General features: G+C 69.8%; 107 protein-coding genes, 1 tRNA gene and 3 pseudogenes (1 of these 111 only partly in view). 45 read left to right on the top strand and 66 right to left on the bottom strand.

The features are described from left to right. From FN821_RS08065 to FN821_RS08050, 4 genes are all read left to right on the top strand, one after another. On the top strand, positions 1-332 hold the 3' end of the coding sequence (locus FN821_RS08065) for an AAA family ATPase (RefSeq protein ID WP_131171655.1). It extends 1,600 nt beyond the left edge of the window; only the last 332 of its 1,932 coding nucleotides appear in the window; the start codon falls outside the window, past its left edge; its stop codon occupies positions 330-332. Further along, on the top strand, positions 329-7,138 hold the full coding sequence (locus FN821_RS08060; protein WP_131171654.1) for a hypothetical protein: 6,810 nt from the start codon (positions 329-331) through the stop codon (positions 7,136-7,138). The genes FN821_RS08065 and FN821_RS08060 overlap by 4 nt, the downstream gene beginning before the upstream one ends. A gap of 85 nt (positions 7,139-7,223) precedes the next feature. Beyond that, positions 7,224-8,762 (top strand): hypothetical protein, encoded by a 1,539-nt coding sequence (locus tag FN821_RS08055; RefSeq protein WP_131171653.1) that lies wholly within the window; start codon positions 7,224-7,226, stop codon positions 8,760-8,762. Then, positions 8,762-9,334 carry a TetR/AcrR family transcriptional regulator gene (locus FN821_RS08050; RefSeq protein WP_165489263.1) on the top strand — a complete coding sequence of 191 codons (573 nt, stop codon included), beginning with the start codon at positions 8,762-8,764 and terminating at the stop codon, positions 9,332-9,334. The genes FN821_RS08055 and FN821_RS08050 overlap by 1 nt, the downstream gene beginning before the upstream one ends. 45 nt (positions 9,335-9,379) lie before the next feature. Here FN821_RS08050 and FN821_RS08045 read toward each other — a convergent pair. The 6 genes and pseudogenes from FN821_RS08045 to rph form a co-directional block, all read right to left on the bottom strand. Then, a tRNA-Leu gene (locus tag FN821_RS08045) sits at positions 9,380-9,461 on the bottom strand. A gap of 13 nt (positions 9,462-9,474) precedes the next feature. After that, on the bottom strand, positions 9,475-10,809 hold the full coding sequence (locus FN821_RS08040; protein WP_131171651.1) for a DNA polymerase IV: 1,335 nt from the start codon (positions 10,807-10,809) through the stop codon (positions 9,475-9,477). A gap of 135 nt (positions 10,810-10,944) precedes the next feature. After that, positions 10,945-11,448 carry a dihydrofolate reductase gene (locus FN821_RS08035; RefSeq protein ID WP_131171650.1) on the bottom strand — a complete coding sequence of 168 codons (504 nt, stop codon included), beginning with the start codon at positions 11,446-11,448 and terminating at the stop codon, positions 10,945-10,947. Next, positions 11,445-12,269 (bottom strand): thymidylate synthase, encoded by an 825-nt coding sequence (locus tag FN821_RS14475; protein WP_241660122.1) that lies wholly within the window; start codon positions 12,267-12,269, stop codon positions 11,445-11,447. Before FN821_RS14475 ends, FN821_RS08035 begins: the two co-directional genes overlap by 4 nt. A 21-nt stretch (positions 12,270-12,290) precedes the next feature. Beyond that, positions 12,291-12,881, bottom strand: a pseudogene (gene rdgB, locus FN821_RS14670) (RdgB/HAM1 family non-canonical purine NTP pyrophosphatase); the annotation flags it as partial. Between the two features lie 2 nt (positions 12,882-12,883). After that, positions 12,884-13,606, bottom strand: coding sequence for a ribonuclease PH (gene rph, locus FN821_RS08025; RefSeq protein WP_131171648.1), 723 nt, complete (start codon positions 13,604-13,606; stop codon positions 12,884-12,886). Between the two features lie 93 nt (positions 13,607-13,699). Between rph and FN821_RS14250 the strand changes: the two genes are divergently transcribed. Next, positions 13,700-13,837 (top strand): hypothetical protein, encoded by a 138-nt coding sequence (locus FN821_RS14250; protein ID WP_165489262.1) that lies wholly within the window; start codon positions 13,700-13,702, stop codon positions 13,835-13,837. Between the two features lie 9 nt (positions 13,838-13,846). On the opposite strand, the gene murI is transcribed toward FN821_RS14250, so the two are convergent. The 7 genes from murI to glpA all read right to left on the bottom strand — a co-directional run bounded on the left by murI (position 13,847) and on the right by glpA (position 21,407). Next, positions 13,847-14,662, bottom strand: coding sequence for a glutamate racemase (gene murI, locus FN821_RS08020; protein WP_131171647.1), 816 nt, complete (start codon positions 14,660-14,662; stop codon positions 13,847-13,849). 21 nt (positions 14,663-14,683) lie between these two features. Then, a complete protein-coding gene (locus FN821_RS08015; protein ID WP_131171646.1) occupies positions 14,684-14,983 on the bottom strand; it encodes a FeoC-like transcriptional regulator in 300 nt (99 codons plus the stop codon). Beyond that, positions 14,980-16,932 (bottom strand): ferrous iron transport protein B, encoded by a 1,953-nt coding sequence (feoB, locus tag FN821_RS08010; RefSeq protein WP_131171645.1) that lies wholly within the window; start codon positions 16,930-16,932, stop codon positions 14,980-14,982. The genes FN821_RS08015 and feoB overlap by 4 nt, the downstream gene beginning before the upstream one ends. Positions 16,933-16,941: 9 nt before the next feature. After that, positions 16,942-17,166, bottom strand: a complete 225-nt coding sequence (locus FN821_RS08005; RefSeq protein WP_131171644.1) for a FeoA domain-containing protein — start codon at positions 17,164-17,166, stop codon at positions 16,942-16,944. A 172-nt stretch (positions 17,167-17,338) separates the two neighbouring features. Then, entirely contained in the window at positions 17,339-18,604 is a 1,266-nt protein-coding gene (locus FN821_RS08000; protein ID WP_131171643.1) for an anaerobic glycerol-3-phosphate dehydrogenase subunit C, read from the bottom strand. Next, positions 18,601-19,842 (bottom strand): glycerol-3-phosphate dehydrogenase subunit GlpB, encoded by a 1,242-nt coding sequence (gene glpB, locus FN821_RS07995; protein ID WP_131171642.1) that lies wholly within the window; start codon positions 19,840-19,842, stop codon positions 18,601-18,603. The genes FN821_RS08000 and glpB overlap by 4 nt, the downstream gene beginning before the upstream one ends. After that, positions 19,839-21,407 (bottom strand): anaerobic glycerol-3-phosphate dehydrogenase subunit GlpA, encoded by a 1,569-nt coding sequence (gene glpA / locus FN821_RS07990; RefSeq protein WP_131171715.1) that lies wholly within the window; start codon positions 21,405-21,407, stop codon positions 19,839-19,841. Before glpA ends, glpB begins: the two co-directional genes overlap by 4 nt. Positions 21,408-21,528: 121 nt before the next feature. Between glpA and glpK the strand changes: the two genes are divergently transcribed. Continuing rightward, the gene (gene glpK / locus FN821_RS07985; RefSeq protein WP_131171641.1) at positions 21,529-23,049 is read left to right on the top strand and encodes a glycerol kinase GlpK; all 1,521 of its coding nucleotides are present in this window, start codon (positions 21,529-21,531) and stop codon (positions 23,047-23,049) included. A 333-nt stretch (positions 23,050-23,382) separates the two neighbouring features. Here glpK and FN821_RS07980 read toward each other — a convergent pair whose 3' ends face one another. Both FN821_RS07980 and clpS read right to left on the bottom strand, forming a co-directional pair. Further along, positions 23,383-23,940, bottom strand: coding sequence for a DUF2017 family protein (locus FN821_RS07980; RefSeq protein WP_131171640.1), 558 nt, complete (start codon positions 23,938-23,940; stop codon positions 23,383-23,385). Further along, positions 23,937-24,203 carry an ATP-dependent Clp protease adapter ClpS gene (gene clpS / locus FN821_RS07975; protein ID WP_241660121.1) on the bottom strand — a complete coding sequence of 89 codons (267 nt, stop codon included), beginning with the start codon at positions 24,201-24,203 and terminating at the stop codon, positions 23,937-23,939. Before clpS ends, FN821_RS07980 begins: the two co-directional genes overlap by 4 nt. Positions 24,204-24,288: 85 nt before the next feature. On the opposite strand from clpS, the gene FN821_RS07970 reads away from it, so the two are divergent. Both FN821_RS07970 and FN821_RS07965 read left to right on the top strand, forming a co-directional pair. Continuing rightward, a complete protein-coding gene (locus FN821_RS07970) occupies positions 24,289-25,602 on the top strand; it encodes a nicotinate phosphoribosyltransferase (protein ID WP_131171638.1) in 1,314 nt (437 codons plus the stop codon). Next, the gene (locus FN821_RS07965; RefSeq protein ID WP_131171637.1) at positions 25,599-26,162 is read left to right on the top strand and encodes an isochorismatase family protein; all 564 of its coding nucleotides are present in this window, start codon (positions 25,599-25,601) and stop codon (positions 26,160-26,162) included. The genes FN821_RS07970 and FN821_RS07965 overlap by 4 nt, the downstream gene beginning before the upstream one ends. Here the strand turns inward: FN821_RS07965 and malQ are convergent, their stop codons facing one another. The 3 genes from malQ to FN821_RS07950 all read right to left on the bottom strand — a co-directional run bounded on the left by malQ (position 26,163) and on the right by FN821_RS07950 (position 30,261). Beyond that, the gene (malQ, locus tag FN821_RS07960) at positions 26,163-28,316 is read right to left on the bottom strand and encodes a 4-alpha-glucanotransferase (RefSeq protein WP_131171636.1); all 2,154 of its coding nucleotides are present in this window, start codon (positions 28,314-28,316) and stop codon (positions 26,163-26,165) included. A gap of 1 nt (position 28,317) precedes the next feature. Next, positions 28,318-28,809, bottom strand: coding sequence for a MarR family winged helix-turn-helix transcriptional regulator (locus FN821_RS07955; RefSeq protein ID WP_131171635.1), 492 nt, complete (start codon positions 28,807-28,809; stop codon positions 28,318-28,320). Between the two features lie 78 nt (positions 28,810-28,887). Beyond that, positions 28,888-30,261: an MFS transporter gene (locus tag FN821_RS07950; protein ID WP_165489261.1), complete on the bottom strand. Its 1,374-nt coding sequence runs from the start codon at positions 30,259-30,261 to the stop codon at positions 28,888-28,890. Between the two features lie 51 nt (positions 30,262-30,312). Between FN821_RS07950 and FN821_RS07945 the strand changes: the two genes are divergently transcribed. From FN821_RS07945 to FN821_RS07935, 3 genes are read left to right on the top strand one after another with little or no spacing between them, the layout of a single operon-like run. After that, positions 30,313-30,579: a DUF3039 domain-containing protein gene (locus FN821_RS07945; protein ID WP_131171633.1), complete on the top strand. Its 267-nt coding sequence runs from the start codon at positions 30,313-30,315 to the stop codon at positions 30,577-30,579. A gap of 17 nt (positions 30,580-30,596) precedes the next feature. Beyond that, positions 30,597-31,097, top strand: coding sequence for a SixA phosphatase family protein (locus FN821_RS07940; protein WP_131171632.1), 501 nt, complete (start codon positions 30,597-30,599; stop codon positions 31,095-31,097). A gap of 4 nt (positions 31,098-31,101) precedes the next feature. After that, positions 31,102-31,716, top strand: a complete 615-nt coding sequence (locus FN821_RS07935) for a hypothetical protein (protein WP_131171631.1) — start codon at positions 31,102-31,104, stop codon at positions 31,714-31,716. A gap of 1 nt (position 31,717) precedes the next feature. Here FN821_RS07935 and FN821_RS07930 read toward each other — a convergent pair whose 3' ends face one another. Genes FN821_RS07930 through FN821_RS07920 form a run of 3 tightly spaced genes read right to left on the bottom strand, consistent with a single transcriptional unit; the run spans position 31,718 to position 33,309 of the window. Beyond that, a complete protein-coding gene (locus FN821_RS07930) occupies positions 31,718-32,737 on the bottom strand; it encodes a phosphoheptose isomerase family protein (protein WP_131171630.1) in 1,020 nt (339 codons plus the stop codon). A gap of 1 nt (position 32,738) precedes the next feature. Further along, positions 32,739-32,921, bottom strand: coding sequence for a Trm112 family protein (locus tag FN821_RS07925; RefSeq protein WP_131171629.1), 183 nt, complete (start codon positions 32,919-32,921; stop codon positions 32,739-32,741). Between the two features lie 28 nt (positions 32,922-32,949). Next, positions 32,950-33,309 carry a DUF3499 domain-containing protein gene (locus FN821_RS07920; protein ID WP_131171628.1) on the bottom strand — a complete coding sequence of 120 codons (360 nt, stop codon included), beginning with the start codon at positions 33,307-33,309 and terminating at the stop codon, positions 32,950-32,952. A 71-nt stretch (positions 33,310-33,380) separates the two neighbouring features. Here FN821_RS07920 and FN821_RS07915 point away from each other — a divergent pair, with 71 nt between their 5' ends. After that, positions 33,381-33,833: a metallopeptidase family protein gene (locus FN821_RS07915; protein WP_131171627.1), complete on the top strand. Its 453-nt coding sequence runs from the start codon at positions 33,381-33,383 to the stop codon at positions 33,831-33,833. A 1-nt stretch (position 33,834) separates the two neighbouring features. On the opposite strand, the gene FN821_RS07910 is transcribed toward FN821_RS07915, so the two are convergent. The 5 genes from FN821_RS07910 to FN821_RS07890 form a co-directional block, all read right to left on the bottom strand. Continuing rightward, positions 33,835-35,235 carry a DUF5719 family protein gene (locus tag FN821_RS07910; RefSeq protein ID WP_131171626.1) on the bottom strand — a complete coding sequence of 467 codons (1,401 nt, stop codon included), beginning with the start codon at positions 35,233-35,235 and terminating at the stop codon, positions 33,835-33,837. Beyond that, the gene (locus FN821_RS07905) at positions 35,235-38,327 is read right to left on the bottom strand and encodes a glycosyltransferase (RefSeq protein WP_131171625.1); all 3,093 of its coding nucleotides are present in this window, start codon (positions 38,325-38,327) and stop codon (positions 35,235-35,237) included. Before FN821_RS07905 ends, FN821_RS07910 begins: the two co-directional genes overlap by 1 nt. A 52-nt stretch (positions 38,328-38,379) precedes the next feature. Further along, entirely contained in the window at positions 38,380-38,637 is a 258-nt protein-coding gene (locus tag FN821_RS07900; protein ID WP_131171624.1) for a WhiB family transcriptional regulator, read from the bottom strand. A gap of 118 nt (positions 38,638-38,755) precedes the next feature. Then, positions 38,756-39,511, bottom strand: a complete 756-nt coding sequence (locus tag FN821_RS07895) for a hypothetical protein (RefSeq protein ID WP_131171623.1) — start codon at positions 39,509-39,511, stop codon at positions 38,756-38,758. A gap of 11 nt (positions 39,512-39,522) precedes the next feature. After that, positions 39,523-40,599 (bottom strand): mannose-1-phosphate guanylyltransferase, encoded by a 1,077-nt coding sequence (locus FN821_RS07890; RefSeq protein WP_131171622.1) that lies wholly within the window; start codon positions 40,597-40,599, stop codon positions 39,523-39,525. 137 nt (positions 40,600-40,736) lie between these two features. Here FN821_RS07890 and FN821_RS07885 point away from each other — a divergent pair, with 137 nt between their 5' ends. Continuing rightward, positions 40,737-41,576, top strand: coding sequence for a serine hydrolase (locus FN821_RS07885; RefSeq protein ID WP_131171621.1), 840 nt, complete (start codon positions 40,737-40,739; stop codon positions 41,574-41,576). Positions 41,577-41,600: 24 nt separating this feature from the next. Here FN821_RS07885 and purE read toward each other — a convergent pair whose 3' ends face one another. Together purE and FN821_RS07875 are read right to left on the bottom strand one after the other, a co-directional pair. Beyond that, complete coding sequence (gene purE / locus FN821_RS07880; protein ID WP_131171620.1) at positions 41,601-42,095, bottom strand: 5-(carboxyamino)imidazole ribonucleotide mutase; 495 nt, start codon at positions 42,093-42,095, stop codon at positions 41,601-41,603. Continuing rightward, positions 42,092-43,303 carry a 5-(carboxyamino)imidazole ribonucleotide synthase gene (locus FN821_RS07875; protein WP_131171619.1) on the bottom strand — a complete coding sequence of 404 codons (1,212 nt, stop codon included), beginning with the start codon at positions 43,301-43,303 and terminating at the stop codon, positions 42,092-42,094. Before FN821_RS07875 ends, purE begins: the two co-directional genes overlap by 4 nt. Before the next feature lie 102 nt (positions 43,304-43,405). On the opposite strand from FN821_RS07875, the gene FN821_RS07870 reads away from it, so the two are divergent. Next, positions 43,406-44,116: a Type 1 glutamine amidotransferase-like domain-containing protein gene (locus FN821_RS07870; RefSeq protein WP_131171618.1), complete on the top strand. Its 711-nt coding sequence runs from the start codon at positions 43,406-43,408 to the stop codon at positions 44,114-44,116. A 37-nt stretch (positions 44,117-44,153) separates the two neighbouring features. Here FN821_RS07870 and FN821_RS07865 read toward each other — a convergent pair whose 3' ends face one another. After that, positions 44,154-44,594, bottom strand: a complete 441-nt coding sequence (locus tag FN821_RS07865) for a GtrA family protein (RefSeq protein ID WP_241660117.1) — start codon at positions 44,592-44,594, stop codon at positions 44,154-44,156. Positions 44,595-44,631: 37 nt separating this feature from the next. Here FN821_RS07865 and FN821_RS07860 point away from each other — a divergent pair, with 37 nt between their 5' ends. Continuing rightward, entirely contained in the window at positions 44,632-45,276 is a 645-nt protein-coding gene (locus FN821_RS07860) for an alpha/beta fold hydrolase (protein ID WP_131171616.1), read from the top strand. A gap of 164 nt (positions 45,277-45,440) precedes the next feature. Here FN821_RS07860 and FN821_RS07855 read toward each other — a convergent pair whose 3' ends face one another. Next, entirely contained in the window at positions 45,441-46,217 is a 777-nt protein-coding gene (locus FN821_RS07855) for a biotin--[acetyl-CoA-carboxylase] ligase (protein ID WP_206662014.1), read from the bottom strand. 82 nt (positions 46,218-46,299) lie between these two features. Here FN821_RS07855 and FN821_RS07850 point away from each other — a divergent pair, with 82 nt between their 5' ends. The 6 genes from FN821_RS07850 (at position 46,300) to FN821_RS07825 (ending at position 52,468) form a co-directional block, all read left to right on the top strand. Beyond that, a complete protein-coding gene (locus FN821_RS07850; protein ID WP_131171615.1) occupies positions 46,300-47,874 on the top strand; it encodes an acyl-CoA carboxylase subunit beta in 1,575 nt (524 codons plus the stop codon). Next, positions 47,871-48,107, top strand: a complete 237-nt coding sequence (locus FN821_RS07845) for an acyl-CoA carboxylase subunit epsilon (RefSeq protein ID WP_131171614.1) — start codon at positions 47,871-47,873, stop codon at positions 48,105-48,107. The genes FN821_RS07850 and FN821_RS07845 overlap by 4 nt, the downstream gene beginning before the upstream one ends. Positions 48,108-48,217: 110 nt before the next feature. Continuing rightward, positions 48,218-49,018: a DUF937 domain-containing protein gene (locus tag FN821_RS07840; protein ID WP_131171613.1), complete on the top strand. Its 801-nt coding sequence runs from the start codon at positions 48,218-48,220 to the stop codon at positions 49,016-49,018. A 9-nt stretch (positions 49,019-49,027) separates the two neighbouring features. Further along, positions 49,028-49,639 carry a nucleoside triphosphate pyrophosphatase gene (locus FN821_RS07835; RefSeq protein WP_338324572.1) on the top strand — a complete coding sequence of 204 codons (612 nt, stop codon included), beginning with the start codon at positions 49,028-49,030 and terminating at the stop codon, positions 49,637-49,639. Between the two features lie 10 nt (positions 49,640-49,649). Then, complete coding sequence (locus FN821_RS07830; RefSeq protein ID WP_131171612.1) at positions 49,650-50,555, top strand: decaprenyl-phosphate phosphoribosyltransferase; 906 nt, start codon at positions 49,650-49,652, stop codon at positions 50,553-50,555. Positions 50,556-50,698: 143 nt separating this feature from the next. Then, complete coding sequence (locus FN821_RS07825) at positions 50,699-52,468, top strand: acetyl/propionyl/methylcrotonyl-CoA carboxylase subunit alpha (RefSeq protein WP_131171611.1); 1,770 nt, start codon at positions 50,699-50,701, stop codon at positions 52,466-52,468. 71 nt (positions 52,469-52,539) lie between these two features. Here FN821_RS07825 and FN821_RS07820 read toward each other — a convergent pair whose 3' ends face one another. Continuing rightward, on the bottom strand, positions 52,540-53,955 hold the full coding sequence (locus tag FN821_RS07820; protein WP_206662013.1) for an NAD(P)H-quinone dehydrogenase: 1,416 nt from the start codon (positions 53,953-53,955) through the stop codon (positions 52,540-52,542). Positions 53,956-54,065: 110 nt separating this feature from the next. Between FN821_RS07820 and FN821_RS07815 the strand changes: the two genes are divergently transcribed. From FN821_RS07815 to FN821_RS07805, 3 genes are read left to right on the top strand one after another with little or no spacing between them, the layout of a single operon-like run. Beyond that, positions 54,066-54,872 (top strand): purine-nucleoside phosphorylase, encoded by an 807-nt coding sequence (locus FN821_RS07815; RefSeq protein WP_131171609.1) that lies wholly within the window; start codon positions 54,066-54,068, stop codon positions 54,870-54,872. Beyond that, on the top strand, positions 54,872-56,515 hold the full coding sequence (locus FN821_RS07810; protein WP_131171608.1) for a phospho-sugar mutase: 1,644 nt from the start codon (positions 54,872-54,874) through the stop codon (positions 56,513-56,515). Before FN821_RS07815 ends, FN821_RS07810 begins: the two co-directional genes overlap by 1 nt. Continuing rightward, positions 56,512-57,087, top strand: a complete 576-nt coding sequence (locus FN821_RS07805; protein ID WP_131171607.1) for a uridine kinase family protein — start codon at positions 56,512-56,514, stop codon at positions 57,085-57,087. The genes FN821_RS07810 and FN821_RS07805 overlap by 4 nt, the downstream gene beginning before the upstream one ends. 63 nt (positions 57,088-57,150) lie before the next feature. Here the strand turns inward: FN821_RS07805 and FN821_RS07800 are convergent, their stop codons facing one another. From FN821_RS07800 to fabG, 7 genes are all read right to left on the bottom strand, one after another. Then, positions 57,151-58,353: an SPFH domain-containing protein gene (locus FN821_RS07800; protein ID WP_131171606.1), complete on the bottom strand. Its 1,203-nt coding sequence runs from the start codon at positions 58,351-58,353 to the stop codon at positions 57,151-57,153. 78 nt (positions 58,354-58,431) lie between these two features. Continuing rightward, positions 58,432-60,927: a phosphoketolase family protein gene (locus FN821_RS07795; protein WP_131171605.1), complete on the bottom strand. Its 2,496-nt coding sequence runs from the start codon at positions 60,925-60,927 to the stop codon at positions 58,432-58,434. A 119-nt stretch (positions 60,928-61,046) separates the two neighbouring features. Beyond that, entirely contained in the window at positions 61,047-61,511 is a 465-nt protein-coding gene (locus FN821_RS07790) for an NfeD family protein (protein ID WP_131171604.1), read from the bottom strand. Positions 61,512-61,523: 12 nt separating this feature from the next. Beyond that, on the bottom strand, positions 61,524-62,312 hold the full coding sequence (locus FN821_RS07785) for an ABC transporter ATP-binding protein (protein ID WP_131171603.1): 789 nt from the start codon (positions 62,310-62,312) through the stop codon (positions 61,524-61,526). A gap of 145 nt (positions 62,313-62,457) precedes the next feature. Then, positions 62,458-62,682 (bottom strand): hypothetical protein, encoded by a 225-nt coding sequence (locus FN821_RS07780; protein WP_131171602.1) that lies wholly within the window; start codon positions 62,680-62,682, stop codon positions 62,458-62,460. Positions 62,683-62,717: 35 nt separating this feature from the next. Beyond that, the gene (gene fabI, locus FN821_RS07775) at positions 62,718-63,491 is read right to left on the bottom strand and encodes an enoyl-ACP reductase FabI (protein ID WP_131171601.1); all 774 of its coding nucleotides are present in this window, start codon (positions 63,489-63,491) and stop codon (positions 62,718-62,720) included. 92 nt (positions 63,492-63,583) lie between these two features. Continuing rightward, entirely contained in the window at positions 63,584-64,303 is a 720-nt protein-coding gene (gene fabG, locus FN821_RS07770) for a 3-oxoacyl-ACP reductase FabG (RefSeq protein ID WP_241660116.1), read from the bottom strand. A 133-nt stretch (positions 64,304-64,436) separates the two neighbouring features. Between fabG and FN821_RS07765 the strand changes: the two genes are divergently transcribed. The 5 genes and pseudogenes from FN821_RS07765 to FN821_RS14885 all read left to right on the top strand — a co-directional run bounded on the left by FN821_RS07765 (position 64,437) and on the right by FN821_RS14885 (position 66,816). Then, the gene (locus FN821_RS07765) at positions 64,437-64,784 is read left to right on the top strand and encodes a DUF3099 domain-containing protein (RefSeq protein WP_131171600.1); all 348 of its coding nucleotides are present in this window, start codon (positions 64,437-64,439) and stop codon (positions 64,782-64,784) included. Continuing rightward, the gene (locus FN821_RS07760; protein ID WP_131171599.1) at positions 64,781-65,569 is read left to right on the top strand and encodes an SURF1 family cytochrome oxidase biogenesis protein; all 789 of its coding nucleotides are present in this window, start codon (positions 64,781-64,783) and stop codon (positions 65,567-65,569) included. Before FN821_RS07765 ends, FN821_RS07760 begins: the two co-directional genes overlap by 4 nt. Continuing rightward, positions 65,566-66,387, top strand: coding sequence for a putative RNA methyltransferase (locus tag FN821_RS07755; RefSeq protein WP_131171598.1), 822 nt, complete (start codon positions 65,566-65,568; stop codon positions 66,385-66,387). The genes FN821_RS07760 and FN821_RS07755 overlap by 4 nt, the downstream gene beginning before the upstream one ends. Before the next feature lie 22 nt (positions 66,388-66,409). Then, positions 66,410-66,640: pseudogene (locus FN821_RS15045) on the top strand (MerR family DNA-binding transcriptional regulator); the annotation flags it as partial. Between the two features lie 53 nt (positions 66,641-66,693). Further along, positions 66,694-66,816: a hypothetical protein gene (locus FN821_RS14885; RefSeq protein WP_277751010.1), complete on the top strand. Its 123-nt coding sequence runs from the start codon at positions 66,694-66,696 to the stop codon at positions 66,814-66,816. On the opposite strand, the gene FN821_RS07745 is transcribed toward FN821_RS14885, so the two are convergent. The 4 genes from FN821_RS07745 to FN821_RS07730 form a co-directional block, all read right to left on the bottom strand. Further along, the gene (locus FN821_RS07745; protein WP_131171596.1) at positions 66,805-67,791 is read right to left on the bottom strand and encodes a glycoside hydrolase family protein; all 987 of its coding nucleotides are present in this window, start codon (positions 67,789-67,791) and stop codon (positions 66,805-66,807) included. The two genes, FN821_RS14885 and FN821_RS07745, sit on opposite strands and share 12 nt — an antisense overlap. Before the next feature lie 2 nt (positions 67,792-67,793). Further along, positions 67,794-68,699: a carbohydrate ABC transporter permease gene (locus FN821_RS07740; protein WP_131171595.1), complete on the bottom strand. Its 906-nt coding sequence runs from the start codon at positions 68,697-68,699 to the stop codon at positions 67,794-67,796. Beyond that, on the bottom strand, positions 68,696-69,631 hold the full coding sequence (locus tag FN821_RS07735; protein ID WP_131171594.1) for a carbohydrate ABC transporter permease: 936 nt from the start codon (positions 69,629-69,631) through the stop codon (positions 68,696-68,698). The genes FN821_RS07740 and FN821_RS07735 overlap by 4 nt, the downstream gene beginning before the upstream one ends. Before the next feature lie 66 nt (positions 69,632-69,697). Then, the gene (locus tag FN821_RS07730) at positions 69,698-71,005 is read right to left on the bottom strand and encodes a sugar ABC transporter substrate-binding protein (protein WP_206662012.1); all 1,308 of its coding nucleotides are present in this window, start codon (positions 71,003-71,005) and stop codon (positions 69,698-69,700) included. A gap of 203 nt (positions 71,006-71,208) precedes the next feature. Between FN821_RS07730 and FN821_RS07725 the strand changes: the two genes are divergently transcribed. After that, positions 71,209-72,234, top strand: a complete 1,026-nt coding sequence (locus tag FN821_RS07725) for a LacI family DNA-binding transcriptional regulator (RefSeq protein ID WP_131171593.1) — start codon at positions 71,209-71,211, stop codon at positions 72,232-72,234. Further along, positions 72,231-72,860 carry a LysE family translocator gene (locus FN821_RS07720; RefSeq protein WP_131171592.1) on the top strand — a complete coding sequence of 210 codons (630 nt, stop codon included), beginning with the start codon at positions 72,231-72,233 and terminating at the stop codon, positions 72,858-72,860. The genes FN821_RS07725 and FN821_RS07720 overlap by 4 nt, the downstream gene beginning before the upstream one ends. A 21-nt stretch (positions 72,861-72,881) precedes the next feature. Here FN821_RS07720 and hydE read toward each other — a convergent pair whose 3' ends face one another. Beyond that, complete coding sequence (gene hydE, locus FN821_RS07715) at positions 72,882-73,928, bottom strand: [FeFe] hydrogenase H-cluster radical SAM maturase HydE (RefSeq protein WP_165489260.1); 1,047 nt, start codon at positions 73,926-73,928, stop codon at positions 72,882-72,884. Positions 73,929-73,951: 23 nt separating this feature from the next. Further along, positions 73,952-75,553, bottom strand: coding sequence for an ABC-F family ATP-binding cassette domain-containing protein (locus FN821_RS07710; protein ID WP_131171590.1), 1,602 nt, complete (start codon positions 75,551-75,553; stop codon positions 73,952-73,954). A 73-nt stretch (positions 75,554-75,626) separates the two neighbouring features. Between FN821_RS07710 and FN821_RS07705 the strand changes: the two genes are divergently transcribed. Both FN821_RS07705 and FN821_RS07700 read left to right on the top strand, forming a co-directional pair. Then, positions 75,627-76,805, top strand: a complete 1,179-nt coding sequence (locus FN821_RS07705; protein ID WP_165489259.1) for an AI-2E family transporter — start codon at positions 75,627-75,629, stop codon at positions 76,803-76,805. Positions 76,806-77,007: 202 nt separating this feature from the next. Continuing rightward, on the top strand, positions 77,008-79,296 hold the full coding sequence (locus FN821_RS07700) for a sodium-translocating pyrophosphatase (protein ID WP_131171588.1): 2,289 nt from the start codon (positions 77,008-77,010) through the stop codon (positions 79,294-79,296). 51 nt (positions 79,297-79,347) lie between these two features. Here the strand turns inward: FN821_RS07700 and FN821_RS07695 are convergent, their stop codons facing one another. The 10 genes from FN821_RS07695 to FN821_RS07650 form a co-directional block, all read right to left on the bottom strand. Next, positions 79,348-80,118 (bottom strand): hypothetical protein, encoded by a 771-nt coding sequence (locus tag FN821_RS07695; protein ID WP_131171587.1) that lies wholly within the window; start codon positions 80,116-80,118, stop codon positions 79,348-79,350. A 78-nt stretch (positions 80,119-80,196) separates the two neighbouring features. After that, positions 80,197-80,547 (bottom strand): metal-sulfur cluster assembly factor, encoded by a 351-nt coding sequence (locus tag FN821_RS07690; protein ID WP_338324573.1) that lies wholly within the window; start codon positions 80,545-80,547, stop codon positions 80,197-80,199. A 106-nt stretch (positions 80,548-80,653) separates the two neighbouring features. Continuing rightward, complete coding sequence (gene sufU / locus FN821_RS07685) at positions 80,654-81,100, bottom strand: Fe-S cluster assembly sulfur transfer protein SufU (RefSeq protein WP_131171585.1); 447 nt, start codon at positions 81,098-81,100, stop codon at positions 80,654-80,656. Further along, a complete protein-coding gene (locus FN821_RS07680; RefSeq protein ID WP_131171584.1) occupies positions 81,097-82,371 on the bottom strand; it encodes a cysteine desulfurase in 1,275 nt (424 codons plus the stop codon). The genes sufU and FN821_RS07680 overlap by 4 nt, the downstream gene beginning before the upstream one ends. After that, positions 82,364-83,122 carry a Fe-S cluster assembly ATPase SufC gene (gene sufC, locus FN821_RS07675; protein ID WP_131171583.1) on the bottom strand — a complete coding sequence of 253 codons (759 nt, stop codon included), beginning with the start codon at positions 83,120-83,122 and terminating at the stop codon, positions 82,364-82,366. Before sufC ends, FN821_RS07680 begins: the two co-directional genes overlap by 8 nt. A gap of 1 nt (position 83,123) precedes the next feature. After that, complete coding sequence (locus FN821_RS07670; protein WP_131171582.1) at positions 83,124-83,465, bottom strand: Rieske (2Fe-2S) protein; 342 nt, start codon at positions 83,463-83,465, stop codon at positions 83,124-83,126. Then, entirely contained in the window at positions 83,462-84,607 is a 1,146-nt protein-coding gene (gene sufD / locus FN821_RS07665) for a Fe-S cluster assembly protein SufD (RefSeq protein WP_131171581.1), read from the bottom strand. The genes FN821_RS07670 and sufD overlap by 4 nt, the downstream gene beginning before the upstream one ends. Before the next feature lie 25 nt (positions 84,608-84,632). Continuing rightward, positions 84,633-86,072, bottom strand: coding sequence for a Fe-S cluster assembly protein SufB (sufB, locus tag FN821_RS07660; RefSeq protein ID WP_131171580.1), 1,440 nt, complete (start codon positions 86,070-86,072; stop codon positions 84,633-84,635). Beyond that, positions 86,069-86,797, bottom strand: coding sequence for a helix-turn-helix transcriptional regulator (locus tag FN821_RS07655; protein WP_131171579.1), 729 nt, complete (start codon positions 86,795-86,797; stop codon positions 86,069-86,071). The genes sufB and FN821_RS07655 overlap by 4 nt, the downstream gene beginning before the upstream one ends. 561 nt (positions 86,798-87,358) lie before the next feature. Continuing rightward, a complete protein-coding gene (locus tag FN821_RS07650; protein WP_131171578.1) occupies positions 87,359-89,074 on the bottom strand; it encodes an RHS repeat-associated core domain-containing protein in 1,716 nt (571 codons plus the stop codon). 278 nt (positions 89,075-89,352) lie between these two features. On the opposite strand from FN821_RS07650, the gene FN821_RS07645 reads away from it, so the two are divergent. The 4 genes from FN821_RS07645 to FN821_RS07630 all read left to right on the top strand — a co-directional run bounded on the left by FN821_RS07645 (position 89,353) and on the right by FN821_RS07630 (position 94,358). After that, positions 89,353-91,935: a sodium-translocating pyrophosphatase gene (locus FN821_RS07645; protein ID WP_131171577.1), complete on the top strand. Its 2,583-nt coding sequence runs from the start codon at positions 89,353-89,355 to the stop codon at positions 91,933-91,935. A gap of 97 nt (positions 91,936-92,032) precedes the next feature. Then, entirely contained in the window at positions 92,033-92,740 is a 708-nt protein-coding gene (locus FN821_RS07640) for an ABC transporter ATP-binding protein (protein WP_131171576.1), read from the top strand. Further along, positions 92,737-93,498, top strand: a complete 762-nt coding sequence (locus FN821_RS07635) for an ABC transporter permease (RefSeq protein WP_131171575.1) — start codon at positions 92,737-92,739, stop codon at positions 93,496-93,498. Before FN821_RS07640 ends, FN821_RS07635 begins: the two co-directional genes overlap by 4 nt. Continuing rightward, positions 93,486-94,358: a COX15/CtaA family protein gene (locus FN821_RS07630; protein ID WP_241660115.1), complete on the top strand. Its 873-nt coding sequence runs from the start codon at positions 93,486-93,488 to the stop codon at positions 94,356-94,358. Before FN821_RS07635 ends, FN821_RS07630 begins: the two co-directional genes overlap by 13 nt. A gap of 15 nt (positions 94,359-94,373) precedes the next feature. Here the strand turns inward: FN821_RS07630 and FN821_RS07625 are convergent, their stop codons facing one another. Further along, positions 94,374-95,312 carry a heme o synthase gene (locus FN821_RS07625; protein ID WP_131171574.1) on the bottom strand — a complete coding sequence of 313 codons (939 nt, stop codon included), beginning with the start codon at positions 95,310-95,312 and terminating at the stop codon, positions 94,374-94,376. A 154-nt stretch (positions 95,313-95,466) separates the two neighbouring features. Between FN821_RS07625 and tal the strand changes: the two genes are divergently transcribed. Both tal and pgl read left to right on the top strand, forming a co-directional pair. After that, a complete protein-coding gene (tal, locus tag FN821_RS07620; RefSeq protein WP_131171573.1) occupies positions 95,467-96,567 on the top strand; it encodes a transaldolase in 1,101 nt (366 codons plus the stop codon). Next, positions 96,564-97,289, top strand: coding sequence for a 6-phosphogluconolactonase (gene pgl, locus FN821_RS07615; protein WP_131171572.1), 726 nt, complete (start codon positions 96,564-96,566; stop codon positions 97,287-97,289). The genes tal and pgl overlap by 4 nt, the downstream gene beginning before the upstream one ends. Positions 97,290-97,346: 57 nt before the next feature. On the opposite strand, the gene FN821_RS07610 is transcribed toward pgl, so the two are convergent. The 11 genes and pseudogenes from FN821_RS07610 to uvrA form a co-directional block, all read right to left on the bottom strand. After that, entirely contained in the window at positions 97,347-97,703 is a 357-nt protein-coding gene (locus FN821_RS07610; protein ID WP_131171571.1) for an RNA polymerase-binding protein RbpA, read from the bottom strand. Between the two features lie 41 nt (positions 97,704-97,744). Then, positions 97,745-98,014 (bottom strand): preprotein translocase subunit SecG, encoded by a 270-nt coding sequence (gene secG / locus FN821_RS07605; RefSeq protein ID WP_131171709.1) that lies wholly within the window; start codon positions 98,012-98,014, stop codon positions 97,745-97,747. 93 nt (positions 98,015-98,107) lie between these two features. Then, entirely contained in the window at positions 98,108-98,896 is a 789-nt protein-coding gene (gene tpiA / locus FN821_RS07600) for a triose-phosphate isomerase (RefSeq protein ID WP_131171570.1), read from the bottom strand. Position 98,897: 1 nt separating this feature from the next. After that, positions 98,898-100,088, bottom strand: a complete 1,191-nt coding sequence (locus FN821_RS07595; protein WP_131171569.1) for a phosphoglycerate kinase — start codon at positions 100,086-100,088, stop codon at positions 98,898-98,900. A 27-nt stretch (positions 100,089-100,115) separates the two neighbouring features. After that, positions 100,116-101,123 (bottom strand): type I glyceraldehyde-3-phosphate dehydrogenase, encoded by a 1,008-nt coding sequence (gene gap, locus FN821_RS07590; RefSeq protein WP_131171568.1) that lies wholly within the window; start codon positions 101,121-101,123, stop codon positions 100,116-100,118. Positions 101,124-101,245: 122 nt separating this feature from the next. Then, on the bottom strand, positions 101,246-102,232 hold the full coding sequence (gene whiA / locus FN821_RS07585) for a DNA-binding protein WhiA (RefSeq protein ID WP_131171567.1): 987 nt from the start codon (positions 102,230-102,232) through the stop codon (positions 101,246-101,248). A 5-nt stretch (positions 102,233-102,237) separates the two neighbouring features. Beyond that, complete coding sequence (locus tag FN821_RS07580; protein WP_131171708.1) at positions 102,238-103,158, bottom strand: gluconeogenesis factor YvcK family protein; 921 nt, start codon at positions 103,156-103,158, stop codon at positions 102,238-102,240. A gap of 38 nt (positions 103,159-103,196) precedes the next feature. Next, complete coding sequence (gene rapZ, locus FN821_RS07575) at positions 103,197-104,063, bottom strand: RNase adapter RapZ (RefSeq protein WP_131171566.1); 867 nt, start codon at positions 104,061-104,063, stop codon at positions 103,197-103,199. A gap of 16 nt (positions 104,064-104,079) precedes the next feature. After that, positions 104,080-106,041, bottom strand: coding sequence for an excinuclease ABC subunit UvrC (gene uvrC / locus FN821_RS07570; protein ID WP_421958042.1), 1,962 nt, complete (start codon positions 106,039-106,041; stop codon positions 104,080-104,082). A 1-nt stretch (position 106,042) separates the two neighbouring features. Continuing rightward, entirely contained in the window at positions 106,043-106,483 is a 441-nt protein-coding gene (locus FN821_RS07565) for a MarR family winged helix-turn-helix transcriptional regulator (protein WP_131171564.1), read from the bottom strand. A gap of 185 nt (positions 106,484-106,668) precedes the next feature. Continuing rightward, a pseudogene (uvrA, locus tag FN821_RS07560) lies at positions 106,669-109,512 on the bottom strand (excinuclease ABC subunit UvrA); the annotation flags it as partial. Positions 109,513-109,589: 77 nt separating this feature from the next. Here uvrA and FN821_RS07555 point away from each other — a divergent pair. The 6 genes from FN821_RS07555 (at position 109,590) to FN821_RS07530 (ending at position 113,364) form a co-directional block, all read left to right on the top strand. Further along, the gene (locus FN821_RS07555) at positions 109,590-110,303 is read left to right on the top strand and encodes a maleylpyruvate isomerase family mycothiol-dependent enzyme (protein WP_131171562.1); all 714 of its coding nucleotides are present in this window, start codon (positions 109,590-109,592) and stop codon (positions 110,301-110,303) included. Positions 110,304-110,316: 13 nt separating this feature from the next. Next, positions 110,317-110,913: an MBL fold metallo-hydrolase gene (locus tag FN821_RS07550; protein WP_131171561.1), complete on the top strand. Its 597-nt coding sequence runs from the start codon at positions 110,317-110,319 to the stop codon at positions 110,911-110,913. Positions 110,914-111,044: 131 nt separating this feature from the next. Next, positions 111,045-111,278, top strand: coding sequence for a type II toxin-antitoxin system Phd/YefM family antitoxin (locus FN821_RS07545; RefSeq protein ID WP_131171560.1), 234 nt, complete (start codon positions 111,045-111,047; stop codon positions 111,276-111,278). Further along, positions 111,275-111,736: a type II toxin-antitoxin system VapC family toxin gene (locus FN821_RS07540; protein ID WP_131171559.1), complete on the top strand. Its 462-nt coding sequence runs from the start codon at positions 111,275-111,277 to the stop codon at positions 111,734-111,736. Before FN821_RS07545 ends, FN821_RS07540 begins: the two co-directional genes overlap by 4 nt. Before the next feature lie 381 nt (positions 111,737-112,117). Then, on the top strand, positions 112,118-112,780 hold the full coding sequence (locus tag FN821_RS14245; RefSeq protein WP_165489258.1) for a VOC family protein: 663 nt from the start codon (positions 112,118-112,120) through the stop codon (positions 112,778-112,780). Positions 112,781-112,845: 65 nt separating this feature from the next. Continuing rightward, positions 112,846-113,364, top strand: a complete 519-nt coding sequence (locus FN821_RS07530) for a tautomerase family protein (RefSeq protein ID WP_131171558.1) — start codon at positions 112,846-112,848, stop codon at positions 113,362-113,364. Positions 113,365-113,415: the final 51 nt, after the last annotated feature.

Below are 113,415 nucleotides of genomic sequence, written 5' to 3'. Positions count from 1 at the left end.
ACGAGGCCTTCGCCCGCCGAATGAGCCAGCGGGTCGAGTTCACCGTGCCGGACGCCAGCCTGCGGCGCCGGCTGTGGACGGCGTCCCTGCCGGCGGACGCACCGCTCGACGCGCGGTCCGACCTCGAGACCGTCGCCGACCGGTTCGAGCTGGCCGGGGGCGCGATCCGGACGGCCGCCCTGAACGCCGCGTACGAGGCGGCCGCCGAGGGGACGCCGATCGGGCTTCGGCACCTCGTGCGGGCGTCGGTGCTGGAGCTGGCGAAGTCCGGACGCCCCCCGACCCGGGCCGACCTGGGCGACCTCGGCGTCCACCTGGGGGCCGGCCGATGAGCGTCATCGTGATGGAGCCCTTGGTCATCCGCGGACGCGCCCCCGGCCGGGCCGCCGCGCCCGAGGCCATCGAGATGGAGCCCCTGGTGATCCGGGGGCGTCCGCTCACCAATCGGGCGGCCGGCGCCCTGCGGGAGGCGTCCGCGGACGCCGGACGCGTCGCGTTCGGCGGCTTCGGCTACACCCGAACCGCCGAGGACGATGCCCAGGTCCGCGCCTACGCCCGGGCCGCGGCCCGGCGCGGGTCGGGCCCAGCGACGCCCGCGCCCCCGATGCCGGACGCCGGGCCCGCGGTCGACCGGGCCGCGTTCGGCAGGGCCGCCTACGAGCGGACGGCCGAGGACGACGCCCAGGCGGCGTCCTACGTGACGGCCGATGCCCGCCCGACCGCCGCCCCCGCGGGGCCGGAGGCGATCGGGTCACCGGACGCCGCCCCGGCCGTCGGCCTCCCGGCCGCTGACGCGGGCGGTGGTGGCGAGACCCCCGACGGGACGCCCGACGCCGTCTCGGTGGCCACCCCGGACGCCGGCGTCCGGGCGGGCGCGGCGCCGAACCTGGCCGGCATCGACACCCCGGGCGCTCTGGTCGCGGCGGCCCGGGCCACGGCCGACGGCCTGCCCCACCCCGACGTCCCGCGGGCCCCGCTGGACCGGGCCTTCGCCCCCCTGGTCACCGCGGCGGCGGCCCGGGCGCGGCGTCCGATCCCGCGCGGTGGCGGGGGCAGCTACCCACCGCCGCGCCCGGTGGAGCCGATCGAGATCGACCCGGTGCCCACCGCGACGGCCACGCTGTCGTCCGCCTTGAACGACCGGCTGCCGGAGCTGAACCTGCCGGCGATCCGGGCGATGCCGGACGGCACCGTCCCGACGCTGCCCGCGGTCCGCGGGGTCGACACCGCCAACGAACTCGCGGTCGAGGTGGACGTCGACTCCCCCGCCGCCGACGCGGCCGACGTCAACGCGGCCGAGGCGTCCCGCCGGACGCGGGCCACCGCCCCCGCCCCCGACCCGGCCGCCGCCGCCCCCGCGCCCGTCCCGGTGTCGCCACCGGTGCTCGTCGACTTCCGGCGTCCACCCCCGCCGCCGCTGCCCCAGGCGGAAGCCGCGCTCGAGAACGCCCAGATCACCCGCGTTCTGGCGCTGATCGCGCAGAACGTCGAGACCCGCACCCAGACCCTGGTCGACGACCTGCGCGACCGCGCGTTCCCGCCCCACAAACTCGCCAACTACTACCTCGACGTCACCGACCCGATGAAGGAGACCATCCGCACCGGGCTGACCGCCAAGCTGGCCGAGCTCCGCGAGGCGGCCGGCATCACGGTCGAGACCCTGGACGCCGCCGTCCGGGCCAGGCAGGCCGAAATCGACGAGCACCGCACGCACGTCGCCACGGCCGCCGAGCTCGAGGTCGACCGCACCGCCACCACCCTGACCCGCGAAGCCGAGCGCGAGAACGGCCGCGCCGAGGCCCAACGCCTGCGCGACCAGGCTCGCCAGGTGGCCCGCTACCGGCAGGCGCTGCACTCGCGCGATCCCACCCTCGTCGAGGAGCTGGTGACCGCCCGGCTCGGCTACATCGACGCGGACGTCGGACGCGGCGAGGTCGCCATCGACGCCGCCAAGGCCCGGCGGCTGGAGTTGCTCGGCCTCTACGACACCGCCTACCGGACGGCCTACCGCACCGCCGACGACGCTTTCCAGCACCCGGCCGGACGCGGCCCCCGCGCGCCCCCCAACGTCGGCGACCGCCTCTGGTACGACGTGGCCACCGACGAGTTGGCCACGGCGATGACACGGCTGAACACGCAGACCGAGAACGACGCGGCGACCCTGGCCAACAGCGTCCGCGACGCGGGACTGGCCGCCAAGGCCGCCGTGCGCACCTGGTCCGACACCAGGCTGCGCCGCACGCTCTCCGATGACGAGCGGGTGGCCCGGACGACGCGCGACATCGACGCGACCAACACCGCCGTCAACAACGCGCGCGCCCAGGCGACCCGGGACGCCACCCGGGCGCGGCTCGTGGGCGAGATCCGGTTCGCGGCGGCGACCGCGCTGCGCACGATGGACGACGCCGACTCGGTCTCGCGCGAGCACATGATCACGCTCAACGACGAGCAGTTGCGCGACGGCCGGGCCTTCCTGGCCACCGGCGACGCCGGCGACCCGATGAGCGCCGTGGCGAACAACCTCGTGCGCACGTACGCTCGCGAAAACCTGGCCGACAAGCCGGCCGAGATCCAAACGGCCGTCTACGCCAAGGTGGCGGCGACCACGGCCGAGGCTGGGGAGCAGGGCGACATCTACTTCCCCGGGGGCGGCGGCGAGCTGGAGAGCCGGGTGAACAAGCTCTGGGACGCCTTCGAGGTCTGGCACGGCACCGCCGAAGAGGACGCCATCACCCAGCTGCAAGGCCTCGACTCCCACGCGTCCGCGCTGCTCAACCGCGCCTACTACCTGATCAAGGGCGAGAGCCTGCAGTGGCGGATCGGCGACGAGATGTCCGGCTCCGAGTACGACCGGGCGATGGGACTGGCCCGCGGCGACCGCGAGGGCCGACAGATGTACGCGCGCGGCGAGATCGCCGAGTCCCACGGCTGGTTCTCCAACGACTCCAGCCGCGCCCTGGACGCCGTCCGCAACCTGCCCCCCGGCGACGCGGAGGCCGTCGTCAACGACACCGACACCGCGGCCCACCTGCGGGCCGTGCTCGACGGCAGCCGCTGGGTGGACGCCCGCGGCTCGGTCACCGACGACCGCGGCATGCGCGAGCTCGACATCCTCACACAGCTCAACCGGCCCACCGAGGCGACCGACCCGGCGGACGCCGCCCGTCGCCGCGACCTGCAGGCCCGCGCGGACGCCATCGAGTTCGACCGCGCGGTGCGCCGCGGCACCGGCAGCAGCGCGCCATCCACGGAGGCGGTCATGGACCGGATCCGGGCCTCGGTGACGGCGTCCGCGCCCGACACCTGGTCGGACGCCGAGATCGACAACGAGGTGCGTCGCCGGGTGCGCGCGATGGAGAACGCGTACGAGGCCGAGTTCGGGTCGGAACTGCCCTCGGGCGGCGTGAGCGCGCTGCGCACCGCCGTCGCGCGCTACTCCTACGGAACCTCCCTCGACATCCGGCAGGCGCTGCTGGACGTCGACCGCAGCCGCGAGCGGGCCGGCCGCCTGCAGCGGACCACGGAGGGCCTCTACACCTCCGACTCGGAGATGAACACCGAGCTGACCAGGACCTACGACCAGGCCCTCGCCGAGGTGCGGCGCAACCGGTCGCGCCGCGAGGCCGTGGAGGCCCGCGCCCGGGCGCTCATGGAGGCCGACGGCATCACCGCCGGCGGACGGACGCCCGCGGCGTCCGAGATCGCCGCCTACCGGCAAGAAGCCGAGGAGGAGGCCGCCCGTGCCCTGTCGGGCGAGTGGATGCGCGGCACCAGCGCCGCCTTCGCCGACCGCTACGGACGCCGCTGGGGCGGCGGCGACGACCCCCTGCGGGACATGATCACGTCCGAGACCCAGTTCGCCGGCGAGACGGAGGCCCTGGCCCGCTATGCAGGAGGCGGCGGGCTGACCGCCGCCCAGTCGGTGGAGATCGGGCAGGCCGGCTGGGGCATGGACCGGTCGATGGTGCTGGCGGGCATCGGCAACCGCACCACCCAGCAGCTGACCCGCATCAGCGCCGACTACGCCCGCAACACCGGCGGGCGCGACGTCGACGGCCGGGTCGTGGGCGGGCGCGACATGCTGGCCGACCTGCGGTCCGAGACCGGGTCGTGGACCGACGAGACCCCCTCCACCAGGCTGGAGCGCGACGCGTTCGACATCCGCGAGGCGATGCGCGGCGTCCCGACCACCCCCCAGCAGACCTACGACGCGGCGCAGCGCCGGTTCGCCTACGAGCGCGACGTCTACTTCGGCGGGTCATCCGGCCGCCCCGCCGGACTGGCGCCCCAATTCGCGGCCCTGCAACGCCAGATGGACCGAGCGGACGCCCGGATGCGCGGTCTCGAAGCCGCCACGGCGTCCGGGGACACGGCAGCCGCGCGGCGCCTGGAGGCGGGCCTGGACGCCGCCCGCGCCAGCGTGGCCGTCTCCGCGGACGCCTACCGGCACGCTGTCGACGAGCACGTCGAGGGGGTCGCCACCAAGGTCGCCATCGCCGTGGCGCTGGCCGTCGTGGTCATCGCCGCCGCCGTCACCACGGTCCTGACCGGTGGCCTGGCGGCGCCGGCCTGGGTGGCCGTCGCGACCGCGGTCGGGGCGTCCGTGGCGGCGACCGCGGCGTCCATGGCCGTGAAGCAGTCGATGCTGGGCTCGGCCTACGGGCAGAACGCCTTCCGCACCGACCTGGTGATCGGCGTCGTGGACGCCATCGTCTCGGCCCTCACCGCCGGGCTCGGCGACAAGCTGCTGCGGCTGCGTTCCCTCGGCCAGCTGGCCGGCGCCCGGACGGCCGCCGCCCGGACGCTGGCCATGCGGGCCATCGCGGCCGAGCGGGCCACCCGACCCGTGCTGGCCCGGATGGCCGCCTTCGGCGCCGAACAGATCGCCCAGTCGGTGCCGACCGCGCTGGCCGGGGCGGCGCTCAACCGTGACACCTGGCGCGGCGACCCGCTGCGTAACGTCGCCGCCGCGGGCGGCATGGCCGCGATCACCGGCATCGGCATGGGCACCGTCATGCACCACGCGATGCCGCACGTCACGGGCGCCCTGGGCAGCGTCATCGAGACCGGCCGGATGCTGGTCGGCGGCTCCGGAGCCCACATCAGCGCCGACTCGGTGACGCTGGCGTCCTCGCGGCGGGCGGCGGCGTCCGGGGACGTCGAGGGGGCGGCCAACCGCGGCACCTGGGGCGAACGGATGGCCGCGCGGCGCGAGTACCTGCGCGCCAACCCGGGCGCGACCGACGCCGACTTCGACGTCGCGCTGATGATGGGCGGGATCGACACCCGGGCCCGGGCGGAGTCGGTGGCCGCCACGCTGCCCGAGCTGCGCGGCCAGCTGGTGGCGGGGCTCTCCGGCGCGGACGCCGAACTGGCGGCGCACGCCCGGATCGAGGTGCTCAGCGACGCCGAGTTCTTCGCCCGGACCGGCTCGGAGTCCAACGGCTACGCGGCCACGCTCAACGTCAACGGGGAGCCCGTCGTCGTGGTGCGCGAGGGGGCGCCGCCGACCCGACTGGCCGAGGAGGGCCGCCACGTCGCGCAGTTCTTCGACCCGGCCAACACGTCCCGGCTGGCGCTGATCGAGGAGGGCCGGCTGGCCGACTACGCCGCCCTGTCGGTGCCCGAGCGGATCGCCGCCTGGAACGCCAAGATCGACCTCGAACTCGACGTCCAACGCCGGGCGATCCCCGAACTGCGGGCCCGGCTGAACGACCCGAACCTGTCCGTCGAGCGCGCCAACGACCTCGGCCGCATGCTGACCGAGGCGGAGACGGCGCTCGAGGTGCTGTCCGGACGCCGCGCCCACCTCGCCGGCCTGGACGCCGCGACCGTCGCCCGGATGGCGTCCGGCGAGCTGCCCGAGCCGCGCTGGCTGGCCGACGAGCCGCGGCTGTTCGCCAAGGCGCCCGGCCCGCCGCCCCCGCCGCCGGCCGCGGTCCCCGAGACGTGGACCGAGGGCGGCCGCACGTTCATCGCCGAGCCGCACTTCATGGACGGCTCGCGCAAGTCGCGCTGGGTCGGGGTCTACGAGGGCGGCGAGCTGGTCGAGGTCGTCCTGCAGCGCCGCGACGGGGCGACCTGGCGCCTGTCCGGACGCGTCGGCCGCGATCGGGGCGGCGTGGCCGAGTTCGCGGCCCGGATGGAGCACGCGTTGGCCGCCACCGCCGACGAATCGGCGACCGTGCAGGTGCGCCAACTGGGCGGCCAGACGGGCACCGGGGCGGGGCTCGACGATCTGTGGTTCCGCTTCGAGACCCGCGCCAACGGGACGATCGACTGCCGCACCCAGGTGTACGAGGCCAAGAACTACGACGGCCAGGTGTCGAGCTTCACCGCGGTCGACGACAACTACCGCACCAACATGGGCCGGGCCCGGAGCCGGCTGGAGGCCCACCTGAAGAACTGCACCTGGGACGAGGTCGGCATGACCCGTCCCCAGGTCGAGGCGGCGATCCGGTCGATCGACGCCGGCCAGGTCGACGTCATCATCCAGACGACGGCGTCCACCACGGTGAACCCCGACCACATGACCGACCTGCAGCGCCGGCTGCGGCGCCGCACCGGACCGGGTGGCGGCAGCGGCGTCCGGGTGACGCACGACCCGACACCCATCGGCGAAGGGGCGATGATGGACGCCGAGGAGCTCTGGCTGCGCACCGAGCGGTTCCGGCGGATGGGCTACCAGGCCCCCGACAACGTCTTGTTCAAGGACCTGTCGAACACCCCGCGCGGCCAGACGCCCGAGTCGGTCGACCTCGCCGAGGCCGTGGTGGCGGCGCGCTCGCAGCCCGGCTCCCCGATCGTCGGGACGCCGAGGTGGGCGCCCGGGCGCACCCACTTGGTCGACAAGGCCGGGCCGTTCCTGGCGGTCCGGGTGGAGCGGCCGACGGGCACCGGCGCCTTCGACGCGACCGCCCGGGCCCGCGCGCTGCTCGCCGCCGCCGAGGCCGGGGTGACCCCGAAGGGCGGCAGCTCGGTGGCGCCGGTGCGCGTGGTCGTGGCCTGGGATCCCGAACTCACGACGTCCCAGGCCAGGGAGGTGCGGCGGGCCCTGGCGAGCATCGCCGCCGCCGAAGGCCGGACGGCCGCGGCGTCCAAGATCATCTGGCCAGCCGTCGCGGGCACGACGCCGTGACAAGGCCAACTGCTTTCTCATGTCGGGTCAGGTCGTGGCTCGAACCGGCAAATAGGACATCTTCCCGATCACCGGCACGGCCACGATGGCGGTCGGCTTCGCGATCCTTGCGAACATCACACTCGACAAGCCGCTGGCCTACCTGCTGGTCGCCATGTTCGTGGTCGGGCTCGGACTCGGCCAGCTCATGCAGACCCTGACGATGGCCGTCCAGGCGGCCGCCCCGGCTGCGGACATCGGCGTCGCCACCAGCTCGGCGACCTTCTTCCGCCAGATCGGCGGCACCCTGGGAACGGCGATCATGCTGTCGATGCTGTTCAGCTCCCTGCCTGCCAACATCTCGACGTCGCTGACCGACAAGGCGACGATCACCGCCGCTTTGGACGCCGCCCTGGATCCCGCGGTCGCCACCGCCCCGGCGAACCGGGCGATCATGGCCAAGATGTGGACGCCGGTCACCACCAAGATCACCGACAAGATCGACACGAGCCTCTCGGACGCCACCGATCAGGTGAAGACCCAGGTCGAGGCGGCTGTCCGCCAACAGGTGTCGACGATCGTCCATGCCAAGGCCGCCGAGGGCACCGGCAAGTTGGCCGACGGACTCGATTCTCTCGGCGCCGGGCTCAACCAGCTCAGCACCGGCACCGGCGCGTTCGTCAGCGGCGTCGGCAAGATCGGCGGCGGCACAGCCGGGGCCTCCGCCATCGCCAACGCGAGCGGCCAGCTGTCCAGCGGCCTCACCAAGCTGTCCGCGGCCGAGCAGACGGCAGCGTCCACCACACAGAAGTCCACGACCGACTACGCGGCCCTGGCGTCCGCCATGAAGACCCTCGGCGCCGACCAGCAGGCCTGCACGGACGGCGACAGCGCCGCGTGCGGACGCCTCGCATCCGACAACACGTCGGTCCAGGGCGCGATGACGGCCCTGGCCACCAGCGTCTACACGACCAGCGGCTACCTCAACGGTGGGTCAGGGAAGCCCGGCCTGGCCACGGGGCTGGCGCAGGCGGCGTCCGGAAGTACCAAGCTGTCGTCCGGGCTGACGCAGCTCGCCAGTGGGGCCCAACAGCTCGCGACCGGCGCGAACACAGCGGCCAGCAAGGGAAGCCTGCTGACGTCCGGGACGCGGAAGGCGGCGTCCGGAACGACCGCTATCGCCGACGGCGCGCACAAGCTGTCGGCCGTCGACGCCCAGATCGAGGACGCCGTCGCCAAGGCCCTTCCGGACGCCGAGGCCAAGGCCCTGCAGAAGGTCGCCGGCGAGAAGCACTTCACCGTCGTCGACGGACGCCTCGCGATCGATTACGCCGACCCGGTGCAGCGGCAGGCGATCATCGACTCGATCGTGCCCGGCCTGATCTCGGCCATCCGGGACGGCTCGTCCGACCAGGTGCAGACCGACACGTCGTCCAGCAACACGTCCTTCCTGACCGGCGCCGATCCGCGCCTGACCAAGCCTTTCCTCTCGGCGTTCAACACCTCGGTGGTGTCGCTGTACTGGACGGCGCTCACCGTCATGCTGTTCGCCTTCGTGATCACCCTGTTCTACCGGGTGCCTCCGCTGCGCACGCGCTCGGCGCTGGAGGAGAAGACGGCCGCCGCCGAGGGGATGCTCGGATGATGGCCGTGCGGCCGGCCGAGCCCGGACTGCGGGAGCGGAAGAAGGCCGCCACCCGCCAGGCGATCCACGAGGCCGCGCTGCGGTTGGGTGCCGACGGCGGCATCGCCGGAGTGACGGTGGAGGAGATCTGCGCGGTGGTCGACATCGCCCCGCGCACCTTCTTCAACTACTACCCGAGCAAGGCCGCCGCCGTATTCGACCTGCGCACCGAGGAGATCCTCGCCGAGGCGCTGGAGGTCTTCACTTCGGCGTCCGGGAACATCCTCGAGGACGCCTGCGACCTGGTCGCCCCGTACATCTCGCTGCCGGCCGACCTCAGGCGGATCAAGGACGCCCTCGGCTTCCAGCCCGAGCTGCGCCACGAGCTCTTGCTGCAGCTGATGTGCCTGATCAAGCCCCTGTTCCTGGCCTTCGAAAGGCGGACGGGGGACGCCCACTCGGCCCGCGTCGCGATGGGACTGCTGCTGGCCGCCGTGAACACGGCGATGGCCCGGAGCGACGTGGAGGCGACGCCGCTGGCGCAGCGACTGCGCGTCGAACTGAACGCCATGCGGGCGCTGCTGCCGGACTGACGGACGCCTCCCCTGGCTCCGGGGTCGGACAGGGAGGACAAACGGTGCCGGAGAAGAGACTCGAACTCTCACGCCCTGGGGGCACCAGAACCTAAATCTGGCGTGTCTGCCATTCCACCACTCCGGCCGTCCGGACGAGTCTAGGGGCTGGCGTCCGTCGGCTCGTCAGCGGGACGCAAGGCAGGGTCGTCCAGGGCCAAGGTGCGGACCGGTCCGGGGCCGGTGTCCGCCGTCTCGAACCGAACCGTCACCCGGCCCAGGCCCGAGCCCCACACCCAGCCCGGACCCATGGTCTCGTGGACCACGTCCGCACCCGGCGCGTACCCCAGACGCCGATCCCGGACGCCGGCCGTCGCCGGGGCCTGCGCGGCGGCCGAGGTCTCCTCCACGACGACGCCCACGGCGTCCGGCTCGAAGAGGGCCTCCTGGGCGACCTCGGTGAAGGACGCCACCCCGACTCCCAGCAGCCGGACGCCTTCGGACAGGTCGAGTCCGAAGACCAGCGACCGGGCCTGTCGCGCGATCACCTCGGGGCGGTCGGTCGAGCCGTCCAGCGTCTGCGACCGGGTGAAGGTCGTGAAGTCGGGGAGGCGCACCTTCACCGTGATCGTCCGGGCGAACAGGCGTGCCTTGGCGAGCCGCTCGCTCAACGTGACCGCGTCTCGCTCGATCAACGCCGCCAGCTGGGTGCGGTCGCGGACGTCGTGCTCGAAGGTGTCCTCGACGGAGATCGACTTGGTCTCGCGCTCGGCCTGGACCGCCCGGTCGTCGCGAGCGAACGCCAGCCGGTGCAGCCCCTCGCCGGACGCCTTCCCCAGCTCGCGGACCAGCTCGCGCTCGCTCAGCGCCTGGACGTCCGCCACGGTCTTGACGCCGAGGCGTCCGAGTCGCTCCATCGTCGCTGGCCCGACCCCGGGGATAGCCCGCGCCGGCAGCGGACGGATCGTGGCCTCCTCCGTGCCGGGCTCGATCAGCCTCAGGCCGTTCGGCTTGGCCAGCTCGGACGCCACCTTTGCCATGAACTTGCTGGACCCAAGCCCCACGGACGCCGTCAGCCCCGAAGTCTGAGCCTCGACGTCCTCGCGAAGCGTGGTCGCCACCGCCGCCAGATCGCCGGACGCCAGCGAGCGGCCGTCCACGGCCAGGTCGACGAAGGCCTCGTCCAGGCTCAACGGCTCGACCAGCGGCGACAGTCGTCGCAACAGACCCATGACGATCCCGGACGCCTCGCGGTAGGCCCCGAACCGTCCGGTCAGAAAGGCGGCGTGCGGACACAGCCGCCGCGCCTCGTGCATCGGCATGGCGGAGCCGACCCCGAACCTGCGCGCCTCGTAGGACGCCGTCGACACGACCCCGCGGTGGCCCAGCCCACCCACGATCACCGGCTTGCCCCGGAGCGACGGCTTGTCGCGCTGCTCGACCGCCGCGAAAAAGGCGTCCAGGTCGAGGTGGAGGATCGAGGCAGTGGATCTCATCGCGTCCAGTGTCGCACTGGAGGCTACTGCGCTCAGCACCGCGACCTTCGGTCAGGTGGACTGCGGGTCGATGCCGAAGCAGGGGTCGGTGACCATGTCAGCCGGCGCGTCCCAGGTCGTGCTCAGCTACACGATCTACGACTGCTCACCTCTGGTCGCCAACTGTCCGTAGCCGACGAAGTCGAACGGCCCGAGCGGCTCGCGGCGAGTCTCGACCCAGCGCGTGGGATCGATCTCGGGGAACGTGACGTGGCCGGACGCCTCCGCGTGCACCTCGGTCAGATCCAGCTCGGTCAGCCGCGGCCAGGCTTGTCGGTAGATCTCACCGCCACCTGCGACGTAGACCACGTCGTCCAGGGACGCCGCCAGGTCGAGGGCGGCGTCCACCGAGGCGACAGCGTAGGCGTCCACCCCGTCGGGGATCTCGACCGTCTCCGGACGCCGCGTGACGATGATCGTCGTGCGGCCCGGCAGGAAGCGCCCGATGGCGTCGTGCGTGCGGCGTCCCATGATCATGGGATGACCCAGGGTGACGCGCTTGTAGCGGGCCCAGTCCTCGGCGAACTCGAACGGCTGCTTCTCGCCGTCGCCCAGGACGCCGTTGGCTGCGACGATCGCGATGGCGATGAAGGAGGTCATACCGCGATCGGGGCCTTGATGCCGGGGTGGTGGGAGTACCCAATCACCTCGATGTCGTCCAGGGTGAAGGCGTCGATCTCGGTGACGGCCGGGTTGAGGCGTAGCGTCGGCAGCGTCGGGAACGGCGTCCTCGACAGTTGCTCGTACGCCTGGTCGACGTGGTTCACGTACAGGTGGGCATCGCCCAGGGTGTGCACCAACTCCCCTACCTGGAGCCCGCAGACTTGGGCCATCAGGTGCGTCAGCAACGCATAACTGGCGATATTGAACGGGACGCCGAGGAACACGTCCGCCGAGCGCTGGTAGAGGTGGCACGACAGCTTGCCGTCGGCGACGTAGAACTGGAAGAACGCATGGCAGGGCGGCAGGGCCATCTTGTCGAGCTCGCCCACGTTCCAGGCCGAGACGATCAGGCGACGGCTATCTGGATTGGTCTTGAGCTGGTCGATCACCTGGTTGATCTGGTCGATGGTGCGGCCGTCCGCGGCACCCCAGGACCGCCACTGATGGCCGTAGATCGGGCCCAGGTCGCCGTTGGCGTCGGCCCACTCGTCCCAGATCGTGATCTTGTTCTCGTGGAGCCAGCCCACGTTCGTGTCGCCGCGCAGGAACCACAGCAGCTCGCCGAAGACGCTGCGCACGTGCACCCGCTTCGTCGTCAGCAGGGGGAAGCCCTCGGCGAGGTCGAAGCGCATCTGGTGCCCGAACACCGACAGCGTGCCGGTGCCGGTGCGGTCGTCCTTGCGGACGCCTTCGGCCAGGATCCTGTCCAGCAGATCCAGATACTCGTCATCGGCCGCGTTGGACGAGGCGCCGTCCAGCGGCTCCTCGCCGGCGTTGAGGGCCCTGATGACGTCGACCATCGCCCGGACGGCCTGGCCGCGGTGGCTGATGGCGTCCTTCTCCTCCGCCGAGAGTTCGCCGTTGGTGCGGGTTTCGCCCTCCGCGACGAAAGCCGGGTCGTAACCGAACCCGTTGCTGCCGCGCGGCTCGCGCGCGAGGCGTCCAGGCATGCGACCGAAGGTCTGCCAGTGCTTCCCGTCGGGCAGGACCAGCGCCACCGCGCACACGAAGGACGCATCGCGGTCGTCGTCCGCCACATCGGCCAGCTGGTGCACCACCAGCGCCAAGTTCGCCTGATCGGACGCCTTCGGCCCCGACCACCGTGCCGACAGCACCCCCGGCATGCCGTTCAGGGCGTCCACCTCGAGCCCGGAGTCGTCCGCGAGCGCCGGCAGGCCGGTCGCCGCCACGCAGGCGCGCGCCTTCAGCAGGGCGTTGCCGGCGAAGTCGGGCTCGGTCTCGGCGGGCTCCGGGTAGGCCGCAACGTCGTCCAGCCCGAGCACCTCGACCTCTAGCCCGGACGCCTCGAACGTGCGCCGCAGCTCGACCAACTTCTTCGCGTTGCGGGTCGCGAGGACGACCTTGTCGATCTTCATCGCCCGAGCGCCTCGTTCTGCAGGCGGGTCAGCTCGGCGCAGCCGGCCAGGCCCAGGTCGAGCAGGCTGTTCAGGACGTCGCGGTCGAACGGCTCGCCCTCGGCGGTGCCCTGCACCTCGACGAACCGGCCCTCGCCGGTGCAGACGATGTTCATGTCGACCTCGGCGCGGCTGTCCTCCTCGTAGGGCAAGTCCAGCATGGGGACGCCGTCGATCACGCCGACCGAGATGGCCGCCACCGAGCCCAGCAGCGGCTCGCCCGCGAGCGCGCCCCGGGAGCGGAGCCAGTTCACGGCGTCCGCCAGCGCGACGTAGGCGCCGGTGATGGACGCCGTCCGCGTCCCGCCGTCGGCCTGCAGCACGTCGCAGTCGATGACGATCGTGTTCTCGCCGAGGGCTTTGTAGTCGATGACGGCCCGCAGTGAGCGGCCGATCAGTCGAGAGATCTCGTGGGTGCGGCCGCCGATGCGACCCTTCACCGACTCGCGGTCGCTGCGCGTGTTCGTCGAGCGCGGGAGCATCGCGTACTCCGACGTCACCCAGCCCAGCCCCGAGCCCTTACGCCAGCGCGGGACGCCCTCGGTCACCGACGCGGCCACCAGGACCCGCGTCTTGCCGAACTCGACCAGCACCGAGCCCTCCGCGTGATCGAGCCAGTTGCGGGTGATCGTGACCGGCCGAAGCTGGTCGGGGGCGCGTCCGTCGAGTCGTGAAGCCATGAGCGGTACCCTACCGGCGGCGTCCGACACGACTTGATCCTAGATACCCCCCTGGGTATATTTTCGGCGGAACCTGAGCGAAGGAGAACGACGATGTGCCGTCCCGTGAAGTGCGTGACCTGCGGCAAGACCACCTGGGCCGGCTGCGGCGCGCACGTCGAGCAGGTCAAGGCCATGGTGCCGGCCAACGACTGGTGCGGCGGACACCAGCCGCAGTCCCCCGCCAAGTAGGCGGCGGCCCTAGCCGCGCGAGACGGCGACGACCTGCTCGACGCCGTCCACGAAGCCGCCCGTCAGGCGGCGTCCGATGCCTTCGAACCGCTCCGGATTGCCCGTCGTCAGAAACGTCCTGGACGCCTCCCGCGCCTGGGCGTGCACCAGATCGAGGTCCGTGAGGGTGTGGAAAACCTCCTTGGCGCACTCCTCGGCCGAGCTGACCAGCGTCACCTCTTGCCCGAGCACGTAGGCGATCACGCCCGTCAGCAGCGGGTAATGCGTGCAGCCGAGGATCAGGGTGTCGATCCCCTGCTCGCGCAAGCCTGCTAGGTAGCCCTCGGCCACGCCGAGCAGCTCGGGGCCGCCGGTGATCCCACGCTCGACGTACTCCACGAAGAGCGGGCACGGCTGTGTCAGCAGTTCCACACCCGGAACCGCCGCCACCGCGTCGTCATAGCTGCGGCTCGTCGCCGTGGCCTCGGTGCAGATCACGCCGATGCGTCCGGTCTTGCTGACCTTCACCGCGCGCCGGGCCGCGGGCAGGATCACCTCGATCACCGGCACGTCGTAGCGCTCCCGGGCGTCCCGCAGCACCGCGGACGAGGCCGAATTGCACGCGATGACCAGCGCCTTCACCCCGGACTCGTAGAGGTGATCGAGGCACTCGAGCGCGTATTCGCGAACCTCCGGAATGGTCTTGTCGCCGTAGGGGGCGCGGGCCGTATCGCCGAGATAGACGATGTCCTCGTTCGGCAGCTGGTCCCAGACCGCTCGCGCGACCGTCAGGCCGCCGAAGCCCGAGTCGAAGATCCCGATGGGCAAATCGATGGACGCCGTCACGGCCGAGCAGTCTACGTCGCCTCAAGCGGTCGCCGGGCGGCGCAGCGTCAGCGCGACCAACGCCGGCCCGTGGCGTCCGGACGACGGGCCTGGCGCGCCGCACCCGGCGGTCCCCTCGGTCGTCCCGCTGGCGCACCCGCCGCAGCCACCGGACGGGCAGCCCATCGCCAGCTCGCGGGCGTCGAGGCGTCCGAGCCGGATCAGGTGGTCGACGCTGGCGTCGACGACGTCCCGACTGAGACCGGTGGACGCCTGCACCTCGGCCAGGCTGGACGCGCCCGCCTCGAAGGCGTCCAGGACGCGCGTCAGCGGTCCGCTCACAGCAGGCTCGCCACGTTGAACACGGCAACAGCCGCCAGCCAAGCGACCGTGAGGTTGATGAGGACGCCAAACAGCGTCCAGCGCAGGCCGATCTCGCGCTTCTGCGCGGCCAGGGTGGCCACGCAGGGCGTGTAGGCCAGCACGAAGACGAGGAACGCCGCCACCGCCGCGAGCGTGTGCCCGCCGGACGCCGCCGCGAACGAGTTCGTCAGGTGGACGCCGAGGTCGCCGGGATCGCCCTCGGCGATCGCGTACGTCTGCGCCCACGAGGTGAGCACGGCCTCCTTGGCGACGAAGCCGACGACCAGCGCGGACACCAGCTCCCAGGAGCCGAATCCGGCCGGGGCGAAGATCGGCGCCACGAACCGTGCCATGGCGGCGTACAGCGAGCCCTCGATCGGCACCTCACCGAAGGCGCCCGGCCCGGCTGGAATGGACTGCAGCAGCCACACCGCGCACACGGTGGCGACGATGATGCCGGACGCGGTCTTGAGGAAGCCCTTCAGGCGCGTCCAGGTGACGGTGGCGGTGATCGCGAGCGTCGGGCGCTGGTAGGGCGGCAGGTCCAGGATCAGGGGCTCGTCGCCCATGGTCCGCCACAACGTGTGTCGCAGGGCCAGGCCGACCAGGATGACGAACACGATCGACGTCACGTAGAGCGCGAACACCACGGTGCCGGCGTTGCGGCCGAAGAACGTGGTGGCCAGCAGCATGTAGACCGTCAGGCGGGCGCTGCAGGACGTGAACGGCACGAGCAGCGCGGTCAGCGTGCGCTGGCGCGGGTTCGACAGGATGCGCGTCGCGCTGACGGCGGGCACGTTGCAGCCGAAGCCCACGACCAGCGGCAGGAACGCCTTGCCGGGCAGGCCGATCGCTCGCATGAGGCGGTCGGTCACGACCGCGGCGCGGGCCATGTAGCCGGAGTCCTCCAGCAGGGCGAGCAGCACGAACATGATCGCCATCAGCGGCACGAACGTCAGCAGCATGCCGACGCCCGCGATGAGCCCGTTGACCAGCAGTCCCTCGACCCAGGTGCCACCGAGGCCCAGCGCGGCCAGACCGGCGCGCGCGGCGTCCGACACGGGGCCGGAGAAGAAGCCGTCCAGGGCGTCCTGAAGGGGGGCGGCGACCGTCGTCGTCGCCTGGAACACCAGCCACATCACGCCCAGGAAGACGATCGGCCCTCCGATCGAGTGGGTGGCGACGCGGTCGATGCGGTCGCTCCAGTCGACGCGGGCGCGTCCGGAGTCGTGCGTCGCCGACGACGCGGCGGCGTCGATGAAGGCGAAGCGCTCGTCCTCGCGGGCGAGTTCATCGGACGCCTCTGGTCGCGTCCGCGGCGCCGGGACGCCGTCCGCCAGGCTGGTGGCCACGGCGTCCCCGAGGCGATCGAGTCCACGCCGGCGGCGCGGATCCAGCGGCACGACCGGGCAGCCGAGGGACGCCGCGAGGGCGTCCGCGTCGACGGTCACGCCGCGCGCGGCGGCGACATCGTTCATCGACAAGGCGACAACGCAGCGCAGGTTGAGTTCGCGGACCTGGGTGACGAGGTAGAGCGAGCGGGCGAGGTGGGCGGCGTCCGCGAGGACGACGACCAAGTCCGGACGCCCCGGCCCGTCGGTCACCAGCAGATCACGCGTGAGCGCCTCATCCGGGCTGATCGGGTCGAGGCTGTACGCCCCCGGCAGGTCGATGAGGTCGAGGGCCACACCGTTGGCCTTCCAGGGGCCGCGGGCGATCTCGACCGACGTCCCGGGCCAGTTGCCGGTGTGCGAGCGCAGGCCGGTCAGTCCGTTGAAGAGCGTCGACTTCCCAGAGTTAGGCGCGCCGACGAGGGCGACCACGGGGGTGCCGGCGGGCGAGGCCACGTCCGGGACGACGCAGCACTCGCGCTCAAGGTCGAGGCCCGGCAGGTGCCGATGCTCGCTGGTGTCGATGTTGGAGGTCATCATCACCGCTCAGGCGGCGGCTTCCACCGTCAGGCCGCCGAGCAGGGCGGAGCCCAGGGCAACCCGCGCTCCGGCCACCGCGACGACGCGCGCACCGCCGGCGAGCCGTTGCACGAGGCGCAACTGGGCGCCTTGCCGCAGGCCGAGGGACGACAGGCGACGGGTCTGCGCAGGCTCCAGGCTGGACCCGGTCAGGACCAGGGTCTGGTGAAGCGGTGCCTGCGTCAACGTCATGAGGTAAGGCTAACCTAACTGTGTCGCGTCCGCAGGACATCCTCCCGATCAGCGGAACACCGTTTCGCTCCACGGGGACGCCGGGCGACGCACCTCAGGCATAGCTGATGCTCTGCAACACCTGCTCGACCAGAGCCCGCTCGACCCCGAGGGACGGACCCTCGGGGTGCGGTCAGCCCAGCCCTGGGAGCCGTCCGAGCCCGTACGCCTGGTGGACCAGCTGGATCGGGTGGACCGTCTTGACCCCGGTCGACTTCGCGATCTGCCAGCGGCAGGTCTCCGTGTCGCAGGCCGCGAGGCCCTCGTTCAGCTCCAGCACCAGGTCGAACAGCGGCTTGCCCACCGCTTGGGCGATCTCGTACTTCTCCTTCTTCAGGCCGTACGTGCCGGCGATCCCGCAGCAGACCGCGTTCGACTCGACGACCTCCAGCTCGGGGATGAGGCGCAGCAGATCGGCCGCGGGCATGCCCATCCCCTGGCTGCGCACCTGGCACGGCTGGTGGTACGGCACCCGCAGCGGGATCGGCGCGAAATCGGTCGGCAACTCCCCCGCGTCGTAGAGCTCCATCAGGAACTCGGAGATGTCGCGCGTGCGGCGTCCGACGTCGGCGAGATCGGGATCGTCCAGCCCGAGGATCTCGTGGGCCTCGTGCTTGAGCATGCCGCCGCAGCTACCGGCGACCGAGACGACCGGCGCGGCCGTGCCGGGCGCGCGCAGCTGCCCGACGAGTTTGAGCACGGCGTCGGACGCCTGCGCAAAGAGTCCGTTGCTCTGCTCGGCAAGACCACAGCAGCCCTGCTCGGGGACGATGACCTCGAAGCCGAGGTGCTCGAGGACTTCGATCGCCGCCTTGGCGGCCTCGGTCTCGAAGAACGCGCCGGCGCACCCGTGGAAGAAGATCACGGGTCCGCGGGTCGGCGCCTTGGTCGGCGCCGGACGCTTCTTGAGCCAGCCGCGCAGCGTCTGGCCGTGCGCGGTCGGCATCGGGGCGGACGCCGCCACGCCGACCGCCAGCTCCATCACCCTGCGCGCCGCCGAGTTGCCGAGGACGGCGTTGGCGACGGGGGCCAGCGGGGTCATCGCGCGGCCCATCAGCGTGGTCTGGGTGATGAGTCGATCGCGCACGGGGATGCCGTGCTCCGCCTTCATCACCGCGCGCGCCAGCGAGTTGAGCTCGGCCACCTTGACGCCTTGGGGGCAGACCACCGAGCACGTCCCGCAGCTGGAGCAGTAGTCGACCGAGTGGTCCACCGACTCGCCGTCGCGGAAGCGTTCCGCCTGCGGCCCCACGAACTTGGGCCCCGAGAACAGCGGCGTGACCGCCGAGACCGGGCAACTCTGCTCGCAGATCGTGCACTTCACGCAGTGGTCCAGGGTGGCGCGGTTGAGCTCGTTGTTGAGCCTTTCGCGCAGACGCTTGGCCTCGTCCTTGCTCATGCCGCACCTCCGATGATCGCGTCCGCCGCCCGGACGGCCGTCGCGACGGCGATGCCGTCGCCCGACTTCTCCCGCCAGCGCTCCGCACCGGCGATGAGCCCCCCGGCCGCGTACAGGTTGGCGTAGACGGCGGCTTCGCCGTCGACCGGACGCCCCGCGGCGTCGGTCCGGACGCCCACCTGGAACAGTCGGTGCGGGGCCCAGAAGTCCGGCCCGACGAGGTCGGGCGAGCTGGACGCCGTGAGCGGCAGCCCGAAGAGTCGCTCCGCGATGGTGCCGTAGCTGTCCACGGCCAGAGCGCCGCTCTCGAAGCCTCCGGGGGCGTACACGACGTGGGCGGCAGCCAGCTCGCGCGGACCGCCCGCGGCAGCGACGGTGACCGAGCGGAGGCGTCCGTCCTTCGCCTGAAAGCCCGTCACCAGGCTGCCTTGGACGTGCCGCACGCCGGCCGCCCGCAGGCGGCCTAGCAGCGCCTCGTACAGCCGGATGCCCGGAACGGAGGGCGGCTGCAGCGGCACTTCGGCGACCGGACGCCCCACGCGGGCGCTGACCTGTCGCCAGACCCCCAGGCGCCGCAGGCCGAGGACCGCCGGGAGCAGAACCACGTCGCACTCCCCCGCCACCGCAGCGACGGCGGCCGCGAAGGCATCGGCGAAGGCCACGTCGTCGAGGGCGCGCGCGTAGGTAAGGCCGGACGCGTCCGCCTCGCCGGGGCGCGCGGGCAGGTCGATCCAGGCGGGGTGCGCTTCGATGGCGCCGCCGTCGGGCGCAGGCGTCCGGGCGAGGTTGCCGGCGACGAGTTCGGGCGAGAAGTCCTTCAGCTGGCGGACGCCGACGACGACGTAGCGCCTGCCACCGACCACCGCGCCCTCGACCATCGACGGCTGGGCCAGGCAGGTGGGGCGGATCGACCCCAGCGCGGTCGGCAGGTGCAGGTTGACGCCTGGGTCGCCGACCAGGAGTTCGGGGCCCAGCTCGTCGCGCAGCCAAGCGGCGGACGCCGCGACGGCGTCCGGGCCGATGCCGCTGTACGGGTGGTCCGAGGCGACCGCGCGGACGGCGTCCAGCGGTGCGAACACCCGATCGGGCGCGTACCCGAGGATGTCGATCGTGCCCTGCGAGAGCCCCAGGCCCCCGGCGCCCTTGGCGACCAGGGTGACGGGGCGTCCGGCCTGGGCGAGGCGAAGGGCCGCGCAGAGCCCCGCGAGCCCCGCCCCGATGACGATGTCTCGGCTCATCGGACGACCTCCTCTGCAGGCTCGGGCAGGTGCTCGATATCGAACGTGCCGGAGTAGATCCAGTGGTCGATCGCGGTCTGCCGGACCTGGTCGCCGTGCAGGATCGGCCACAGCCCGATCCAGCGGTTCCTCAAGAACAGCCGCAGCAGCCCCGACGCGCGCTCGGCATCCACGGCCTGTTCGGTCACCGCGACTCCGGCCGCGCGCGAGGCGCAGAAGCCGCCCTGACAAGGCCCCATGCCCAGCCGGAGCTGGCGCCGCAGGTCGTCGAGGGTGGACAGCGGCTGCGCGTCCAGCAGGTCGGTGAACATCGAGCGGCTCATCAGCTCGCACTCGCAGATGATCTGGTCGTCGAGCCGATCCGCCTCCCGATCGGCGAGGCGGTGCGTGATCGTGTAGTGCTTGGCGTCGCCGTCGTAGGGGATCTCTTCGGACGCCGTCCGGCACGCGCGCGACTCGCCGAGCTGGTCGCACATCGCGTCCACGATGTGCTCGGCCATCAACCGATACGTCGTCAGCTTGCCCCCGCCGATCGTGAGCAGGCCCTGGACGCCGTCGCGGGCCAGGTGGTCGACGACCGCCATGCCGCGGCTCATGTGCCGGGTGTCGTCGGACGCGACCCGGTCGTCCTTGATCAGCGGACGCGAGCCCGCCCAGGCATGCACGGCGCGGGCCTGCCGGAACCCCGGGATGAGCTCCTCGCCGGCGTCCAGCATCTGCTGGACCTCGGCGGCCGGAATGGGCAGGTGGTCAGGATCGGACTCCTTGACGTCCGTCGTCCCGATCACCGAGACCGTGTGCACTGGCACCAGGATGTCGCCGTCGGCCGGATAGATCAGCCGGTTGACCACGGTGTTCACCAAGCGGTGGTTCATCGCGATCATGATCCCGCGGCCGGGCACGACCGGCACGGGCGGCAGCCCGGTCAGCTCGGTGATCTGGCCGGCCCACGGTCCGGCGCAGTTCAGGACGAACCGGCACTCGATGAGGACGTCCTCGTCGCGGCGCTGATCGTGGCAGCGCACGACCCGGACGGCTCCGTCGGCGACTTCGATGTTCGTGACCGGGTGGTACGTGAGCACCTGGGCCCCGTACGCCTTCGCCGAGTTCACCGCGCCCCACACCAGCTGCCAGCCGTCGACGGACGCGTCCTCGACCTCGATCGCCCGGACGATGCCCGGGTTCAGTCGGGGCTCGCGCCTCAGGGCCTCGCGAACCGAGATCTCCCGCGCCGGCACGCCGGTTGCCCGCGCGCCGGCCAGGAAGCGGTCGCCGTAGTCGGGATCATCGCCGGGCACGGCCACGAACAGCCCGCCCGTCCGCTCGATCGCCGGCGCCTGGATGCGGCTCAGGATCGCGTTCTCGGACGCGCACTCGGACGCAGACCCCGGATCGCTCACGACGTAGCGTCCCCCCGAGTGCAGGAGCCCGTGGAAGCGTCCCGTGGTGCCCTGGCCCAGGTCGGATCGGTCGACGAGCACGGCCGAGAACCCGCGCATCGCGGCGTCCCTCACGACGCCGGCGCCCGTCGATCCGCCCCCGATCACCACGACGTCGGCCGTCAACCTTCGTGCCACGCTCGCCTCCCTTCCGCGTCCACACTAGGACGGACGCCCGGTTCGTGCACGGGGATGACAGCGGCGGGCGGACGCGCCACGCTAGAGCATCCGACGAAAGGACGCCGCCGTGGCCGATCAGCGCTTCATCTTGGCCATCGACCAGGGCACCACGAGCACGCGTGCCATCGTCTTCGACCATGCCGGACGCCCCGTCGCGACCGGCCAGAAGGAGCACGCTCAGATCTTTCCGAGGGCCGGCTGGGTCGAACACGATCCGCTGGAGATCTGGGCCAACACGCGCGAGGTCGTCGGCGAGGCACTCGCCAAGGCCGACATCAACCGCCACGCGCTCGCGGCGGTGGGCATCACCAACCAGCGCGAGACCGCGGTCGTCTGGGACGCCGCAACGGGCGTCCCCGTCTACAACGCCATCGTCTGGCAGGACACCCGCACCCACCAGTTGGTGGCCGACCTGGGCGGCGCGGACGGCCCCGACAAGTACAAGGCCCGCGTCGGGCTCCCCCTCGCGACCTACTTCAGCGGCCCCAAGGTGCGATGGATCCTCGACAACGTCGACGGCGCCCGCGCCCGAGCGGAGGCCGGCGAGTTGCTCATGGGCACCATCGACACCTGGGTCATCTGGAATCTGACCGGCGGGCCGGACGGTGGCGTCCACGTGACCGACGTCACCAACGCGTCCCGGACGATGCTGATGGACCTCAAGACCCTCGCCTGGGATCCCGAGATCGCCGCCGACATGGGTATCCCGATCTCGATGCTCCCGACCATCACCTCCTCGGCCGAGGTCTACGGCTACGGAGCCAAGGACGGACTGCTCATCGACACCCCCATCGCCGGCAATCTGGGCGACCAGCACGCCGCGACCTTCGGCCAGGCCTGCTTCGAGAAGGGGATGGCCAAGAACACCTACGGCACCGGCTGCTTCATGCTGATGAACACCGGCACCGAGCCCGTCCCGAGCAAGCACGGGCTGCTCACCACGGTGTGCTACCAGATCGGGGACACCGCCCCGGTGTACGCGTTGGAAGGCTCGATCGCCGTCACCGGTTCGCTGATCCAGTGGCTGCGCGACAACCTGCAGCTGGTCGACTCGGCGGCCGACGTCGAGGCCCTAGCGGCGTCCGTCGACGACAACGGCGGGGCCTACTTCGTGCCCGCCTTCTCGGGCCTGTTCGCGCCCTACTGGCGCGGCGACGCTCGCGGCGCACTGGTGGGTCTCACCCGCTACGTCAACCGCGCCCACATCGCCCGGGCCGCCCTGGAGGCGTCCGCCTACCAGACGCGGGAGGTTCTGGACGCGATGGAGGCCGACTCGGGCGTCCGGCTGATCGAGCTGAGGGTGGACGGCGGCATGACGGCCAACGAGCTGCTGATGCAGTTCCAGGCGGACCAGTTGGGGGTCGAGGTCGTGCGTCCGGTCGTCGCCGAGACGACCGCGCTCGGGGCCGCGTACGCCGCGGGCATCGCGGTGGGCTTCTGGGCCGGCGAGGCGGACGTCGTGGCCAACTGGGCCGCCGGCAAGCGCTGGACGCCGACCATGGACGCCGCCGAGCGAGATCGCCTCTACCGCAGCTGGAAGAAGGCCGTCACCAAGACCTTCGACTGGGTGGACACCGACGTCACCTGACGCGTCCCGCCAGCCAAGCTATGAACCCGCGCGTCCAGCCCAACGACGAGCGGGCACGACAGCGCCGAACGCTCACCGCCGAGGCAAACGCTCAGCTCCAGACGTAAGCACGTGCCACGAAGGTGAGCGAAGGTGAGTCAGGAGGCCCGTGAACTCGGACGCCCTAACTCGAAGGCGCCACGAATCCGTTCGGGGGAGAACTCCCCATGGAGCGGATGCTCTCCGGTCGTGACAACAATCGCTCACCCCCGGGAGAAACGCCCACGTCCCTCGATCAGCATGTGCCGTAAAGGTCAGCGTTTGCCGATCCGGCGCGTCCAGGCCAGCAGCGACTCAGGCGCTGGCGTCCAGCAAGGACTCCAGAACGAACCCCAGCCAGTCGTAGATGTCCAGGATGTGCGTGCGCGGATCGCGCGCCGACAGGCCCTGCAGGGCGTCGAGGCTGTCGGCGTCCGTGATGCCGAGCCGCACGGACAGGCTGAGCCGCAGGGCGTTGATCGTCTTCACCCAGGCCTCGAAGTCGTCGTCGGCCAGCCGCAGCGGCTCGGCGCCGTCGGCCGTCGCCGCGAGATCGCTGAGCACCACGGACGCTTCGTCGAGTCGCGTCCGGCGGGCATCGTCCTCGGTGAACCGCCGAAAGTCCCGGTCGCGCTCGTCGGTGTAGGCCGCCGGGAAGAGCCGCTCGATCAGGGGGTCGTCGTGGTCGAGCTCCACCTGCGTGGCGCTCGCCGCGGCGAGCCGCTCGAAGGCGTCCAATCCGGCCGGCGGCTGGCCGGAATCCGGGCCGCCCAGGATGTCCTGCAGCTGCTCGACCAGTGAGGCGAGCAGGGCGACCTCGAACTCCTCAAGCTCGGCTTCGAGGTGGTCGCCCACACGACGGAAGGCCCTCATTCGCTCGGTTCCAGGGTCGCCCACAGCCCGTAGCCGTGCATCGCCGAGACGGCGCGCTCCATCGCCTCACGCGAACCCGAAGCAACCACCGAGCGGCCCTCCGAGTGCACCTGCATCATCAGGCGTTCGGCCTTGTCGCGCGGGTAACCGAAGTAGGTCTTGAAGACGTGCGTGACGTACGACATCAGGTTCACAGGGTCGTCCCAGACGATGCAGACCCACTCCTTCAGGCCCTGCACGACCTCGGCGGGTCGGTCGGCGATCGCCGTGCCGGCCCCCGGCTGCGCGGGGCTGGATGGGTTCGTCACGCCACACATTCTTTCACGAGTGCCCAATAGGGTGGCCCCCATGAACGGGTCAACGGCGCTGCTCACCGATCGCTACGAGCTGACGATGCTCGACGCCGCGCTGGCGTCCGGCCGTGCCTTCCGCAAGACGGTGTTCGAGCTGTTCCCCCGCCGGCTCCCGGACGGACGCCGCTACGGCGTCCTCGCCGGTGTCGGGCGCATGCTGGACGCCGTCGAGGCGTTCCGCTTCGAGGCGTCCGAGCTCGACTACCTGACGACAGCCAAGATCATCTCGCCGGACCTGGCCGCCTGGCTCGCGGACTACCGGTTCACCGGCAGCATGTGGGGCTACGGCGAGGGCGAGGTCTACTTCCCGAACGCTCCCCTGCTCATCGTCGAGGGCACGTTCGCCGAGGCCTGCGTCCTCGAGACCCTGCTGCTGAGCATCTACAACTACGACTCCGCGGTCGCGGCGGCGGCGTCCCGGATGACGCTCATGGCCGGCGATCGCCCGTGCATCGAGATGGGGGCGCGGCGCGCCCACGAGCGGGCCGCGGTCGCGGCGTCCAGGGCCGCCTACATCGCCGGCTTCGCGGCGTCGTCGAACCTCGAAGCCGGACGCACGTACGGCGTCCCGACCGCCGGGACGGCCGCGCACAGCTTCACCCTGCTGCACGGCTCCGAGGAGGAGGCGTTCCGCGCGCAGCTGGCGACGCAGGGCAAGGGCACGACGCTGCTGGTCGACACCTACGACGTCGAGGCCGCCGTCCGGACGGCCGTGGAGCTGGCCGGACCCGAGCTGGGAGCCGTCCGCATCGACTCGGGCGACCTCGCCGATCAGGCGGTGGAGGTGCGCGCCCTGCTGGACTCGCTCGGCGCCACGAAGACCCGGATCATCGTCACCTCCGACCTGGACGAGTACCAGATCGCGGCCCTCAGGGGCGCCCCCGTAGACGGCTACGGCGTCGGCACCTCGCTCGTCACCGGCTCCGGGGCGCCGACCTGTTCGATGGTGTACAAGATCGTGGCCCGCGCCGACTCGGACGCCGCCGACGCCACCCTCGAACCGGTGCAGAAGCGCTCGCCCAACAAGGCCACGATCGGTGGCCGAAAGTACGCCCTGAGAAGGCGCAACGCGCGCGGGATCGCCGAGGCCGACGTGATCGGCATCGGAAGGCCGCCCGTCGACGACGGCGACGACCGGGCTCTGCTGGTGCCGCTCATCGACGCCGGACGGATCGTCGGACGCGAGCCCCTGTCGGCCGCCCGCGCCCGCCACGCCGCCTCCCGGGCCGAACTGCCACGCGCGGCGCACAAGATGAGCCGCGGCGACGCCGCCATCCCCACGATCATCGATCCGGAGGTTCAGCCATGACCAAGGCCATCGTTATCGTCGACGTGCAGAACGACTTCTGCGAGGGCGGCAACCTCGCGGTCGAGGGCGGGGCCGCCACGGCGTCCAGGATCTCGAGCTACCTGGCCGGGCACCCCTACGACGTCGTCGTCGCGACCCGCGACGCGCACGTCGATCCGGGGACGCACTTCTCCGACGACCCCGACTACGCCGAGACCTGGCCGCCCCACTGCGTCGAGGACACCCTGGGCGCGATGCTGCACGAGAACCTCACCTATCGCACCTTCGCGGGCGTGTTCGCCAAGGGCGGCCACGCCGCCGCCTATTCCGGCTTCGAGGGACGCGACGAACACGGGACGCCGTTGGCCGACTTCCTGCACCGCCGCGGCGTGACGGACGTCGACGTAGTCGGGATCGCGACCGACTACTGCGTCAAGGCCACGGCCCTGGACGCCGCACGGCTCGGCTTCGCCACCACCGTCCTCCTCGACCTCACCGCGGCCGTGCATCCGGACGGCGTCCGCGCCGTCACCGAAGCGCTCACCGAGGCTGGCGTTCGGGTGCGGCGCACCAACTCCTGATCAGCGCATCCCGACCAGCGGCGTCGCGAAGCCGTTCATGACCGAGGCGAGCCGCTGAGCCCGCGTGCTGCGGAAGACGTCCTCGAGCGAGAGCAGCGTGCCGTCGGGTCCGGACAGGGGCACCCGCCAGTTGGGGTACTGGTCGACCGTGCCCGGCTGGTTCTGGGTGCGACGGTCGCCGACGGCGTCCACGAGCGCAGCACAGACCACCAGGGCCGGCGATTGCAGCACGAACCGGTGCAGCGCCAGGACCATCGCCTCGACGTCGTCGTCGCCCTCCTCGCCGGGGTGGTACAGCCCCCGGTCCCACAGGATCGCGCGCCACGTGTCGAGCTGCCGGTCGAAGTTCTGCTCCTCGACCCCGACGTCCTCGGTCAGCAGGCCGAGTTCGGCCTGCAGCGCGATGTGGTCTTTGGCGAGGTACCCGGCCGTCGGCGGCATGTCGTGGGTCGTGACGGACGCCATGCAGAACTCGCGGTAGGCCTCGGGGGCCAGCGGCGCTCCGTCGTGGCCCGACTCGAACCAGGCCACCGAGGTGCCGAGGATGCCGCGTCCGCGCAGGTAGTCGCGCACCCACGGCTCGACCGTGCCCAGGTCCTCGCCAATGACGAGGGCACCGGCGCGCTGGGCCTCCAACACGACGATGCCGACCATCGCCTCATGCGGGTAGCGGACGTAGGTGCCCTGCGTCGGCGGCTGACCGTCCGGGATCCACCACAGCCGGAACAGGCCCATGATGTGGTCGATCCGGACGCCGCCCGCGTGCCGCAGGATGCCGGCCACCATCGACCGGAACGGCGCGTACGACAGCTCCTGCAGACGGTCCGGACGCCACGGCGCCTGCCCCCAGGACTGGCCCAGCTGGTTGTAGTGGTCCGGCGGCGCGCCGACCTCGACACCGGACGCGAACGCGTCGCCGAGCACCCACGCCTCGGCGCTCTCCTTCGACACCCCGACGGCGAGGTCGTTGACGATGCCGACGCGCATGCCGGCGTCCTTGGCGGCCGACTGGGCGCCCGAGAGTTGGGTGTCGGCGATCCACTGCAGCCAGACGAAGAACTCGACGTCGGCGGCGTTCTCGGCGGCGAAGGCGGCGACCTCCGGCGAGGACGGCCGCTGGTACTCCTTCGGCCAGCTGCGCCAATTCATCCCCAGGGCGCCGACCAGGGCGCACCACGTCCCGAACTGGGTCAGACCGCGGCCCTCGCGGCGGACGAAGTCGTCGAGGCTCATCTGGCGCGCCGGCGTTCGACCGGCGTCGAAGATGATGCGGAGCGCCGCCAGCTTGGCGACGAAGATCGGGTTGCGCTCGATGCGATCGACCGAGCCGACCTCGGCGAGCAGCTTCTCTTTGAGCCCACGGATCTGTCGGCGGGCCTTCTCGTCCAGCACGGCGTACTCGGGGATCGACTCCGGCCGCAGGTACAGGGGGTTGACGTAGCGGCGGCTACTGGGCAGGTACGGGGACGGCTCCAGGGGCGTCATCGGCTCGGCGGCGTGCAGCGGGTTGACGAGCACGTAGTTGGCGAACTGCTGGGTGGACGACCACGTCGCCAGATCGCCGAGATCGGCCAGATCGCCCATCCCCCAGCTCTCGTGCGAGCGGACGCTGTACAGCTGGGTCGCGTAGCCCCAGATCCGGCGATTGCCCATCGCTGGAGGCAGCCCCAGGAACGCCGGCGTCACGATCAGGGACGACTCGACGCTCCAGTCCTCCGACTCCAGGTGCAGGCGGTGGTAGCCGAGCGGCAGGTCACCCGGGACCCAGAACGTCGCCTCGCCCAGGAACCGGTCGCCCACCCAGCGCGGCGGTGCCCAGTTCTCGACCTGGTAGGTGTCGCGCTCGCCGCCCTCTTCGAGGCGGACACTCAGCCGCGCCTCGCGGCCGTGGTCCACGTGAACGTTGACGTGGGTGCCCGTGCCGGCCTGGATGACCACGCAAGCGGGCAGGGCGGAACGCCAGGGCTTCAGGTCGAGTTCGGCCAGGGCCGTCGCGATGGCCTCGCCGGACGAGGCGTCCACGTCGAGCGCGGCCAGGATCGAGACGACCGTCTCAGGGCTGACCGGGGTGAGCCGGCCCTTCCAGTCCCAGAACTCGGTCGCGATGCCGTGAGCGTCCGCAAGCCGCTGCAGATCGGGGTCGGCCAAGGCCATGTCAGTCTTCTCCTTCGAAGGGTGCGATCAGGGAGCGGAGGAGGTCGGCCGTGTGATCGACGTCGTCCCTGGACAGCGAGCGCAGCAGCGTGTGTTCGGACGCGACCAGGTCGGTGAGGGCGGCCTCGACCGCCTGGCGTCCGGTACGCGTCAGGCGAACGCGGACGCCTCGGCGATCGCGCGGATCCGGCAGGCGCTCGACCATGCCGCGCGCGGCCAGCCGATCGATCCGGTTCGTCATGGTGCCCGAGGTGGACAGGGTCTCGTGGATCAGCGCCCCCGGAGACAGCTCATAGGGGGCGCCGCTGCGGCGAAGCGCGGCCAGGACGTCGAACTCCCAGACCTCGAGGCCCTGCGCGCCGAACGCTTCCTTCCTGGCGAGGTCGAGGTGCCGGGCCAGCCGGCTCACGCGGGAAAACACCCGAAGCGGCTCGACGTCCAACTCCGGAGCTTCCCGCTTCCAGGCGGCGAGAATGCGGTCCACCTCGTCCATGGGCACGGCTCCTTGTCTCGGAGTCGAGAGTCTAGCCACAAACACTCTCGGGCTCGACTGAATCGCGGGCGTCCGCTTTCAGGGCCTGGCCGAGAGGTTCTCGACGTGCCCGCATCGTCTCGAGAAGGCCACGGACGCCGCCGCGCACGCCGCCGCCAGCGCGGCGGCCCAGCCGAACGCGTTGCGGAGATCGCCCGCCCCGCTGAACGCGCCGAAGAGGGCACCCGCGGCGCCCACGATCACGGCGTTGCCGAGCGCCTCGGCCACCTGCAGGGCGGACGTGTTGTGGCCGAGCTCGTCGGTCGGCGACAGCTGGATCATCAGGATCGACGTGCTCGGCATCGCGAGCCCCATCCCGGCGCCGGCGATCGTGGCACCCGCGATCACGACCGCCACCGGGACCTCCAGCACGAACGACCCGGAGGCCACGATCGATAGGCCCACGGTGACCAGGGCGGTGCCCAGGGTCGTGATCCGGTCTCGGCTGAGGTGCAGCCAGCGCTGGGACTGCACCCAGGAGCCGAACGTCCAGCCGAAGGACGCGACCGTTAGCGCGATGCCACCCACGAACAGCTCCTGGCCGCGCAGCTTGACGATCATCAGCGGCAGAAAGGCGAAGGTGATGCTGAAGGCCCCCGAGAAGAAGAACCGGGAGGCGATGACCCCGGCCAGGCCCACGCCCCCCGGACGCCAGCCGCGCGGCATCAGCCGCGGGATACCGACCACCAGCAGCAGCGCGCCCGCCACGCCCAGGGGAATCCCCCACAGCGAGCCCAGCTGGGCGGCCGCCTGGACGACCGCCGCTCCCACGGCGAGGCCGAGCCCCGCCAACAGGGTGCGGGTGCCGGCGGGCGCGGCTCCGAGACCGGGCAGCGGCCGATGGGCCAGGGCCGGTCCGAGCAGCGCAACGCCCAGCCCCACCACGGGCAGGACGGCCCAGAACACGGCGTGCCAGCTCCAGACGTGCACGAGCCAGGCCGCGACACCCGGACCCACGAAGGACGGCAGCATCCACGCGAACGAGAAGTACGTCATCAGCCGGCTCGTGTCGGCGGGCGGGAACGCCCGGCCGACCACGACCATGAGGGCGAGGTTCGTCAGGCCACCGCCGAGCCCCTGGACGAAGCGTCCGGCCAGCAGCATGGGCATCGACACCGCGAGGGCGGACAACACCACCCCGGCCGCGAAGATCAGCACCCCCAGCTGCAGCGGACGCACCGGGCCGAAGCGATCGCAGAGGCGTCCGCCTGCGACGATCGCGACGATCTGTGGGATGGCGAAGGCCGTGAATGCCCAGGCGTAGAGATCGAGCTGCCCCAGGTCGGCGGCGGCGGCCGGCATGGCCGTCGACACCGACTGTGCTTCGAAGGCCACGGCCGTCACCAGCACCAGCAAGCCGGCGATCAGCGGCCGCTGCGACAGCGCCGCTGAGGTGGGGGCCGGGGAAGTCACGCCCGCCATCTCACCATGCCGTCGCCCCGCAGGGGGAATTACGATGGCGCCATGACCCAGCTCGCTCCCGGCTCCCAGACCGTCCTCGACGAGCGCACCGACGCCCGCCTCGACGCGGGCGATCACGAGCGCCTCAGCCACTACGTGGCCAAGAACAAGCTCACCGAGGCCATGGTCTTCGGGACGCCGGTCGTGGCGCTCTGCGGCAAGGTCTGGGTGCCCAGCCGCAACCCCGACAAGTACCCCGTGTGCCCCGAGTGCAAGGAGATCTGGGAGAGCCTCAACCCCGGCGCCGGGGGCTCGGACTCCTCCGACTGACCCCCTAAGATGCGCCTATGTCGGGCGAAAACAAGCTGTTGGTGATGCGGCACTCCAAGTCGTCGTGGAAGACCAACGAGCCCGACCATCGGCGTCCGCTCAGCGGTCGCGGCACGCGGGACGCCGTGGTGGCGGGCCAGTTCTTGGCCGTCCACGCACCCGACCTGGTCTGGGTCTCCTCGGCGACGCGGGCCGTCCAGACGTGGCAGTGCGCCCAGTTGGGCGGCGCGAGCGCCGCTCACGCGGTGACGTCGGACTCCCTCTACGCGGCGTCGGCCGACACGATGCTGGGCGTCCTCGCTAGGACCCCCGAGTCGGCGTCGGTCGTCGTCCTGATCGCCCACGAGCCGGGCGTGAGCGACCTGGTCACGAAGCTGGCAGCCCCTTCCGCCCTCACCGACGAGGTGGCCGCGCACTTCCCGACGTCCGCGATCGCCGTCTTGAGCCACGACCAGGACTGGTCGAACCTCACCCCCGGGAGCTGCACGCTCGACTCCGTCGAGATCCCGCGAGGCTGATTGCATGCCGGCATGGGTCCAGGGGCTGGGGTACAGCGCGGCGGCGCTGTACCTCGTGGCGTTGGGCATCCGGGGCGTCGTCTGGCCACGGGCGGTCATGGCGCTGGCTGGGATCGGCTTCTGCGCCTACGGCGTCCTCACCGGGACCTGGCCCGTCGTGATCGCGAGCGCCGCGATCGCCCTGATGAGCCTGTGGCGCCTGCGGTCCGGACTCGCCGCGCCCGCGGCGTCCGAGATCGCGGCGGTGCCGATGGAGCCCGGGCATCCGTTCCTGACCGACTTCCTGCGCGCGAACCTGGCCGACATCCGCAAGTCCCAGCCCGACTTCGACCCGGACGCCGACGCCCCCTTCGTCCGGCTGATCACCCGGCACGGCTTCCCGGCCGGCATCCTGATGGGCCGTCCGGAGGGCCAAGAGCTGACGATCGTCCTCGACTACGTGACCCCGCGCTATCGCGACTCCCGGCAGGGCCGCTGGCTCTACGGCGACGGCAAGGCCACGTTCACCGACGCCGGATTCAAACGGCTGCTCGCCTCGACCCGGACCTATGAGCACCAGACCTACCTGGAAGGCCTCGGCTTCCGTCCCGAAGGGGCGTGGCTGGTCAAGAGCCTGTAGTTCAGGACGGCTCGGAGCGCCCCAGGCCGATGCCGAGGTACGCGGCTGCGAACCGGCCCTGCTGGAGGACGGTGGCGTAGCGGACCAGGTCCGCGCCGGTCTCGTGGACGAGGTAGGACACCCGGACGTCGGCGGCCCGCGCGTTGTGCTCCAGGATGTCGCGTTCCGAGTCGGACGCCGCGTCCCCCAGTCCGTCGTCGACGATCACCAAGCTCGGACGCCGCTCCTCGCCGTCGCTGTCGAAGGGATCCGCGAACGGGTCCTTCGGGGCCGTCTGCGCCAGCAGGGGGATGAGTTCGGTCGCGTCCGCGGCCAGCGCCACCCGACCGGACGCCGACCGCACCGCCTCCGCGATGCGGCGGCAGGCACGAGCGCCCAGCACGGACCCGCCCCAGATCAGCGGCGACGCGTCCGCCAGTTCCAGGGCCAGGGTCTTGGCCGGATTGGCCGATACATCCTTCGCGTGCGCGGACGCCTGCGCGACGGCGTCCAGGGCGTCGGCGATGGGCTCGGAGTCGACCTGCGTGGCCAGACCGAGCTGGTGGAGCGCCATCAACGCCGTGACCGCACGGCAGAGCGGATCGGTCGTCGTGGACGGCAGCAACGTCGTGAGCCGGGAAGCCGCGTGCTCGGCCAGCGGGGAGTCGGGACGGGCCGTCACCAGGACGCGTGACCCGCGGCGCAAGGCCTCGCGCACGCAGTCGAGCGGCTGGGGGCCCACGCCGCCGAGCACCACCACGACGTCCAGCGGGCCCACCCAGCCGGGCAGTCCGAGCGCCGGCCAGGCGACGAACGGGACGGGACAGGTGGGCTCCAGTACGGCGCGCAGCAGGCGGGCCTCGGGGCCGATCGCGATGACCGCCCGCGGGCGTCCCTCGTTGCTCAACGATGCGAGCGCGCCCTCGGCGGCGGCCACCTCGCGGCGAAGCCGCGCCCCCGCCTCGGCGAGCGGGCGGAGCAGGGCGTCGCCGCTGCGCAGCGCGTCGGGCTCGTCGAGTCGGGAGTCGTCGAACTCCCTCATATCAGCGCTCGGGCTTTCGCGCGGCGTCCGTCACCAGGATCGGGATCCCCTGCCGCACCGGGAAGGCGAGCCCACAAGCGGGGTTGCAGCAGATCAGCTCGGCGGCCTCGTAGTCGAGGCTCAGTTGCTGATGGCACTGGGGGCAGACCAGCAGGCCCAGCACCTCGGGTGCGATCTCGCTCACAGGTGGTCCTTCCTCGGGGGTGTTCACCCTACCTGCCATCGTGGGCGTGGTCGGCGACCACACCGAGGTGTCCGACGCGCCTCGACAGGGCAGGCTCGGGGGCGGGGCGATCCTCGAAACCGAGGCCCACCTGGCGCACCGCGTCGGCCAGCGCCGCGAGGTCGTCCGACGAATGCGAGGGGGCGTCCGGGTCGATCGGCAGCCGGATCAGTTCCCAGCCGCGCGGCGTGCTGAGGCGTCCGCAATGCACCCGACACAGGTCGTAGGTGCCGGGCTCGGACCGGAGCGCCAGCGGCCCGACGACGGCCGTCGAGTCGGTGTAGGCGTAGGTCAACGTGGCCACCGCGGGCGCCGAGCAGCCCGCCTTGGAGCAGCGTCTGGCGATCACACCGGTGAGCTTAGGTGGGGAGCCCCGGCGAAACCCCGAGGCTCAGCGCGTGTCGGCTAGGCTCCTCGACCGTGGTGAAGAGCAGGGATCGACACGGCCGCGGGCTCCGCGGACGCCTCGCGTGGCCGAATCCCTACACCGGAGCTGCCGTCAGCGTGAAGACGCGTCCGGACCGCCGTTCGTTCTTCGCCCACTGCGTCTCGGACGCCCTCGCGCAGATCACCCGGACGTGCCCGCGGGCGCTCGGTTCGGTGGACGTCGGCATCGAGGACGTTCCGACGATCGCCACCTCGTGGGATCCGAGCCGGGTGCCGCTGGCGGCCGCGCTCTCCCCCACCGTCGAGGTGAACGGGCAGATCGTGCTGTTCCGGCGTCCGCTCGAACGCCGAGCGGCGACCCGCAAGGGGCTCCGCATCCTGGTGTACCGCACGATCGTGGAGCAGCTGGCCAGCATCACCGGGATCAGCGTCGACGAGATCGATCCCGAGGGCCATCGCGAGGCCGATCCGGACTGGGACGACTGAGTCAGCCGCCCAGGCGCGGATCGCGCGTCACGACCACCGCCGGGACCGGCGACGAGGCGTCCGCAACGCCCACCATGGCGATGCCGGTCACCGTCCCGACCGCACCGGTGGCGGCCAAGCTCACCCGCAGCGACGGTGACGAGCTCACGACGCTCAGCAGCAGCCCAGCAGTCGGCCCCGGCTCGAAGGTGAGCGCCGCGGAGGCCAAGACGTCTTGGGACTTCTCCAGCAGCACCTTGCCCGACGGGTCGGTGATCTTCACCTCCACGTGGGCGGCCTCGGCACCGGGGTTGGCCACGGTCACGACCGGGGCGATCCCCCCGGGCAACGGGACGTTCACGACCGCCTTCGCGCCGACTCCGGCGTGCGCGGTCAGCGTCGCCCAGTCACCCACCGTCGCGGCTTCGACGGCCGCGACGATCGGACGCGAGCCGGTCAGACGCAGGGCCGCGCTCTTGCCGCCGAGCACCTTGTCGAGCGGGAAGGTTCGCGTCGTATCGGCGGGCACGTCGACGGTCTCGATGCCCACCGGCGCGTAGGCCCCGTCCGGACCGAGCACCTCGACCTTGACCTGAGCCGTCCGGTCGCCGGGGTTGCCGATGACCAGCGTCCTGGCGCCGTCGCCCGCGGGCACCGACCCGATCACCGCGAGTTCGTCCGGCTCGGCCGTCGCCGAGATCCAGTCGGCCCCGAGCGGCGCGGTGCCGTTGAAGAGCCGCTGCCGGACGAACGCGGCCACGCGTCCGGTGGACGTCGCCACCTCCAGTGTCACGGGCGTGGCGGCGTCCACCAGCGGGCCCATGGGCAGGATCCGCTGGCTGCGGGCCGCAACTTCGACGCCGCGCGCTCCTGGCGCCGCGAGGGCGCCGTCCGGGCCGTAGACGTTGATGTTCACGCTCGCCTCGGTGGTGTCGAGGTTCACGAGCACGACCTCAGAGCGTGCGTTGGCGTTCGACCGCACGCCCGCGAACCACTGTTGCGCGCGCGGCGAGCGACAGGCCGCCAGCGATAGACCTTGGTCGGCGTCCGTCGCGGCGGACGCCGACACGACGCCCCAGAAGGGGGACCCGACCGGGGCCGAGATCCTGCCCGGGTCCTTGGCGAGCGCGATGACCTGCGGCGACGTCAACGGAGTCAGCGTGGTGGGCGTGGCCAGGGGTGCTTGGGCCAGTCCATCGCCGAGGGCCGTCAGCCCCAGTTGGACGCCGGCGTCCAGGGTCGGGCAGGCGCGTGTGACCCGCACCGCGGACGCGTCCGCGACGGGAGCTGTCGGGCGGATGGCAGGGACGAAGGCGGTCGCGGCGGCGAGGGCCACGGCCGCGACGGCGACCGCCACCAGCGGCCCCTTCGCCGGTCGAGCCGCGGCGGCGCGACGCATGGTCGTTGAGCGGGAGTCGGTCATCACACGCCCCTCCTGACGTGGCGAGGGGTCCTGGCGCGCGCGTCGGACGCCGACGGCGACGCCGGGGCGGCCAGGGCCAGCAACGCGATCAACAGTGCGGCCTGAACCCCCGCCCACCAGGGGACTCCCCCCTCGCGGTTGAGGGTGACGGCGCCGCCGGCGTCCGGCACGGCGAAGGCCGCACGACCTGCGACGTCCGGCAGGCGCGTCGCCAAGGCCTCGCCGATGCGCACCGCGAGGGCGGGCGACGTCGGCTCAGCCACCAGGAGCACGCGTCCGGCGCCGCCGGCGGGCACCGACGAACCGGGGTCCACCCGGGTGGTCTGCTCCCCGGACACCAGCACGAGGCGTCCCGAATCGGGGACGATCCAGCTCGCGCCGTCGGCGTCGGCCGCGCCGACGCCCAGACCGGGAACGTTCGAGATCGACACCCGCTGGTCAGGGGACGCCCCGGTCACCCACAGGTAGCAGACGCCCAGCGACTGAAGGTCGCTGACGATGCGTTCGTCGGCCGAGCCCTGGGCGAGCCGGTGCACGACGGACTGGGCCGTCGCCGTGCCGTCCTGCGAGCCGCCGAAGGCCAGCCCACGCTCGGCGTCGCCGAGGCGTCCGAAGTCGCCTTCCAACAGGTTCCAGGACACGTGGTCGCCCCGAAGGTCGAGCGTGACGATGCGGCAGCTGTCGCGGGCGGCGTCCTTGCGGATGAAGGTCGGCACGGACGACCCGCCGCGGCGCTCGAGCTCCGCGTGTCCCAGGGCGACCCACCAGCCGCTGCCGATGGCCACGGCGCCGCAGGCGAGGAGGGCGACGGCGTAGACCAAGGCGTGCCGCCGATCGAAGGTGCTCTCCGCGATCGACTCGCGCAGTCCGTCGAGGCCCAGAACCGCGGCCCAGATCAAGGCGCCAGCCATGCCGACGGTCCACGCCGTCGCTTGCGGATGGGTGGGGATCCCGGTGGGCTGAACCGTCACGACGATGCGCGTCAGGACGACGGCCACAGCGGCGCTGCCCAGGGCCACGGCGACGGCCCAGGCAGCGCGGCGGTTCAGGACGGCACCGGTCAGGGCCAGGAGCCAGATCACGCCCAGCGTGGCCGCGGCGACCCACACAGGGGCGGCCTCGGGGGCCGCGCGGCCGAGCAACAACTCGATCCGGCTCATGGCGTTGGTCGGCACCAGCAGGGGCTCCGTGCCGGTCAGGAGGCGTCCGGGGAAACGTGCAAGCTCGGCGGTGAACGGGGTCACGAGCAGCAACAGGGGCGACACGGCGGCGACCGCCGGCCGGATCCAGCCGTGTCGAAGCCGCCAAGCCAGGACGCCCACCGCAGCGACGACTGCCACCCAGGTGAGGGGCTCCGCCGCGGTCATGACGGTGGCCGCCAGGCCGACGCCACCGACCACCGGCCAACTGGGCTCTCCGTCCTGCCACCACGTCACGAGCCGTCCGGCGAGCAGCGGGAGGGCGATCGCCCAGGCGACGGCGCCCAACTGACCGGAGGCCACGGCCCCCGTCAGGACCGGCACCAGCGCGTAACAGGCCGCACCCCCCAAGACCACCCACCGGTCGTCGGCCAGGCGGCCCAAGACGCGCGAGGCGAACAAGAAGCACACCGGCACCGCCCCCAAGAGGACGAGGCTCACGATCAGGTCGGGGTGCCCGAGGGTCAACAGCGACGCCGCCCACACGAGCCCGACCCATGGCGCCCCGGCCGACGGGTCCGCCCCGCTGACCCCAGCGGCGTAGCGGGCGAAGAGCGCCCCGATCGAGTCCGGCACCTCGAGCAGCTGCGGTCCCGACAACGGCGCGAACGACAGCAGCCCGCGGCTGGCCACCAGGGCGCCCACGATGAAGACCCAGGCGAGCACCCAGACGGGCGAGATTCGCCGCTTGGTCTGGTCGTCGCGGGCGAAGTCGTCACCCGTGAGCGCCTCGAGGCCCAGACCACCGCCCCGATCGCCGAACGCCGAGAGCCAGTCGGTGATGCGTCCAAAGGTCTCGTCGAGGCGACGCGTCCGCAGCGCCTTCCGGGTGAGGCGCAGGGCGCCCACGGGCTCGTCCGAGCGGTCAGACCCCTGCGTGGCCGACAGATATGACTGGTGGAGCCGGTCGACGCTGGCCCGGTCCGCGCGCCACTCGCGCACGGCGGCGCGCTCCAGGCGGGCGTCCAGGAGGTCCTTGCCCACGACGAACCCGAGCACGCGCCGCAAGGACTCGGCCCCGAGGCGTCCGCGCTCACCGGACGACATCGGGCCGGACCGGAAGGCCTCGTGCAGCGCTAGACCCCACCGCCGCTTGTCCTGGTGCGGATCGACCGCGATGTTGTCCCGGATGCCTCGCGTGGACGCCTCGACGTGGACCACCCGAGCACGCGGCTGCGTCACGACCCGATAGCCCGCGAGGCGTGCCCGCCAGCAGAACTCCAGCCCCTGGACACCGGACGGAACCGCGTCGTCGAAGCCCCCCAGCTCGTCCCACACCGACCGCCGGACGAGCATGCCGCAGGAGTTCAGACCGAGGACCTGCGTGCTCTCGAGTTGGCCCTGATCGACCATTCCCTCCGGGACGACTCCCGTGATGACACCGCTCTCGGTCATCGTCTGACCGGCCTCGCTCACCCGGACGGCTCGTCCGCGGCGTCGGCCGGCCTCCAGCAGGAGAGGTCCGACGACGTCCGCGGGGCCATGCACCGCGGTGTCGAGAAGGCGATCGAGCGCCGAGGCATCCGCGACGACGTCGTCGTGCAACAGCCACAGCCACTCGTCGGCGGGCAGCCCCTGCAGCCCCTGCGCGACGTTGGCGCCGAAGGATGCGTCCCTCACGCCCTGGACGACCGCCTGGACGCGACCGAAGGTGCGAGCGTCGGACGCCACCTGCGCCGTCTTGTCGTCGGAGCCCGCGTCCACCACGACGAGCCGGGTGGGCCGCGCGTTCTGGGCGGTCACCGAGTCGATCGCGGACTTGAGCCAGCGCTCCCCCTGATGCGCGACGATCACGACCGTGACCGTGGCAGGGGAAACGCGCACAGCGGCGCCGTCAGCGTCGTCCTGGCGGGCCCACGCCCACGGGTCAGCGCTTGAGGTGTCGTCGGTCATGGGGCCTTATCGTACGGGCCCGCGCGCCGTAGCCCGACGCGAGCGCCCGCGCCTAGACGACGCGACGCTTGAGCTTGCGCCGCTCGCGCTCGGACAGCCCGCCCCAGATTCCGAAGCGTTCGTCCTTCTCCAAGGCGTAATCCAGGCACTCGGAGCGGACCTCGCAGCTGTGGCACACGCGCTTCGCCTCGCGGGTCGAGCCACCCTTCTCCGGGAAGAAGGCCTCGGGGTCTGTCTGGGCGCAGAGCGCGGCCTCTTGCCAGGCGAGGGCACCGTCGTCCGAGGGATCGACGATCAGCAGCTCTGACATGCGATTCCTCTTCCTGGTGACGGGGGTGCTGAGGGAATTACATGCCTGTAGTTCGCTGATAGTCAAGCCGCAGAGGTCATCAAGGCCAATTCTTAGGTGGCCGCTACGGCGTGTCGCCTTACGCCTCGGGCTCTGAGGTCGTAGAAGACCCTCCCCCGATGCGCCGCCAGCCCATGGCCTCCGCGGCGCCCTGCTTCGTCCGCGGATTCGCAGCCCACGCCCCGGCCGGGGTGTACGGCGCCTCAGTCGGAGCCTCCACGGCCCTCTTCGGCACGTCGGGCGCGTCCGAGAGACGAGCGGGACCCGCTCCGGACGCCGCGTCCGCCGCCGTCTTCCAGACCGAGCCGGACGCCTCCGCGGCCCGCCACACCGGCGGCGCGTCGTCTGTGATGGCCCGTGGCGACTCGACGACGGGCTCGGCCGCGGGCGTCTGCATCCGACCCGCCTCGACGGCCCGGTAGATCGTCCACAGCGCGAAGGCAGCCCCGGCCTTGAGCGTGATGTCGAGCAGTCCCCCGAGCAGCTCGAAGATGACGCCCAGCACGCCGTTGGACGCCCACAGGCCCAAGAGGGTGGCCACGATCGTGAGCACGGTGCCCACGGTCACGATGATCGCCGCCCAGCGCGCGATGGTCGTCGACCTCGGGCTGGCCGGCGCGATGAACAGGCACAGGCACACCAGGGCGACGAGCGCTGCGACCAGCGTCAGGTTCGTTGAGTTGTTGGCGATGTCGGCGAAGGCCGCGAAGACCGGCACCTCGCCGCGCGTCAGCACGAACACCAGGCGAGCCGCGTTCAGCACCATGAATCCGACGATGATCACCATCACCGCCCAGGCGGCGGGCTCACGCACCTTCTTGAGGCTGTCGAGCATCGCATCCCCTCTCACGCGTAGTCCGGTGCCGATTCGGCGATCTTGGCGACGAGCGCCTTGACCTTCTCTGCCTGGTCTTTAGTGGCGACCAGGATCGCGTCCGGGGTCTGCACGATCACGAGGTCGCTGACGCCGAGCAGCGCGATGAGCTGGCCCGAGCCGCTGTGGTCCAAGACGATGTTGTTGGTGGCGTCCAAGGTCTGGATCAGGGCATTGGACGCGTTGTCGTCGGAGTCGCTCGGCAAGAGCTCGCCGAGGCTGGCGAAGCCACCGACGTCGCGCCAGTCGACCCCCAGCGGAACGGCCACCACTCGCGCGGACGCCTTCCCGTGCGCCACCGGCTCCAAAATCGCGTAGTCCACGGAGATCTTGGTGAGGGTGGGGAAGATCTCGGCGAGGCGTCCGGGATGGTCGGCCAGGGTCATGATGTCGGCGTACGTGGTCGGCTCCAGCAGCCTCAGTTGCTCGAGGAACGTGGACGCCCGCCACACGAACATGCCGGCGTTCCACCAGTAGTCGCCGGACGTCACGTACATCGCCGCGGTGGCCAGGGGCGGCTTCTCCTTGAAGTTCGCCACCGCGCAGGCGCCGGGGTGATCCGCCAACGGCTCGCCCCGCTGCAAGTAGCCGTAGCCGGTGTGCGCGCTCGTCGGAACGACCCCCAGGGTCACCAGCACGTCGGGCGAAGACTCGGCAATCGTGAAGGCCTGGTCGAGCGCCCCCGCGAACGCGTCGACCGGTTCGATGACGTGATCGGCCGTCAACTGCGCGATCACGGCGTCCGGATCACGGCGCAGCAGCACCGCGGCCGGCCATGCGCACGCGTTCAGTGAGTCGCGCCCCTCGGGCTCGCCCAGCAGGTTCTCAGCCGGCAGGGCCGGCAGTTCGCGGGCCACGGCGTCCAGGTACGCCTCGCCGGTCACGACCACGATCCGCTCCGGCGGGACGACGCGCGAGGCGCGCTCGTAGGCCAGTTGCAGCAGGCTTTGGCCGCTGATCAGCTTCAACAGTTGCTTCGGCGTTCCCTTGCGTGACAGGGGCCAAAGGCGCGTGCCCGAGCCCCCGGCCATGATGACGACGTAGCGCATGGCCGCAGCGTATCCGACCCGGATGGCTCCCCTCTGGCCGGGCTCGTGCGCCGATTGCGGGCGCGCCTTGGGGCGTCCGGTTTCGGCGGGTCTGACAAGATGGCCACGATGATCAACGGGTGGAAACAGGAGATCGGATGAGTTCGCGGCTGACCCGCCGGACCGTGTTGCTCGGCGCCTGCGCCGTCCTCGCCGGGTGTGCGAAGCCGTCCGCGACCGTGGTCCGGCCGACGGCGTCCCCCACAGGCGCGATCGCCGACCAGTTGACCGCGATCATGCGCACCTACGACGCGAACACCGACAAGCTCGGCGTGTTCGTCCGCGACCTGACCAGCGGCAACGACTGGAACCACAAGGGCGATTACGCATCGCAGAGCGCGTCGATGGCCAAGGTGATGATCTCCGCAATGGCGCTGCGTCAGGCGCGCTCGGAGGGACATCCGCTGGCGTTCGCGCAGCAGACCGACGTCAGCAACGCCCTCATCAACTCCGACAACGACTCCGCCGATCGGCTGTGGGCCTACGCCGGCGGGGCGGACGCGTACCAGCGCCTCGCGAACGAGCTTCAGATGACGTCGTCGCACCGGGACGCCAAGCGGCCCGACTGGTCCTGGACCTGGACCACCCCGCGCGACCAGGTGACGCTTCTGTCAGCGCTGATCAACGGCACCCCCGCGCTCGTTGATGAGGATCGGCTGTACGAACTCGACGTCATGCGCAAGACCAATCCCACCCAGATCTGGGGCGTCGGCACCAAGCGCAGCGACGACGTGGCCGTCCAGATGAAGAACGGCTGGGTGGAGTTCAAGAGCAGCGACGGCCTGTGGGCGGTCAACTCGATGGGGCGGGTGCAGGGCGAGGGGCGCGACTACCTGGCCGCCATGATGTGCCGGGTGAAGACGTTCGAGCAGGGCAAGGCCCTGTTGGACGCCATCGGCTCGGATCTGTTCAAGATCCTGGGCTCGGGCAGCATCTAGCCCCCGGCTCCGCCGAAGCTCGCGTCAGCGACCCCGGACGACCTCACCCTTCGCGACCGCTGCCGCCCTCAGCGACTCCTGGAAGTCCACCATCGCCTGCTGCAGCCCCGCATCGGACGCCCCCAGGATCCGCACCGCCAGCAGGCCCGCGTTGCGGGCGTTTCCGATCGCGACGGTCGCCACCGGCACGCCGGACGGCATCTGCACGATCGACAGCAGGGAGTCCAGCCCGTCGAGGTGCTTCAGCGGCACCGGGACCCCGATCACCGGCAACGGCGTCAGCGCGGCGAGCATGCCGGGCAGGTGGGCCGCTCCCCCGGCGCCGGCGATGAGGCAGCGCAGGCCGCGTCCGTGCGCCTCGCGTCCGTAGCGGACCATGTCCTCCGGCATCCGGTGCGCCGACACGACGTCGGCCTCGTAGGCCACCCCGAACTCGGCGAGGGCCTGCGCGGCGGCCTCCATCGTGGGCCAGTCCGAGTCCGAGCCCATCACGATTCCCACCAGCGGCTGCTGCTTCATCGGTCCTCCTCCAGGTTGGTGCGGCGGCCTTCGAGAGCCTCGGACGCCGCCCGCGCGCGTCCGGCGACCGTCGCGAGATCGTCACCCAAAGCGGTGACGTGGCCCACCTTGCGGCCGGGCTTGACCGCCTTGCCGTACAGCTGGACGCGCAGCGCGGGGTCAGCGGCGAGCACATCGGCCAGCCCGCCCACGAGGTCGTCGCGGGAGCCGCCCAGGATGTTGCTCATCACCGCGACCGCGGCGGTGGCGTCGGTCGGACCCAACGGAAGCCCGGCCACCGCGCGCAGATGGTTCTCGAACTGGGACGTCCGCGCACCGTCGATGGCCCAGTGCCCCGTGTTGTGCGGACGCATCGCGAGTTCGTTCACCACGACCGACCCGTCCGCCAGTTCCATCAGCTCCACGGCGAGGAGCCCGACGACGCCGAGTTCGGACGCCGCCGCGATGCCCAGGGCCTGGAGCGCGTCGGCCCGCTCAGCAGACAGTGCCGGTGCGGGTGTCGTGGTCTCGCGGCAGATGCCGTCGGCCTGGACGGTCTCGGTCACGGGGTAGGCCAGGCAACGGCCATCGGCCCCGCGGGCCACGATGACCGACAGTTCGCGGGTGAAGTCGATGAACTCCTCCGCCAGGATCACCGGGCGTGGCCCGGACGCCGACGTCGCCGACTCCCGCTCCGTCGGTCCGAGGGGACCCTCGAGCGCCGCGAAGGGGACGTTCGCGTCGGCGTCCGACTCGATCTTGAAGACGCCCTTACCGTCATAGCCGCCGCGCGACAGCTTGGCGATGACGGGCCAGCCGGTCTCCCGGCCGAAAGCCACAAGATCAGCAACCGAGTCGACGACGCGCCACCGGGGGCACGGCAGTCCGAGTGCCGTGAGCCGCGCCCGCATCACCGCCTTGTCCTGGGCGTGCTCGAGGGCGTCCGGACCAGGTCGAACGAGCACGCCGGACGCCTTCAAGTCGCGCAGCAGATCGGTAGGCACGTGCTCGTGATCGAAGGTGATGGCGTCGCAGCCCGACGCGAAGGCGCCGAGGACGCCGGCGTCCGCGTAATCGCCCACGGTCACGTCCGCGATCACCTGCGCCGCCGACGAACCGGGGGCCTCGGCCAGCAGCTTGAGGTTCAGCCCGAGCGCCGCCGCGGCCGGTGCCATCATGCGCGCCAGCTGCCCGCCGCCGACGACTCCGATGGTGCGTATCCCGGTCACGGGGGCAGCCTAACGGGCCTCGACGCGGCGCCTGCCGGACAGCCGGATCACGGGCCGGAACAGCCCATCCGAAGCGGCTGTGTTCCGTGCCAAGATGAGCGCATGACTGCACACATCGTGGCCATGGGTGGCGGCGGATTCTCGATGTCGCCCCTGGGGGCTCCCACCAATCTCGATCGTTACCTCGTGGAGTTGACCGGCAAGTCAAGCCCCTTGGTGTGCTTCGTGCCGACGGCGTCCGCGGACGATCCGCAGTACATCAACAAGTTCTTGAACGCCTACGGCACGCTCGGCGTCCGCGTCATGGTGCTGACGCTCTGGCAGGACGCCGCCCGCTCCGTCGAGCGCCTCGCCGAGGCCGACCTGGTCATGGTGGGCAACGGCCTGACCGTCAACATGCTGGCCCTGTGGGAGGCGCACGGCGTCGGCAAGGCCCTCAAGCAGCGCTATGAGGCCGGCGATGTGGTCCTCGGCGGCGTCGCCGCCGGCGCCAACGCCTGGTGCGAGGGCTTCGTCACCGACAGCTTCGGCCCGTTCCGCGCGGTGCGTGGCGGCCTCGGGCTCATCCCGAGCAGCTTCTGCTGCCACTTCGACGGCGAGGACGGCCGCGTCCCGGTCTACACCGAGGCCATCGCCGACGGCACGCTGCCGGAGGGCTACGCCTGCGACGACGGCGCTGGCATCCACTACTCCGAGGGCAAGCTCAAGGGCATTGCGGACACCCCCGGCGCCCGCGTCATGCGCTTCCGTCCGACGTCGTCACCCACGTCGTCCGGCGTGTTCAGCGAGCCCGTCGACGTCGAGCTGCTCTAGGCCGACACGGTGCTGATCGGACGCCCTCGGCGTCCGGTCAGGGGTGACGGAAGATCACCGTCCGCTGGACGATGAAGTTGACCGTGGTCGCCAGGCCCTGGGCCACGACGAACCCGACCGCGTTCGCCACCTCGCGGCCGTACGCCGTGAGCAGCGGCGGGAAGAGCAGCGCGAACGTGCCGACCTGCAACGCGAACGTCAGTGCATAGAGCGCGGCGACGGCGGCAAGGCGTCCATGTGAGTGGGCCGCGCGGAACGTCCAGACCCGGTTGATCGAGTACGCGGTCAACGTGCCGAAGACGAACGAGAGGGCTTTTGCCAGGTTGTGATCCCAGCCGAAGGCGTACTGGCCGACGAGCAGGAGCCCGAAGTCGACGGCCGCCGAGAGCACGCCGGTGAGGATGAAGCGCGTCAGCTGGGTCCGCAGCGACAGCCGGTCGCCCGCCGCCGCAGCGGTCTGGGGATCGGGCGTGGTCACGGCCGCCATGCTGCCACAAGCCGCTACGGTGACGGACGTGAAGCTCCTCGTCTTCGTCCATGGGCTCGGACAACTCCCGCAGACCTGGCAGGACCAGGTGACGGCGATGCCGTCGGACCAGTTCAAGGCGGTCGCCCCCTGGATCAAGGGCCTGCGTCCCGGCAAGCTCGGCGCGTTCTCGGTGGACGCCGCGGCCGACGAGCTGCTCGGGCTGCTCAACACCTACGGCGTCGAGTCGATGGCCCTCGTGGGCTCGGGGTTGGGTGCGGTCGTCGCCCTGGCCGCCGCGGAACGGTCACCGGATTGCGTGTCCGATCTGGTCGTCGAGGGGGTCGCGCTGAAGTACGGACGCCTCGCGATGGGCGCGCAGAAGGCGATGATCCGGGCGCTGCCCGACGCGAGATGGGCTGCGACGGGCCTCAACCGGACCTCCGTGCTGAGCGTCCTCGACGGGCTCGCCGGGATCGACCTCGAGCGCGACCTGGGCAGCGTCCGCGCCCGGACGCTCGCCATCGTCGGCGCTCACGACAGCACCCAGCGCCCCGCCTCGGACGCCGTGGCCGCCGGTGTGCCGGGGGCAAGATTGACGGTCATACCGGATGCCTCCGATCCGGTCCACCTCTCGGCACCGGAGGCCTTCAACGCGGCGCTCTGGGGGTTTCTGGACGCTGCCGCAAGCTAGGAAGCATTGCTCGTTGGGGGCATTCGTTGGCGGATCACCCGGGGAATCGCTGGCTGATCGCCTCGGTCATGCGTTGGCGGATGACACGGGGCAGTCGTTGGCTGAGCCTGTCGAAGCCCCTTGCTCGCGCGGCTTCGACAAGCGACCGATGCTTCAGTGCCTTGTCAGTCCCCGGGACGCAGGTGGACGACGTCGCCCGCCGAGAACGCCTGCCGACCGGACGCCGTCGCCACGATCAGCGAGCCCGAGGCTTCCACCGAGACCGCCTCGCCTTCGACCGCGCCCTCGGCGAGTTGGACGCGCACGCGACGTCCGATCGTCGAGCAGCGCGCCAGGTACGCGTCGGTCAGCGACTCCCCCGCATCCCAGCGGCGGTACCAATGATCGAGGGCCTTCAGGACGCCGCCGGCGACCGCGGTGGCGGACGCGTCCGAGCCCTCGATGCGGACGGAGGTGGCCGTCGGCACGGGCAGTTGTTCCTCCGCCAGCGCGACGTTGATGCCCATCCCCAGGACGGCCGCGCGGTCGGCGTCCGTCATGACGGCCTCTGACAGGATGCCGCAGATCTTCCGCTCACCGATGAGGACGTCGTTGGGCCACTTCAGCCGCGCGTCCAGGCCGGACGCCGCGCGCAGGCCGTCAGCCACGGCCATCCCGACGACCAGCGACAGCCACCCCCAGGCCGCCAGCGGAGCGGTCGGCCGGACCAGCGCCGACATGGCGACGCAGGTGTCGGGCGGCGTCTCCCAGACGCGGGTGAAGCGACCGCGTCCAGCCTGCTGCCAGCCCGTGATCTCGACGAGGCCGTCCGGAGCCCCGGCGCGGGCCCGAGCGGCCACATCGGCGTTGGTGGAACCCGTAGCCGCGACGAGATCTATCGGCGACCACCGGGTGCCGACGAGGTCGTCGAGAAGCGCCTGGCGGTCGAGGAACGGAGTCACCGCGCGATCGTAGAACACCAGGTGTCCAAACACGCGGAACACCCGTGTCCAACCCCCTAGGGATATGGCTATCGTCGCCCCCATGGAGATCGACATCCACACAACACAAGGCAAGATCGCCGATCTCGGAGAGCGGATTCGCGCTGCCGAGAATCCGAGCACGCCGGAAGCGGTTGAGAAGCAGCACGCCAAGGGCAAGATGACCGCAAGGGAGCGCGTCCTCGCCCTGCTCGACGAAGGCACGTTTGCCGAGTTCGACGAGTTCTCGCGCCATCGCAGCACGGCTTTCGGCATGGAGAAGAAGCGTCCGTACACCGACGGCGTCATCACCGGAGTCGGGGCCATCCATGGCCGCCCCGTCTGCGTGTTCTCCCAAGACGTCACCCTGTTCGGCGGCGCCCTCGGCCAGGTCTACGGCGAGAAGATCGTCAAGATCCTCGACTTCGCGATCAAGACCGGCTGCCCGATCATCGGCATGAACGAGGGCGGCGGTGCCCGCATCCAAGAGGGCGTGGTCTCCCTCGGCCTGTACGGCGAGATCTTTTACCGCAACGTGCTCGCGTCCGGCGTGATCCCGCAGATCTCCCTCATCATGGGCGCCGCGGCCGGCGGCCACGTCTACGGCCCGGCCCTGACCGACTTCGTCGTGATGGTCGACCAGACCTCGCAGATGTTCATCACCGGCCCGGACGTCATCAAGACGGTCACCGGCGAGACCGTCACCCTCGAGGAACTCGGCGGCGCCCGCACCCACAACACCAAGTCGGGCAACGCCCACTACCTGGCCGCCGACGAGACGGACGCCATCGAGTACGTCCGCGAGCTGATCACGTACCTGCCGCAGAACAACCTCGAAGACCCGCCGATCTACGACGACTCCGAGGTCGATCTGACGATCACTGATCACGATCGCAAGCTCGACACGCTGATTCCTGACAGCCCCAACCAGCCCTATGACATGCACGAGGTCATCAAGTGCGTGCTCGACGACGACGAGTTCCTCGAGGTGCAGCCGCTGTACGCCCCGAACATCGTGTGCGGCTTCGGCCGCGTCGAGGGCCGGGCGATCGGCATCGTGGCCAACCAGCCGATGGTCTTCGCGGGCTGCCTGGACGCCAAGAGCTCGGAGAAGGCCGCGCGCTTCGTCCGCACGTGCGACGCGTTCAACATCCCGGTGCTGACGTTCGTGGACGTCCCCGGCTTCCTGCCCGGCACCGACCAGGAGTACGACGGCATCATCCGCCGCGGCGCGAAGCTCATCTACGCGTACGCCGAGGCGACCGTGCCGAAGCTGACCGTCATCACCCGCAAGGCTTACGGCGGCGCGTACGACGTCATGGGCTCCAAGCACCTGGGCGCCGACGTCAACCTGGCTTGGCCGACCGCGCAGATCGCCGTCATGGGCGCCGAGGGCGCGGTCAACATCCTGTACCGCAAGGAACTGGCCGAGGCGTCCGATCCGGTGGCCCGTCGTAAGGAGCTGATCGACGAATACAACGACGAGCTCGCCAATCCGTACGTGGCGGCCGAGCGTGGCTACATCGACCAGGTCATCTACCCGCACGCCACGCGTGAGACCGTGATCCGGACGCTGCGCCTGCTGCGCACCAAGCGCCAGCAGTTGCCGCCGAAGAAGCACGGGAACATTCCGCTATGACCGCCGCCGCTGCCGAGGTCGTCGCCCCCGCCTTCCAGGTCGTGGGCGGCGACCCGACGGACGCCGAACTGGCGGCGCTCGCCGTGGTCATCTCGTCGCTACGACGGGAGCGGGGCCAGCTGGCCGCGCCGGAGAACCCCCGCATCAGCGGGGGCTGGAAGTCCTACTGGCACATCGTTCGGGGGCCGCTGTTCCCGGGCTCGAACTCCTGGCGGGCGACCCTGCGTCGGTGACGCGGAACGACTAACCAATTCACCAGCGCACTGGCGCCGGACCCCTGGGGCCGGCGCCAGTGCGCTGGTACTCTCAAACACCGAGCCCGCCCGATACCAAAGGAACTCCGATGGGTGCAATCTCCGACATTCTGGCCAATCTTGACGTCGACCAGATCGCTGCTGCCCTGGGTCAGAACCCAGCCGACGTTGAGTCCGCCGCCCAGAAGGCCGTTGGCTCGTTGCTGGGCGGCCTCGAGAACAACTTGGGCAGCGACCAGGGTGCGATCAGCCTCGCCAACGCGCTGGGCAACCACCTTGATGACGACAATGCCGCTCCGCAGACCGGCGCGATCGACCTGAGCCAGCTTGACCTCACCGACGGCGCGAAGATCGTCAACCACATCCTTCCCGCCACCGAGCAGCGCCAGCTCTTCGGCGGCGTCCAGGGCGCGCTCATCAAGAAGCTGATGCCGCTGCTGGCACCGATCGTCATGTCGTACCTCGCCAAGCGTCTCGCCTCCTCCGGCGGCCTCGGCAGCATCCTGGGCAGCGTCCTGGGCTCGCAGTCCCAGGCCTCGTCCGGCGGCATGGGCGACATCCTCGGCCAGATCCTCGGCGGTGGCACGTCCGCGAAGCAGGCCCAGCAGCAGCACGGCGGGCTCGGCGACATCCTGGGTCAGATCCTGGGTGGCGGCGCGGCGGCTCCGGCGCAGCAGCAGTCGTCCGGCGGCGGCTTCGGCGACATCCTGGGCCAGATCCTGGGCGGCGGCCAGGAGGCCCCGCAGACCCAGACCCAGTACCAGCAGCCCCAGTACCAGCAGCCCGGCAACCTGACGATCGACGATCCGGGCGCGGACGCCGCTGCGGCTTCGGCGAACTCGGGCATGCCGTCCGTGGGCGGCATCCTGAAGAGCATCCTGTTCGGCTGATCCGCAGCCTTGATCGACCGCTTGGTCCTTGCCTCGGCCTCGCCGGCGCGTCTGCAGACTCTGCAGAGCGCCGGCGTTGCCGTGTCTGTCGTGGTGTCCGGGGTGGACGAGTCAGGCGTCGACGCCCCCGACACGGCCACCCTCGTCGCCGAGCTCGCCCGTCTGAAAGCCGAAGCGGTCCTCCCCCTCGTGCAGGATGGTGACGTTGCCCTCCTCGGCTGCGACAGCCTGCTCGATCTCGACGGGACGCCGCAGGGCAAGCCAGCCTCGCGCCAGGAGGCGTCCGAAGCCTGGCGTCGGATGCGCGGGCGTTCGGGAACCCTCCTGACCGGCCACCACCTCATCGTCCGACGCGGATCCCTCACCGAGCGGGTGACGAGGACGGCGTCCACGACCGTCTTCTTCGCCGACCTGGACGACGACGAGATCGACGCCTACGTGGGGACGGGCGAGCCTGACCACGTGGCCGGCGCCTTCACGATCGACGGGCTGGGCGGCCCGTTCGTGACGCGGGTCGAGGGCGATCCGCACACCGTGGTCGGCCTCAGCCTGCCCCTCCTGCGCGCGATGCTCCGCTTGGTCGGCGTCCGCTGGTACGACCTGTGGGAGGCCCGGGTCTAGGCTGTCGCCGATGAGCGACCAGACCGGACTCGAGCCGCGGCGATCGGCGCTGCCAGCCCCGCTGCGCGCGATGCGTCCCAAGCAGTGGGTGAAGAACGTGCTCGTGTTGGCGGCTCCGGCCGCGGCGGGCGTCGTGCTGCAGCCCCGGGTCCTGGCGCACTCGCTGGCGGCCTTCGTCGCCTTCTGTGCGGTGAGCGCATCGATCTACCTGATCAACGACGTGCGCGACGTCGAGTCGGACCGCCAGCATCCGAAGAAGCGGTTCCGCCCGATCGCCGCGGGCGAACTCAAGCCGAGCACGGCGCTCGCGATGGCCGCCGTTTTGGTCGTCCTCGCCGCCGTCGGCGGCTATCTCATCGCGCCGCTGTTGGCCCTGGTCATCGTCGTCTACTGGCTCCTCCAGGTGGGCTACTCCGTCTTCGCCAAGAACCAGCCGATCATCGATCTCGCGATGGTCGCCGCTGGCTTCCTGTTGCGCGCCGTGGCCGGCGGCGTCGCGTCCAGCATCCCGCTGTCGCAGTGGTTCCTGCTCGTGGCGTCCTTTGGATCGCTGTTCATGGTGGCAGGCAAGCGCTACTCCGAGATGATCGAAGTCGGGCCGGACGCCGGCACGCGCGCGTCCCTGGCGAGCTACACCCCGACGTACCTGCGCTTCGTCTGGACCTTGTCGGCGGCGCTCGTCGTCATGTCGTACGCGCTGTGGGCCTTCGATCTGCGCAGCGCCCCGGTGCAGTGGCTCGGTGTGCCCTGGGACCAGGTCAGCATCGCCCCCTTCACCCTCGCCATGCTCCGGTACGCCTACGCGATCGACCGCGGCGCTGCGGGCGAGCCCGAGGACGCGGTGCTCGGCGACCGAACGCTCCAAGTCCTCGGACTGGCTTGGGCGATCACGCTGGGGCTGACCTTCGTCCACTGAGAGCTGGGCCTGCACGCGTCCGCACGCGCGACTTTCGAAATAGGCGTCCACAGGGGAAGAACGGACGTACCGCGGTCTCTTGCGTCGCTCTAGACTCCGGCGTAGCCAGGCGAGCCTGGCGTGGCGAGCTTCGAGGAGGAACAGTGCCCATCACCAAAGTCTTGGTGGCCAACCGCGGCGAAATCGCAGTCCGCGTGATCCGTGCGGCGAAGGACGCCGGTCTCGCGAGCGTCGCGATCTACGCGGATCCGGACGCCGACGCCCTATTCGTCAAGTTGGCGGACGAGGCCTACGCCCTCAACGGCCAGAGCCCGGCCGAGACCTACCTGGACATCGCGAAGATCCTGTCCGTGGCTGAGCGGTCCGGCGCGAACGCCGTGCACCCCGGCTACGGCTTCCTCGCGGAGAACGCGATCTTCGCCCAGGCCGTCATCGACGCTGGCCTGATCTGGATCGGCCCCCCGCCGGCCGCCATCGACGCCCTCGGCGACAAGGTGAAGGCCCGTCACATTGCGCTCAAGGTGGGCGCTCCCCTGGTCCCGGGCACGCCCGATCCGGTAGCAAACGCCGACGACGTCGTCGCGTTCGCGAAGGAGCACGGCGTCCCGATCGCCATCAAGGCAGCCTTCGGCGGCGGCGGACGCGGCCTCAAGGTCGCCCGCACGATCGAGTCGATCCCGGAGCTGTTCGAGTCGGCGACCCGGGAGGCCGTCACGGCCTTCGGACGCGGCGAGTGCTTCGTCGAGCGCTACCTCGACAAGCCGCGGCACGTCGAGACCCAGTGCCTCGCCGACTCCCACGGCAACGTCGTCGTCGTGTCGACGCGCGACTGCTCGCTGCAGCGCCGCCATCAGAAGCTGGTCGAGGAGGCCCCGGCCCCGTTCCTGACGGCCGATCAGCTCAACAAGCTGTACGCCTCGTCCAAGGCGATCCTCAAGGAGGCCGGCTACGTCGGCGCCGGCACCTGCGAGTTCCTGGTCGCGCAGGACGGCCTGATCTCGTTCCTGGAGGTCAACACCCGCCTGCAGGTCGAGCACCCGGTCTCGGAAGAGGTCACCGGCATCGACCTGGTCCGCGAGATGTTCCGCATCGCCGACGGCGAGGAGCTGGGCTTCGGTGATCCCGAGATCCGCGGGCACAGCATCGAGTTCCGCATCAACGCCGAGGACGCCGGACGCAACTTCATGCCGGCTCCCGGAACCCTCGTCAAGTGGACGCCCCCCACGGGCCCCGGCGTCCGCGTCGACTCGGGCTACCTCGAGGGCATGAGCGTCCCAGGCAACTTCGACTCGCTGGTCGCCAAGATCATCGTCACGGGTGCCGACCGCGCCCAGGCGATCGCCCGGTCGAAGCGTGCGCTGGCCGAGACGATTCTGGACGGCATGCCCACGGTCATCCCGTTCCACCAGGTCGTGCTGGACGATCCGGCCTATGCCGCCACCAACGGGCAGTTCGGCGTCTTCACCAACTGGATCGAGACCGAGTTCAACAACACCATCGAGCCCTACACGGGCACGCTGGGCAACGCCGAGGCCGAGGAGAAGGCCACCTACGTGGTCGAGGTCAACGGCAAGCGCATCGAGGTCAAGGTCCCCGCGACGCTCGGGGCTCCGGCCGCCGGCAAGTCGTCCGGCACGGCGCCGAAGCCGACCAAGCGCAGCCGCAGCGGCGCGACGGCCAAGGCCCCCTCGACGAACTCGCTGCAGTCCCCGATGCAGGGCACCATCGTCAAGGTCGCTGTCGCCGAGGGCGACACGGTGGCCGAGGGCGACCTCATCGTGGTGCTGGAGGCCATGAAGATGGAGCAGCCGCTCAACGCGCACCGCGCGGGCGTCATCAAGAGCCTGACGGCCGTCGCCGGCGCCACCTGCGCCAGCGGCGAGCAGCTCTGCGAGATCGTCGACGCCGAGTAGGCAGCAGTCGACGAGGGGCGCCCGGTCAGCCGGGCGCCCCTCGTCCGTTCAAGTCAGAGTTGACGCGGCGGTCAGTAGTCCACGTGCTCGCTGATCGCCGCGCCGGGATGCAGCCGCCGCGCAGCCTCGGCGATCGAGCCCGACAGCGACGGGTAAACGGTGAACGCCTGCGCTAGCTGGTCGACGGTCAGCTTCGCCGAGACGGCCAGCGCGATCGGGTGGATGAGTTCGGAGGCCGACGGCGCCACCACCACGCCGCCCACGACGATGCCGGTGGTCGGGAGGCAGAAGAGCTTGATGAAGCCGTCGCTCAGCCCCTGCATCTTGGCGCGGGCGTTCGAGCGCAGCGGCATCATGATGCCGCGCGCGTTGAAGCCGGCGTCGATCTCGGCCTGGCTGACCCCCACGGAGGCCACCGACGGCGACGTGAACACGTTGGCCGACACGCTGCGCAGGTCGAGCGGCGCGACGGCGTCACCCAGCGAATGCCACATGGCAATGCGACCCTGCATGGCCGCCACAGACGCGAGCGCGAACACGCCGGTGCAGTCGCCAGCGGCGTAGATGCCGCGCGCGGACGTGCGCGAAACCTTGTCGACCACGATGTGTCCGGACGCCGACGTCGCGACCTTGCCCTCGGCCAGGCCGAGATCCTCGGTGTTCGGGATGCCGCCCACGGCCATCAGCACGTGCGAGCCCTCGACCGTGCGGCCGTCCGAGAGGGTGACGACGACGCCGTCGCCCTCACGGCGCGCCGCGACGGCGCGTGATCGGGACAGAATCGTCATGCCCGTGCTCTCGAAGACGCCCTGGATGACCCGCGCGGCCTCCTCGTCCTCGCTGGGCAGCACCTGTGCACGGGACGAGATCAGCACGACCTCGACGCCGAGGGCGTGGTAGGCGGACGCGAACTCGGCGCCGGTGACGCCCGAGCCGACCACGATGAGCCTGGTGGGCAACTCTTTAAGGCCGTACATCTGCGTCCAGTTCAGGATGCGCTCGCCGTCCGGCATGGCCTCGGGCAGCTCGCGCGGCCGAACGCCCGTGGCGATCAACGTGATGTCGGCGGGGAGCACCTCGCGGCGTCCGTCCTCGGCAACGGCCAGCACGCGATCGGGACCGTGCAGCCGCCCCGTGCCCGAGATGATCCTGATGCCGGACGCCTCCAGCCGCGACCGGATGTCGTCGCTCTGGGCGATCGCCAGCTTGGTCACGCGGTCGTTCACCGCCGCGAGGTCGGCCGTGACCCCGTCCTTGATCCGCCCATGCCCGGACGCCGGACGCAGGCCCAGCCGCTCGGCGCCGCGCACCCGGCTCATGACGTCCGCGGCCGCGATCAGCGACTTGCTGGGGACGACGTCGCTCAGGACCGCGGCCCCGCCGATCCCTTGCCGCTCGACCAGGGTGACCGTTCCGCCCAGCTGGGCACCCACCAACGCCGCCTCGTAGCCGCCCGGTCCCCCGCCGATGATGACAACGTCCGTCACTTGGCTCCCCGCCCGCTCGTCCGGACGCCCCGCGCGCCCACCGGGGCCCATTCTTCCAGCCCCGGAGCCCAGACTCCCACTGGGGCGTCCACGCCCGATAGCCTGTCCTGATGGACGCAGAAGTTGACCCCTACGCCGCCGCCCAGGACGCTGCACAGGCCCTGCTGCAACGACTCTCGATCGACCGGATCGACGTCGGCCTCGTGCTCGGCTCCGGGTGGTCGGCCGCCATCGACGGCGTCGCCGAGACCATCGCCGAAGCCCCGCTCGGCGAGCTGCCCGGCTTCAACAAGCCCGTCGTCGCCGGCCACGGCGGGGTCGCCCGCGCGCTTCGGACGCCGAGCGGTCGCGTCGCGCTGGTGCTCACCGGACGCACCCACTTCTACGAGGGACGCGGCGTCGCGGCCGTCGCCCACGGCGTCCGGACGATCGCCGCGGCGGGGGCGTCCAGGATCGTGCTGACGAACGGCTGTGGCGGGCTCAACCCGGCATGGGCGCCGGGCACCCCGGTGCTCATCAGCGACCACATCAACCTGACGACCACCAGCCCCATCGTGGGCGCCACCTTCGTCGACCTCACCGACGCCTACTCCCCTGAACTGCGGACGCTCGCCCGCACGATCGACCCGTCGCTGGACGAGGGTGTCTACGTCCAGTTCCCCGGACCGCACTACGAGACCCCCGCCGAGGTGCGCATGGCGCGCACGCTGGGCGGAGACCTGGTGGGCATGTCGACGACGCTGGAGACGATCGCCGCCCGCGAGGCCGGGCTCGAGGTGCTCGGCATTTCGCTGGTCACCAACCCCGCCGCGGGCTACTCCGAGACGCCGCTGAACCACGCCGAGGTGATCCAGGCGGGCAAGGACGCCGTCCCGCGCCTGCGCACGCTGCTCTCCGGCCTGCTGGGCGTGCTGTGATGAGCGCCCTGTACACCGAGGCGCTGGCGTGGGCGAACGCCGATCCGGACGCCGCGACGGCCGAGCAGCTTCGCCGGCTCGTGGCCGCCGCCGAGTTGGGCGACGCGTCCGCGCAGGCCGAGCTGGAGGACGCCTTCTCGGGCACGCTCGAGTTCGGGACGGCCGGTCTGCGGGCTGCCCTGGGCCCTGGTCCGAATCGGATGAACCGCGTGGTCGTTTCGCGCGCCGCTGCGGGGCTGGCGCGCTGGCTGATCGCGCACGGCCACGTGCGTTCCGAGGTCGTCATCGGCTACGACGCGCGGTACAACAGCGACGTCTTCGCGCGTGACACGGCCGAGATCCTGGCCGGCTACGGCCTGCGTCCGCTGCTGTCGGCGACCCGGGTGCCGACGCCGCTGGTGCCGTTCGAGGTCGGACGCCGCGGCGCGGCCGCGGGCGTTGTGGTGACGGCGTCCCATAACCCCCCGGCCGACAACGGGTACAAGGTCTACGTCGGGGCGTCCCAGATCGTTCCGCCGACCGACGGCGAGATCGCCGCCGAGATCGCCGCGGTGTCGTCGATGCCGGTGGCCCACCTGCCCCGCTCGTCGGAGTACGAGGTGTTGGGCGACGAGCTCATCGAGCGTTACGTCGAGCGGGCGGCGTCCCTGGTGGCGCCCGAGGCGCCGCGCGACCTGGCCTGGGCGTACACGGCCATGCACGGCGTGGGCCGGGCGATCGTCGACCGCGTCGTGAAGGCTGCGGGCTTCCCGGCCGCTGCGGTGGTCGCCGAGCAGGCCGAGCCGGACCCGGACTTCCCCACCGTGGCATTCCCCAATCCCGAGGAGCCGGGCGCCATCGACCTCTGCCTCGCGACCGCCCGCCGGATCAACGCCGACGTCGCCATCGCCAACGACCCGGACGCCGACCGCTGCGCCGTCGCCGCGGTCATCGGGGGCCAGTGGCAGATGCTCACCGGCGACGAGTTGGGCATGCTGCTGGCCGACGACGCGCTGCGCTCGGGTCGTGACGGCGTCTACGCCTGCTCGATCGTGTCGTCAACGGCCATGAGCGTGATGGCCGCCGCCCACGGGCAACGGTTCGAGCCGACCCTGACCGGGTTCAAGTGGATCGGCCGCGTGCCCGGGCTCGCGTTCGGCTACGAGGAGGCGATCGGCTACTGCACCGATCCCGCGTCCGTGCCGGACAAGGACGGCATCACCGCCCTGGTCCGGGTGCTGACCCTGGTGGCCGGGCTGAAGGCCGAGGGCAAGACGATCGCCGACCGGCTCGACGAGATCGTCCGCACGTACGGGCTGCATCACACGTCGCAGCTCTCGTTCCGGGTCTCGGACCTGTCGATCATCTCGGACGCCATGGCCCGCTTCCGCGCCCGCCCGCCGACAGAGCTGGCCGGCGAGGCCGTCGAGGCGTCCGACCTGCTGGACGGCTACCAGGGGCTGCCGCCGACCGACGGCATCCTGGTCAAGGGTCCGTCCGTGCGGGTCGTGGTCAGGCCGTCGGGCACCGAGCCGAAGCTGAAGTGCTACTGCCAGGTGCGGCTGTCGCCTGGGCTCAGCGAGAATCCGGACGCCGCCCGCATCGCCGCGGCAGGGATGATGGGCGACGTGCGCGCCGACGTGCAGGCCGCGCTGGGCCTGTGACCCGGATCGTCCTGCTGGCCGGCCCGTCCGGCAGTGGCAAGTCGCGCCTCGCGCACGCGGCCGATGCGCTCGTCGTGCGTCTGGACGACTTCTATCGGGACGCCGACGCCCCCGACCTGCCGCGGACGCCGCACGGCTTCATCGACTGGGACGACGTCCGAACCTGGGACGCCGACGGTGCGGTCGCCGCGCTGGCGCACCTCGTCAGCGAGGGTTTCTGCGAGCTGCCGGTCTACTCGATCGCCGAGTCGAAGCGACTCGGCTGGCACCGGCTCGATCTCGGCGAGCACCACGTGATCGTCGCGGAGGGCATCTTCGCGATCCAGTTGATGGCGATCGCGCGCGACCACGGCCTGGCCGTCGAAGGCCTCTACTTGCACCGGCCCGGCGCCCTGGTCGCGGCGCTGCGGTTCCGTCGAGATCTGGCCCAGAAACGCAAGGCAGTTCCGGTGCTGATCAGGCGCGGCCTGGACCTGTGGCGTGCTCAGCCGTCGCTGGAGCGCAGTGCCGTGGCCGCAGGCTTCGAGCTGGTGACGATGCGCAAAGGCCTGCGCGCGCTGACCGCCTCGTGAAGTTCCACGTGTGACTTTCTCGGGGTAGACGCCAACAACGTCACACGTGAAAGCCGACTGGGCTCAGGCTTGCTTCGTCTCGTCCGGAGCAGCGACGTCGGGGGCCGCGGCGTCGTCCGTCTCGGGGAGGAACTGGGCGACCGGGTCGACCTCGCGCTCCGCGGCCGCCGTCAGCTGCGGGGCCTCCCCCACCGCCAAGCGGGCGGCGCGTCCGGACTCGAGCTGCTGGGCCTCGGCGATCGCCTGCTGGACGCTGCGCTGGGACTCCTCCTCGGCGACCTTCTTGGCGTCCGCGATCTCGGCGAAGACGTCCACCCGCTCCGGCGACTTGTACTTGGACTTGTCAGCCGGGGCCAGGGCGCGGGTCACGTCGCCGACGGTCGAGCCGAGGCCCTTGAGGGCGTCGTTCAGCTCCGACGGGATGACCCACACCTTGTTGGCGTCGCCCTGGGCCAGCTTCGGCAGCATCTGCAGGTACTGGTACGACAGCAGCGCCTGGTCGGGCTCGGACGCGTGGATCGCGCCGAACACCGTCGTGATGGCCTGCGCCTCGCCCTCGGCCCGCAGCATGGCGGCCTGCCGATCGGCCTGCGCCCGCAGGACCGCGGACTCCCGCTCGCCCTGCGCCCGCAGGATCGACGACTCGCGGTCACCGGACGCCGACAGGATCTGCGACTGCCGCTGGCCCTCGGCCAACAGGATCTGGGCGCGCTTCTCCCGCTCGGCGCGGGCGCCCTTCTCCATCGCATCGCGGATCGTCGCCGGCGGCTCGATCGAACGCAGCTCGACGCGGTTGACCTTGATGCCCCACTTGCCGGTGGCCTCGTCCAGCACCGAGCGCAGCTTGTGGTTGATGTCCTCGCGCGAGGTCAGCGTCTGCTCGAGATCCATGCCGCCGATGATGTTGCGCAACGTGGTCATCGTGAGCTGCTCGATGGCCTGGATGTAGTTCTGGGCCTCGTACGCCGCCCGGACCGGATCGACGATCTGGAAGTAGATGACCGAGTCGATGCCGACCATCAGGTTGTCCTCGGTGATGACGCCCTGCGGCGGGAAGGGCACGACCGCCTCGCGCATGTCCATCGTGTAGGCGACCCTGTCGACGATCGGCGTGATCAGGTGCATGCCCGGCTCGATCGTCTTGTGGAACTTGCCCAGCCGCTGGACGATGCCGACCTGCTGCTGCTGAATGACGCGGACGCTCATCACGATGGCCACCACCACCACGATCGCGATCAGGATGAAGGGGATCAGGAAGAGGGGCATTGCGACTCCTTCGACGGGGGGCTACGTCCACCATAGCCCGGGGCACCAGCCCCCCGTCGTCAGCACGTCGCGTCGGCGTCAGACGTTGTCGCCGCCGGTCTGCAGGGCTGCCGCCACCTGGCGTCCGGACGCCGCGTCGCCAGCGTCCGGCCAGACCCAGGAGGCGATCTCGGGCAGGTCCTCGCCCCACGTCATGGCGTACTCGCGGGCGTGGATGCGGGCGTCCATCATCTCCTGACGCAGGACGCCGAACCGCGAACCCAGCCCCGGCACCCGATCGATGACGTCCATGACCAGGTGGTAGCGGTCGATGTCGTTGCGCATGCACATGTCGAAGGGCGTGGTGGTCGAGCCCTTCTCCTTGAAGCCGCGCACGTGCAAGTTGGCGTGGTTGGTGCGCCGGTAGGCGAGCCGGTGGATCAGCCACGGGTAGCCATGGAAGTTGAAGATGATCGGCTTGTCGGTGGTGAAGTAGGTGTCGAACTCGCGGCTGGACAAGCCGTGGGGGTGCTCCCGCTCGTCCTGCAGGCGCATGAGGTCGACGACGTTCACGACGCGCACCTTCAACTCGGGGATCCGGCGGCGCAGGATGTCGGCGGCGGCCAGCACCTCCAGCGTCGGCACGTCGCCGGCGCAGCCCAGGACGACGTCCGGGTCCTGGCCGTCCACCTCGGTGCCCGCCCACTCCCAGATGCCGAGGCCACGGGTGCAGTGCGCGATCGCCTCGTCCATGTTCAGGAACACCGGCTCGGGCTGCTTCCCCGCGACGACGACGTTCACGTACTGCTTGGAGCGCAGGCAATGGTCGTAGGTCGACAGCAGCGTGTTGACGTCCGGCGGGAGGTAGACGCGGACGACCTCCGGCGACTTGTTCATCACGACGTCGAGGAAGCCCGGGTCCTGGTGGCTGAAGCCGTTGTGGTCCTGGCGCCAGACATGGCTCGACAGCAGGTAGTTGAGCGACGCGATCGGACGCCGCCAGCCGATGTGGTTGGTCACCTCCAGCCATTTGGCGTGCTGGTTGAACATCGAGTCGACGATGTGGATGAAGGCCTCGTAGCTGCTCATCATGCCGTGGCGTCCGGTGAGCAGATAGCCCTCCAGCCAGCCCTGGCACTGGTGCTCGCTGAGCATCTCCATGACCTGGCCGGCCTGCGCCATGGGATCGCCGGCGTCGGCGTCCAGGAAGGCGGCCATCCACTGCTTGGGCGTCTCCTCGAAGACGGCCTGCAGGCGGTTGGACGCCGTCTCGTCCGGCCCGAAGACCCGGAAGTTGTCGGGGTTCAACCGAGCCACCTCCCGCAGAAACTCCCCGAGCCGCTTCGTGGACTCGACCATCGGACCACCGTGACCGTCGGCGTCCGGCTCGACCGCGAAGTCGCGGAAGTCGGGCATCACGAGGTCCTTGAGCAGGACGCCCCCGTTGGCGACCGGGTTGGCCGACATGCGCTTGGCGCCCTTGGGACGCAGCGCGTCGAACTCGGCTCGGAAGGCCCCGTACTCGTCGAAGAGCTCGTTTGCCCGATAGGACGTCAGCCAATCCGACAGCACCTTCAGGTGCGCGTCGCTGTCACGGGCGTTGGCCAGCGGCACCTGGTGGCTTCGCCAGTGCGCCTCGGTCTGCTTGCCGTCGACGGACGCCGGACCGGTCCAGCCCTTGGGGTGGTCGAAGACGATCATGGGCCAGCGCGGACGCTCCTGATCGAGTTCATCGGACGCCGCAGCCTTGGCCTTGATCGCGACGATCATGTCGAGGGCGTCGTCGAGGACGCGGGCGAAGCGCTGGTGGGCCTCGAGATGATCGTCTCCGGCCTCCACCTTGAAGAACAGCGGCTCGTGCCCGTAGCCGCGCATGAGGTCGGCGAGTTCGTCGGTCTCGATGCGGGCCAGCACGGTGGGGTTGGCGATCTTGTAGCCGTTGAGGTGCAGCACCGGCAGCACGACGCCGTCGCGCTTGGGGTTGACGAACTTGTTCGAGTGCCAGGAGGTGGCCAGCGGTCCGGTCTCGGCCTCGCCGTCGCCGACGACCGCGAACGTGATCTGGTCCGGGCTGTTGAAGATCGAGCCGTACGCGTGCGACAGCGCATACCCCAGCTCGCCACCCTCATGGATCGAGCCGGGGGTCTCGGGCGCGACGTGGCTGGGGATGCCCCCGGGGAACGAGAACTGCTTGAACAGCTTGCCGAGCCCCGCTTCGTCGCGGGTGATGTTCGGGTAGACCTCGGTGTAGGTGTCGTCGAGGTAGGTGTTCGCGACGAGGCCGGGTCCGCCGTGTCCGGGGCCGGCGACGTAGATCGCGTCCAGGTTGCGCTCGATGATCGCCCGGTTGAAGTGGGCGTAGAGGAAGTTCAAGCCGGGCGTCGTCCCCCAGTGGCCGAGGAGGCGCCGCTTCACGTCGTCGCGGGTCAGCGGACGCCGCAGCAGCGGGTTGTCCAGCAGGTAGATCTGGCCCACCGAGAGGTAGTTGGCCGCCCGCCACCAGCCGTCGATGAGCCGGGCGGTGTCGTCGGAGATGATCTCGGGGGCGTCAGCCGGACGGTGCTGCCAGGCGACGGATGCTTGGGGCTCGGACATCGTTTCTCCTCATCAAAGGGCTGAGGGCCCACCACCGTCCGGATCGATCAGCGGGGAGCCCTACACGCGTCCATCTTCGTCGTCAGCGACGGAATGCTCAACTCGCCGGCGCGCCGGGCTCAGGACGTCAGGGGGAGGTGCTTGGGATACACGACGGCCGTGACGCCGTCCACCTCCATCACCTCGACCTCGGTGCCGGGGCCGATGGCGGAGCCGTCGTAGGAGCGGGCGCTCCAGACCTCGCCGGAGATCTTCACCTCGCCGGACGCCGGGGTGATCTCGCCGACCGCGAGCCCTGTACTGCCGAGCAGTTTGGACGCCGACGAGCGGTAGCCAGGCGAGTTGTGCAGCCGCTTCAGCAGCGCCGGACGCGTGACGTAGAGCATGAGCAGCGCCACCATGATGGCCACGACGATCTGCCCGACGAGAAGGCCCGGGAACACCAGGGCGACCCCGGCGCCGGCCAGCGCACCGCTCGCCAGCATCAGCAGGGTCAGGTCGAGCGTGAGCATCTCGCTGACCGCCAGACCGCCCGCCAGGACGAGCCAGATGACCCACATGTTCTCACTGAGCCACTCGAGCATGGCGGACCCCTCTCAGCGCCGGACGGCGCGGGCCGTCCAGCGGCCCGCCTCGGTCGAGACGACCAAGGGTAAGCCGAAGGTCGCGCTCAGCGCGTCGTTCGTCAGGATCTCGTGGATGGGCCCGGCGGCCACGATGCCGCCCTCGGCCAGCAGCATCGCGTGCGTGATGCCCCGCGGGATCTCTTCGAGGTGATGCGTGACGAGGACCAGCGCCGGCGAGGACTCGTCCTCGGCCAGGTCCCCGAGCGTGTCGACGAGGGCCTCCCGGCCGGCGAGGTCCAGGCCGGCGGCAGGCTCGTCCAGCAGCAGCAGTTCGGGGTCGGTCATCAGGGCGCGGGCGATCTGGACGCGCTTACGTTCGCCCTCGCTCAGCGTGCCGAACGTGCGCTTGGAGAGGTGCTCGACCTGCAGCTGGCGCATCAGGAAGGCGGCCCGTTTGAGGTCGAGGACGTCGTACTTCTCGTTCCAGCGTCCGATGACGGCATAGGACGCCGAGATCACCACGTTCCCGACGCTCTCGGCCCGCGGGATGCGGTCGGCTAGCGCGGCCGACGTCATGCCGATGCGCGGACGCAGCTCGAACACGTCCACGGCGCCCATCCGCTCACCCAGCAGCGTGACGGTGCCCGCGCTCGGGTGGATCGTGGCGCTGATCAGCTGCAGCAGCGTGGTCTTGCCGGCGCCGTTGGGGCCGATGATCACCCAGCGGTCGGACTCGTCCACGCGCCAGTCGACGTTGTGCAGGAGGGCGTTGCCTCCGCGGACGACGGAGACGCCAGCGAGGTCGACGACGGGTGCCATGGGCCCCAACCTACAAGGTCGGACGCCTCGGGCTCCCGATGGCCCCGCTGGGCGCAACCGTGTCGAGATCGGCCAGACTCAGGGGTTGACCGCCAGGCAGGTCGCGCTGCTGCCGGGGCCGACGGCCTCACCCTCGGACCAGGCGTCACCCTCGACCTCGATCACGCACCGCACCTTGGCGCCGGGGGGCGGCTTGGGGACTCACGGTCACCTTCAGCTGGACGACGTCGAACCCGTCGACGGTGTCGATCCGGGGCCAGCCCGTCCTCGTCGAGGCGTTGGAGTCGAGAACGTCGCAGCCGTAGCTGATGTCGGCCTTGTCCGTCGTCTCGACGATCAGCTTCACCTCGAAGGTGGCCGGTGCGGACACCGGACTCCGAAGAGCTGAACGCGGAGGCGTCCGGATCAGGCTCCCGTGGAGTGCAGGCCGCCGTCGACGTGGATCATCTCGCCGGTCGTCGCCGGGAACCAGTCCGACAGCAGGGCCACGACGGCCTTGGCCGTCGGCGCCGAATCGGTCGGATCCCAGCCCAGCGGCGCGCGCGAGGCCCAGATGTCGTCGAAGGACTCGGCGCCCGGGATGGCCTTCTTCGCGATCGTCTGAATCGGCCCGGCCGCGACGATGTTGCAGCGGATGCCCTCCGGGCCGAGGTAGCGGGCCAGGTAGCGCGAGGTCGACTCCAGGGCCGACTTGGCGACGCCCATCCAGTCGTACTTCGGCCAGCTGATCTGCGCGTCGAACGTCAACCCCACGACGGACGCCCCCCGCGCGAGCAGCGGCTGAGCGGCCACGACGAGCGACTTCAGCGAGAAGGCCGAGGTGTGGACGGCCGTCGCGACGTCGTCCCACTCGGTCGACAGGAACGCCCCGCCGAGCGCCTTCTCGGGGTTGGCGTAGGCGATCGAGTGCACGATGCCGTCCAGGTGATGGACGCCCAGCGCGCGCAGGGCGTCCGCCAGGCCGGCGAGCGCGTCGGCGTCCGTGACGTCGAGATCGATGACCTCCGGAACCGGCTCCAGGCGCTTGACGATGCGTCGCGTCAGGGACGCCGCACGCGGCAGGTTCGACACGATGACGCGCGCGCCCTCGGCCTGTGCGATCTCGGCCACGCGGTAGCCGATGGACGTGTTCATCGTCACACCGGCGACGAGGATGGTCTTGCCGTCAAGAATTCCCATGGTTTCGCTTCCTGAGCTGTTGGAGGGCTGAGGTGGTCGTTCCCTGCACTTGTGGGTCCTGAGGTCGTCGGTCCCTGAGGTTGTCGAAGGGGTCAGTGCCCCATTCCGAGGCCGCCGTCGACCGGGATCACGGCGCCGCTGATGTAGCCCGCGCCGTCGGAGGTCAGGAAGGCGACGGCGTTGGCGATGTCGTCGACGGAGCCCATGCGACCGGCCGGGGTCTGCGCCTTGAAGCCGTCGGTCACCTCGGCCGGCAGCACCGCGGTCATCTCGGTCTCGATGAAGCCGGGCGCGACGACGTTGAAGGTGATGCCGCGCTTGCCGACCTCGCGGGTCAGCGAGCGGGCCATGCCGATGAGGGCGGCCTTGGTCGAGCTGTAGTTGACCTGTCCGGCGTTGCCGTACAGGCCGACAACCGAGCCCATGAAGACGACGCGTCCGTACTTGTTGCGCATCATCGACTTCACCGCGCGGCGCGCCGTGTAGAAGCAGCCCTTGAGGTTGACGTCGATGACGGCGTCCCACTGCTCGTCCGTCATGCGCATGATCAGGCCGTCCTTGGTGATGCCGGCGTTCGCGATCACGATCTCGACCGGACCGTGGGCGGCCTCGGCGGCGGCGAAGGCGGCGTCCACCTGGGCGGCGTCCGTCACGTTGCAGTTGACGCCCAGGGCGCCGGCGGGGGCCTCGCCCCCAAAGTCCGCGCTGCACACCTTGTGGCCCTCGGCCAGGAAGCGCTCGACGATGGCCCTGCCGATGCCCCGGTTGCCTCCGGTCACCAGCACGCTGCGGGAGATGTTCGAATCAGTCACGAAACCTACGCTACCGTAACCAGCCCTCGCTCCCGTCGGAGGTTGACCCTCGATGAGACACCGTGTCGCGCTCGTGGACGCCGACGACGAAACGTCCACAGCCCACCTCCCGAGGCCGGGCTAGGCTGACAAGGTGGCGAACGGACGAAAGGGTGCGATCCCCGCGCTGATCACGAGCGCGCGGATCAGCAAGTCCCTGGACGCTGACCAGCGCATGAAGCGCTACTTGTGGTCGATGACCGTCCGGGTGGTGTGCTTCATCGCCGCGTGCCTGACGCCCTTCCCCGCCAACATCCTGCTCATCGCGGGCGCCGCGATCATCCCGGGCATCGCGGTCATCCTGGCGAACGCGATCGACATGCGCGTCCCCGTCGAGACCGTTGCGGACGCCCCAGGCGCGGTCCCGGCGCTGACCACGGGCGTCGTCGTCCAGGGGGGCGTCGAGGACGCGGTGCTGCTTCCGAACGGAGACGAGCGGTGAGCGAAGCCCCGGCATCCGGCGTCCCGTGGAAGCGCTGGCTGGCGCTGCTGGCGCTCGTGGTCGTGCTGACCGTCGCCTTCGTCAACCTGGCGCAGTGGCAGCTACGGCGCCTCGATGAGAGGCGCGGCACGAACACCACGGTCGTCAACCACGAGGGCGCGCCGGTGCAGCCGTACGAGGCCGTTTTCAACCACCCCATCACCGACGCGGACGCCTGGCAGCGGGTCACCGTCACCGGCACCTTCCTTGCCGACCAGCAGCTGATCGTCCGGTATCGGAATAACGGCGAGGCGGCCGGCTACGAGGTCGTGGTGCCGCTGAAGGCGACCGATGGACGAACCGTCCTGATCGACCGCGGCTTCGTCACGCGTCCCGCGGGCCAGGACTTCCCCACCACCGTCGACGCGCCGCCCCCCGGCCAGGTCACGGTTGTCGGGCACGTGCGGCGCAACGAGCAGGGTCCCGCCAACGCGACGACCCCCGCGTCGGGGTCGGTCCGCCTGATCAACAGCGACGCGATCGGCGCGGCGTCCGGACTGACGCTCGTCAACGGCTACATCGGCGCCCTGCAGGTGACCCCGCCGCAGACCGGCTTCGAGCCGGTCTCCACTCCCCCGCTCGACGAAGGTCCGCACCTGTCGTACGCCCTGCAGTGGGCGTCGTTCGCGATCATCGCCATCGTCGGACTCTTCGTCTTCATCCGCAACGACATCCGAGACCGCAAGAAGGCGGCCGCGAAGGCCGCCAGGCGCGCCGCAGCGTCGGCGTCCGAACCGTCAGCATGAGTCTGGACGCCGCGCGCGGGCTCCTCGCGTGCCCGGTCTGCGGTTCGGGCCTGACCGAGTCGGACACGTCACTGACCTGCGCCAACGCCCATCGCTTCGACGTCGCCCGTCAGGGGTACGTGAACCTGTTGGGCTCGCGTCCGCCGGCCAACGCCGACACGGCCGAGATGGTCGCGGCCCGCGACCGGGTGCTCTCGTCCGGGCTCTACGACCCGATCGCCGAGCAGGTGGCGCGTCGGCTCGCCCAGTCGCCCACGATCGTGGACGTCGGCGCTGGGACGGGCTTCTACCTCGCCCGCGCGCTGGACGCCTCGGGTGGTCGGGGCGTCGCGTTGGACGTCTCGGTGCCCGCGGCGCGCCGAGCGGCGAAGGCTCACGCGCGGGCGGCGTCCGTGGTCGCCGACGTCTGGAGACGCCTCCCGCTCCTGTCGGGGCGCCTCTCGGCGGTGCTGTGCGTCTTCGCGCCGCGCTCGGTGCCGGAGTTCGCGAGAATCCTCATCCCGGGTGGCCTTCTCGTCGTGGTCACGCCGACGGCGTCCCATCTGAGCGGACTGCGCGAGCGGCACGGGCTGCTCGGCATCGAGGCCGACAAGGACGAACGCCTCGCCCGGTCGGCCCTGGGCCTATTCGATCCCACGGCGCGGGCGGTCGTCGAGTATCGGGCTGAGGCGTCCGCGGAGCAGGTGCGCGATTTGATCGCGATGGGTCCGAACGCCTTCCACGGCGTCCCGAACGACGTGACCGCGGACACAGTGCAGGTATCCGTGACGGTGTCTCTCTTCCGCAAGGCCGCCGGGGACGAGTCCGGGCTCGCTTGACCCTGCCGTTGCCGGAGAGTCCATGCTTGCCGTCGTGCCGCACGAGGATCAGCCACTCAGCATCGGGATGATGTCCCGGCTGTGCGGTCTCTCCATGGGTGCGCTTCGGCACTACGACGCCGAAGAGGTGCTGCGGCCGTCCGCCGTCGACGCTGCACCTGGCTACCGGCGCTACGGCCGCGACCAAGTCGCGATAGGACGCCTCGTCGCGGACCTGCGCTTCCTCCAGCTCGGACTAGGCGACATCCGGACGTACCTGTCCGCGGACGCCGACCACCGCACATCCTGGTTCGACATCGCGCGCGCGTGGCCGGGGACCGGGCGGCGGCGTCCGACTGGAAGGCCAAGGCCGTCGCCTCCCTGGACGCGATCGCGGACCCGGACGACCGTGAGGTCATCCAGCGCGACATCGACTCGCTACCTCTCTGATCCCGCCGCGCGCGGCTGCCAGTCCTCGGCTCCCGGCCCCACGAAGGCTGGGCGGCCGTCCACCAGCGCCAGCTCGACCGGATCGGTGAGTTCGCCCACGAACGTGCCGTCGGCGTCCAGGTTGCGGAACGCCAGCATCAGGGTGCGGCCCGTGCCGCGCTCGGTGATCGGACGCGTCACGTAGAACCGGTTATCGGTCAGCAGTTGGGCGCCGGAGATGTCGTAGGGGCCGAGTTCGGACGCCGCGGGTGCGATCCACGTCCCGCCGGTCGACTCCGCCCGCCGCTCGGCGGGACGATCGCCGGCCAGGCAGTTGAAGAGCAAGAACTGGCGGTCGCCGAGGCGAACGGTCTCCATCACCTCCAACTGCCCGAAGCCCTGACCGGGTCCCGACAAGGGGGGACGCAGCGTCCAGGTGAGCAGATCCGGCGACGTGGCGTGACCGACGACCCCGCGATCGAAGGCCGGACCCGATGGCGTCCGGGCCGTGATGAGCATGTGCCAGCCGTCGCCGTCCGGGTCCCGGAACACCCAGGGATCCCGGAACGCCTCGTCGTGCCAGGCACCGTCCGCCAGGAGCTCGTAGGGTCGTTCGGCGCGCAGGAGTGGTCCGGGCAGCTTGGTGAACGTCTCCAGGTCGGACGAGGTCGCGCACGAGATCGTCTGCACGTTCCCGGCTGGGGTCAGGGACGCCGACGTGTAGAACAGATGCCAGACGCCTTCGTCGGAGCGGACGATCGAGCCCGTCCAGGTGGCGAGGTCGTCTGCCTCGCCCGGGAGGCCCTTGGCCAAGGCATCCGGACGCCGCTCCCACGACACCAAGTCATCGGAGACGGCGTGCCCGATCGAAGCGTTGTAGTGCCGGGCATCAGGGTCGATCAGGCTCTTGGGGGCGTGGAGGAAGAACAGGTGGTACCGCTGGCCGTCGTCGACTGGCCAGAAGTCCCAGACCCAGGAATCACGCAGAGCAAACACGGCTATCCCTTCACGCCGGAGCTGGCGATGGAGTTGATGAACGCCCGCTGGAAGGCGACGAAGAGCACGAGAACCGGCACCGTAATGATGCTGGCGTAGGCCATGATCTGCCCCCACGACACATTCATCTGCTTGAAATAGTCGATGCCGACCATCGCCGGACGGATGCTCTCTGACTGGGTCACCATCAACGGCCACAGGTAGGAGTTCCAGGCCGGCAGGAATGTCAAGATCGCGACGGTCGCGATGGCCGGTCCGGCGAGCGGCATGACGATGCTGCGGTAGATCCGGAACCAGCTGGCACCGTCGACGGTGGCAGCCTCGTCCAGCTCCTTCGGGATGGAGTCGAAGTACTGGTAGAAGAGATAGATCGAGAACGCGTTCGCGACGAACGGGATGATCTGCACCTCATACGTGTCGAGCCAGCCGATCGAGCCGTCGAAGTACGGCAGTTGATTGACCCACCACAGCAGCGGCAGCGCCATCGTCTCGAAGGGCACGATCAGCGTGGCCAAAATGACACCCAGCACGAGCTTCTGCCCAGGGAACTTCAGCCGCGACAGGGCGAAGGCGGCCATGGAGTTGACGACGATACCGAGACCCACGGTGACGACGGAGATGATGACCGAGTTGATCAGGAACCGCGCGAACGGCACCCGCTCGAACACGCCCTGGTAGTTGTCGAGGCTGAGGCTGCCGACCGGAAGGAAGGCGGACGCTGAGCCCAGATCACCGAAGATCTGCGTGTCGGGCTTGAAGCTGGACACGATCATGAACAGCAGCGGCAGGCCGAACACCAGGCACAGGGCGATCCGCAGCGCCTGGACAGCCCACGGCAGCCAGGGACGGCGCTTCTCGCCGGCGGCGTGCACGACGCCCTTGGCGGACGCGTCGAGTGGAGCGGTCATCGCTTGAGCTCCTTGTCACGGGTGAGGTACCGCTGGACGAGCGACACCGCGAGGACGATCACGAAGAACACCAGCGAGATGGACGACGCATAGCCCGTCTGCTGCTGCTGGAAGCCGGTGCGGACGGCCTGGAACACGACGGTGGAGGTCGAATCCAGCGGCCCGCCCTGGGTCATGACGTTGACCTGGGTGAACAGTGAGAACGCGGCGATCGTGATGGTGATCAGGATGAACGTCCGCGTTTGCAACAGCCCCGGCCACGTGACGTGGGCGAACTGCTGCCACGTGGACGCCCCGTCGAGGGAGGCCGCCTCGTAGAGCTCGCCCGGAATGGTCTGCAGACCCGACAGCCAGATGACCATGTGGAAGCCCATCGCCTGCCAGGCCGACATCACGATCAGCGCGAATAGGGCCGTCCGGGAGTCACCCAGCCAGTCCGGACCGACAATGCCGAGGCGGCCGAGCAGGGCGTTGATCAGGCCGTTCTGCTGGTACATGAACATCCACAACATCGACACCACGACCATGGACGTCACGACGGGCAGGAAGTAGACCGTCCGGAAGAAGTTGGTGCCGCGCACCTTCGCGTTCACCAGGAGGGCGAGGACGAGGGCCAGGCCCGACTGCACGGGCACGATCACGATGGCGAAGATCACGGTGTTCAGCAGCGACTTCCAAAACGTTGCCGAACCGAACAGCCGGACGAAGTTGTCGATCCCGATGAACTTGGCCGGGACCGGTGAGATGAGCCGTGCGTTGGTGAACGCCAGGCCGAAGGTCAACAGGATGGGGATGATCAAGAAGACGATCATCAAGACGGCCGCCGGGGCGAGCATCGCCCACCCGACGCCGGCGGTCCGCCGCACGGTCGTCCGGCGAGCCCGCCGGACGGGATCGGACGCGGGGGCGTCCGTGACGACAGTGGTGGCCATGGGTCCCTTTCGAACCGGTCGAAGGAGGTGGCCCCGGGATGACCGAGATCCCGGGGCCGTCCCTCGTCAGGAGTACTGCTGCTGATTGGTGTTGATGTCCTTGACGAGGGCGTCCAGGGACGTCTTCGGGTCGGCTCCGTTCAGAATGTCCTTCGCCGTCTTCTCGAAAGCCGTGGCGATATAGGGGTACCCCGGGGTCTCGGGACGCATCACGGTGAACTTCTTGGAGTACTGGCGGAACACGTCGTTGACGCCGCCGGGCTCGAAGCCGGGCACCAACTTGGCCGCTTCATCCGTGGTGGGGATGTTGTTCGTCTTCTGCGCCACCAGGGCCACGTACTTGTCGGCCGAGGCGAACTTCAGGTACGCCGCTGCCGCTTCGGGGTTCGAGCACTGGGCCGACTGACCCCACGTCCAGGAGCCGCCGCCGACCTTGCCTCCGTTGCCGAAATCGACCGGGGGCGCGAACACGACATCAGAGAACTTCTCGCGCACGGGAACCGCCGTCCAGGAGCCGTTCCAGAGGAAGGCCGACTTGCCGTTCATGAAGTCCTGCGACGGATCGGAGCCCGACTTCTTGGCGATGTAGCCGTCCTTGGCGAGGTTCTGGAACCAGGTCGCCCATGCCACGGCCTTGTCGCCGTTGAGGACGCCGTCGGCCGTCTTGTAGTCGGTTCGGTTGATCAGATCGCCCCCGAAGCTCTGCAGCAAGGGCGAGAAGCCGTACGGCCACCATTCACCGGTCCAACCGGTGGCGATGTCGGCCGCGTTGGCGTACTTTCCGGAGTCCTTGACCTTCTTGAGGGCCGCCATGAACTCGTCGGCCTTCCAGGGCTGCTCGATCGTCGGAACGCGGATGCCGAACTCATCGAGGATCGACTTGCGGGTCACCCAGGTCAGCGAGACGTCGTAGTAGCCGTACGCGTAGGTCTTGCCGTTGTACTTCGCGACCGTGGAGGGCAAGTACTTGGACAAGGTGTCGTCCATGCCCGTGATCGGCGCGAGATACCCCGCCCAAGCCCAGTTGGCCACGTTCGGCTGGTCGATATCAAGCAGGCACGGCAGCTTCTTGGCGGACGCCGCTGCCGTCACCGACTGGTTGTAGGACTCCTGCGGGAAGGCCTGCAGCTTGACCTTGTACTGAGCCTGCGAGCCGTTGAAGTCGTCCACGATCGTCTGGATCGCGGCGAGTTCGTCCTTGTTGCCAGCGTTGTGCGTCCACATGCTGATTTCGGACGCCGCGGCGCCACTTGAGCCCGAGCCGCCCGGGGCGGGGCTGGCGGGGGTGGATCCGCCCTTCGAGCAGGCGCCCAAGGACATGGCGAGGGTCATCGCGGTGGCGGCGACGGCGATCTTCTTCAAGGTGACCGGCATGGTGTCTCCTTCGTGCCCGCGTCGGCGCGGACAGTTTGATTTGGGTGCTAAATGCTTTTAGCACTGTTAAGGTAACGAGCGATCTCCCTGCTCGTCAAGGGGTGCTAAAAGGTTTCTACTGGCAGCGATACTCAGCCCCGAAGGACGGGGGTCGCACGGCGTGGCGCGCGGATTTCCGTTGCCGAAGTCGGGAGGATGGGAGCATGGGAAGACGCGTGACACTGGTGGATGTCGCCCAGCACGCTGGCCTGTCAACCACGGCTGTGAGCCTCGTTCTCAACAACCGTCCCGGATCACGGCTCTCCCCCGAAGCCGTTCAGCGCATCAAGGACGCCGCCCGCGAGCTCGGCTACCGACCGAACCCCGCGGCGCGCAGCCTGCGCCTTGGCAAGACCAGAACGGTTGGACTCCTTTCAGACGACGTCACCGTCACGCGGTACGCCTCCGCGATGATCCGGGGCGCCCTCGACGTGGCCGAGGGTCTCGACCACACGGTGCTGATCGCGGAGACCGGCTCGAACCCGGAGCGGGTGCGCCGAGCACTGGACGTCATGCTGGACCGCCAGCCCGATGGGCTGATCATTGCGCTGATGGGCGCCAAACAGATCGACGTCCCTGCAGCCGCCTCCCGCGTGCCGGTCGTGCTTCTCAACGCGACGAGCCCGGACCAACACCTCTCTGTTCTACCGGACGAGTTTGAGGCGGGCCGTGCTGTGGCTGCCCACCTGGTGGCCACCGGGCACACCCGCATCGCCCTGATCGGCGATCACCCTGACCTGCGCTCCGATCTCCGCCTCTCTGCCACCATCGGTCGCCGCTTCGCCGGAATCGAGGCAGAACTGGCCACCCGCGGACTCGCCCTCACTCGGACGATCGAGAAGCGGCACTGGGAGCCCGAGGACGGCTACTCGGCGACTCAGGCCTTGCTGGACGACGGGCTCGACGTCACTGCCGTGATCGCCGCCAACGACCGGGTTGCCTTCGGCATCTACCAGGCGACCCAGCAGGCAGGGCTTCAGATCCCCCATGACCTATCAGTGATCTCGTTCGACGACGAAGTGATCGCGGGCTATCTGCGACCGACGCTCACCACCGCCCAACTCCCGTACGAGCAGATGGGTCGGCGCGCCATGGAGATCGTCCTCGCGCACGACCGGCCGGGAGGAGAGATTCTCGTCCCCATGCCGCTTCAGGTGCGGGCGTCAGTGGCGCAGTTGTCTGTCCGATGACCTGGCTGGACGCCGTCTGGCGCTTCGCGATCGTGGCCGGCGTCCTGACCATGACCCCCGGACTCGACACGTTGCTGGTCCTGCGCTCGGCGCTGCGGGCCGGTCCGAGGGCTGCGTTCGCCACGGCGTCCGGGGTCGCGGTGGGCTGCCTCGTGTGGGGGCTCGCGGCGGCGGTGGGCGTGTCGGCGCTCGTCACCGCCTCGCCGACCGCGTACGCCGTGCTCAAGGTGGCCGGGGCGGTCTACCTCGCCTACCTCGGCGTCCGACTGCTCTGGAATGCCCGGACGCCTCACGCGGCCGAGCCGTCCGAGGAGACCGCGGGCGTCGCGTCACCGTTCAGCCAAGGGCTGACCACCAACCTGCTGAACCCCAAGATCGGCGTCTTCTACGTGGCCGTGCTGCCGCACTTCCTGCCGGCCGACCTGCCCCCGGTCGCGGGCGGCGTCCTGTTGGCGCTGGTCCACGGGGTGGAGACCATGGTCTGGTTCGCCGGGCTGATCGTGGGCGCCCGGACCATGCGGCGCTGGCTCGCCTCGCCGCAGGTTCAGCGCGGGATCGACGTCGTGGCCGGACTCATCTTCGTCGGCTTCGCCGTGGCCCTGGTCGTGGTCGACCAGGCTCACTAGAACCTTCGCGCGCTCGCGAACTCAGCGGTGCCGGGGCTCGGGCGCCGTCGGGCCGATGCTGTAGCCGATGGCCGCCATGCGTCGGCTGAGGATCTCGAAGCCCTCGGCCGCCTCGGCGCCCGAGACGATCTTGTGGTCGTAGGGGGCGAACTTGGCCCGGTCGACGGTCGGGGTGAGGTTGGGCATGACGACGTTGGCGCCGGCCATGACCGCCATCTCGCGTCCGCGCGGGTGGACCGTGGCGACCGACGTCAGCACCGGCAGGTCGACGGTCGGCATCATGATCCGGACCAGGCTCAGAACGAAGAGGGTCTTGTCGATCGAGCCGGCCGGCTGATCGGCGAACTCCGTGGACGCCGAGGGCACGAACGGGCCGATGCTGACGGACGCGGGATCGAAGTCCGCGATGAAGGCGAGGTCGCGAGCGAGGTGCGCGGGCGTCTGGAACGGGCTGCCGATCATCATGCCGCAGCCCGTGGAGAACCCGACGGCCTTGAGGTCCTCGAGGCAGCGGATGCGGTTCGCCAGGGTCATCCGGCGCGGATGCAGCGAGGCGAAGTGGTCGGCGTCCGCGGACTCGTGCCGCAGGACGTAGGCGTCGCCGCCGGCCTCGAAGTAGCGCTCGTAGGTGCCGCGCGTCCGCTCCCCGAACTCGAGCGTCACGGTCGAGTCGCCGAACTGCTTCTTGACGAGCCAGATCACGTGCTCCATGGACTCGTCGGTCAGCTCAGGGTCGTCGCCGCCCTCGAGGTAGACCGTCCGGAAGCCGAGCCGATGGCCCTCGGCCCAGGCCGTCACGACGTCCTCCGGGCTGAGCCGGAACCGCTCGACCTGCTCGTTGCTGCGCCGAAGGCCGCAATACAGGCACTCCTTGGTGCAGACGTTCGAGACGCTCACGACACCCCAGGCTGTCAGGGACGTCCCAAACTGCTGGCGCGCGATCCGGTAGGCCTTGGATGCCGCATGGTCGCGATCGGCCGCGGTGTAGGTCGCCAACAGCTGCTCGAACTCGTCGATGCTGAGGGCGCCGTCCGCCGCGAGGGCGTCGATCAGGTCAGTGTTGGCCACGCGCACACCATAGACACGATCGCTCAGGCCAGCGAGATGAGCTCGGCGTACTCGGGGCTCCACAGGTCCTCATCGCCGTCCGGCAGCAGCAAGACGCGGTCGGGCTGGAGCGCCTCGACCGCACCCTCATCGTGGGTCACAAGGACCACGGCCCCCGCGTACGTGCGGATCGCGTCCAGCACTTCCTTGCGGGACGCCGGGTCGAGGTTGTTCGTGGGCTCGTCCAGCAGCAGCACGTTCGCGGCCGACACGACCAGCATCGCCAGGGCCAGGCGCGTCTTCTCGCCGCCTGACAGCACCCGGGCGGGCTTGTCGACATCGTCGCCCGTGAACAGGAACGAGCCGAGGATCTTACGAACCTCGGTCTCATTGAGGTCCGGGGACGCCGACACCATGTTGTCGAGCACAGAGCGTGACACGTCGATCGTCTCGTGCTCCTGGGCGTAGTAGCCGAGCTTGAGCCCATGTCCGGGGTGCACCTCGCCGGTGTCGGGCTCCTCGATGCCGGACAGCAGCCGCAGCAGGGTCGTCTTGCCGGCGCCGTTCAGGCCCAGGACGACGACGTTCGCTCCGCGGTCGATCGCCAAGTCGACGCCGGTGAAGACCTCCAGCGATCCGTAGCTCTTCGACAGATCGGACGCCGTGAGCGGCACTTTGCCGCAGGGCGCCGGCTCCGGGAACCGGATCTTCGCCACGCGATCGGCCGCCCGCTGCCCCTCGGTGCCCGACAGCAGCCGCTCGGCCCGGCGCGCCATGTTCTGCGCGGCCGTGGCCTTGGTCGCCTTGGCGTGCAGCTTCTCCGACTGCTCCAACAACCGGGCCGCCTTGCGCTCGGCGTTCGCCCGCTCCCGCTTGCGGCGCTTCTCGTCGGTCTCGCGCTGGACGAGGTACTTCTTCCAGTCCATGGCGTACTGGTCGAGCTCGGCGCGGTTGGCGTCCAGGTGGAAGACCTTGTTGACGACGGCGTCCAGCAGGCCAGAGTCGTGCGAGATGACCACGAGCCCGCCCGGATAGTCCTTGAGGTAGCTCCGCAGCCAGACGATCGAGTCGGCGTCCAGGTGGTTGGTCGGCTCGTCAAGCAGCAACGTGTCGGCGCCGGAGAACAGGATGCGCGCCAGCTCGACGCGGCGACGCTGGCCGCCGGACAGCGTGCCGATCTCCTGGCCGAGCACCCGGTCGGGCAGGCCCAGGTTGGCCGCGATGCGGGCGGCCTCGGCCTCGACTCCGTAGCCGCCGGCGGCCGCGAGCTCCGCCTCGGCCCGGGAGTACGACGTCATGGCGCTGTCGCGCGCCTCGTCCGTGGTCGCCTCGGCCATCGCCATCGAATAGGTCGTCAGCCGACGCAGGATGTGGTCGAGCCCGCGCGCGGACAGGATGCGATCCCGGGCCAGCATGTGCAGGTCGCCGGTGCGCGGATCCTGAGGCAGGTAGCCGACCGGACCCGTCCTCGTGATGGCGCCGCCCGAGGGCAGCGACTCACCGGCCAGCATGCGGGTCAGGGTGGTCTTTCCGGCGCCGTTGCGTCCGACCAGGCCGATGCGATCACCGGACGCCACCTGGAACGACACCGACGACAGCAGGAGCCGGGCTCCCACCCGAACCTCCACCTCGCGCGCCACGATCACAACGAGCAAGTATCCGAGGCGGGCGACGCACGGTCAAAGCCGCGGTGCCGAGGCCACCCCCTACGCTGTCCACATGTCTGACAGTGAGCAGTCCGGGCTGCCCCGCACCCTCGTCACCCTCGCCGTGTGGCTAGGCCTGTTCGGCGTCCTCTGGGGCATCAGCGCGGCCCGCGACATCATCGGGCCGCTGTTCGCGGCCCTCAACCTCGTCATTGCCGCCTGGCCCGTCCGCACGGCGCTGCTCAAGCGCGGGGCGTCCCCCCTCGTGGGCACGCTGGCGCTCGGCCTGGTGGTGTTCCTCGTTCTCGGGCTCGCGATGCTCGCCCTCGGGTTGAGCGTGTCCGCCCTGGTCCGGGAGCTGCCCCGCTACCAGGGACGGTTCGTCACGCTGTACAACCAGCTGGTCACGTTCGCGGCCAGCTTCGGCATCACCCAGGACGCCGTGCTGGCCCAGCTCAAGGAGATCAGCCCGTCGAGCGTGGCCGGTGTGGCCTCCTCTGCGCTCGCGAGCGTTTCGAACGGCGTCGCGGCCGTCGGGGTCATCGCGATCGTCATCTTCCTCCTGCTCATGGACGCCGGATCGATCAATCGCCGCGGGGCCGACCTGGCCAAGTACCAGCCCCACCGCGCGCTTGCTCTGGGCGACTTCGTGCTCGGCGTGCGGCGCTACTGGGTGGTGACGTCGGTCTTCGGCCTGATCGTCGCGGTGCTCGACGTGGCGTTGCTGCTGGTGTTGGGCGTGCCGCTGGCGCTCGTCTGGGGCGTCCTGTCGTTCCTCACCAACTACATCCCGAACGTGGGCTTCGTGATCGGCGTGATCCCGCCCGCCCTGATGGCGCTGCTCGCGCTCGGTCCGGCCCAGGCGCTCGTGGTGGTGATCGCCTACACGGTGATCAACATGGTCATCCAGAGCTTCATCCAGCCCAAGTTCAACGGGGACGCCGTGGGCGTCACGGCGCTCGTCTCGTTCCTGTCGCTGCTCGTCTGGAGCTCGGTGCTCGGGCCCCTGGGCGCCCTGCTCGGACTGCCCGCCACGCTGCTGCTGAAGGCGATGCTCGTCGACCACGATCCGGAACGCCGCTGGTTCAACTCCTTCCTGGCCTCCGATCCGAGCACGGCCGATCCCGAGGACGCCGGCGTCGTCGAGCAGCCCCAACGCGTCTTCGTCCCGGCGGAGCGGGCCTCGTCCGCCCGCGTGCCCCGGACGCGGCGGCCGCGACGGCGTCCGGACAAGGCGGACGCCGCGAGCTGAGCCGTTCCGCACAGCGGACCCCACCGGAGTGAACCGAAAGGCAGCCCCTCCCGTTGAGCGGTGAGAGTTGACATGATGCGGGGAATTGAGAACCCGTCCTGACGACGGCCGTTGAAGCGACGCTGCTGCAGCGGCGCTTGGCCTAAGGAGCCACGATCATGCTCGATCTCCACGCACCGACCAGCCCGACAGGGAGCCGCTCATGGTGAGTTTCGGCAACACCAGCATCACGATCGTCGCCGTCATCGGGATCATGGCGCTGGTCGCCCTCGTGGTGGCCTGGTTCCTGCGCGGGTGGGTGCTGCGCCAGCACGAGGGCACCCCGGGGATGCAGGCCATCGCCGCGGCCGTGCAGGAGGGCGCGCAGGCGTACCTGAACCGGCAGATGCGGACCCTCTCGGTCTTCGCCGTCCTGGTCTTCGCCCTCTTGTTCGCCCTGCCCGGCGAGTTGGCGGTCCGGATCGGACGCTCCGTGGCGTTCCTGGGCGGCGCGCTGTTCTCGGCGGCCACCGGCTACCTCGGCATGTGGCTCGCGGTGCGGGCCAACGTCCGCGTCGCGGCCGCGGCCGGCTCGTCCGACGGCAAGGCCGACGGCGCCCGGATCGCCTTCCGAACGGGCGGCGTGGTCGGCATGGCCGTCGTGGGCCTGGGCCTGCTGGGCGCCGCGCTCGCGCTCCTGACCTTCCGTGACAAGGCCCCCGCCGTGTTGGAGGGCTTCGGCTTCGGCGCCGCCCTGCTGGCCATGTTCATGCGCGTCGGCGGCGGCATCTTCACCAAGGCCGCGGACGTCGGCGCCGATCTCGTCGGCAAGGTCGAGGTCGGCATCCCCGAGGACGACCCGCGCAACGCGGCCACCATCGCCGACAACGTGGGCGACAACGTCGGCGACTGCGCCGGCATGGCCGCCGACCTGTTCGAGTCGTACGCCGTGACCCTGGTGGCCTCGCTGATCCTCGGCAAGGCCGCCCTCGGCGAGCAGGGCCTCGTGTTCCCCATCCTGATCGCCGCCGTCGGCGTCGTCGTAGCCCTGATCGGCATCGCGGCCACCCGCATCAAGCGCGACGAGCCCGGCCTGCGTGGCATCAACCGCGGCTTCTACCTCTCAGCTGGCATCGGCATCGTGCTCTCGGCCGTGGCGTCCTACGTGTACCTGCCGGCCACGTTCGCGGGGCTCTCGGGCTTGGCGTCCGAGGTGTCGCGGCAGCCCGGCGATCCCCGGCTGATCCTGGCGGCCGCGGTCGTCATCGGCGTCGTCCTGGCGGGCGGGATCCTCTGGCTGACGGGTTACTACACCGGCACCGAGTCGGGTCCGACCATGCGGGTCGCGGCGAGCACCCGGACGGGCGCCGCGACGGTGATCCTGTCGGGCTTCGGCCTCGGCCTGGAGTCCGCGGCCTTCACCGCCGGCGCGATCGCCGTCGCGATCTCGCTCTGCTTCGTCCTCGCCGGCGGCTCGCTCTGGCTCGCCCTGTTCCTCATCGCGGTCGCCGGCTGTGGCGTCCTGACCACCGTCGGCGTCATCGTCGCCATGGACACGTTCGGCCCGATCTCCGACAACGCCCAGGGCATCGCCGAGATGTCGGGCGAGGTCCACCTGGACGCCGCCCTGGTCCTCACCGACCTGGACGCCGTCGGCAACACCACGAAGGCCATCACCAAGGGCATCGCGATCGCGACGGCCGTCTTGGCCGCGACCGCCCTGTTCGGCGCCTACAACGACGCCGTCGCAGGAGGACGCGCCACGCTGGGCGAGGGCACCATCTCGGACGCCTTCGTCAAGGCCATGGCCGACTACTCGATCGTGGCCCCCATGACCCTGATCGGCGTCGTCCTGGGCGCCGCGACGGTGTTCCTGTTCGCCAACCTCTGCATCGACTCGGTGACGCGGACGGCGTCCACGATCGTGTTCGAGGTCCGCAGGCAGTTCCGCGAGATCCCCGGGATCATGACCGGCGAGGGACGCCCCGAGTACGGCCGTGTCGTCGACATCTGCACGAAGGCGTCCCTGCGCGAGCTGGTGACCCCCGGCCTGCTCGCCGTCACGGCGCCCATGGCCGTCGGCTTCGGGCTGGGCGTCGGTCCGCTGGCGGGCTTCCTGGCCGGCTCGATCGCGGCCGGCGTCCTGATGGCCGTGCTGCTGTCCAACTCGGGCGGCGCCTGGGACAACGCCAAGAAGATCGTCGAGGACGGCAACTACGGCGGCAAGAACTCCAAGGCGCACGAGGCGTCCGTCATCGGCGACACCGTCGGCGACCCGTTCAAGGACACCGCCGGACCCGCCATCAACCCGCTCATCAAGGTGATGAACCTGGTCTCGGTACTGGTCGCCCCGACCGCCATCATCTTGTCCGAAGCGCCGGGTGCGTCGCAGCCGCTGCGCATCGCGATCGCGTGCGTGGCCGCCGCCATCGCCTTCGGCGCGATCACGAACGCCCGCCTTCGGGCGAACCGCGCGATCGCGTCCGCCGACGACGAAGTGCCCGCCCGCTAGCGCAAACGTCAACGCCGCCCGTCTGCCCGACGGGCGGCGTTGTTGAGGGTGCTACTTGTTGGCCGAGCGCCACCACAGCGGGTGGTGTTCGCGGAGGTCGTCGTGGGACGGCATCGGGTAGCACACCAGGTCGGGTCCGTTGCCGTAGTAGAAGCCGGACCCGGTCTTGACCATCCGGTAGGCGAACTCCGGGGACTGCACCCGCTCGACCATCTTCGACGTCTTGTCCGGACGCGCCGCCTCGATCAGCCCTTCGCGCAGATGGTGGATGTTGTCATAAGGGAGGTCCCGGCCGGCCGCGGCCATGGGATCGGCCGCCAGCGGGCCCAGATCCAGCTCGACGAAGAACAGGCCCGGGAACCGCACGAACTTCGAGGGGTTGACCACGATGCTCTCGTAGAAGCGCTGCGGATCCTGCGACGACGCCACCAGGCTGTCGACCGGCGCGATCTCCTTGTACAGGTGCAGTCCGGACGCCGGGGCCGGCAGCGCGTCCGCGGCGGCCAGCGCCAACGTCGCGCCGTAGGCGGTCGTCACGTAGAGGGTGCCCAACGCGCTGACGGGGATGTGCTCCAGGACGCGATAGGTGGCGACGTAGACCGAGTTCTTGGGGCGGCCGTCGGGGTGTACTTCGCACTTGGCCAGCGCCTCGTCGATCGCGAAGAACGGGTGCCGGAAGGACGGGTCGAGCTCGAAGAACAGCACCTGGCCCTTCGACTTGAACCCGTGCCCGGTCGCGTAGTATTGGCCGAACTGGTCGGGGGTCAGGTGGGACGCGATGAGCGACTCAGGGATCAACGAGAAGTACAGGTGAGTGTCCACGACGCCTCCAAGAGCCTATGTGCCGCCTAGCTCGTCAGTGTATTGGCCAGGCGCGTCACCGCCAGGGGGCGTGGGCGTTCAGATGTTCAACCCGAAGGCGCGCAGCTGCTCGCGTCCGTCCTCGGTGAGCCGGGCCGGCGTCCACACTTCGAGCCACAGCCAGTTGACGGCCAACGAATTCACCATGCCCTCGGTGGCCAGCTCGGCGCTGTACTCGAGGCGGTCGGTCATGGGGCAGGTGGGCGACGTGGGCACCATGTCGATGATCACGTTGGCCTCGTCGTCGATGAGGATGTCGGCGACCATGCCCAGGTCGACGACGTTGACCCCCAGCTCGGGGTCGATGACCTCGCGCATGGCCTCGACGATGTCTTCCTGCGTCGGCACCACCCGGGAACCGAACTCGCCGGGCAGGGTGTCCTTCACCAGCGACGACGGACGGGGCTCGTCGTCGTCCAGCGCGGTGCGGACGACGGGTGCCTCGTCAGTGACGCCGAAGGCGTCGGCGAGGCTGCTGGTGATCGGCTCGGACATGTCAGGACTCCTTAGCGGCGAGGGCGTGGGCGACGGCGTCCTTCCACGCAGACCAGCCCAACAGGGCGCACTTGACGCGCGCGGGGAACTTGGCGACGCCGACGAACGCGACGGCGTCCTCAAGAACGTCTTCGTCGGGCTCGATCTCGCCGCGGCTGTGCATCATCTCCGAGAAGGACGCCGCGAGGGCCATGCCCTCGTCGACGGTCTTGCCGATGACCAGGTCCGACATGACCGACGTGGACGCCTGCGAGATCGAGCAGCCGACGGCGTCGTAGGAGACGTCCGCGACGGTGTCGCCGTCGAGGTGGACGCGCAGCATGATTTCGTCGCCGCAGGAGGGATTGACGTGCGTGACTTCGGCCTCGTAGGGGTCGCGCAGGCCGGCGTGATGCTTGGCCTTGTAGTGGTCCAGGATGATCTCCTGGTACATGGCTTCGACGCTCATGCTGCCCCCCTGGTGAAGAAGTCGCGGGTATAGATCAGCGAGTCCGCGAGCCGGTCGATCTCGTCCGGCGTCGTGTAGAGATAGAAGGACGCCCGCGTCGAACTCTGGACGCCGAAGCGCTTGTGCAGCGGACGCGCGCAGTGATGCCCGCCGCGGACGGCGACCCCGCGCGAGTCGAGGAACTGCATGAGGTCGTGGGGGTGAACCTCGGCCCCGTCCGGGGTGGCCAGCGTGAAGGCGATGGCCCCGCCGCGATCGGCGATCTCGTTGGGCCCCAGGATGCGCAGCCCGTCGATGGCGTTGAGGCGCTCCAGCGCATAGGCCGTGATCGCCCGCTCGTGGGCCGCGACGTTGTCCATGCCGAGGGCGCTGAGGTAGTCGGCGGCGGCCCCGAGCCCGACCGCCTGCGCGATCGGGGGCGTCCCGGCTTCGAACCTGGCTGGCGGGGGCGCGAAGGTGGATCGCTCCATCTCGACGATCTCGATCATCTCGCCGCCGCCGAGGAACGGCGGCAGCTTCTCCAGCAGGTCGTAGCGGCCCCACAGGACGCCGATGCCGGTCGGCCCGACCATCTTGTGGCCGGTGAAGGCGACCAGGTCGGCCCCCAGGTCGCGGACGGCGGTCGGCAGTTGCGGGACGCCCTGGGAGGCGTCCAGCACGAAGACCGCGCCCACGGCATGGGCGCGCGCTGCCAGCTCGATGACGGGGTTGACGGTGCCGAGCACATTCGAAACCCAGGCGGCGGTGACGATCTTGGTGCGCTCGTTGAGCAGGCCGTCGGCGTGCGCCTGGGCGAGGTCGAGGCGTCCGGACTCGGTGACGTCGAACCAGCGCAGCGTGGCGCCGGTCCGTTCGCACAGGAGCTGCCACGGGACGATGTTGCTGTGGTGCTCCATGACGGTCGTGACGACCTCGTCGGCCGGCCCCAGCTTGAGGTGCTGGCCGAGCGCGTGAGCGGCCAGGTTCAGGGCCTCGGAAGCGTTCTTGGTGAACACGATCTCCTCGGGGCGTCCGCCGATGAAGGACGCGACCTTGGCGCGTCCGCCCTCGAAGGCCTCCGTGGCCTCGGCGCCCAGCAGGTGCATCGCCCGGGCGACGTTGGCGTTGTGCTCGAGGTACTGGGCGGCGATCGCGTCTACGACCTGCCTGGGCTTCTGGGACGTGTTGCCCGAGTCCAGGTAGGTCAGCGGCCACTCCCCCACCCGGCGAGCCAGGATGGGGAAGTCGGGCCGGACGGCGTCCGCCAGCCAGAACGGCGAGCGATCAGGCATCCGCACGCGCCTCGAACTGCTCGTAGCCCTCGGCCTCCAGGCGGTCGGCGAGCTCGGGTCCACCGGACGCGACGATGCGGCCGTCCATGTAGACGTGCACGACGGTCGGCTTGATGTACTGCAGCACGCGCGAGTAGTGCGTGATCAGCAGGACGCCGTGGGTGCCGTCGGCGAGGTAGCGGTTCACGCCGTCGGCGACGACGCGCAGCGCGTCGATGTCGAGGCCGGAGTCGGTCTCGTCCAGGACGGCGTACTTCGGGCCGAGCAGGCCCAGCTGGGCGATGTCGGAGCGCTTCTTCTCGCCGCCCGAGAAGCCCTCGTTGACCGAGCGCGCCGAGAAGGACGGATCGAGGTCGAGGGACGCCAGCGCGGCGTTGACCTCCTTGACCCAGGTGCGCACCTTGGGAGCCTCGCCCGAGAGGGCCGTCTTGGCGGTGCGCAGGAAGTTGGCCACCGAGACGCCGGGCACCTCGACGGGGTACTGCATGGCCAAGAACAGTCCGGTGCGAGCGCGCTCGTCGACGGCCAGGTGGGTCAGGTCGACGCCGTCGAGGACGACGGAGCCGGACGTGATCGTGTACTTCGGGTGGCCCATCAGCGCGTAGGCCAGGGTCGACTTGCCGGACCCGTTGGGGCCCATGATCGCGTGGACCTCGCCCGGGTTGATCGTCAGGTCGACGCCCTTGAGGATCTCTTTGGGCCCGGACTCCGTCATGACATCGACGTGCAGGTCGCGGATTTCGAGGGACATGTCAGGACTCCTGGATCGGGTTGTCGAGGTCGACGAGGACGTCGTCGCCCTCGATCGCGGTGGCGTAGATGGGGACGGGTGCGGTGGCCGGCAGTTCGAGGGGGCGTCCGGTCTGCAGGTCGAACCGCGAGCCATGGCCGTAGCACTCCAGGGTCGGGCCGTCAGGGCCCTCGGGGTCGAAGTCGCCGACGGACAGCAGGATTTTGGCGTGGCTGCATTCGTCGTGGATGGCGTAGATCGCGTCCCCGGACCTCACCAGGGCGACGCGGACGTCGCCGATGTGGACGCCGAGCGGCCGGTCCTGTTTGAGGTCGGCCAGCGAGCAGGCGCGGACGAAGCTCATGACGCGCCCCCCACCGTGACCGCCAACTCGTCGCGGATGGCGTCCATCAGCTTCTCCTCCAACTCACCGACGCCGATGCGGCGGATGATGTCGGCGAAGAAGCCCTCGACGACGAGGCGGCGCGCCTCGGCGGCCGGGATGCCACGGCTCATCAGATAGAACAGCTGCTCGTCGTCGAAGCGTCCGGTGGTGGAGCTGTGGCCGGCTCCGGCGATCTCGCCGGTCTCGATCTCAAGGTTCGGGATCGAGTCCGCGATGCAGCCGTCGGTCAGCACAAGGTTGCGGTTCTGCTCGTACGTCGTGACGCCGGTGGCGTTGGCTCGGATCAGCACGTTGCCCACCCATACCGAGTGCGCGCCCTCGCCCTGCAGCGCGCCGCGGTAGTCGACGTTAGATGACGTGTGCGGCTCGTTGTGGTCGACGAACAGGCGGTGTTCGAGGTGTTGGCCGGCGTCCGCGAAGTAGAGGCCGTACTGCTCGATGGACCCTCCGGGGCCGTCGAAGCGGGCCGTGTCGACCAGCCGGACGACCTTGCCGCCCAGGCTCACGGCGACGGTGCGCACCTGCGCGTCGCGTCCGACCAGGTAGGACGCCTGCCCGCCGTGCAGGGCGGTGTCGTCCCAGTCGGCGACGAGCACCATGTTCAGCGCGGCGCCCTCCCCGACGCGCACGTCGGTCTTCGCCATGAACTGGGCGTGACCGCGGTAGCGCAGCACGATCGTGGCCCGCGCGCGGCGTCCGACCTCGATGACGAGGTGCTCCTTGACGTGGTCGTCGCGTCCGGTGCCGGCGATGACGATGGGGGCGTCCAGTTCGAGGCCCTCGGGGATCGTCAACAGCGCGGCGTAGCCCGCGTTGTGGGCGGCCACGGCCGCGATGCGGTCGGCGGGCGGTTCGACGGACCGTTCGCGCGCCTCGTCCCGGCTGATGGGCTCGATCCGGACGCCGTCCGGCAGCGAGGTCTCCCAGGCCAGGTTGTCGCCGCTGAGGGCGTCCAGGAACAGGGGCTCGATGCGGTCGATCGGCGTGAAGCGCCAGACCTCCTCGCGTCCGGTGGGGGTCGGGTGGTCCGCGACGTCCCAGGACGCGCGCGGGTGGAGGTGGCTGGAGACCGCAGGTGCGGCGTCCAATGTCGTGGTCATTGATTCGTCTCTCGTCCGTGCCCGGTCAGCCGACCGAGCCCTCCATCTGCAGCTCGATCAGGCGGTTCAGTTCGAGCGCGTACTCCATGGGCAGCTCGCGCGCGATGGGCTCGATGAAGCCACGCACGATCATCGCCATGGCCTCGTCCTCGGAGATGCCGCGGCTCATCAGGTAGAAGAGCTGCTCGTCGCTGACCTTCGACACGGTCGCCTCGTGCGCCATCGACACCTCGTCGTTGCGGACGTCCGCGTACGGGTAGGTGTCGGAGCGGCTGATGGTGTCGACCAGCAGGGCGTCACATTTCACCGAGGACGCCGAGTGGTGCGATCCCTCGTCGACCTGGACGAGGCCGCGGTACGAGGAGCGTCCGCCGTTGCGGGCCACCGACTTGGACACGATCGAGCTGGACGTGTGCGGCGCGGCGTGCACCATCTTGGAGCCGGTGTCCTGGTGCTGGCCCTCGCCGGCGAACGCGATCGACAGGGTCTCGCCGCGGGCGTGCTCGCCCAGCAGCCAGACGGCCGGGTACTTCATGGTGACCTTGGAGCCGATGTTGCCGTCGATCCACTCCATGGTGGCGCCCTCGTCGCACGTGGCGCGCTTGGTGACGAGGTTGTAGACGTTGGTCGACCAGTTCTGGATCGTCGTGTACCGGACGCGGGCGTTCTTGCGCACGATGATCTCGACCACGGCGGAGTGCAGCGAGTCGGACTTGTAGATCGGGGCCGTGCAGCCCTCGACGTAGTGCACGTAAGAGCCCTCGTCGGCGATGATCAGCGTCCGCTCGAACTGGCCCATGTTCTCGGTATTGATCCGGAAGTAGGCCTGCAGCGGGATCGAAACGTGGACGCCCTTGGGCACGTAGATGAACGAGCCGCCGGACCAGACCGCGGTGTTGAGCGCCGAGAACTTGTTGTCGCCGGCCGGAATGACCGTGGCGAAGTACTGCTCGAAGATCTCGGGGTACTCGCGCAGGCCCGTGTCGGTGTCGACGAAGATGACGCCCTGGCGCTCGAGCTCCTCGTTGATCTTGTGGTAAACGACCTCGGACTCGTACTGGGCCGCGACGCCGGCGACCAGCCGCATCTTCTCGGCCTCGGGGATGCCGAGGCGGTCGTAGGTGCGCTTGATGTCGTCGGGCAGGTCCTCCCAGGTCTGGGCCTGCTTCTCGGTCGACTTCACGAAGTACTTGATGTTGTCGAAGTCGATGTCGCCGAGGTCGGCGCCCCAGGTCGGCATGGGCTTGCGCTCGAACAGCTTCAGCGCGCGCAGGCGGCGCTGCAGCATCCATTCGGGCTCGTTCTTGCGGGCGGAGATGTCGCGGACGACGTCCTCGTTGAGGCCTCGCTTGGCGGACGCCCCCGCGGCGTCGGCGTCATGCCAGCCGTAGCGGTAGGCCCCGAGCGCGGAGAGATGCTCGTCCTGGGTGGCCCCGGTTCCGGGGGCCTGGGTGGTCGTGCTCATGAGCTCTTCCTTTCCTCGATGGCTACCGCGACCGGGTGCGGGATGTGCGTGGTGCACACCTCGTCGCCCGAGGCGATCGTGGCGAGCCGCTGGACGTGGCTGCCGAGCAGCTTGGACAGCAGCCTGGTCTCGGCCAGACAGATGGCGGGGTAGGCCCTGGCGACGTGAGCGACCGGGCAGTGATGTTGGCAGAGTTGTTGTCCGGACGCCAGCGGCTTGAGCGTTGCTGCGTACCCGGCGTGGTTGAACGCCTCGACGACCCGCTCGGCGCGGTCGCCGTGGCCCTCCAGTTCGTCGAACCTTGCCTCGACGGGGGCAAGTGATTCTTCGGCGAAGTCGGCGATGGCGCCGGGTCCGACCCGACGGGACAGGTAGTCGAGGGCCTTGATGGCGAGTTCGTCGTAGGCGGCGTCGAAGGTGCGGCGTCCGGCGTCGGTCAGGACAAAGACCCGAGCCGGACGCCCCCGCCCGCGCGCGCCGTAGACGCGCTGCTCGCGGGTGGTGAGTTCACCGGACAGTTCGAGGGCCGAGAGGTGCCGTCGGACGGCCGCGGACGTGAGTCCCAGGCGGTCGGCAAGGTCGGCGGCGGTGGAGGGTCCGTGCTGCAGAATCGAGCGGGCGACCCGGCGGCGGGTGGCGTCCGCTTCGGGCTCGGTCGCGTCCGGGGCGCCGACCAGCGGACCGGCGGCCGAAGGCCTCTGTCCGGACTGGGCACTCCAGACCATTTCCACAACACTAGTATTTACGAAACGAGGTCCTTGCGCAAACCTGGCGGCGCCTCGCCCCAGGGCTGCGTCCACGCTTGACCGCAGGTCCGGACTGTCTGTTGCGGGCCTGAATGGAAAGCCAGGCTGCCACTAATGGCGCGCCAATTCGAATCCGGGAAAACTCACCACCCACCGCCCTGGGCACCGACAATGACCAAGAACACCCAAGCAACTCCTAACAGAAGCCATCCAAGCCAAGCCAGAATGGCCACAATTTCCACTGGACAACCGGATAAGTGCGCCGCGGCACGCAAGTAATCACGCCTGACACGAAGAACGAAGGCGGGATCTTCATGCTCAGTCTTTGACGGGACGGAGCTGAATAGACTCCAGTATCTGTAAGGAGAGGTAAGCGAAGCGACCAAGAGAAACGACAACATGCCCGCCAAGAAGTAGAATTGCATGCCCGTCAGCATCCCCACCCACAGGCCCAGAGCAAGGCACCACTGAGGGACAATAGCCGAGCAAAACGCCCCGACTTTTACCGCGAGACCCCGCGGCTTCAATGAGTCATTCATGCTACCTTACCCTCATTGGGCGACCCGGCGAGGCCCCCTGTCCTGAACGCTCATCTGCAAATGTTCCTAAAGCCCATAATTGAACGCCTGGTGTGCCTATTCCAAATACAGGGCTGAATCCGTTAACTGTACCCCAGCCTTCGTCACCACTGCTGGCGCCGAGACATAAGCCGTGCCAGCATGCTGCGGCACCGAAACCCAGCCCGTTTGTGGGTCGCCCAAATTGATAGCCAATCATGGTCCCAGGAACAAACCTAGCCACCTTATTGATCTTTTGTGCCGAGGCACCTGCTCCAAAAGATACGGAGACAGATGGGCATCTCTTGATGCATGTGACGCCTCCCTGAGCGGAGACGAAGGGGCCATTGAAGGAGTAGAAAGCGGTGCCGTGATTCAATACGCGTCGGGCAACTTGCAGCCCAGATATGGGGCGCCACCAATTCCACCATTTTTCTCCGCTGAGGTCTTGTTTATTGATGGGGTCGTTGGGGTAGGTGTAGGTGGTGTCGTTGCCACCCTCTACGGGGTCGGTAGCAGTGAAGATGCCGAGGCTGGGCAGGTAGGTTCTGGCTCCCATCAGCATTTGGTTCAGGCCGGTGGTGTGTTCGAAGCCTCGCTGGTGTTGACCGAGCCAGGCATCGGTGGTCGTGGTGCCGGTCCGGGTGGTGGGGGTGGCTGCCAAGTCGATCTGCCCGGTGTTCGGGTTGATCGGTTGGCCGTACGGGTCGTTGATCCAGCCTGCACCGCTGATCGTGACGGCACCGTTGGTGATACCGATCAGGATGCTGGTGTCGCCGTGCAGGTTCGGTACCGCCCACCTCGTGGCGGCACCGGTGGTGGGCTTGGTGAGCAGGACCCCGCCAGGCAAAGACAGATACCGCTCCACAGGTTGACCAGCCGGATCAAGCAGCAAGTCTGGGGAATCGTCCCCACCGGCGAACCCGTAGCGTGCCGTGGCGGTTTCAGGGCCCGTGGCTTGGCGTTGCACGACCCGACCGGATGGGTCACGCGTGTAGCCGAGCTGTTGCCCCGCCGACACCACCGTGGTGCCGGTGACTTGGTCGGCAGCGTTGTAGGTCCAGGTTTGATCACCGATCCGGGTCGCGTTCCCGTGCGGGTCGTAGCTGACCGTGCCCGGATCGATCGGGTTAGCGCCGGTGGTGGCGGTGAGCCGGGAGGCCTGGTCGTAGCAGTACGACGTCACCTGCGGTGTGCCAGCGCCGGTCTGGATACTTGACCCGGTACGTGACCCGTTCTTGCCGGCTTGCGGGTCAGCGCCACACCCACCGGTGGGGGTGAAGCTGTACCCGAAGCTGGTTTGGGCCCGTCCTGCCGCCGGGGCCAGGACAGCTTGGGTAAGGCGTCCGGCCTGGTCATAGCTGTACCCCCACCCCACCGCACTACCCGGACTGCCGGTATCGGTCCAGGATGACGCGGTGACCCTGCCAGCCTGGGAGCGGGTCAACGACTCGGTGAAGGTACGGCTGGCACCGTTGGCCAGGTTCACCGTCCACGCATCACCCACAAGGGCACCGGAGGGCTGTTTAGTGAGGCCACCCAGTCCCCCGAACGGGTAAGTGACCCCGGCCAGTTCACCGGCCGGGTCATAACCGAGCGTCGCCACCGCCACACCATCAAGGGTGATCGCAGTCATCTGCCCATCATCCCGCCAGCTATACCCCACCGTCGAGGCCACCCCCGCCACCGTCGTGGTCACCGTGGTCACCCTCCCGGCCAGGTCGAAGCTGGGCGGACGACAACACCGGCACCAAAGAACGACCCAAACGGTACTTTCGTACCAGCCACCACCGGCCAGAGCGCGACGTGGCAACGACCACACCAAGACTCCGTGACCTGTTCGTTACGAACTGGCGCGTTTACCCTCGGCGGCCGAACGTGCGGATTATGGTTGCCTAGACAGATATCGGCGAGATAACGACGGCGCTGTCGAAGGGCCCTGTGAGAGGGCCGGAGCTTGATCGAGGACCCATACTGATGACCACACATAACGACCTCGAGCCCCGCACGGCTCCGCGCCTGGCGCGGGCTCTGCCGCTCGTTCTCGGACTCCCCGCTCTCGCCCTCGCCGGCTGCACCGCGCCGGCGGCGTCCGCAGGCGGACACAAGGGTGGCGGCGAGGCGAACCTGCACCTGCCGGACCTGCACATCGCCACCTTCTTCGGCGGAGCGATCAACGGCTGGGCACTCCTGCTCATCGGCCTGCTGATCTGCGTGTTCGGACTCGGCTTCGGCCTGTGGACGTACCGCGAACTCAAGAGCATGCCGGTGCACGCGTCCATGCTCGAGATGTCGGAGCTGATCTACGAGACCTGCAAGGCGTACCTGGTTCAGCAGGGCAAGTTCCTGATGCGCCTGTGGGGCGCCATCGCCGTCGTGATTGTGCTGTACTTCGCGATCTCCGGCTCCGCTCCCCTGCAGATCGGCGTCATCCTGCTGTTCTCGCTGATCGGCATGGCCGGCTCGTACGCCATCGCCTGGTACGGCATCCGCGTCAACACGTTCGCCAACAGCCGCACCGCGTTCGCCGCTCTGCGCGGGCGTCCTTACGACTGTCACAACATCCCGATGCGCTCCGGCATGAGCGTCGGCATGATGCTGATCTCGGTCGAGCTGTTCTTCATGCTCGGCATCCTGCTGTTCGTCCCCGGCCAGATGGCCGGCTCGTGCTTCATCGGCTTCGCGGTCGGCGAGTCCCTTGGCGCCTCGGCCCTGCGCATCGCAGGCGGCATCTTCACCAAGATCGCCGACGTCGGCTCCGACCTCATGAAGATCGTCTTCAAGATCAAGGAAGACGACGCCCGTAACCCCGGCGTCATCGCCGACTGCACCGGTGACAACGCCGGCGACTCGGTCGGCCCGTCCGCCGACGGCTTCGAGACCTACGGCGTCACCGGCGTCGCGCTGATCACCTTCATCATGCTGGCCGTCAAGGATCCCACCATGCAGGCCACCCTGCTCGTCTGGATCTTCGCCATCCGCTCGATCATGGTGCTCGCGTCCGCCGGCTCGTACTTCTTCAACGCGGCCCGCACCAAGGCCCGCTACGGCACCGCCGACGCGATGGACTTCGAGGCCCCCCTCACCTCGCTCGTCTGGATCACCTCGATCGTCTCGATCGTGCTCTCCGGCCTCGTCAGCTGGGCACTCATCCCGAACCTGGGCGGCGACCCGACCAACTGGGTCAAGCTCTGGCTGATCATCTCCTGCGGCACCCTGGCCGGCGCGCTCATCCCCGAGCTCGTCAAGGTCTTCACCTCGGTCAAGAGCAAGCACGTCCAGGAAGTCGTGAAGTCGGCCCGCGAGGGTGGGGCGTCCCTCGACATCCTGTCCGGCCTGGTCGCCGGCAACTTCTCCGGCTACTGGCTCGGCATGGCGATCATCGCCCTCATGGGCGTCGCCTACGGCATCTCGACCATCGGCCTCGACTCGCTGATGCTCGCGCCGGCCGTCTTCGCCTTCGGCCTCGTCGCCTTCGGCTTCCTCGGCATGGGACCCGTCACCATCGCGGTCGACTCCTACGGCCCCGTCACCGACAACGCCCAGTCCGTCTACGAGCTCTCCACCATCGAGACCATCGAGGGCGCGGACGCCGAGATCAAGGCCAAGTACGGCTTCGACGTCCAGTGGGACAAGGCCAAGCGCCTCCTCGAAGAGAACGACGGCGCCGGCAACACCTTCAAGGCCACGGCCAAGCCCGTCCTCATCGGCACCGCCGTTGTGGGCGCCACCACGATGATCTTCTCGATCATCGTCGGCCTCACCGTCGTGGACGGGAAGTTCGTCCCCGAGCAGGTCGCGAACCTGTCCCTGCTGCACGCACCGTTCCTGCTCGGCCTCGTCACGGGCGGCGCGATCATCTACTGGTTCACCGGCGCCTCCATCCAGGCCGTCACGACCGGATCCTTCCGCGCGGTGCAGTTCATCAAGGACAACATCAAGCTGGACGAGAACGCGACCAAGGCGTCCGTCGAAGACAGCAAGAAGGTCGTCGAGATCTGCACCATCTACGCCCAGAAGGGCATGCTCAACATCTTCCTGGGCATCTTCTTCGCGACGCTGGCCTTCGCCTTCATCGAGCCCTTCTTCTTCATCGGCTACCTGATCTCGATCGCCCTGTTCGGCCTCTACCAGGCCATCTTCATGGCGAACGCGGGCGGCGCCTGGGACAACGCCAAGAAGATCGTCGAGGTCGACCTGGGCGCCAAGGGCACCGAGCTGCACGACGCGTCCATCGTGGGCGACACCGTCGGCGACCCCTACAAGGACACCTCGTCCGTTGCCCTCAACCCCGTCATCAAGTTCACGACGCTGTTCGGCCTGCTGGCCGTCGACCTCGGGCTCTCGATGCGGGCGGGCGGCTACGGCGTCCTCGTCATCGTCTTGGCCGTCGTGTTCTTCCTGGCCTCGGTGTACTTCGTGTGGGCGTCCTTCTTCAAGATGCTCATCGACCAGCCCATGGCCACCTCGGACGACTTCGCGACCCCGGTCGAGATCCCCGCGTCCACCGGTCCGACGGCCTCAGCCGTCCGCGCCGAGGCAGGGATCCCCTCCCCGTAGCCGTTGGTCCCTCTCACCTCGATGGCCCCGTCCCGCGGACGGGGCCATCGTGCGTCTCGGGCGCCGACGGCGTCCGGACTTCTGCGAGACTGACCCGGTGCCCGACGCGTCCCTGAAGCTCGACCAGGTCAGCCTGGCCCTCGGCGGACGCCGCATCCTGAACGAGCTCACGTTCGACGCCGCCCCGGGCCTGATCACCGCCCTCCTCGGACCCAACGGCTGCGGCAAGACGACGACGATCCGGTGCTGCACGGGGCTGTTAGTACCCGACTCGGGTTCGATCTCCATCCTCGGTTTCGCTCCGGGCAGTCCGGACGCCGCCGCGCGCGTCGGCCTCATGCCTCAGTCCACGGGGGCCTGGTCCGGCGTGCGACCGGGCGAGCTGCTGCGCTACTTGGCAAGCCTGTACTCGCATCCGCACGATCCGGACGCCCTGGCCGCCGAGCTGGGCATCACCGGCTTCGCCAAGACGCCGTACCGCCGCCTGTCCGGAGGTCAACAGCAACTCGTCAACCTGGCCGGAGCCATCATCGGACGCCCCGAATTCGTAGTCCTGGACGAGCCGACGGCCGGGCTTGACCCGCACGTCCGCCGCTCGACGTGGGATCTGATCCGGCGCCTGCGGGACGCGGGCGCCGGCGTCCTGCTGACCACGCACGCCATGGACGAGGCCGAGCAGTTGGCCGATCACGTCTGGCTGATGGACGCCGGACGGATCGTCCTCGGCGGCACCGTCGCGGAGTTGACGCGCGAGGCGTCCCTGGAAGAGGTCTTCCTGGCCCACACGAAGCGGGGTGACGCATGAGCCTCGACCTCACGCCGCGGCCGGGCGCGTCCGATCGGCGGGATCGCATCGCCCAGCACGCCCGCATCGAGCTGGCCATGCTGCTGCGCAACGGGGAGCAGTTGCTGCTGGCGTTCGTGATCCCGGTGGGACTGCTGGTGGGCGGCATGCTGTTCGGCGATCGCTTCGGCCTCGATCGGACCACCTTCCCAGCCTCGGTGATGGCGCTGGCGGTCTGGTCGTCCTCGTTCACCTCGCTGGCCATCAACACGGCGTTCGAGCGCCGCTACGGCGTCCTGGAACGCCTGGCTGCGACGCCCCTGACCCGCGGTGACCTGATCGCCGGCAAGGCCCAGGCGACCATCACGATCACGGCGGTGCAGGTGTTGGCGCTGACGCTCTTGGCGCTGGCGCTCGGCTGGCGTCCAAACCCGCCGCCGATGGTGTCGTTGGTCACCTGGCCGCTCGTCGTGCTGGCCGCCTTCGCCTTCGCCTGCCTGGGGCTCGTTCTGGCCGGACGCCTCGAGGCCACGGTGGTCCTGGGGCTCGCCAACCTGGTCTACCTCGTCGGCGCGGCAGGCGGCGGGCTCGTCGTGCCGCTCAGTTCGTACCAGGACGCCGTCCGTCCCGTCCTCGCCCTGCTGCCGACCGCGGCGCTCGGCGAGGCGCTGCGCGGCTGGGCGACGGGTCAGTTCACGTGGTGGGCGTACCCCGTGCTCGGAGCGTGGTGCTTGGTGTTGTTGTTCGTCGCTCGAAAGGCATTCCGGTGGACCTCTTAGGCTCTGACAAGGCACTCAAGCGCTGGGCGCTCGCGTCGTTGGCCGCCAACGTCGTCATCATCTGGACGGGCGCGCTGGTCCGGCTGACGAAGTCAGGGCTGGGCTGTCCGACCTGGCCGCAGTGCAACGCGGGCTCGTACGTCCCGGTACCCGAGTCGGGCGTCCACGGCGTGATCGAGTTCACCAACAGGACCCTGACCTTCGTCCTGGTCGCGCTGTCGATCGGGCTCTTCCTGGCCGCGCTGCGCGCGGTTCGAGACGGACGCCGACCGCGCCGCCTCGTGCCGCTGACGATCACCATCGGCCTGGGCATCATCGCCCAGGCGGTGATCGGCGGCATCTCGGTGCTCACCCAGCTCAACCCCTGGGTCGTGGGACTGCACATGGTGGCGTCCGTGGTGTTGATCATCGTCTCGGTCGAGATCGTGCACGTCGCCTACGACCTGAAGCCGGTGCCGACCGCCGGACGCCTCCGCGCGCTCATCCAGGCCGTCTTCTGGCTCGGCCTGGTCATCGTCGTGCTGGGCGTCGTCGTGACCGGAGCTGGCCCGAACAGCGGCGACGGCGCCGCGACCCGCAATGGACTGTCGCTGGAGTGGACGGCCAAGATCCACGCCTGGGCGGTCTGGCTGGAGGTGGCGCTCACGGCGCTCGGCCTCTGGTGGACCAGGTCCGAGCCACGCCTCCGCCGGCTCTTCATCGGCGTCCTGGCCGTCGAGCTCTACCAGGGCGTGGTCGGCTACGTGCAGTACTTCACCCACCTGCCCATCGGGGTCGTCCTGGCGCACATGGTCGGGACGTCACTCTTTGTCGCCGCCCTCGCGCATCTCTGGCGGATCGGCGCAGACGCCCGCGCCTGAGGGCGGTGCCGGTGCTCAGCCGAAGATCAGCGGATCGATCGCCGCGGCGACCGCGATCAGAGCCAGGTAGCTGTTCGTGGTGTGGAACAGGCGCATGGGAACCAGTTGCGCATCACGCAGACCCGCGTTGGCCCGGCGCAGCAGCATGATCGCCTCGTAGGTCATCCAGGCCCCCGCCGCGACCACGACCCCCGGGTAGAGCCAGCCCGTCCGGGCCGCCGGCCACAACGCCAGGCTCATCAAGACCGTGGCCACCGTGTAGTACAGGATCTGGCGGGCGACCGCCGGCGCCTCGGCCACCACCGGAAGCATCGGCACGTCGACCCGGGCGTAGTCGTCCCGGTACCGCAGCCCGAGCGCCCAGGTGTGCGGCGGCGTCCACAAGAACACGACCGCGAACAGGATCAGCGGGGGCAACGCCACCGCGTTCGTGACCGCCGTCCAGCCGATCAGGGGCGGGAAGCAGCCTGCGATGCCGCCCCAGACGATGTTCTGGGCCGTCCGGCGCTTCAGCCAGATCGTGTAGACGAAGACGTAATAGAGGATCGCCGCCACGCTCAGACCGGCCGACAGCCAGTTGGCGCCGAAGCCGAGCAGCAGCGTCGAGACCACCGACAGGACCACGCCGAAGACGTACGCGTTCCGCTTGGGAACCTGCTCCCGGACCATCGGACGCCGACGCGTCCGGTGCATCTCGGCGTCGATGTCGCGGTCGTAGACCGAGTTGAAGACGTTCGCCCCGCCCGCAGACAGCGCACCGCCGACCAGCGTCACGACGACCAGGCTCAGGGGCGGAAATCCCCGGGCGGCCAAGAACATCGCAGGGATGGTCGTGACGATCAGCAGCTCGATGATCCTGGGCTTGGTGAGCGCGACGTACGCTGCCACCTTGTCTCGTACGCCCAGTGGACGCCCCGACACGATGGCCGCGTCGGCGTCCGACAGCTGATGCATGCGAATGGTGATCCCTCCGATCGTCTGGCCGAGTCTAGACGCGGACGCTGCGGAAGGCACTTTCCGACAACCGGTGCGGAACGCCCTAGCGCCCCCAACTAGAGTGGCCATGAGAGATGCACCTCAGCGCGCACACCAGCTCAAGGAGTCGACCATGAATGCTCGTTTGAAGGCCCTCGCAGACGCCGGAGTCTCCATCTGGCTGGACGACTTGTCCCGGCAACGCCTGCAGAGTGGCAACCTCGCCGACCTGATCGCCAACGACTCTGTCACCGGCGTCACCACGAACCCCACGATCTTCGCCGCGGCCCTCACCGGTAGCGATGACTACGCCGACGACCTCGCGGCCCTCGGCGACGTCAGCGTCGCGAGCGCCATCAAGACCCTGTGGGCCAAGGACGTCCAGGATGCCTGCGACCTGTTCTCCGGCATCTACGCCGCGACCGGTGGCTACGACGGACGCGTCTCGATCGAGGTCGCTCCCGGCCTGGCCTACGACACCGATGGCACCATTGCCGAGGCCCAGGAGCTCTACGGCCTCGTCGACCGCGAGAACGTGCTCATCAAGATCCCGGCCACCGTCGAGGGCCTCCCCGCCATCACCGAGGTCATCGGCAAGGGCATCTCGGTCAACGTCACGCTGATCTTCTCCGAGGACCGCTACCGCGCCGTCATGGACGCCTACCTCGCCGGCCTCGAGAAGGCCGCCGCCGCCGGCATCGACCTGTCCAAGATTCACTCGGTGGCGTCATTCTTCATCTCCCGCGTCGACACCGAGATCGACAAGCGCCTCACGAACATCGGCACGCCCGAGGCCCTCGCCCTCAAGGGCAAGGCCGCGATCGCCAACGCACAGGTCGCCCTGGCCGCCTTCGACGAGGTCTTCGGCGGCGAGCGGTTCGGACGCCTCGCAGCGTCCGGCGCCAACAAGCAGCGTCCGCTGTGGGCGTCGACGGGCACCAAGGATCCGGCGTACCCCGACACCCTGTACGTCTCCGACCTGGCCGCCCGCGGCGTCGTCAACACGATGCCCGAGAAGACCATGAAGGCGTTCGCCGACCACGGCGAGGTGGGTGAGTCGATGGAGGGCAAGGGTGCCGACGGCGTCCAGCTGCTCGACGCGATCGACGCCGTCGGGGTCGACCTGGACGACGTGTTCAAGGTGCTCGAGGACGAGGGCGTCAGCAAGTTCATCGTGTCGTGGGACAACGAGCTGGTCACCTCGGTCGAGAAGGCGCTGGCGCAGCGCGCATGAGCGAGCTCCACCGGTTCGGCACGGCCGACGAGCTGGCCGACGCCGCCGCGCGGGCGCTCGTCGCCCGGATCGTCGAGCTGCAGGCCGGTGGCCGGGTGGGGCAGCTGTGCCTCACCGGCGGGCGCATCGCCAACCGCGTTTACGCCCGCCTTGGACGCCTCGTCGAGGGCTCGCCGCTCGATCCCGGACGCCTCGAGCTGTGGTGGGGCGACGAGCGGTTCGTGCCGACGGACGATCCCGAGCGCAACGCCGGTCAAACGCTGGCGCTGCTCGCCGGGCAGTTCCCGCTGGATCCCGCCCGCACGCATCCGATGCCCTCGGCCGACGGCGTCGCCGACAACGCGGCGTCGGCCGCGACCTACGCCAAGGAACTGGGCGACACCCGCTTCGACGTGTGCCTGCTAGGTCTCGGCGAGGATGGGCACGTCGCGTCGATCTTCCCGGATCACCCGTCGTTCGAGCCGTCGACGCACACCGTCATCGGGGTCAACGACGCGCCCAAGCTGCCGGGCACCCGCATCAGCGTCACGATGGAGACGATCCGCAACTCGTCCGAGGTGTGGTTCCTGGTGAGTGGTCCGGAGAAGGCCGCGGCGCTGGCCGGGGCCATGGCCGGCGACCCGACGCTGCCCGCCGGCGTGGCCCGCGGACGCGACAAGACCGTGTGGTTCGCGGACGTCGCGGCGGCGTCCAGGCTCGACATCTACGACTGCGCCTTCTAGACCGAGAAACGACGAAGGGGACGCCTCCACGGCGTCCCCTTCGTCACGTCTGCCAGCTCAGTAGATGACCTCGCCCGCGGCGCGACGGGCGCGCAGCTGCTCCAGGGCCTCGGTGAGGATGGCCGCAGCCTCGGCGTCCGAACGACGCTCCTTCACGTACGCGAGGTGCGTCTTGTACGGGGTGATCTTCGGCGGGGGCGGGGGGTTCTCGGAGTCGAGGTTGGCCGGCAGGCCGCAGCGCGGGCAGTCCCACTGCTCGGGCACCTGCGCGTCGGCGGCGAACGCCGGACGCGTCTCATGGCCGTTCGAGCAGAAGTAGGAGACGTAGAGCCGCGGCGCGGCGTCCCCCCGCTCAGCCTCGCCCATCGGACCGGCGCCGACACGGCTGCCTCGAATCGCACTGCCACCGACCACGAACGTTTCTCCTTGTCAAACAGCTTTGGTTGACCGAAAACTCAGGCTGCGCCGAGAGTTCCGAAGGTCGGGAAGTAGCGGTAGAGCACCAGCAGCGTGAAGATGCAGGCCAGCCACACGAGCCCCACCGTGATCGTCAGGCGATCCAGGTTGCGCTCGGCAACGGACGTGCCGCCCATCGACGTGGACATGCCGCCGCCGAACAGATCGGACATGCCGCCGCCCCGGCTCTTATGCAGCAGGATGAACATCGCCAAGATGGCGCTGGTGATGATCAGCAGAATCGACACTGCCAAGATCGGCCAGGTCATCAGTGGGGCAACAGTCACGGCGAGCATTCTAACTCAGGGCGACCCCCGGTCCGAACCGAACCGGGGGTCGCGACGATGGTTGTGGATCACACCTCAGGCGTGCTGGTAAAACAGCACGATCTTGGCGAACTCCTCGGGGTCGAGGGACGCGCCACCGACCAGCGCGCCGTCGACGTCGGCCTGGGCCATGATGTCGACGATGTTGCTCGACTTCACCGAGCCGCCGTACTGGATGCGGCAGCCGGCCGCGGCGTCCGCGCCCTGCAGTTCCTCGGCGATGTACCGACGGATCGCGCCGCACACCTCCTGGGCGTCCTCGGGAGTGGCGACCTCGCCGGTTCCGATGGCCCAGACGGGCTCGTAGGCGATGACGAGCTTGGCGACCTGCTCGGGCGTCAGATCCGCGAGGACCTTCTGAACCTGGTCCAGGACGAACGGAACCTGCCGCCCCTCCTTGCGGATCTCGAGCTTCTCGCCCACGCAGATGATCGGCGTCATGCCGGCCGCGAGGACGACCTTGGCCTTGTCGTTGACGATCTCGTCGGACTCGCCGTGGTACTCCCGGCGCTCGGAGTGACCGACCACGACGTACGCACACTTCAGCTTGGCCAGCATGTCGGCGGAGACCTCGCCCGTGTACGCGCCGGACGCATGCACCGACACGTCCTGGGCGCCGTAGGCGATCGGGAGCTTGTCGCCCTCGACCAGGGTCTGGACGGTGCGCAGGTCGGTGAACGGCACGATGACCGCGGCCTCGGCCTTCGCCTTGTCGTAGCGCTTGTCGGACAGCGTCCACGCCAGCTTCTGGACGACGCCGGTGGCCTCGACGTGGTTGAGGTTCATCTTCCAGTTGCCCGCCATCAGCGGGATGCGGTCTGCCATGTCAGCCCTCCAGAACCGTCAGGCCGGGCAGTTCCTTGCCCTCGAGGTACTCCAGGGACGCCCCACCGCCGGTCGAGATGTGCCCGAACTGGTCGTCGGCGAAGCCGAGCTGGCGCACGGCAGCGGCCGAGTCGCCGCCACCGACCACAGTGAACGCGTCGGTCTCGGCCAGGGCCTTGGCGACAGCCATGGTGCCGTCAGCGAAGTCGGGGTTCTCGAAGACGCCCATCGGGCCGTTCCAGAACACCGTCTTGGCGCCGGCGATGGCGTCGGCGTACAACGCACCGGTCTTCGGGCCGATGTCGAGGCCCATCTGGTCGGCGGGGATCGCGTCGGCGTCCACCGTGCTCTTGCGGGAGCCGTCGTTGAACTCGGGCGTAATGACAGCGTCCACCGGGATGAGGATCTGCTTGCCGGCCGCTGCGGCGTCCGCCATGTAGCCCTTGACGACGTCGATCTTCTCGGCGTCCAGAATCGACGTGCCGACCTCGTGGCCCTGGGCCGCGAGGAACGTGTAGCCCATGCCGCCGCCGATGACGAGCGTGTCGGCGACCTTGAGCAGGTTGTCGATGACGCTGAGCTTGTCGGCGACCTTGGCCCCGCCCAACACGACCACGTACGGCCGCTCCGGGGTCGCGGTGAGCTTCTTCAGTACCTCGACCTCCTTCTCGACGAGGTGGCCGGCCGCGTTCGGCAGCAGCTTCGCGACGTCGTACACGGACGCCTGCTTGCGGTGCACCACGCCGAAGCCGTCGGAGACGAACACGTCACCGAACGCCGCGTACTTGGCCGCGAGGGCCTCGCGCTCGGCGTCCACCTTCGACTCCTCGGCCGGCTCGTAGCGCACGTTCTCGAGCATCGCGATCTCGCCGTTGGCGAGACTCGCGACGGTCTCGGACGCCGACGGTCCGACGACATCGCCGGCCAGCTTGACCGGAACTCCGAGCAGCTCGCCCAGCCGCTTTGCGGCCGGGGCGAGGCTGTACTTCGGATTGACTTCACCCTTCGGGCGTCCGAGGTGAGCCATCACGACGACCTTCGCGCCGGCGTCCACGAGCTGTGACAGCGTCGGGAGCGCCGCCTTGATGCGGCCGTCATCGGTGATCGTGTCGCCATCCAGCGGCACGTTGAAATCGCAGCGGATCAGGACCCGCTTGCCCGCCAGATCACCCAGATCCTTGATGGTCTTCACCCTCGGACTCCTTCCGGTTCTTCTAGCTCAGAGCTTGGACGCGACGAGCTCGGTGAGGTCGACGAGGCGGTTGCTGTAGCCCCACTCGTTGTCGTACCAGCCGACGACCTTGACCTGGTTGCCGATCACCTTGGTGAGCTGGGCGTCGAACACGCAGGACGCCGGGTCGGTCTCGATGTCCTTGGACACGATCTCGTCCTCGGTGTAGACGAGGTAGCCCTTCAGCGGAGCAGCGGCCGCGGCGGCCTTGACGATGGCGTTGACCTCGGCGACCGTGGTCTCGCGGGCGGCCTCGAAGGTGAGGTCGGTCGCGGAGCCCGTGGGCGTCGGCACGCGCATGGCGTAACCGTCCAGCTTGCCCTTGAGCTCGGGCAGCACGAGCGCGACGGCCTTGGCGGCGCCGGTCGTGGTGGGAACCATGTTGAGGGCGGCGGCGCGGCTGCGGCGCAAGTCCTTGTGGGGGCCGTCCTGCAGGTTCTGATCCTGCGTGTAGGCGTGGATCGTGGTCATCAGGCCCTTGACGATGCCGAGGCCGTCGTTGAGCGCCTTGGCCATCGGGGCCAGGCAGTTCGTCGTGCAGGACGCGTTGCTGATGATGTTGTGCTTCGAGGCGTCGTAGAGGTTGTCGTTGACGCCCATGACGATCGTGATGTCCTCGTTCTTCGCCGGGGCGGAGATCAGGACCTTCTTGGCGCCGGCCTCGATGTGGGCCTTGGCCTTCTCGGCGTCCACGAAGAAGCCGGTGGACTCGATGACGATGTCGACGCCCAGCTCGGCCCAAGGCAGCTTGGCCGGCTCGCGCTCGGCGAGCGCACGGATCTTCTTGCCGTCGACGGTGAGGTAGTCGTCGTCGTAGCTGACCTCGCCGGGGAAGCGACCGAGGATCGAGTCGTACTTCAGCAGGTGGGCGAGGGTCTTGTTGTCGGTGAGGTCGTTGACGGCCACGACCTCCAGATCGGCGCCCTGAGCGAGCAGAGCGCGGAAGTAATTGCGGCCGATGCGGCCGAAGCCGTTGATTCCAACCTTGACGGTCATGAGGCGGTCTCCTTTTCCTAGGCAATGCCACCGGAATGTGACAGGCGGACGCTCTCATCCTAGGGGGAAACATGCCCGATCGTGTGGGCCGTCCCACCGACTATTGGTTGCTACGGCAACAATCAGTCGGCGTCGTCCAGCATGTCCGGACTGAGGTTCGCCTCGGTGCCCGGGACGCCCAGCTCGGCGGCCTTCCGGTCGGCCGTGGCGAGCAGCCGGCGGATGCGTCCGGCAACGGCGTCCTTGGTCAACGGTGGCGTGTGCAGCTGACCGAGTTCCTCGAGGCTGGCCTCTTTGTGCTCGAGTCGCAGCAGGCCGGCGAGCCGCAGGTGTTCTGTGACGCCGTCGCCCAGCAACTCCAGCGCCCGCTCGACGCGGGCGCCCGCCGCGACGGCGGCGCGTGCCGAGCGGCGCAGGTTCGCGTCGTCAAAGTTCGCCAGCCGGGTGGTGGACGCCTTGATCTCGCGGCGCATCCGCCGCTCCTCCCAGCGCAGCAAGGCGTCGTGGGCACCCAGGCGGGTCAACATGGTGGCGATCGAGTCGCCGTCGCGGATCACGACGCGGTCCACATTGCGCACCTCGCGCGCCTTGGCCGTGACGCCCAGCCGCCGGGCGGCGCCGACCAGGGCGAGGGCCGCCTCCGAGCCGGGGCAGGTGATCTCCATCGCCATCGACCGGCCCGGCTCGGTGAGCGAGCCGTGGGCCAGGAAGGCGCCGCGCCACAGCGCGGTGGCGACGTCCAGCCCCCCACCGACCAACGACGCGGGCAGGCCGCGGACGGGGCGTCCGCGGGAATCGATCAAGCCCGTCTGCCGGGCCAGCGAGTCGCCGTCGCGGATCAGCCGCACCACGTAGCGGGTGCCGCGTCGCAACTGACTCGGGGTGATGACGACGAACTCGCACGAGAAGCCGTAGAGGTCGAAGATGGCGGACTTGAGCCGACGTGCGGCCCCGCCGGTGTCCAGGTCGGCTTCGACGATGATCCGCCCGCCCGCAATGTGCAGCCCGCCCGCGAAACGGAGCAGCGCTGCCACCTCGGCTTGCCGAACGGCAGGCTTGGTGACCTTCACCGTCGCGAGCTCAGCCTTCACCTCGGACGTCAGAGCCATGAGGGTCAGCCTACAAGGCCCATCACGTCCGCATATACCGAGGCGAGGCGGTTGGGGTCGTGACGCGCGGACCCGTCGCTGGAGCGCACGTCCGCGGCGACGACCCGGGCGCCGAGGCTGGCTGCGAACGTCGCAAAGTGCTGGTCGCCGCGCAGGAAAGTCGGGTCGACGATGACGGCGTCGATTCTGAGGCCGGGCGCGTGGTCCGCCAGCACCTCCAGGTGCTCGGACGCCGTGTAGCCCTCGGTCTCGTACGAGTCGTCCAGGTTCATCGTCAGGCAACGTTTCCCTTGCGTACTCACCAAAGCTTCGGCGAGATCCGGGACGAGCAGGTGCGGGAGCACCGAGGTGAACCAGGAGCCCGGACCGATCACCACCCAGTCCGCCGCGGTGATGGCCGCCAGCGCCTCGGCCGAGGCTGGGGGCGTCCGCGGGATGAGGCGAACCGCCCGCACCTCTCCCGGGGTCTTGGCGATCGTGGCCTGCCCGCGCAGCAGGCGAATCTCGTCCGGGGCGTCCGGATCGAGCCCGATCACGTCGGCCTCGATGTCGAGCGGCACCGTCGACATGGGCAGGACGCGGCCTTGGACGTCGAGCAGCTTGCCCACCATGTCGAGTCCCTCGATGGGGTCGCTGAGCTGCTCCCAGACCCCCGCCAACAGCAGGTTGCCGATCGCATGCCCGGCCAGGGGACCATCGCCGCCGAACCTCGACTGCAAGACGTCGGCCCAGAGGCGTCCCTCACGGTCGTCGCCGCACAGCGCCGCCATGGCCATCCGCAGATCGCCCGGCGGCAGGATGGCGAACTCGCGCCGGAGGCGTCCGGACGAACCACCGTCGTCGGCGACCGTGACGACGGCCGTGACCTCGCTGGTGACGCGACGCAACGCCTGCAGGGAGGCGAACAGCCCGTGACCGCCGCCCATCGCCACGACGCGCGGCAGGCGCGAACCGGGTCGCACGCTTACTCCCGCCCGAGGTCGCGATGCATGGTGTGGCACTCGATGCCCACGAGGCGGAGTCGGCGGGCGAGCTTCTCCGTCATGGCCGTGGACCGGTGCTTGCCGCCCGTGCAGCCGATCGCGACCGTCGCCTGCCGCTTGCCCTCCCGGAGGTAGCCGGGCGCCATGACCGTCAGCATCGCCTCGACGCTGTCCAGCCAGGCCGCAGCGCCGGCGTCCGCCATGACGTACTCGGCAACTTCGGGCGTGAGTCCCGTCTTCGGACGCAGGTCCGGGACCCAGTGCGGATTGCGCAGGAAGCGGACGTCCAGGACGACGTCGGCGTCGAACGGGACGCCGTTCTTGAAGCCGAAGGACATCAAGGTCATGCGCATCGTGTCGCCGCCGGAGATGTTGAACGACTTGACCACCCGCTCGGCCAGCTGGTGCACGTTCAGGTCGGAGGTGTCGACGACCATGTCGGCCGAGGCGCGCAGCGAGGCGAGCATCGCGCGTTCGCGGCGGATGCCGTCCAACATGGCGCCGTCGCCCTGAAGCGGGTGCGGGCGCCGGACGTGCTCCTGACGCCTGACGATGACGTCGTCAGACGCCTCGATGAACAGGATCTGCGGCCGGACGCCCCGCTCGGTTAGCTCGTTCAGGGCCGTCGGAATCTCGGCGAACTCCTCGCGGGTGCGCGGATCGAGGATGACCACGACGTGATCGATCCCCCGCGCCGTCACGGTGTCGAACAGGCGAGGGAGCAGGCTCGGCGGCAGGTTGTCGACCAGATACCAGCCGCGGTCCTCCAACGGATGTGCCGCCGCGCGGCGCCCGGCGCCGGACATGCCCGTGATCACGACGAAGCGGATCGCACCCTGCTCAACCATGGCGCCCATTATGGCCTCAGAGCTCTTCGACCTCGCCCGTAGCCATGTTGACCGCCTCACCCGGCGCCTGGGCGTCGAGGGCCGCCTTGATGGAGAGCGCCGTCTTGGTACCGATGCCCGGCACCTGCGCGATGTCCTCCCAGCGGGCCTCCCGCAGCTTCTTCAGCGAGCCGAAGTGGGCCTGGACGGCCTTGCGCCGCAGCTCGCCCAGACCTGGCACATCGTCCAGGAGCGACTCGACCATGCTCTTACTACGGCGTTTGCGGTGATGCGTGATCGCGAACCGGTGCGCCTCGTCCCGGACGCGCTGCAGCAGGTAGAGGCCCTCGGAGGTGCGCGGCAAGATCAGCGGGAACTCCTCCCCCGGCAGCCAGACCTCCTCCAGGCGCTTGGCCAGCCCGATCAGCGGAACGTCGGTGATGCCGAGCTCAGCCATCGCCGCCCGGGCCGCCGCAACTTGGGGCGCACCGCCGTCGACGACCACGAGGCCGGGCGCGTAGGCGAACCGTTTGGCAATGCCCGTCGTCGGGTCGATCAGGACGGCATCGTCGCCCGTGGACGCCGCCCGGTCGTCGAGCAGCCGGCGGAAGCGTCGGGTCAGCACCTCGTTGATCGCGCCCACGTCGTTGCTGCCCTCGACGGTCTTGATCAGGAAGGTGCGGTAGTCGCTCTTGCGCGGCAGGCCGTCCTCGAAGACGACCATCGAACCGACCACGCCCGTGCCCTGCGTGTGCGAGATGTCGTAGCACTCGATCCGCAGCGGCGGGGCGGCGAGCCCGAGGGCCTCTTGGATCTCTTCCAGCGCCCGGTTGCGGGTCGACAGGTCGGACGCGCGCCGGGTCTTGTGGTTGGCGAGCGCCTCCTTCGCGTTGCGCTCGACGGTCTCCAGCAGGGTGCGCTTGTCACCGCGACGCGGGACGCGCAGTTCGACCCTGGCGCCCCGCACTTCCTGGAGCAGGTCGGTGACGGCGTCCGGAGAGGCCGGTCGCTCGGGCAGGTAGATCTCGCGCGGGATGGTGTTCGTGACCTCGGTGCCGGCCTCGGCGTCCGCGTACAGCTGGATGAGAAAGGAGTCGAGGATCTGCGCGATGGACGAGTCGTCCGCTCGATCGGCGACCCAGCCGCGCTCGCCTCGGACGCGTCCGGCCCGGACGTGGAACACCTGGAACGCGATCTCGAGATCGTCCGCCGCGTAGGCCACCACGTCGGCGTCCGTGCCGTCGGCCAGGACGATGGCGTTGCGCTCGGTCACGTGGCGCAGGGCGCCCAACTGATCGCGGAGCACCGCGGCCTTCTCGAACTCAAGGGCGTTGGACGCCTGCCGCATCTGCCGCTCGAGCCTCGCCGTCAGGCCGCTCGTGTGGCCGGCCAGGAAGTCGCAGACGTCTTGGACCAGCTCGCGATGGGCGTCCGCCTCGATGCGTCCGACGCAGGGGGCGCTGCACTTGCCGATGTAGCCCAGCAGGCAGGGGCGTCCGGACGCCTTGGCGTTGCGGAAGACCCCGCCGGTGCACGACCGCATCGGAAACACCCGCAGCAACGAGTCGATGGTGTCGCGGATGGCCCACGCCTGCGCATAGGGACCGAAGTAGCGGGTGCCCTTGCGCCGGCTGCCGCGTCCGACGAACACGCGCGGGAACTCCTCGGACCACGTGATCGCCACCCAGGGGTACGACTTGTCGTCGCGGTACTTGATGTTGAACCGCGGATCGAACTGCTTGATCCAGGTGTACTCGAGCTGCAGCGACTCGAGCTCGTTCTGGACGACCGTCCAGTCGAGCTTCGCCGCCGTCCGGACCATCGTCTGCGTCCGAAAATGCAACCCAGACGGGTCACCGAAATACGAATTGAGCCGCTGACGCAGGTTCTTGGCCTTGCCGACGTAGATCACGGTGCCGGTGGCGTCGCTGAAGCGGTACACCCCGGGGTCGGTCGGGATGGATCCCGGGGCGGGTCGGACGGGCACCATGTCGCGCAGCTTAGGCGGGGCCTCCGACAGCCGGAGCATCGGTGGCGCGGAACCGCCCCTCGAAGGAGTCGAGGGTCTCGACAATGCTGGCCATGATGCGTCCGGCCACGGCAAGCTCGTCGTCCGGCGTGCCGGCCAGCGCCTCGGTGTGGGCGAGGCCGAGGGGTCCGAAGAAGGCGCCCGCCACCTGGCGTCCAGGGTCGTCGAACCGCAGCAGGACGCGGCGTCGATCGGCCGGATCGTTGTCGCGCCGGACGTGCCCGGACGCGACCAGTCGTTCGACCACATAGGTGATCGCGGCCGGGGACAGCTGGAGCGCGGTCGCGAGGCCGCGCGCGGTCAGCGGCTCGCCGGCACGCTCGGCGCGGAAGATGGCGCTCAGTGCGCGGAAGTCGGTCGGATGCAGGTTCTGAGACTCGGCGAAGACGTGCCCGATCCGCTCGGATGCCATCCCGATCCGCTGAACGCTGTCGGCAATCGAGCGAATGAGCTCATCCCGCCCCGGCTGCTGCACCGCCCACTCTTCCCTTCATCCGGACGCCGCAGGCGCGGCCCCGATGGCCTACGACCCTACACGCCTACACGGGCACCTCCGGAGGCCGCATCAGGCCCTCATGGGGCCCGAGGCGCTGGTCAGGCCAGGACCGGCTTGAGATAGACCCCGGTGAACGACTCCGGGTTGTCGGCCACGTCCTCCGGGGTGCCCACCGCGACGACGGTGCCCCCGCGCGAGCCCCCTTCGGGACCCATGTCGATGAGCCAGTCGGCGGTCTTGATGACGTCCAGGTTGTGCTCAATGACGACGACGCTGTTGCCGGCGTCCACGAGGCGTCCGAGGACGTGGAGCAGCTTGTTGATGTCCTCGAAGTGGAGGCCGGTGGTGGGCTCGTCGAGCACGTACATGGTGCGTCCGGTGGAACGCTTCTGCAGCTCGGCGGCCAGCTTCACCCGCTGCGCCTCGCCGCCCGACAACGTGGTGGCGGGTTGGCCGAGGCGCACGTAGCCGAGCCCGACGTCGACCAGGGTCTGCAGGTGCCGGGCGATCATCGAGATGGGGCGGAAGAAGTCGAGCGCTTCTTCGATCGGCATGTTGAGGACCTCGGAGATCGTCTTGCCCTTGTAATGCACCTCGAGCGTCTCGCGGTTGTAGCGCGCGCCGTGGCACACCTCGCACGGCACGTAGACGTCCGGCAGGAAGTTCATCTCGATCTTGATCGTGCCGTCGCCCGAGCAGTTCTCGCAGCGGCCGCCTTTGACGTTGAACGAGAACCGGCCCTGCTGATAGCCGCGGACCTTGGCCTCGGGTGTCTCGGCGAACAGCTTGCGGATGCGGTCGAACACGCCGGTGTAGGTGGCCGGGTTCGACCGGGGCGTGCGTCCGATGGGCGACTGGTCGACGTGAATGGCCTTGTCGATGTGCTGGACGCCCGTGATGCCACCATGGCGTCCGGGGATGTCGCTCGCGCCGTACAGCTCTTTGGCGAGGGCGCGGTAGAGGATCTGGTTGACCAGCGTTGACTTGCCGGAGCCGGACACGCCCGTCACCGCGATCATGCGGCCGAGCGGGAAGTCGACGGTCACGTTGCGCAGGTTGTTCTCGGTCGCGTCGGCGACCGTGATCGCCTTTCCGTTGCCTGGACGCCGCACCGCCGGCACCGGGATGACCCGGCGTCCGGACAGGTAGGCGCCGGTCAGTGACTCCTCGCTGGCGAGCAGGTCGTCGCGCGAGCCCGAGACGACGACGCGTCCGCCGTGCTCGCCGGCGCCGGGACCGATGTCGACGATCCAGTCGGCGACCTTGATGGTGTCCTCGTCGTGCTCGACCACGATCAGGGTGTTGCCGAGGTCGCGGAGCCTCAGCAGGGTGTCGATGAGCCGGCGGTTGTCGCGCTGGTGCAGGCCGATGGACGGCTCGTCCAGCACGTACAGGACGCCGGTGAGCCCGGAGCCGATCTGCGTCGCCAACCGGATGCGCTGCGCCTCCCCGCCCGACAGCGTGCCCGCCGGACGGGCCAGCGTCAGGTAGTCGAGGCCCACGTCGAGCAGGAAGCGCAGCCGCTCGTTGATCTCCTTGATCACGCGCTCGGCGATGCGCGCCTCGCGCTCGGTGAGCTGCAGGTCGCGCATGAAGGCGGCCACCTCGTCGATCGCCATGCCGGCGATCTCGGCGATGTTGCGTCCGCCCACGGTGACCGCCAGGCTCGCCGGCTTCAGCCGCGCCCCCTTGCAAGCATCGCAGGGCACCTCGCGCATGTAGCTCGCAAACCGCTCGCGCGAGTTGTCGGTCTCCGCCTCGGAGAAGCGACGCCGAACATAGGGCACGGCCCCCTCGAACTTGGCGTTGAAGCTCTGGGTGCGGCCGTGCCGGGTCTTCGTCGTCACCCGGATCGTGCCCGGGACGCCGTACAGGATGATCCCGCGGACGCGTTCGGGCAGGTCGCGCCACGGCGTCCGGACGGAGAAGCCCTCCAACTCGGCCAACGCGCCGAAGAGCTGCTGAAAGTAGCCAGAGACGTAGACCGACGACCACGCGGTGATGGCGTTTTCGGCGAGGCTCTTGGTGCGATCGGGCACCAACAGATCGGGATCGACCTCGCGCTTGGTGCCGATGCCGGAGCACTCCGGGCAGGCGCCCCAGGGCGCGTTGAAGGAGAACTGCCGGGGTTCCAGCTCCTCGATGGAGATGTCGTGGGCGTTCGGGCAGGCCAGCTTCTCTGAGTAGCGCCGCTCGCGTCCGGGGTCGCTCTCGGGCAGATCGACGAAGTCGATCGACACCACGCCGGACGCCAGTTGTAGTGCCGTCTCGATCGAGTCGGTGAGGCGGCGCTTGATGGACGCCTTGACCGCCAGGCGGTCGATGACGACGTCGATGTTGTGCTTCTTCTGCTTGTCGAGCGTGGGCGGGGTGGCCAACGGATGGACCTCACCGTCGACGCGCACGCGCGTGAAGCCTTGGGTGATCAGCTCGCCGAAGAGTTCCTGGTACTCGCCCTTGCGGCCCCGGACGACCGGGGCGAGCACCTGGAACCGCGTGCCCTCAGGCAGCGCCATGAGCCGATCGACGATCTGCTGCGGCGACTGCCGACTGATCGGCTCGCCACAGATCGGGCAGTGGGGGCGTCCGGCTCGGGCGAACAGCAGACGCAGGTAGTCGTAGATCTCGGTGATGGTGCCCACGGTCGACCGCGGGTTGCGGTTCGTGGACTTCTGATCGATCGACACCGCGGGCGACAGTCCCTCGATGAAGTCGACGTCGGGCTTGTCCATCTGGCCCAGGAATTGACGGGCGTACGCCGACAAAGACTCGACGTAGCGCCGCTGCCCCTCCGCGAAGATCGTGTCGAACGCGAGCGACGACTTGCCTGATCCCGACAGCCCCGTGAAGACCACCAGCGCATCGCGCGGAAGGTCGACGTTCACGTTTTTCAGGTTGTGTTCGCGGGCGCCGCGCACCAGCAGTCGTTCAGCCACGTGCGACATGGTAGGCGCTGCCTCCGACAGTTCTTTCCCAGCCTCCTGCTCGCCGCTTCACGGGGAGAGGGCCTAAGTTGTCCCCTATGCGCGACATGATCCGCTTGGGGCAGGTGGACTCCGTCCGCAAGCGCATCGCCGACGCCACGCAGACGCTTTTGGGCGACACGATCGTGCTGACCGACGAGCAATGGTCCGAGGACACCCTGCTGCCCGGCTGGTCGCGAGCGCAGGTCGCCCACCACCTGGCGCGCAGCGCGGACGCCATGCGCAAGCTCGTGATCGCCGCCAATTCTGGACGCCAGCGCCCGCTGTACCGCTCGGACGAGGAACGTCGCGCCGAGGTCGATCGTGGAGCCGGACGCCGCGGGCTCGACCTGCAGATCGACCTCGACACCACCGCCGGCGGGCTGGATGAGGCCTTCGGGCTGGTCCACGACTGGCTGGTGCCGGTGCGCCTGCCCGTCGGCGAGTTGCCGCTCTCGGCGGTCGTGGTCGCCAGGCTGCACGAAGTGGTCCTGCATCACCTCGACATGCGCACCAGCTTCACCCTTGACCGCCTCGAGCCGGTGGCGGCGTCCTGGCTGCTGCAGTGGGCGTCCTTGTGGCTGCGGACGAAGCCCGGGCTGCCTCGGGTGGTGCTGCAGAGCGAGTCCGGCGTGACCGAGGAGGTCGGCGACGTCGGCGTCCCCAGAACCGTGTCTGGCACGAATCAGGCGTTGTGGGGCTGGATCACCGGCCGCACGGACGGTGCCGATCTCGAGGGCGCCGAGGGCATGACGTGGAGGCTGCTCGGCTGAGAGGCTGTCGGCCATGCAGATCGAACAGCGCTCCGTCGGACCCTTCGACAACAACGCCTTCCTGCTCAGCGACGGCGATGACCTGGTTCTCGTGGACGCCGCCCAGGACGCCCCCGCGTTGCTCGCGTGGATCGACGGACGACCGTTGTCCGCCATCGTCACCACGCATCGCCACCCCGATCACATCGCCGCACTGCCCGAGGTCGCCCGCGCGACCGGCGCCCGTTTGCTGACGAGCCGTCCGGACGCCGAGGCGATCGCCGCCGCCACCGGGCTTGAGCTCGAGGGACTCTGGGACGGCGACGTCGTCCGCGTCGGCGACACGGAGCTGGAGGTCATCGGGTTGGTCGGCCACACCCCCGGCGGGATCGCGCTGGCCCACCGACCGAGCGACGGTCCGGCGTCCCTCATCGTCGGGGACTGCCTCTTCCCCGGCGGGGTCGGCAAGACTCACACCCCCGAGCAGTTCGCGTCGCTGTTGGGCGACGTCACGACGAAGCTGTTCGACCGCTTCGACGACGACACGATCGTGCTGCCCGGGCACGGTTTGCCGACGACGCTGGGCGCTGAGCGTCCGCACCTGGACGAGTGGCGCGTCCGTGGCTGGTGATCACCTGTTCATCCCGATGAGCGGTCACACGCTGGGTTCCGAACTCGCGCACTTCGTCGTCTGGATGCCTTGGACGTAGGCATCCCACACCGCCAAACCCTCTGACGTATCACGCGTGATACGCTGCACGCATGACCGTGCCCGTCCGAGATTTGCGAAACAACAGCGCAGCGGTTCTGGCACGCGTCCAGGGTGGAGAAAGCGTCGTTGTCACCAAGGACGGCGATCCCGTGGCGACCATCATTCCGTTGCCCCGCAAGGCCCTGAGCACGGCTGAGCTCATCGCCCGTCGTCGGCACTTGCCGCGTGTGGACTCCCGAGCGCTCCGCGACGACATCGACGCGATCCTGGACTCCTCCTTGTGACAGGCGACGCCCCGAAACGCGCCCTCCTCGACACCAGCGCCGTCATCGACCTTGGCGACCTCGATCCCGCCGCGCTGCCCGAAGAACTCGCCATCTGCTCGATCACGCTGGCGGAACTGTCGCTCGGACCGCTCGTCGCCAAGACAGAACAGGAACGAGCCGCGAGGCAACTGATCCTTCAGCAAGCGGAGGCGGATTTCGATCCACTTCCCTTCGATGCGGCAGCGGCACGCGCCTTCGGGGTCGTCGCAGCCTCGTTGCGCAACTCAAGCCGCAAGCCGGCCGCGCGCTCCTATGACGCGCTGATCGCGGCCGTGGCCATCTCGCACGGATTGCCGATCTTTACCGGAAATCCGAGCGACTTCGCAGGTATCCCTGGACTAGACGTACACGTCATCACGAGCATGCGCGTGCCCCGAGAACCGAAATCGTCACCGTCTGGCCTCCCTGAGACGTAGTCGCCCGAGGCGCCCTTGGGTGATGGCGATGCCACGTACCACCAGCGCTGCGCCGACGGCTCGGACCAACTCATGCGCTCGCCTAACAGCAGGATCCCCAGGATGACGCCGACGACCGGGGTTTGATGAAGAGGAAACCGGCGCCCCAGGCCAGCGAGAGCAGCACGAACTGGACGATCGTCGGCACTCGAGATCCCCTGGCCAACCTCCTATCCAGGAGCACATCTTGCCTCCCCGCAGGCTGCCGACGAGCCTGGCCGAGGTTCGTACGCGCGCCGACCCCGCATGTCGGCAAGCTCAACAGAGTTCGGGCCCCTGACTGGCGGGAACAACGGCTTCCCTGACACGGTTGGCCCTTGAAAGCACCACGAACGGAGGACGATGGCGACGCGGGACCTGATCAGCAACCCCTGCCAGGACGCCTGCGCCACGATCAAGACCGACCGACGCTTTGAGGGCGCGCCCATCTACCTGTGCCCCGGCTGCGACGCCGAATGGATCGAGCTCGACGAACGGACCGAGCCCGGGGCGTCCGGCCAGCCTCAGGTCACCCCAACCCCATCGGACGCCGACGCCGACCCGGCCCTGGAAGACCACCACTTTCCTCAGGGATCGCCGAGCCCGGCGACGGCGTCCGATGTTCATCCGCAGTTGCTGCACACGGTGCTGGACGCCCACGACATCCGGGCCCTCGCGGAGTTCTACCGGCAACTCCTGGGCCTCGTGTACCGGCCGGGCGATGCTCCGCCCTTCGTCGGCGCGGACGACGCCGATTGGCTGGTGTTGACCTATCCAGATGGACGCCGCGCGCTCGCCTTCCAGTTCGACGACCATCACGTATCGCCCACGTGGCCGAAGGTCGGCGTCCCGCAGCAGCTGCACCTCGACATGACCGTGCCCGACCGCGACGCCCTGGAGGCCGTCCGAACACGCGCCGTTAGGCTCGGCGCGACCGTCCTGCTCGACCGGACGCACGATGCCGACGAGCCGCTGTACGTCTTCGCCGACCCCGCCGGCCACCCGTTCTGCATCTTCGTGGCCTGAGCGAACCCGGAGTCGCTGCCCAGCCGCCTTTGACGCGGCGCCTCGGCGAGGAGTTCGCTGGGCCCATGCCCATGATCGACGTGGAGGCAGCCCGCGGAACCTTCGCCGACCCCTCCACCCTCGCGCAGGCGCTGGCCGAGGCTGTGATGACGATCGAGCAGGTGCCCAACATCCCCATGTTCCGCAAGAACACCGCCGCCTTCGTTCACACGGTCGACGCCGTGTCGACCGTGGACGGCGATTCCAACGACGTGCGCGTTCAGGTGCTCACCAACGCCGGGGCCCTTGATCGCGACAAGCAGCTAGCCGTGGTCGAGCGCCTCACCGCCATCGTGGCGGACGCCGCCGGCGACCCGTCGCTGGCGCAGCGCACCTGGGTGCTCGTGACCGAGGCACCCGAGGGCGGCTGGGGACTCTGGGGCCACGCGCACAACCAACGCCGAGCTCGTCTCGGCTGCCCGCGCCGAGATCGGACGCCTCCAGGCCGGCTCCTCCACGGAGTAGGCCGCCGGGCCCACCAGGAAGCGGACCGGCGTCGCTCTAGGAGCCTGCTGAACAATCCGTCCGCGAGTCCGCCGCGTTGATCGGTTCTGGGCTGGAATTGTTGGGTTGTGCAGGGTGAGTCGAGTCCGCAG

The sequence above is a fragment of the Propioniciclava tarda genome, from assembly GCF_900182665.1.
In the GTDB taxonomy this organism is placed as follows: Bacteria; Actinomycetota; Actinomycetes; order Propionibacteriales; family Propionibacteriaceae; genus Propioniciclava; species Propioniciclava tarda.
Note: the sequence above shows the minus strand (reverse complement) of the source record. Positions and strands in the feature narration are given on the sequence as shown.

What these genes read in the sequence shown, in the direction of transcription:
- FN821_RS07830 (WP_131171612.1), top strand. Translation starts at nt 49,650, where the DNA reads ATGAGCGACCAGACCGGACTCGAGCCGCGGCGATCGGCGCTGCCAGCC.
- FN821_RS07845 (WP_131171614.1), top strand. Translation starts at nt 47,871, where the DNA reads ATGACCGCCGCCGCTGCCGAGGTCGTCGCCCCCGCCTTCCAGGTCGTG.
- malQ (WP_131171636.1), bottom strand. Translation starts at nt 28,316, where the DNA reads ATGGCCTTGGCCGACCCCGATCTGCAGCGGCTTGCGGACGCTCACGGC.
- FN821_RS07885 (WP_131171621.1), top strand. Translation starts at nt 40,737, where the DNA reads ATGAGTTCGCGGCTGACCCGCCGGACCGTGTTGCTCGGCGCCTGCGCC.
- FN821_RS07795 (WP_131171605.1), bottom strand. Translation starts at nt 60,927, where the DNA reads ATGTCCGAGCCCCAAGCATCCGTCGCCTGGCAGCACCGTCCGGCTGAC.
- gap (WP_131171568.1), bottom strand. Translation starts at nt 101,123, where the DNA reads ATGACCGTCAAGGTTGGAATCAACGGCTTCGGCCGCATCGGCCGCAAT.
- FN821_RS07670 (WP_131171582.1), bottom strand. Translation starts at nt 83,465, where the DNA reads ATGAGCTTCGTCCGCGCCTGCTCGCTGGCCGACCTCAAACAGGACCGG.
- tpiA (WP_131171570.1), bottom strand. Translation starts at nt 98,896, where the DNA reads ATGGCAGACCGCATCCCGCTGATGGCGGGCAACTGGAAGATGAACCTC.
- feoB (WP_131171645.1), bottom strand. Translation starts at nt 16,932, where the DNA reads ATGACCTCCAACATCGACACCAGCGAGCATCGGCACCTGCCGGGCCTC.
- sufU (WP_131171585.1), bottom strand. Translation starts at nt 81,100, where the DNA reads ATGAGCGTCGAAGCCATGTACCAGGAGATCATCCTGGACCACTACAAG.
- FN821_RS14245 (WP_165489258.1), top strand. Translation starts at nt 112,118, where the DNA reads ATGGCGACGCGGGACCTGATCAGCAACCCCTGCCAGGACGCCTGCGCC.
- FN821_RS07970 (WP_131171638.1), top strand. Translation starts at nt 24,289, where the DNA reads ATGAACGGGTCAACGGCGCTGCTCACCGATCGCTACGAGCTGACGATG.
- FN821_RS07565 (WP_131171564.1), bottom strand. Translation starts at nt 106,483, where the DNA reads ATGGCATCCGAGCGGATCGGGCACGTCTTCGCCGAGTCTCAGAACCTG.
- FN821_RS07720 (WP_131171592.1), top strand. Translation starts at nt 72,231, where the DNA reads ATGACCTGGCTGGACGCCGTCTGGCGCTTCGCGATCGTGGCCGGCGTC.
- whiA (WP_131171567.1), bottom strand. Translation starts at nt 102,232, where the DNA reads ATGGCTCTGACGTCCGAGGTGAAGGCTGAGCTCGCGACGGTGAAGGTC.
- FN821_RS14250 (WP_165489262.1), top strand. Translation starts at nt 13,700, where the DNA reads ATGTGCCGTCCCGTGAAGTGCGTGACCTGCGGCAAGACCACCTGGGCC.
- FN821_RS07725 (WP_131171593.1), top strand. Translation starts at nt 71,209, where the DNA reads ATGGGAAGACGCGTGACACTGGTGGATGTCGCCCAGCACGCTGGCCTG.
- fabI (WP_131171601.1), bottom strand. Translation starts at nt 63,491, where the DNA reads ATGGGAATTCTTGACGGCAAGACCATCCTCGTCGCCGGTGTGACGATG.
- sufC (WP_131171583.1), bottom strand. Translation starts at nt 83,122, where the DNA reads ATGTCCCTCGAAATCCGCGACCTGCACGTCGATGTCATGACGGAGTCC.
- FN821_RS07580 (WP_131171708.1), bottom strand. Translation starts at nt 103,158, where the DNA reads ATGGGCGGCGGTCACGGGCTGTTCGCCTCCCTGCAGGCGTTGCGTCGC.
- FN821_RS07910 (WP_131171626.1), bottom strand. Translation starts at nt 35,235, where the DNA reads ATGACCGACTCCCGCTCAACGACCATGCGTCGCGCCGCCGCGGCTCGA.
- FN821_RS07840 (WP_131171613.1), top strand. Translation starts at nt 48,218, where the DNA reads ATGGGTGCAATCTCCGACATTCTGGCCAATCTTGACGTCGACCAGATC.
- FN821_RS08040 (WP_131171651.1), bottom strand. Translation starts at nt 10,809, where the DNA reads ATGAGATCCACTGCCTCGATCCTCCACCTCGACCTGGACGCCTTTTTC.
- FN821_RS07895 (WP_131171623.1), bottom strand. Translation starts at nt 39,511, where the DNA reads ATGCTCGACAGCCTCAAGAAGGTGCGTGAGCCCGCCGCCTGGGCGGTG.
- FN821_RS07850 (WP_131171615.1), top strand. Translation starts at nt 46,300, where the DNA reads ATGGAGATCGACATCCACACAACACAAGGCAAGATCGCCGATCTCGGA.
- FN821_RS08055 (WP_131171653.1), top strand. Translation starts at nt 7,224, where the DNA reads ATGGCGGTCGGCTTCGCGATCCTTGCGAACATCACACTCGACAAGCCG.
- sufD (WP_131171581.1), bottom strand. Translation starts at nt 84,607, where the DNA reads ATGACCACGACATTGGACGCCGCACCTGCGGTCTCCAGCCACCTCCAC.
- FN821_RS07635 (WP_131171575.1), top strand. Translation starts at nt 92,737, where the DNA reads ATGAGCCTCGACCTCACGCCGCGGCCGGGCGCGTCCGATCGGCGGGAT.
- purE (WP_131171620.1), bottom strand. Translation starts at nt 42,095, where the DNA reads ATGAAGCAGCAGCCGCTGGTGGGAATCGTGATGGGCTCGGACTCGGAC.
- FN821_RS08035 (WP_131171650.1), bottom strand. Translation starts at nt 11,448, where the DNA reads ATGACCTCCTTCATCGCCATCGCGATCGTCGCAGCCAACGGCGTCCTG.
- FN821_RS07890 (WP_131171622.1), bottom strand. Translation starts at nt 40,599, where the DNA reads ATGCGCTACGTCGTCATCATGGCCGGGGGCTCGGGCACGCGCCTTTGG.
- rapZ (WP_131171566.1), bottom strand. Translation starts at nt 104,063, where the DNA reads ATGGTTGAGCAGGGTGCGATCCGCTTCGTCGTGATCACGGGCATGTCC.
- FN821_RS07940 (WP_131171632.1), top strand. Translation starts at nt 30,597, where the DNA reads ATGTCGGGCGAAAACAAGCTGTTGGTGATGCGGCACTCCAAGTCGTCG.
- FN821_RS07645 (WP_131171577.1), top strand. Translation starts at nt 89,353, where the DNA reads ATGACCACACATAACGACCTCGAGCCCCGCACGGCTCCGCGCCTGGCG.
- FN821_RS07980 (WP_131171640.1), bottom strand. Translation starts at nt 23,940, where the DNA reads ATGAGGGCCTTCCGTCGTGTGGGCGACCACCTCGAAGCCGAGCTTGAG.
- FN821_RS07545 (WP_131171560.1), top strand. Translation starts at nt 111,045, where the DNA reads ATGACCGTGCCCGTCCGAGATTTGCGAAACAACAGCGCAGCGGTTCTG.
- FN821_RS07655 (WP_131171579.1), bottom strand. Translation starts at nt 86,797, where the DNA reads ATGGTCTGGAGTGCCCAGTCCGGACAGAGGCCTTCGGCCGCCGGTCCG.
- FN821_RS07785 (WP_131171603.1), bottom strand. Translation starts at nt 62,312, where the DNA reads ATGGCACCCGTCGTCGACCTCGCTGGCGTCTCCGTCGTCCGCGGAGGC.
- FN821_RS07955 (WP_131171635.1), bottom strand. Translation starts at nt 28,809, where the DNA reads ATGGACGAGGTGGACCGCATTCTCGCCGCCTGGAAGCGGGAAGCTCCG.
- FN821_RS07735 (WP_131171594.1), bottom strand. Translation starts at nt 69,631, where the DNA reads ATGGCCACCACTGTCGTCACGGACGCCCCCGCGTCCGATCCCGTCCGG.
- FN821_RS07815 (WP_131171609.1), top strand. Translation starts at nt 54,066, where the DNA reads ATGGACGCAGAAGTTGACCCCTACGCCGCCGCCCAGGACGCTGCACAG.
- FN821_RS07810 (WP_131171608.1), top strand. Translation starts at nt 54,872, where the DNA reads ATGAGCGCCCTGTACACCGAGGCGCTGGCGTGGGCGAACGCCGATCCG.
- FN821_RS07530 (WP_131171558.1), top strand. Translation starts at nt 112,846, where the DNA reads ATGCCCATGATCGACGTGGAGGCAGCCCGCGGAACCTTCGCCGACCCC.
- secG (WP_131171709.1), bottom strand. Translation starts at nt 98,014, where the DNA reads ATGACCTGGCCGATCTTGGCAGTGTCGATTCTGCTGATCATCACCAGC.
- FN821_RS07930 (WP_131171630.1), bottom strand. Translation starts at nt 32,737, where the DNA reads ATGAGGGAGTTCGACGACTCCCGACTCGACGAGCCCGACGCGCTGCGC.
- FN821_RS07900 (WP_131171624.1), bottom strand. Translation starts at nt 38,637, where the DNA reads ATGTCAGAGCTGCTGATCGTCGATCCCTCGGACGACGGTGCCCTCGCC.
- sufB (WP_131171580.1), bottom strand. Translation starts at nt 86,072, where the DNA reads ATGAGCACGACCACCCAGGCCCCCGGAACCGGGGCCACCCAGGACGAG.
- rph (WP_131171648.1), bottom strand. Translation starts at nt 13,606, where the DNA reads ATGGCTTCACGACTCGACGGACGCGCCCCCGACCAGCTTCGGCCGGTC.
- glpB (WP_131171642.1), bottom strand. Translation starts at nt 19,842, where the DNA reads ATGAGCCGAGACATCGTCATCGGGGCGGGGCTCGCGGGGCTCTGCGCG.
- FN821_RS08000 (WP_131171643.1), bottom strand. Translation starts at nt 18,604, where the DNA reads ATGAGCAAGGACGAGGCCAAGCGTCTGCGCGAAAGGCTCAACAACGAG.
- FN821_RS07740 (WP_131171595.1), bottom strand. Translation starts at nt 68,699, where the DNA reads ATGACCGCTCCACTCGACGCGTCCGCCAAGGGCGTCGTGCACGCCGCC.
- FN821_RS08005 (WP_131171644.1), bottom strand. Translation starts at nt 17,166, where the DNA reads ATGACGTTGACGCAGGCACCGCTTCACCAGACCCTGGTCCTGACCGGG.
- FN821_RS07790 (WP_131171604.1), bottom strand. Translation starts at nt 61,511, where the DNA reads ATGCTCGAGTGGCTCAGTGAGAACATGTGGGTCATCTGGCTCGTCCTG.
- FN821_RS07625 (WP_131171574.1), bottom strand. Translation starts at nt 95,312, where the DNA reads ATGCATCAGCTGTCGGACGCCGACGCGGCCATCGTGTCGGGGCGTCCA.
- FN821_RS07965 (WP_131171637.1), top strand. Translation starts at nt 25,599, where the DNA reads ATGACCAAGGCCATCGTTATCGTCGACGTGCAGAACGACTTCTGCGAG.
- FN821_RS07550 (WP_131171561.1), top strand. Translation starts at nt 110,317, where the DNA reads ATGCAGATCGAACAGCGCTCCGTCGGACCCTTCGACAACAACGCCTTC.
- FN821_RS07555 (WP_131171562.1), top strand. Translation starts at nt 109,590, where the DNA reads ATGCGCGACATGATCCGCTTGGGGCAGGTGGACTCCGTCCGCAAGCGC.
- FN821_RS07680 (WP_131171584.1), bottom strand. Translation starts at nt 82,371, where the DNA reads ATGCCTGATCGCTCGCCGTTCTGGCTGGCGGACGCCGTCCGGCCCGAC.
- FN821_RS07800 (WP_131171606.1), bottom strand. Translation starts at nt 58,353, where the DNA reads ATGCCCCTCTTCCTGATCCCCTTCATCCTGATCGCGATCGTGGTGGTG.
- FN821_RS08060 (WP_131171654.1), top strand. Translation starts at nt 329, where the DNA reads ATGAGCGTCATCGTGATGGAGCCCTTGGTCATCCGCGGACGCGCCCCC.
- tal (WP_131171573.1), top strand. Translation starts at nt 95,467, where the DNA reads ATGAATGCTCGTTTGAAGGCCCTCGCAGACGCCGGAGTCTCCATCTGG.
- pgl (WP_131171572.1), top strand. Translation starts at nt 96,564, where the DNA reads ATGAGCGAGCTCCACCGGTTCGGCACGGCCGACGAGCTGGCCGACGCC.
- FN821_RS07730 (WP_206662012.1), bottom strand. Translation starts at nt 71,005, where the DNA reads ATGCCGGTCACCTTGAAGAAGATCGCCGTCGCCGCCACCGCGATGACC.
- FN821_RS07935 (WP_131171631.1), top strand. Translation starts at nt 31,102, where the DNA reads ATGCCGGCATGGGTCCAGGGGCTGGGGTACAGCGCGGCGGCGCTGTAC.
- FN821_RS07705 (WP_165489259.1), top strand. Translation starts at nt 75,627, where the DNA reads ATGTCTGACAGTGAGCAGTCCGGGCTGCCCCGCACCCTCGTCACCCTC.
- FN821_RS07945 (WP_131171633.1), top strand. Translation starts at nt 30,313, where the DNA reads ATGACCCAGCTCGCTCCCGGCTCCCAGACCGTCCTCGACGAGCGCACC.
- FN821_RS07755 (WP_131171598.1), top strand. Translation starts at nt 65,566, where the DNA reads ATGAGTCTGGACGCCGCGCGCGGGCTCCTCGCGTGCCCGGTCTGCGGT.
- FN821_RS07905 (WP_131171625.1), bottom strand. Translation starts at nt 38,327, where the DNA reads ATGACCGACGACACCTCAAGCGCTGACCCGTGGGCGTGGGCCCGCCAG.
- FN821_RS07870 (WP_131171618.1), top strand. Translation starts at nt 43,406, where the DNA reads ATGACTGCACACATCGTGGCCATGGGTGGCGGCGGATTCTCGATGTCG.
- FN821_RS08050 (WP_165489263.1), top strand. Translation starts at nt 8,762, where the DNA reads ATGGCCGTGCGGCCGGCCGAGCCCGGACTGCGGGAGCGGAAGAAGGCC.
- FN821_RS07700 (WP_131171588.1), top strand. Translation starts at nt 77,008, where the DNA reads ATGGTGAGTTTCGGCAACACCAGCATCACGATCGTCGCCGTCATCGGG.